We start from the raw sequence: 115,343 nt of genomic DNA, 5'->3' as shown, positions 1-115,343 counted from the left end.
GTACTGTGAAACCTAAGTTATCAGTGACCACATTTTTAGGGGTCGTGACTTTCACCGATACGCTGGTGTTGGCCGATGCCGTAAATTTCAGTGGTGAACCTAGACTGCCTTTCGCATACACAGTATTGGGAACCTCGAAGGTTTTAGGCGTTCCAGCACAATCCACGCACAATTCGATACTTGTCTGAGCTGGCATGATTTGATTCGCACTGTCGTGGACAAATACTACAAACTCAGAACTAGCACCAACGGCCACAGGTTTGATGTCATTCACACTCGGCAATAACACACCGTCTTGCATCACACTGATATAAGCCTGTGAGCCTGACATGCTCATTACTAAGGCTTTGCGGATATAGGTTTTATTGGCTTGGCCTTTGCCGCAGAGTGCGCTTTCGCATTGTGGACCGTTAAATTTACCATCGGCAAAACTATATTCTTTTGCTTGAGTATTCCAAAATGGTTCGGCTGAATTCCTAATGCCATCTTCATTGTCATCCCTAAACGCATCACCTAGATCACTAAAACCACTAGGAAGATAGGCTTCGATGTCCATACCATTGCCTGTGCATTTTTTCGCAACGCCTGAATTCGTTAAACAAGCCAAGTCAGGCACAGGCGTGCCATTGATGTCTTTACTAACATCAGCATCATCAAAGATGTTATTGCCATTGGTATCGAAGAAGGTTTCGTGACCTAAGGCATAAGCGAGAATCGTGATGCGGTGATCGGGTACTCGTGCCGTTTGTGAAGTCCAAACAACGCTACATGTCCCATTTTTAGTTAAACATGATGTTGGGATCTGGCCACCTTCTGTCGTGAAGTTGACAGCAGTATCATCGGGCGCTGGATTGCCAAAACTATCGGAGGCTCGAATGGTGATCGTTGCAGTTTCACCATTAAAGTCACCTGCTTCTGGATTGAATATTGTCGTTGATAGACTAAATCCAAGCTGTTGCGGCAAGCCAGTATTGACGGTCAGTTGCTCTGATTGGCTAGTGATAACTTCTTTAGTATCAGTATCAACTGCAGTAGCGACTACGCGCACTGGCGTGGGTACTGTACCGGATAATACGCGCACACTGGCGATACCTTGGGAGTTAGTCAGGCTTTGCGCATTCGCAGTGCCATTGGCAAAACTTAAACCACCGACAACCGTATCTAAGGTAAAGCTGACATTCTGTTGCGCTGCGGGTTGGCCATTGGCGCTGGTGACTTTGAAGCTGACTAAAGAGGATTCGCTTGAACCCGTACCGCCCGCACCTTTGATGCGAATTTGTGCCGGCTCTGCCGACTCAAAACTTAAGCTGGCAAGCGTTTGACGTTGCAGAGTAAATGGGAAATTCGCCGTTAACGTCTGATTACCAGCCACGGTTGTGGCGATGATTTGGTCGCTACGTTCACTGTTGCCACTGCAACTTGTGTCTTGGAAGGTCGAGCTCGCATTACCCGATAAAGTCGTAACTGGGGTATCGAGTGTGGCGCTATTGTTTGTGGTGCAATCTGAGCTAAAGCTGATGGAAGAGGGTGTTTGTACTCGGGTAACCGTGCCGTCATTGGCCTCTAATACTAAACTTGCACTTACACCAAAACTACCGCCTGCGCTGATTTTATATTTGCCATTGGCATCGGCCGTTAAGGTGCTCGCCAATTGACCTTCGGTAAAGACTGCACCATTGAATGAGCCGAGTTTCAGCGTGCCTTCTTGATTGACTGCATCTTTACTCAACACTTCATATAAACTGCTGGTTTGCAGCGATTGACCTTGATAGTCCACAGTGACCGTTAAGGCATTTGCCCCTAATTCAGTTGCACTTGGCGTATAGGGTACCTGCGCAATACCTTGAGTGTTGGTCAGCGCACTGGCAGGATTGAGCGCCGCTGAACCAGCAGTAAAGGTGACTTTAGCGCCTTCGATACCTTTGCTTTCGCTATCGAGCAATATGGCTTGTAATTGCACCGACTCATCGACTTTAAAGCGAGTGACTAAGGCTGAGCTGTTTAAAATACTGGCGCTGAGTTTGGGTGTTTCAATGGTGTTGCCATTGTCTGAACCAACGAACTCGTAGTTACGGCTTGCAGTTAATGCGTCTGCATCAGACGGCGTATAGCTCGCCGTTACCGTACCAGCTTCTGCTGTTAATGCAGGGTTAGAAATGATGACTTCAGCAACGCCATCTGCATTGGTGAGTTTTGTTGCTGGCGCAACAGTACCTAAGGTCGCAGCGAAGCTAATCAGTTGGCCGCTAAGTTTACTCGAACCCTTTTTTAAGGTAGCGACGGCACAAAAACTCGTATCGGAGGCATAGCTTAAATTGGTGGTTGCATCGGCGCACTTGCCGTTAACTACAGTTTTATAGCCCAGCGTTAAGCTATAGCTGTCTGTTGTTCCGTCAGTGTCGGTGCCATCAGCGGCGCCATTACAACCACTGAGCGCTAATGCGCCCAGTAATACCCAAGAAAATACCGATAACGTTTTGCTAAGTCGCATAAGCAACATCCTTGTGGGGCTGAAGTTAATTAGTCTTGGATTTCGCTGCGTAGATATTTAAACAGCTCTTTAGATGATTTTGATTCAGGGCCTTTGGCCAGTTCTTTGGTGGCTTGACGCACCAAAGTACGCAGTTTTTGTCTGTCTAATTGCGGATAATGCTCGACGACAGTTTGAATCTCATCATCACCTTGGGTGAGTAAGCGTTCACGCATTTTTTCGAACATTTGTAACTTAGCTGTCTCGTTGTTGTTTTTATTCAACACGATAGCGAGTGAAGCCTTGATTGGCTCAATATCAAAATTACGCATCAATTTGCCGATATACTGCATGTGGCGACGATACGCCTCAGTATTGACCTTGATTTTGCGTGTTTGCAGGATAGCGTCGTACAAAAACTCATCCAGCTCGATTTTATCTAGCTGAGTCTTGCTCAGTGAAACAAGCTCCATACCGACTTTTTGCACGGCTTCGCTATCACGCTTGTCCGTTGTTTTGCTGCTGACATAATCTTCATCTATGTCGTAGGGCTGTTTAAAATGTTCTGAATCACCAACAATCTTCATATAGATAAAACCTCAAGTAAATAACTGGCTAATAATAACATCTCCAGCCAAAAATCGCCTAGGTGAATGTGTTAATACCCAAGCTACCTGAAGATACGAGTTTCAGAGCGCCTAGGGTGCTTCAATTCAAGGCGCAGCAATGACAGAATGTCGGCCACCTTTTGAATTGATGCAACACGGAAGTGGAGTGCCCTAGGCGCTCCGTCCCGGCGGGTTTTAACGCACTTTATGCTGTGTTGGTTATTTTTAACTTAGCCCGCTAGGTCTGCAAATAACCGCCTTGCCTAAAGTGCGTTAAACTCCCGCTGAATCCTGCATCTTCAGGTTGTTTGGGTATAGGATACGCTCTCAAGCCTAAGTCAGCCGCGAATAATTAATGTGAATGGGATTTGTGTTTGTTATGCTACGGCAATTGCCGACAACGAAAGAGTAGCTTTGTGTCTTTGAACAGAATCGATAGTGAATTGGGCGCGCTGAAAGATGCGGTGGCCGTGGCGCTGGAATATGCCAACAAATTAGGAACGAACGCTGCCGAAGTGGCGATCAGTAAACAACAAGGTTTGTCGGTTTCTACCCGTTTAAAAGAAGTTGAAACCGTTGAATTTAATAAAGATGGTGCTTTAGGAATTACGGTTTACCGCGATGGTTGCAAGGGCAGTTCATCGACGTCGGATTTAAGTCCAGAGGCCATTGCCTTAGCGGTGAAAGCGGCCGACGATATCGCCCGTTATACTTCTCCGGATCCATTCAGTGGTCTTGCCGATAAAGCCTTGATGGCAAATCAGATCCGCGATCTTCAACTGTATTATCCACAAGATATTTCCCCCGATGAGCTAGCGCAACTAGCGATCCGCGCCGAAACTGCGGCGCTCGATGCCGATCCACGTATCAATAATTCCGACGGCGCCAGTGCCAATGCTCACACTGCGGTTAAAGTGTATGGCAACAGCCACGGTTTCTTAAACGGGTATTGCAGCTCGCGTTATAGCTTGAGTTGCAGCGTGATCGGTGAAGATAGCGAAGGCAATATGCAACGGGATTACGATTACACTATCGCCCGTAAATTCAGCGAGATGCTTGCACCTGAAACGGTAGGTTTAAAGACCGCCGAGAAGACAGTAAGCCGCCTCGGTGCGCGCAAGATCGCTACGACGCGTTTACCCATTTTATTAGCGCCCGATATCGCCACAGGGTTAATCGGCCACTTTATCGGAGCGATCAGCGGTGGCAGTTTATACCGTAAATCCAGTTTCTTATTGGATTCGATCAACACCCAAATCTTCCCCGATTGGTTTAATATCGAAGAGCAGCCGCATTTACTGGGCGCATTGGCAAGCGCGAACTACGACAGTGAAGGCGTGGCGACCCAAGACAGACGCATTATTGACCGTGGCATGTTAGAAACCTATTTGCTGACCAGTTACTCGGCGCGCAAGTTAGGCTTAACCAACACGGGCCATGCGGGCGGTATTTATAACTGGACGCTCGGCCACACTGGCCAAACCTTCGACGAATTGGTAAAAGACATGGGCACAGGTTTGATTGTGACCGAAGTTATGGGCCAAGGCGTGAACATGGTAACGGGCGATTATTCCCGTGGTGCGGCGGGTTTCTACGTTGAAAACGGTGAGATCCAATATCCAGTGGAAGAGATCACTATCGCGGGTAACTTAAAAGAGATGTTCCGTGGCGTGCAAGCCGTGAGTAAGGATTTTGATCTGCGCTCATCGATTCGTACCGGCGGTATCTTGTTATCTGAAATGAAGATTGCGGGTAACTAATCCATAGTCTCACTCGTTCTGCCGTGCTGCTATAGTGCGCTTAAGTCGTCTCAGTGCTTTAGTGCTAGTAGCATGAATGTGGTTTGAGCATAAAAAGGGCAAGCGATTAATCACTTAATCTGCTTGCCCTTTTTGTTTAACGCGTCGATTAGGGCTGCTCGACCTAAAAAGCCGTGCCGTTAAAAACCATGTGGTTAAAAACGATGTTGTTAAAAACAGTGCCTTTAAAATCAGTCGTTAAAACGCATAGTTTGCGCTGAGTTCAAACGAGCGACCTGCACCGGCAATCTGGTTAAAGCCATTGGTATTATCGGCCTTAAATTCAGCCACACTCACGCCGCCCAGTGGCAGCTCATAGTAGCTGTCGAACAGATTATTCACGGCGAAGGTAACAGTCAGATCCTGCCATTTCATGCTGCTGTTCAAATTGAGCAAGGAGTAGCTGTCGGTTTCATTTTCAAGGCGGCGGTCATCTACGCGATCTTTGGTCGCAACCCATTGCCATGAAAGACTGTTTTCCCACTGACCTAACTGATGTTGCAGTGCCAGCTCTGTTTGCAACGGCTTGATTTGATATAAAGGTTCATCACCCTCATCTCGCTCGCCACGGGTTACATTCACTTTGCCTAACACTTGCCATTTACCTGTGCTGGTTTCGGCAAACTGATAGAGCGCATTAAAACGTGCGCCATAGAGATTGGCATCTAAGTTAGTGAATTGGAGAATATTGCGTTTGCCATCAGGCGAACTGGTGCGATTGAAGCTACCAATGACTTCGGCATCGACATAGTCAGTCACAGCTGTGTACCAAGCCGTGGTCGAGACTTGCCAGCTATCATCGTTATATTTGTAGGCTGCGCTCAGGGTATGGGCGGTTTCTGGTTTAAGATCCGGATTACCCACATAACCATTACCATCACCATACCAACCTATCATAGTGGTCGCCATAGTGCCGCGGCCCCAGCTGTAACGTTCGTATAGATTCGGAGCACGATTCTTGCGGGCTAAACCAAACTCAAGTTGTTGATTGGTCGATAATTGATAGCGCGCCAGTAAGGTGGCATCGATCAGATTATCATCACGTTTTCTGTCCATTGCATTAAAGGCTTTTGCCGCTTCTGCGTCGACATTGGGCATGCCCATCATAGGCATGTTGCTATAGGCTTGGACTTCACCAGTATTGGTGGTGACATACTCAAAGCGAACACCCGCCGATAACCACCAGCTTTGACTTAAATCTTGCTGCCATTCGCCATAAACGGCGGCGCGTTTTCGCTGGCCATCGTTGATGTTGATGTAGTCATTGGGCGCCATCATAGTGCCAGGCACCGCAGGCCAAACATCGTCGAGCTGGTAGCTATAGTATTCTTGGCCGACCAGTAAGGTGCTGTCATCACCCATTGGCAAGCGCCAGTGCAGTTGATAGCTGTAGTCATCACCTTCAGTGTTCATTGGCATCTTGCCGGTTTTTTCTGGGGTGAAAAAGCCCATCTCGTGTTTCACGCCGTGCCAGTTTACTTGGGCACTGAATTCACCGTCATCGTCGAGTTTGAGTTGATAACGGGCGAGGGCACCGTAACTCTTGTTATCCGTCATATCCATGTATTGGTTAGCAAAACCTTGGAATGGAATATTTTGGTGGGTCAATTTGATGGCAACTTCTTGAGTCTCATCGCGCCATGCGGCGGTCAAAGCATGGTTTTGTGCACGGTACAGGGTATCGATGACTTTATCGCCATTGCCATCTTTATAGCTGTTGGCATCTTCATAGGCGCCTTGATAGCTTAGGCTGACATTTTTGCTGGCGACTGTTGCGTTGGTGCCGAGTAATAAGGTGTCACTCACACTGCGATATCCAGTTGAAATATCGCCACTATTCCATTTGATGGCCTCGCTTTCACCAAATTTAGGGTTAAGGCTGCTAACCTTGATCACACCCGCAATATTGTCGCCACCGGCACTGACTGGCGATACACCCGCAATGACTTCGGCTGTGGTGATTTGATTGGCGGAGATATAGGACAGCGGTGGATTCATTTGGTTTGCACAGGACGCGGTAATGTCTGCGCCATCAACCAGCACTTTGATGCGATCGCCCATCATACCATTGAGGATAGGTAGGGCCGATACGCCGCCCGCTTCGGAGAAATCGACTCCTTGCCCTTTCAGTAGATTTTCAGCCGAGCCTAAGGCGTTACGGTTTTCGGTCTGTTGGCCATGGACCTCTAAGCGTTCAATATTGGCTAATTCGCTGTCGTCAGCCATAGCCTGTGGCGCTAGCGATAAGCCCATGGCGATTGCGAGGGATGAGGAAATTACTGAAGTTTTAAACGGGTGAGATAAATACGCAGAATTTGCAGCCATCTTATTGTCTTCCATTCACTTGGATTAATTGCGCTGCATTATAAAGAGCATCTCAGTGTGGCAGGTGCGGCATATTGTCGCAGAGGGTAACAAAGCGAGTTAAAACATCAGAATATGGCTTGAGCAGAAGACAAGTTTTCCACTTTTTAATCAGTTAGGCATGATTCTCCTAGCTCTTTATTGGTACCTCAATTGATAAAAGGTCCAATAGAACTCTGCGTTAGCGGTACTTTTGTGATTTAAGCTAACCCAAATGAGGCATTTTAATTTCTGGGATTTAAGCTAGCCAAAATACTTACTATACAAGCGCTGAGTTTCACCTTGGGAATCCATAGCGGCGAGTGCTTTGGCAAATTCAAAGACTTTAGAATCTGGTGTTAACACAGTGGGACTGTTATCTGGGCTGATGGGGATATCAGCGCGATAGTTGGGGTTGTATCTACCGCGGTAGTGGCGGCTTTTTTTCGAGAAACCGAGGTACATTTCCTGCGGTAATTCGCTGTAGTGATAGTGGAGTTTAAACTGGCTTTGGTCACGATTTTTAAGGTAATAATGCAAAGTGGTTTGATCATAAATAAAAAAGTCCCCTTGGTTTGAAAGCAAATAATCCAAGGCTTTAGGGACGGTTAACTCAGGCGGTTTGCGTACCTTAATTTTGTCGGGTAAGCCGCCAAAGTCGTAACTGCCGGGAGCGATTAAGAGGGTCATTTCATTATGGGCTAACTGCTCAATGGAGCGAATATCGGCGGCGCCAGCACGGCTAATGCCAATCGCACGTTGTGAAAGTCCATTGGGGATAAAATGCGCGTATTGAGCCCGCTCTTCGGTGAAATTAAGGCCGGGATAAAAATCGATATTGCCGAGTTTGAGATCCCGCAGAATACGTAATTTAGGTGCGCGCACCACATTGAGTTTGCAGCCAATCTTGTTCGCCGCCGCTTGGTAGAGTTCGTGATAAAATCCCGTGTTATTGGACTCGTCTCCGATAAAGGGTAAGCGTTCGCTGGTACGATACCCCATGGTCATCACGCAGGAGTCTGAACTGGAAAAAGCGTTGGCAAGCGGGGCTTGAAGCGTTATCAGTAAAAGCAGTGCACCGAGCCAAGATTGAGCGACTAACACGGATGTCAAATTGATCTCCTTATCTGTCGATTACAAAGTGTAACCAGAGTGCCAATAAAGGTTATGGCAAAATCCACTCACTAAACCTATTAATAAAATCTTATTGATTATTAAGCTAATATATTATTTTTGTTTGAATAATCTATCATACTTTCCTACTAGTCAAAGTCATTTTTTATGTTGGAGTGCACAAACTCTGTACATCTGATTTGATTGCGTTATAGTTTGCGCTGTTAGGCTATGGGCTTAACTTTCATTAAGCAGTGAGGCATAAAATGACTAAGCAAAAACCGCAAAATATGGCCTTAGAACACGAAAGTGGTCGAGGCACCATTACCGATAACGCACTAAAAGCGTTAGTGACGAGTCCCTTGTTTAGGACCCGCACCGAGAAAGCGAAAAAGGGCAAAGGGTCATACGACCGTAAAGCACAAAACCGAAAGGGGCATCAGCACAAGGGCGATGCCCCTTTTGACTTTCTAGGTCTGCGCTTTTGTTAATCTGCTTTTTTACTGTTTTAGTCTGCTGTGTTAGTGCCTCGTTAATCCTGCCAATTCATGCTCCTCCACCTGCCTTTACGCCAATCTTTACGCATAAATCAGCCTTATTATTGATACTCCTTGTTGGAGGTTAATTGTACTTTCGCCCTGAGCGAGTATGGTGAACGCTTAGAGCGTTTTAGTGAAGGAGATGCACATGGCACAGCAATATCGAGTTGAACACGACACTATGGGTGAGGTGAAAGTCCCCGTCGATTGTTATTGGGGCGCACAAACTGAGCGTTCGCTGCAGCACTTTCGTATTGGTGCTGAGGCATCTATGCCTGTCGAAGTGATCCACGCTTTTGGCTATTTAAAGAAAGCCGCCGCCATTACCAATCAACAACTTGGCGTCTTGCACCAAGATAAAGCCCAACAGATTGCCCAAGTGTGTGATGAGCTGATAGCAGGCGAACTCGATACGCAATTTCCCTTGGTGATTTGGCAAACTGGCTCGGGCACGCAAACCAATATGAACGTCAATGAGGTGATTGCCTATCGCGGCCATGTGCTCTCAGGTGGGCAACTTATCGATGCGGTTAAATGCTTGCATCCCAATGATGATGTTAACCGCTCGCAATCCTCCAACGATACCTTTCCCACCGCCATGCACATTGCCGCCTATCGTCAAGCAGTAGAACTCGTTTTACCTAACATGAAATGCCTGCAGCAGAGCTTACAGGATAAGGCCGAGGAGTTTGTGCACCTAGTTAAAATCGGTCGCACGCATTTTATGGATGCAACACCGTTAACGTTAGGCCAAGAGTTTTCGGGTTATGCCGCGCAGTTAAGTCATGCCATCGAAGGCATTGAGCACAGTCTCAAGCGGGTGGCCGAGTTAGCTTTAGGTGCGACCGCCGTCGGCACTGGGCTGAATACACACAAGGATTACGCCGTTAAGGTGGCGGACAATATCGCAAAACTCACGGGTTTGCCCTTTGTGACGGCGCCGAATAAGTTTGCTGCCCTTGCTGCCCACGATGAATTAGTCGCCCTGTCGGCGGCCTATAAATTGGCGGCGGTCAGTTTAATGAAGATCGCAAATGATATTAGGATGTTAGGTTCTGGCCCGCGTTGTGGTATTGGTGAGTTATTACTGCCTGAAAATGAACCGGGTTCGTCGATTATGCCGGGAAAAGTGAACCCGACTCAGGTCGAGGCTATGACTATGGTGTGTGCGCAAATCATGGGTAATGATGTCGCCGTTGGGATTGGCGGCAGCAATGGTCAGTTTGAGCTCAATGTGTTTAAGCCGATGATTATCGCCAATGTGCTGCAATCGGGGCGCTTATTGGGGGATGCTTGCCAGTCGTTTAATGACCATTGCGTGGTCGGCATAGTGGCGAATGAGCCACAAATCGCGCTGCATGTGGAGAACTCACTCATGTTAGTGACAGCGCTAAATCAACATATCGGTTATGAAAAGGCCGCTAAGATAGCCAAAAAAGCCCATAGCGAGCATAAGACTCTGCGCCAAGCGGCATTAGAACTTGAGTTTGTGACAGCAGAAGAATTCGAGCTGTGGGTCGATGCCAATAAGATGTTGGGACCCGATGCTTAATGCTTAATTCAAAACGTCTCATCCTAGCTGCTGATAAATCAGCGAAATTGAGGCTGGCAATGAATCAATATCGTGGGCCAAGACAGTGTGAAGAAACAGTGGAGTAAAGATGCTGAAGCATTCGCAGTGTTAATGCTTACGAAATGATAAAAAACAAAAAGCGAACCAGAGGTTCGCTTTTTGAGTCATAAGCTGTTCTGTATCAGAACAGCTTAGTCTTGGGTGTCAGCATCTACCACTTCTGCCCACAGATCGTGTTCATCTGAATGGGTGATGCGGGCACGAACCAACATACCGGGCTCAAGTTCAGTTTCACCATTGATAAACACCATGCCGTCGATTTCTGGTGCATCGGCGAAGCTGCGGCCAATGGCGCCTTCTTCGTCGACATCGTCAATCAGAATATCTAAAGTACGGCCAACGAAACGGGCTAAACGCTCGGCGCTGATTTCGGCTTGGAGTTCCATAAATCTGTGGTATCTGTCTTCTTTCACTTCTTCGCTGATTAGCTCAGCTATGGTGTTGGCGACAGCGCCATCGACTTCAGAATACTTAAAGCAACCTACGCGATCAAGACGAGCTTCTTTCAAGAAATCGAGCAGGATTTGGAAATCCTCTTCGGTTTCACCTGGGAAGCCGACGATGAAGGTCGAGCGGATCACTAGATCTGGACAAATTTCACGCCAGCGTTGAATCGCTTCTAACTGACGGTCAACACGGCCTGGACGCTTCATCATCTTCAGGATGCGCGGGCTAGCATGCTGCATTGGAATATCCAAATACGGCAGGATTAAACCTTCCGCCATTAGCGGGATCAAATCGTCAACCCATGGGTAGGGATAGATGTAATGCAGACGCACCCAAGCGCCCATTTTACCCAGTTGGCGCGCTAGGCTAGTAATGTCTTGCTTGACTGGCATACCGTTCCAAAAATCGGTACGACCGCCTTTGTCTTTGCCGTAGGCCGAGGTGTCTTGGCTGACGACTAGAATTTCTTGTACGCCTGATTCCACTAAACGCTTAGCTTCATCTAAGATGCTGCCCGCTGGGCGGCTGTCGAGATCGCCACGTAGCGAAGGAATAATGCAGAAAGTACAACGGTTGTCGCAACCTTCTGAAATCTTTAAATAAGCGTAATGCTTAGGCGTTAACTTAACCCCAGTTTGTGGGATTAATGAGGTGAAAGGGTTGTGCTCTGGCTTAGGCACATACTTGTGAACATGCTTCAACACCGCTTCGTAGCTGTGTGGGCCAGTGATTTCTAACACATCTGGGTGCACTTCGCGGATTTGGTTTTCTTTGGCGCCAAGGCAGCCAGTGACGATCACTTTGCCGTTTTCTTCTAAGGCTTCACGCACAGCATCCAGAGATTCTTCCACCGCAGCATCGATAAAGCCGCAGGTATTGACGATAACTAAGTCGGCATTGTCGTAGCTGTTAGTGACTTCGTAGCCGTCGATGCGTAACTGAGTCAGAATACGCTCTGAATCCACGAGGTTTTTTGGGCAGCCCAAAGACACGAAACCGATGCGATTCCCAGTGGCAACAGCATTAGTGCTTGCTGCTTCTAATGTTTTGACTGGGATATCAAGCGTGGTCGTTTGCTTGGGTTTAAAAGTTTCAACTGTCATGGTTTCTCGCTGAGGTATAAGCCGCCTTAAAAAAGTTGGCGGATTATACCTGAAGTGATTAAAAGGTACAGTAGCTTTGGCTGAAAAGTGTACAGTTGGGGCGCTGAATATGCCAGTTAACCCTAAGGCCTATTTTGGGTGTGGATATAGGAAGATAGGCCAAAGATCCAAGGTCGAACTCATATGGATAAAAAGCGCTAAAAAATTTTCAGAAAAATTAACCCTTTTTAAAATTGGCCGCGTTTATAGGGACAAGAGATAATTTCTTGATGCTGTTACATATTGGCACAAGTATTGGCACTTTTTACTGATAGCCTAAGCGCTAAATAAGCGACACAGTCGTTTTAGCCGTCTCGTTTTGAATATGCGTTCTATTTGAAGTGGTTTAGGTATAAGCACATTATTTTGGAGTAAGTTATGAAAAATTCTCTTTTAGCGGTATTGGTGGCGGGTGGTCTTTTTTCTAGCGCGTTTATGGCGCCAGCGGTACTCGCCGCTGAGGTCGATTTCCCGCATATTGAAACCATGGGTGTGAGCCAAATCCAAGTCGAACCCGATATGGCGGATGTTAATGTGGAAGTGGCCGTGACCGAAAAAACCGCTAAAGCCGCCAAGGATAATTCCGATGCCGCCGTGGCTAAGTTTATCGCCCGTCTCACCGCAGCGGGTGTGACTAAAGATCAGATCCAGAGCGCGAATTTAAATCTTCAACCGCAATACGTCTATGTGCAGGATAAAGCGCCTGAGCTGACGGGTTACACCGCCAGTCGCCAAATTACCGTGACGGTAACAGACTTAAGCCGCTTGAATGCAATCTTAGATTCAGCCTTAGAAGAGGGCATGAATCGGGTGAATAACATCGCCCTTAAGTCGAGTAAAGAAGCTGAATATGTCGCCAAGGCACGTCAAGCTGCGATTGTGGATGCCAAACAAAAAGCCGAATCTTTGGCTAAAGGCTTTGGTGAAAACCTCGGTAAGATCTGGCAGATCCGTTATTACGATCAACGCCCTGTGCAACCTGTCATGTTACGCATGAGCGCCAAAGCCGATGCCATGGGCGCCGCCGAGAGCTATCAATATGGTCAAGTGAGCATAGAAGATAGAGTTGAAGTGATTTATAAACTGAAGTAAATCAGTCTGAGGCATATGGTGATGGATGAAGCTCCTATTGGGATTCATCCATTTTTTTATGCCGTTTACAATCGTTTTATATTTTTGGAAATAGCATTCTTCACTCTATATGTGATGGATTTTATTAGGATGATGAACAGTAAAAACTGGCAAATTTAAGTATTTATCCTCACACTAGTAAGGTTAATGTTTAGGAGGCCGTTTATGGATTTTCCCGCTCGAATAAAGCAACAAACTTGCATGGATTGCTTAAGTGGTAAGTCATTAGGATTTGAAATTCGAATGGCATTTCAACCTATTATCCATTGGCCTAGTCGTGAGATTAGCGGTTATGAAGCCCTGGTTAGAGGCCCTGATGGTGAAGGGGCTGCGTGGGTGTTTGAGCGGATTAATGAAAATAATAAATACTATTTTGATCAGGCTTGCCGTGTTAAAGCGATAGAAACCTCTTCAAAGCTGGGACTCGATAAGATGCTCAGTATCAACTTTTTACCTAATGCCGTATATAACCCTGAGACCTGTATCCGCGCGACGATTGAAGCCGCCGACATGTATGGGTTTGATATTCACAAAATTATGTTCGAAGTGACTGAGGGCGAGCAAATTGTCGATCGGGCAAAATTAGTCCGTATCTTCGAGAGCTATGCTAAGCGTGGTTTTATCACGGCAATCGATGATTTTGGCAGTGGTTTTGCTGATTTAAGCTGGCTCGAAGCCCTGCGCCCTCAAGTATTAAAACTTGATATGACCTTGATCCGTGATATCGATCTTGATAGAGAAAAGCAGTTAGCCGTGGATGAAATACTGCGTATTTGTTTAGAGCTTAATACAAGAGTTTTGGCCGAAGGCATTGAGACTGAAGCCGAACTTAATTATCTCGCTGGAATAGGGATTGAGTATTTTCAGGGGTATTATTTTGCCAAACCACAACTCGAATATTTAAGTTCCTATGAAGAGCTGAGCTTTCACGCCCCAAAGTAAATGGTTAGGTGGATTGATATCGTTGCACGATTAGAGTGATAACACGTGCTAAGACTCGATGGATAATTCGTTGTTTCTGATATCGGCTAACTGATATATCATGCGCCACCTAAAATTGCCCTTGTTACCTATTCGCTACTATGTCTTCCAACGCGCTCTATACCGATTTATCCGGTTATTACGATTTAATGTGTTCCGATATCAACTACCAGCAACAGAGCGCGAGTATCCATCGTCTGCATCAGTTCCTCGGCAATAATGGTAAGCAACATCTTGATTTAGCCTGTGGCACTGGTCCGCATGTGCGGCATTTTATTGACCTTGGATATGAATGCAGTGGCCTTGATATTAATCAGCCTATGCTAGACATGGCCATGCGTCGTTGCCCTGAAGCTCAGTTTAACCTCCAAGATATGACGGCTTTTTATTTAGAAGAGCGCGTCGATTTGATTACCTGTTTTTTATATTCCATCCATTACAGTGCTTGTATCGAACGCCTTAAAAGCTGTATCGCCAGTGTGCATAGCGCACTTAATGATGGTGGGCTGTTTTGTTTTAATACTGTCGATAAGCACAGAATCGATAACACAAGTTCGGTTAAGCATTTTGCCGAGTTTGATGGTAGTCATTTCGCCTTCGAATCCGGCTGGCATTACAGTGGGCAAGGTGAGAAACAGTCATTAAAGTTGAGTATTGCCAAAAGCAGTCAGCCGTTTGCTGAGGTCTCGCCTTTACCTGTCTCTGATATGAAAGGCTTAGGCTCGCTGGAAGCTGGGTTACACGCCGCAGGTTTGCAAGAAGTCCACAGTATTGAGCAATGGCAAGACCAACATGCTATGGTCGCTACCAGCTTCACTGAGCTGCAGGAATTGTTAGCGCCCTATTTTGAAGTGCATGTTTTCGAACACGATTATGAAAGAATTGTCCCGTGGGATTTAGCATCAGGTAATGCGCTGTTTGTTTGCGTGAAGATTTGACCTTCTGTTGAAGGTTGGTAACAGAAGGTCTGCTCATAATGTCACTGTTACTTGTTAAATCTCGCTTCTCTGTCAGTCTGTTTTTATTTAAAGCCAAATTAAAGTTGTAGGCTTCACTCCTGATTTTTCATCAAGAGTCGACCAAAAGGGGAAAGTACCGTTCCCCTTTGGGATATTCCTTGCCAAATAACGTCCATGCTTAATAATCAGTTCGTCATCCATAACTCTTGTTTATAACGCTGCCGCACAGTATTCCCGTTAAAGCTTGCTTTAATAAACTTGTTTTAATAAGTAAGTCGCACAATATAAATGATAATATAATTAATTAAATGTAATAATTTTGTATGTTTATTTTGTTACCTATGAAATAGTTACAATTTCACAGGCAATAAATACATTAAGACAGAATTAGCACGGCTTTAGTGTAAGTATGAAAAAAGTTTCATGTGTTTTATAAAAATAGTTAACTTGAATTTAAAATGTTTGAAGTTATGTATGGTGTTGATAAATAAAACTATTATTTGTTTTATATATTGAACGGAGTGTGGTTTTGCGAGGTTGGCATTATTTTTGTAATGTCCTTAGTGTATTTAAATAATTAACTAGGAGTACTTTATGAAAAATCCCATTCTTACTTTAGCTACCATTATTTCTTTAGCCTCTTTTAGTGCATATTCTCATGCTGATAACATGAGCAACAGTGATGCCGCAGAAAACGGAATCTATGTCGGCGCTAACTACGGTTATTTAAAAGTCGATGGCGATGATGATTTTGATGATAATAGTGATGTAATGCAGGGTCTTGTTGGTTATAAGTTTAATAAATACCTTGCTCTTGAAGGTAGTTACATTAACTTTGGTGATTATGGTAATGGTTTAGCCAATGCCGAAACCGATGGTTATACGGCAGCCCTGAAAGTCATGCTTCCCATTGCAGACCGAGTTGAGCTATATGCTAAAGGTGGTCAGTTATGGTATTCGACAGATTATGACGTCGTCGGTTTTTCTGGCAATGACGATGGTGAAGGTGTATTCGCTGGCGCCGGTGTGGCATTTAAAGTCACAGATCGATTTTTAATTAATGCTGAGTACACTTGGTATGATGCAGATATTAATGTAGATAGCGTCGCCAATGGCGGAAAAACCGATACAGACTTTAATCAAGCCAGTATCGGTGTTGAATATCGCTTCTAATTAGTAATCTCATCAACAATTCATAATTATTAAGGCGTGATACTTTAAGTGTCACGCCTTTTTTACTTTATCTTGATGGTAGATGTTATTGGATTTAATAAGAAGTATTGGCAGCCATTTATAAACAACAATATAATTCACTTTCCATTTTTTGCCTACAATCTGTTATGGCGAAAATTGCTTGAACGAGTACCATTAAAAATGATGGGACGATATATGGTACAAAAGTCAAACTAATTCATTAAAAAAGGCGTTTTTAAACATGCAAACCCCACCGATTTTAGGCATGGGAGGATTGCCTATCGTCATTAGGACGATGACAATCAGTACATTTATATCGAAAGCGCTGTTCTAAAAGAATAAAAACCTGGTATCGTCTTACTATGGTAAAATACAGATAATTCATGGTGATAGTCTCTTACATCTATGGTTAACATAAGTATGCTTTTGAGTAAGCTATGGTTAAAAATAGAACTGATAGATTGAGATTTACACTCTTGGGCGTTAATCTTGCCTCTATTCTTCGATTAGATTGTCGCACTTCGGAGTTGAATTTGAGTTATCTTAATTATGGTATAGTAAAATGAGTAAAAAAATATTTACAGGAAAAGTAACAGGTCATTATAAAAATGGTCAACTAAGGATTGAGGAAAATTATGAAGATGGAAAGTTAAATGGTATTCGTAATAGTTATTATGAAAACGGTCAGTTAGAAAAAGAGGGAACTTATAGAAAAGGCAATAGAGAAGGCATTTATAAGCATTATTGGTCTAATGGAAAACTAATGGAGGAAAAGTTTTATGTAAATGGGAAAGAAGATGGTATTTGTAAAAGCTATTATAGAAACGGTCAGTTAGAGTCGGAATTGACTTATGAAAATGGGACTTTAGAAGGTGTTTGGAAATATTATAATGAAAATGGTCAAGTAACAGTACAAATTTTTAAAAATGGGAAAGAAGACGGTTTTTATCAAACTTATCATTGTAATGGTGAACTAGAGAATGAAGCGTTGTATATAAATGGAAAATTAGAAGGTGTTTGGAGGTGTTATAATGAAAATGGTAGATTAACAGTGGAAAAAAACTATGTTAATGGTATTAGAAATGGTCTGTTTAAATATTATAATGAATACGGTAAATTAGAGGCGGAAGGCGTTTATAAAAATGATCAATTAGATGGTCTTTATAAAGCCTATGATGAGGAAGGAATATTGCAAGCTGAGGAATATTATAAAAACGGAGAGCGAGAGGGGCTTTTTAAGAGTTATCATAAAAATGGTATAATAGAAGTAGAAGGAACTTATAAAAATGGTAAGAAAGACGGTATTTGGAAAAGCTATAGTGAAGATGGTCATTTAATTCAAGAAACGACTTATAATAATGATTAGTTAGATGGAATCTTTAAAAAATTGCAGCAATTGACAATTAGTGTTGGAAGGAATAAATCTTGTCCTCCATTTTGTAGCGGGCTTAGAAAACCATATCGACCTATTTAGCTAAGCAATGTCCATTCGAATAGTGCTTTCTAGTGCTTTTAGCGCGGAAGTCACCTATGGCGGCTTGCCGTTACTCTACCCCATATCAAAAGTGCATTATATTATTGTTTTACAATGGGTGGCCTGATTTATTCCTAATTGATTTGGAGATTATAGATAAAGTTACTTACTTACTTACTTACTTACTTACTTACTTACTTACTTACTTACTTACTTACTTACTTACTTACTTACTTACTTACTTACTTACTTACTTACTTACTTACTTACTTACTTACTTACTTACTTACTTACTTACTTACTTACTTACTTACTTACTTACTTACTTACTTACTTACTTACTTACTTACTTACTTACTTTAATGGGCTGGCGACTATTTAATTGAATTATTTCTAACTCTATTTTTCCCATCTCTAACTCAATTTCTTTTTGTCTGGTTGAGTAAGTTTGGTTAGTTATGTTGTTTAATGACTTCCAAAATTGTTCTTGGTTTTTCTCACTTGATGGATTTGAATTTAGGCCTAGTACGACACTAAATAAGATTGGATAGTTTTGTGAATTTATTTGATCTAGTTCTGCTGCTAGCATTTTTGCCGCTTTAGAATTATTTATATCGCCTTCTGCATTGGTTTCGACCTTACTTAAAGCAAGTTTTAAGCTTGCTTTTGTTGTTTCATCAACAGCATAAATATTCAGTAACTTATCAACTCGAGTAATGTAAGTATATAATTGTTCTTGCTTTGTTGATGGGTCTTGTATCCGTTCTTGGTTGACGAAACCATCTAATCCAACACATCCGTTTAAGATAGTTAAGCTTGATAATAGTAAAAATACTTTCGGTTTCATGTCTCACGTCCTTGTAAGCAATATTTATTGTTTATTGATTCTAGTTAGACAATGGCGTAATCGCCAGTAACTCTTTTACAAATTTGTTGCTTGAAGTGCTAGCCTGCATGCAGCTGTCTTATTGGCAAGTTAGCAAATCAAAGACTATCAGTAATGATGGTCTTTTTGTGTTTAAAAGGTAGGGGTAAATCGGGTTTCTATAATTATTTTTTGTTTTGCATAACCAGCAGACAACACTGATGCTAAAGGGATTCTCCATCCCCTGCGAAGTTGCCGCAGGGCGTTGGAATAAATTGCGTGAGTCCGGTCATGGATGACCGGCTAGCTTTCGTAGGTACAGGGACGTTGCCTTCGGAAGTGATAGCAATTTATCCATGAGACCAAGGCCAGTCTCTAATGCATGTAACTTCGCTAGGGGCGTCTTGGAGAATCCAAGGAGGATAGGACGAGCAGTCCTCCTTGGTCGGGTGTGGGGTGAAGCCCCACGACTTTGACTTTGATTTTTCTCAGATTTGCATTTCAGAATTGAGTTAAATTGACTCATACAAATAAATCCAAACCCAAGTTTAAAAAACAAAAAGGCGCCGAAGCGCCTTTTTACTCTTGGAGAAAGGGAAAACTCCTCATCCCACTATGATTTGATTACGCAATCAGATCATACTCATCTTTGAGGATCTTAATGATATCTGCCTTAGGATTCGCTGGCAGCGGAATCGCCGCGCCAGTCACCTTCTCGGCAACGCCGGTGTAAGTGCGTGACACTTGCATCATGGCCTCAAGTGGCAGGTCATTGTCGCGGGCTAGGGCTTCACGCTCTGGCATTCTGTCTTTGTTGAGCAGCACATCAGGATCAGGGAAATGATTTAGCAGGAATTGGCGGAAACCTTCTTTGGAGTTTTCCAGAATCTTGCCATCGCGGTAGGCGGCGCCGTCCCAAATACGTGATGAGTCTGGAGTGCCGACTTCATCCATGTAAATCAGTTTTGAATTGCCATCTTTATCGGTCACATAACCGAACTCAAATTTAGTGTCGACAAACACTTGATCAATGTCGGCCAGTGCTTTTGAAATCACTTTAAAGCCATCTTTTAACAGCTTCTCGTACAGGTCGATATCTTCTAACTTTTCAAAGCCAAAGGCTTGGTAGTTGGCTTGGATATCGCTGCGGCTGATGTTCACGTCATCTTGGGCTGGCACGCCTGGGATGCCGGTTAAAATGCCCTTAGTCGATGGGGTGATTAACAGCTCAGGGAGCTTTTGATCTTTCTCTAAGCCTTCAGGCAGTGTGATGCCACAGAATACTCGCTCGCCCTTAGAGTAAGCGCGCCACATTGAGCCTGTGATGTACTGGCGGCAAATGGCTTCGACTTTAATGGGGCAGGCTTTCTGGACTATCCATACGAACGGGTGCGGGATATCCAAAATATGGCTGTCGGCTAGGCCGTTTTCGGCGAACAGTTTAAACCAGTGGTTAGAAATCGCGTTTAATGCCGCGCCTTTACCGGGAATGCCTTTTAAACCGCCTTCACCGTGGAAGATGCAGTCGAAGGCTGAGATACGGTCGCTGATCACCATGATGGCGAGTGGGGTATCTTCGGGGACGTTATAACCCTTGGTTTTGATTAAACGGCGGCTGTCGGCATCGGTTAGCCAGTAAACGCTGCGAACCTTGCCGCTGTGGACTGGGCTGTCGGTGCGGATTGGCAAATCGTTATTCACGGCTAATACGGAATCAGCAAGACTCATGACGAGTATTCCTTAGGATAGAGAGTGTAGGGATAAGGTTTTTATAAGTGTCGGTTTGCAGATGGACTATAGCGTTAGCAACAGCCAGATTCATTGCAACCGCTTTATTATTCGCGCTTGGCTTAGGGTGTAAATCGCTCAGCCAGTTTGCGGGATTTGATGTTAAATCTTGAACAGCAAAAGTGGTATTTTCGGGCGGTGTTTGAATTGTGTTGGGTGGAGATAATGCAAGGGATGGAACAAACGCGGGGCAAGGTTGGCACCACAGTGAAAGTGGTCTGCGAAAGCGGGCTGGGCCCGTGCCATTTTGCTCGAAAATGCTAACCATTAATCCGAGAGAACCTTGTTCTAGACTGCCGCGAAAAAGTGGCGACATTCTACCTTTTTTGACAAAATTTGCCACGGCTATTTGCATCGTTCTTTGCACAGATCTTTACACAGCCCTTTACACTGCTCTTTACATAGTTCTGTGGCTTGAATCTAGCGGGCATAAGGATTTGCAAGGGAATCACGCGCTAACACTCAGTGCTGAGCATGATGGAGGGCTGGTGTTCTGCGGACGAGCTAATGTTGAAGGGCTGTATTTTAGCGCGCTGATGTGCGAGCTTATGACGTAGCTGCAGCCGACAAGACCATCAAGCCAAATATCCAATGGAGGGAATATGAGCACAAGTCAGCATGTACAGAATGATAATCAACGAGAGCTAGTATTAGAGCGGATTATCGATGCGCCGCCAGAAAAGCTGTTCCGCGCGTGGACCGAGCCAGAACTCCTCAAAATTTGGTTTACGCCAAGGCCGTGGACAGTGGCTAACGCGAGCTTAGATGTGCGTGCCGGTGGTTCAAATGTGATTGTGATGCGCAGTCCTGAGGGACAGGATTTCCCGAATCGTGGCGTGTATCTCGAGGTGGTTGAGAATGAGCGCATCGTATTTACCGATGCCTTTACTGAGGCTTGGGTGCCGTCCGATAAAGCCTTTATGACGGCAACCATCATGTTTGAACCTATAGATGGTAAGACCAAGTACACTGCGCGGGTGCTGCATTGGAATAGCGAAGATAGGCAGAATCATGAGGATATGGGGTTTTATCAGGGGTGGTCTAAGGCGACCGATCAGCTTGAGGAACTCGTCGCGAGCATTTAGCCGGAGAGTCTCAAGCCTTGTATCAGAGAGTCAATAATAAGCAGTATCTAGCCCAATTGCCCTGCATATTTTATTGCTGGGGATTGGGCAGGATTAGAGGTGTTATGTCGTCACAGAAAGAAGTCTTGCAGCTTACACAATCACAGCTTGCGCCATCGCAACTCGCGCAAAGCGCTGCTTTGCAGGGCAATAGTTTTTTATCAAAACAGTTCAATGGCTTGTCGGAATTAGCCCAAGATCTACAGGGCATCGAGTTTGAGGATTGCTGCTTTCAAGATTGCCATTTTAGCGAGAGCACTTTCCGTAAATGCAAGTTTATCGATTGCCGCTTTGTGCGTTGCAACTTAAGTTTAGTAAAAGTGCCCCAGTGTCAGTTCAGCGGGGTGGAGTTTGAAGAGTGTAAGTTAGTCGGTATCGATTGGACCCGAGCCGCGTGGTCGCGTTTATCCTTTGCCGCGCCCTTTTCCTTTAAGCAATGCATCTTAAATGATTGCTCATTTTTAGGTTTGTCCCTCGATGAAATTATCATTGAAGAGTGCAAGGCCCACGATGTCGATTTTCGCGAGGGCAGTTTTAATCAAGCCAATTTCACCTACACGGATTTTAGTCATAGTCTGTTTGGCCGAACTCAATTATTGGAGGCGGATTTCAGCGAGGCATCCAATTACGATATCGACATTTTTAACAATAAAATCAAAGGCGCTAAGTTTAGCCGCGACGAAGCGATTCGGCTGCTCAACTGCCTCGATATAGAATTAATGGATTAAGGATTGTGGTAGGTTTTTACTCAGCTTTTCACTCAGCATAGTGATGCTCATTCCACGAGTGTTATCGCAATTTACTGAGATATCTGTTTTTTTGAAGCCGCCATTTGTCCCATCTGGCGGCTTTTTCTGTCCGTTTTTTAAGACCTATTGATCTTATTCACGTATTTCAAGGTCAGTCTTAGGTTTTAGTTGCGGTAGATCACACCGAGCTTCCCCATGTGGTTTACCACAATACCCACCTACCTCTTTCGGGATAACAATCTCTGTGGATGAGCAGTGTATTCAGCGTATGCCGTGTATTTTGAAGATATGGTGGCGCTGTTTTAACGCTTTATAACTAAAAAAGTAATCAAATCAGTGAGCAAACCTCTGCTCGATGGCGTCCAATGTGGCGACTGGCGGGTGGGATGAGCGTGATGGAGGTAACCATGATTGAGCTTAATAGGCGAACCTTTTTAAAGGGAGCAGGAGCGAGCAGCGCTACGTGTGCGTTGGCCAGTCTGCTGCCGGGCAGCTTAGCGGCATTAGAGAATAAGCAGCTAAAGGGCATGGGCAAAGACATTGCCAGTATTTGTGAAATGTGTTCGACTCGCTGCCCGATTTCGGCGCGGGTGATTGAGGGCAAAAACGTCTTCATTAGTGGCAACAAGGCCGCTAAATCCTTTGGCGGTAAAGTGTGTGCCCGTGGCGGCGCAGGCCATAGTTTATTGTACGATCCACAGCGTATCGTTAAACCGTTAAAGCGGGTCGGTGAGCGCGGCGAAGGTAAATGGGCTGAGATCAGTTGGGATGAGGCTTATAAATTAATCGCTGAAAACCTCAATAAAATCAAAAAAGAACATGGCCCAGAAGCCGTGGCATTCTCGTCAAAATCTGGCTCACAAGAAAAGCATTTGTTTCACCTTGCGACCGCCTTTGGTAGTCCAAATACCTTTACCCACGCGTCGACTTGCCCTGGTGGTTATGAAATTGCCGCTAAGGCTATTTTTGGCACTAAGGTCAAACGTGATTTAAGTAATTCTAAATACATCATTAACTTCGGCCATAACCTGTACGAAGGCATCAATATGTCCGAAACCCGCGGCATGATGGCGGCGCAGATGGACAAAGGTGCCAAGCTGGTGGTGTTCGAGCCAAGATTCTCCATTGTGGCCGACAAGGCCGATGAATGGTACGCCATTCGTCCCGGTACCGACGTGGCCGTCGCCTTGGCGTTATGTCATGTATTGATTGAAGATAATCTTTACGACAAGGCATTTGTCGCGCGCTATGTGGAAGGCTTCGAAGCCTTTGCCGCCGAAGTTAAAGCCTATACCCCTGAATGGGCAGAAACCATCTCCGATGTGCCTGCCAAAGACATCCGTCGTATCGCCCACGAATATGCCGCTAAAGCGCCCCATGCTGTGGTCGATTTTGGTCACCGAGCTACCTTTACCACCGAAGAGTTTGAGATGCGCCGCGCCCTTTACGCCGCTAACGTCTTGATTGGTAACATCGAGCGTAAGGGCGGGATTTATATTGGCCAGAAACCCGGTGATTACAACAAGCTTGCCGGTGAAGCGGTTGCGCCCGTATTGGCAAAACCTGGCGTGAAAGACATGCCAAAACCAGCAGCGAAACGTATCGATCAGGTGGAAGAGCAGTACGCCATGATGTGGACATCGGGCGGCGTTTACCAAACTATTCTCGATGCCACATTAAGCGCTGTACCTTACCAGTTACACGGCTGGGTGATGTCACGCACTAACCCAATGCAAACCATGACAGACAGAGCGCGCGTTGTTGAAGCGATGAAAAAGCTCGACTTTATCGCCGTGTGTGATGTGTATATCAGCGAAACCGCCGCCTATGCGGACGTGATTTTACCTGAGTCGACTTATCTTGAACGTGATGAAGAAATTGCTGATAAGTCAGGTAAAAATCCGGCCTATTATGTGCGCCAACGGGTCGTAGAAACCTTAGGTGATACTAAGCCTTCTTGGCAGATCTTTAAGGATGTGGGTGTGGCTATGGGCCTTGGCGAGTTCTATCCATGGGAAAACATGGAAACCCTGCAAATGCTGCAGGTGAACCGCGACACTGACCTGCTGCGCCGGATCAAAGACGAAGGTTTTGTGAGCTTCGGTAAGCCAATTATGTTGTGCGAGCCTAAGATGGTTGCCGAGTTTATTAAGGCATACCCCAATGCGCGGCCAGCCGATGAAGACGGCACTTACGCCAGTGCACTGACCTTTAAAACCCCTAGTGGCAAGATTGAACTCACTTCCGCGAAAGTCGAAGCCATGGCACCGGGCCGTGGGGTGATCAAGTTCCGCGAAGTGAATCTTAAAAAAGCAGATGAGTTGTACTTTATCCAAGGCAAAGTGGCGGTGCACACCAATGGCGCCACCCACAATGTGCCTATGCTCGCTAACCTGATGTCGGATAACGCTGTGTGGGTTCACCCCGTTACTGCGGGCAAGTTAGGGATCAGCAATGGCGACCCAATCCGCCTCACCAGCAGTGTAGGCACAGAAGAAGGCCATGCCTTAGTCACGCCGGGCATTCGTCAAGATACTGTGTTTGCTTACATGGGCTTTGGTTCTAAAAACAAAGAGTTGGTCAGAGCAACGGGCAAAGGTATCCACTGCGGTAACTTACTACCGCACGTGACTGCTCCTGTGTGTGGCATGACAGTGCACACCACGGGCGTCACGCTGGCAAAGCGCTAATCGGAGGCTTAAATGAATAAACGATATGTAATGGTGCACGACGAGAATAAGTGCATCGGCTGCCAAGCTTGTAACGTGGCGTGTCGCAGTGAAAATGGCGTACCCGAAGGCGTAACTCGTCTGCAAGTGCGTGTGGAAGGCCCCTTTGGTGAGATGCCCAATCTGCATTTCAAATATCACAGGGTATCTTGCCAGCAATGTGAAGATGCACCCTGCGTTAAAGTGTGCCCAACAGGCGCGGCCTATGTGGGTGAAGATGGCATTATCTCTATCCATACCGAGAAGTGTGTCGGTTGTATGTACTGTGTGGCAGCGTGCCCTTATAAAGTGCGCTTTATGAACCCAGAAACCAAGGCGGCGGACAAGTGTAACTTCTGTAAAGACAGTCGTTTAGCACGGGGCGAAGAGCCAGCGTGTGTGACAGTGTGTCCAACCGATGCCTTGGTTTTTGGTGATGCCAATGATCCGCAGAGTGAAGTGGCCATCATGCTCAACACTAAAATCACTTACCAAGATAAAACCCATTTGGGCACAAAACCTAGGGTATATCGCGTTCCTACCAAAAGAGGGGGGATTTGATTATGAACAATACTTGGGGCGACATGGCGCAATATGATCCTGTCACTTGGCACTGGGTCATCGCCGTTTACCTGTTTATGGCGGGGTTATCCGCGGGCAGTTTATTGATTGGCATTGGTTTACGCTGGGCGAATAAGGAACTCAGCGCGGGAGCTGAAAGCAGCATTCTTAAGGCGGCAGCCATTATTGGGCCTGTAGCAATTAGCTTAGGTCTAGCTTGCTTAGTGTTTGACTTAACCAAACCATTCCACTTTTGGCTGATCTTAATTCACTATAACTTCCAGTCTGTGATGGCAATCGGGGTGCTGGCGCTGCTGGCGTATTCTCCCTTAGCTTTTGCGTACGCCATTATTGTGCTGCGGGATGACTTACCAAAATGGGGTTTGGGTTTCCTAACACCTATCGCTAAGTTACTTATGCCATTTCGAAGGCTGATTGAAGTATTGTTGTTTGTCCTCGCCATTGGCGTAGGGGCTTACACTGGCTTCTTAATTTCGGCGATGAATGCCTATCCTATGCTCAACACTGCGGTGCTGCCTGCGCTGTTTTTAGTGTCAGGTCTATCGGCGGGCGCTGCGGCAAATGCGGTACTGGCGTTGCTGATGTTTAAGACTGACAGCCACGACAAAACTTTAGTGAAGATGCACGGTTTAGAATTGCCTGTGATGGCGATTGAAATTCTATTCCTGTTCATGTTGTTTTGCGCCTTGTACTTCAAGGGCGGCGCGGCAGCTGCGGCCTTAGCATCGTTAACGTCTGGGCTATGGGCAAGCGTGTTCTGGATAGGTGTTGTCGGTATCGGCTTTGGTATTCCATTGCTGTTTATGCTGCTACCCGCCGCGACTCGCCACACTAAGGGCGCGATGATCATGGTTGCTTGTGCGAGCTTAACGGGCGTACTCGCCTTAAGACACTTTATTGTGTACGCAGGGCAAAGCTATTTAAGCTGAGTGTAAGCTTGCTTTACGTATTGATAGATAAAGAAAAAGCACTGGCAATGTCAGTGCTTTTTTATTGTTTGAATCTTGAGAAGGTTTGCCAGTACAAGCGGGACGCTTATTGGGGTAATAACTCGATAACCGACTTCACCGTTAGCACTAAGGCGCTGATACTGCACAGGACTAACGTCGCCATCTTTGTCTTCTCTTTATCGACACGGCCCACTAATCGTCCTGCGACTAAGTAACCTAAAATCACTGAGGGTAGCAGCATCAACGACAGCCACAGATGTTTTAATTCTAATAAGCCAGTGATTGCTAAAATGATCAGTGCAATCATGGAGCTAAAAATGAAGAAGGCCGACAGGGCGGCGCGAAACTGCGAGGCATCTTTGCCCGATAATAGAATCGCCATCGGCGGGCCACCAATCGCGGCGATATTGCCGAAGATCCCTGAAACCACGCCCGCACCGAAGAGGGTTTTCTTATTCACTGGCAGGCTGAATTTATATAGGCTGAGGATCACTGCGACAGTCACAATGGCGGCGATGGATAAACCCAGTATGGGCTGAGGCGCAAACAGCAATAAACTCGCGCCGATAAAACCGCCGGGCACGCGACCTAGGAGCGCATATTGCAGGCCATTGAATTCTAAGTGGCCGCGTTCACGCACTAAGGTCAGCAGGGCGATGGAGAAACCCATAGCAATCACAGGCGCTGGCACGAGTTGTGGATCGACGATATACAGCAAAGGACTGGCTACAACCGCAAGCCCAAACCCAATCAGACTTTGGGTTAAGGCGCCCAGAAACACGACCAGCGAGGCTAAGGCGAGTGTCTGTGGATCTATCATAGAAAACATAGGATTTCCTATATCCCAAACCACCTCAAGATAGTGAAATTTAAAGTTTGAAGTCGCTTGGGTATAAACAAAAAGGGATCGTTAACGATCCCTATTGATGAGCACTGTGATATGACTTTGAAAGCGACGAGTCGCTATTCCATGTCTTCCCACTCGATTCCCATTTGATCCATCAACAACTTGGCTTCGGCAGGAATGCTGTCTGGGTTGTCTTTTGACAGATCTTCATCGTTGGGCAATGGCTGACCAGTGTAGGCGTGCAAAAATGCCTCACACAACAGCTCGCTGTTGGTGGCGTGACGCAAATTATTGACCTGACGACGAGTACGTTCGTCCGTGAGGACCTTAAGCACTTTGAGCGGAATAGACACAGTAATTTTTTTTACTTGTTCATTCTTCTTGCCATGTTCAGCATAGGGGCTGATGTATTCCCCATTCCATTCAGTCATTGACTCACCTGTTATAACGCTAAATTCGGGGCAGATTTTAAACCCTTACAAACAACAGTCAAATTATTGCTACTATTTCTTTGTGATTGCAAACAGATTTCTTTATGTTCAGACGTCTAAACGTCTTCACGCCTATTGACGATGGCGTTGGGCTTAGGTACATTTAGACGTCCAGACATCTCTATCAGTCTACCGAATTTAGGAGTCCACCCATGGCAGAGCGTCAATTAGCCACACTGGCAGTGCGTCAGGGTATCGAAAGCGATACTCAATATGGTGCAGTTGTGCCACCGATTTATTTGTCGACTAATTACGCCTTCGATGGTCATAAAAATCCCCGCGAATTCGATTACAGTCGTTCAGGCAACCCAACGCGCTGCATTTTAGGCGAAGCATTAGCCCAATTAGAAAAGGGCGCCACTGGTATAGTGACCTGCACTGGCATGGCGGCCATCACCTTAGTGACCACCTTACTCGGCCCCGATGACCTATTAGTTGTGCCCCATGATTGCTATGGTGGTTCCTACCGTTTATTTACCAACTTGGCGAAGAAAGGCCAGTTTAAGCTCATTGTGGTCGACCAAACCGACAGCCAAGCGTTAGCCGCCGCCATTGCGCAGAATCCTAAGATGGTGTGGCTCGAAACCCCATCGAACCCGTTATTGCGTGTGGTGGATATCGAAGCCATTGCTAAGGTGAGCCATGAGGTCGGCGCGCTGGTGGTGGTTGATAACACCTTTTTATCGCCGATATTGCAACAACCCCTATTGTTAGGCGCGGATATCGTTATCCACTCCACCACTAAATATATCAATGGTCACAGCGATGTGGTCGGCGGCGCAGTGGTCGCCAAAGACGCGCAAATCGGCGAAAGCTTACATTGGTGGTCGAACACTCTAGGCTTAACGGGGTCAGCCTTCGACAGTTATCTGACCCTGCGCGGCCTGCGTACCTTAGCGGTGCGTATTCGCGAGCATCAAACCAATGCCCAGCGTATTATTGAGGTATTAACCCAAAGCCCTGTGGTGAGTAAAGTCTATTACCCAGGGCTTGCGGATCACCCAGGCCACGCCATTGCGGCCAAGCAACAACAGGGCTTTGGCGCTATGCTGAGTTTTGAACTCAAAGGCGGCGAGGCCGAAGTGGTGGCCTTTTTAGGTGCACTCAGCTTATTTAGCGTGGCGGAAAGTTTAGGTGGCGTCGAAAGTTTAGTGGCAGTGCCCGCCACTATGACCCACAGAGCCATGGAGCCGCAGGCGCGCTTCGAGGCTGGTATTAAGGACACCCTATTGCGTCTATCGGTGGGTATTGAAGATGCCGCCGATTTAGTTGCAGATATTCAAGCAGGATTAGCCGCCGTTGCGGCTTGTCAGTAGAGGAATAATAGATGGCACGTTGTCACTTACATAAATTTGGTGGCTCCAGTTTAGCGGATGCCGATTGTTATCGTCGAGTCGCCCATATCCTGTTAACCCACGGTCATAGTGATGATCTTGTGGTGGTCTCTGCGGCGGGTAAAAGCACGAATTTCCTGTATAAATTATTAGCGCTGCGTGATGCGGGTCAGCTATGGCAAGAAGAGTTACAAGTGCTGATCAGCTACCAACAGGGGTTGATTGAGCAGTTGTTGTCGAATGAACAAGCCCGCGATCTGCGTGAGCGTTTGGCCACGGATAAAGCGCAACTCATCAGCTTGTTGTCCTTAGACGAGCGCAACGAATACCAAATCAACCATGTGGTGAGCTTTGGCGAACGTTGGTCGGCACGTTTAATGGCGGCGCTACTGCGCGAATCTGGCGTGGCGGCAAGCCATGTGGATGCCTGTTCAATTTTAGTGGCCGATGAAGCCGCTGTGCCACAAATTCGGGTACAAGAATCCCGCGCTAAAGTACAAGCCCTATTAGCCGCGCATCCCAATGAACGCTTAGTGATCACAGGTTTTATCTGCGCTAACGAGCGTGGCGATACCCTATTACTTGGCCGTAATGGTTCAGATTTTAGCGCCAGCCTGATTGCTAGTCTCGCCGATATCGAGCGCGTGACCATTTGGACCGATGTGGAAGGGGTATTCAACGCCGATCCTAATAAAATCAACGATGCCAAGTTACTGAAAAGCATGTCACTTGCCGAAGCCGATCGCCTAGCGCGTTTGGGCTCGCCAGTATTGCATTCGCGCACTCTGCAGCCGTTATTCAATACCGAAGTGAGCTTAGCGGTGCGTTCAAGTTATGCATCGCACACCGACTTCACCTTAATCGCACCCCACAGTTCGTCGGCGAGCGCGCCTGTGGTGACTAATCTCAATGCTGTCGTCCTGTTTGGCTTTAAACTCACGGGGGAGTTAACTCGTTTATTAGATTTATTGATTGCCGCGGGTTTAACGCCATTGGCCCATTGGACCTCTGCCCATCAAAGAGTTGAACTTGCCTATACCGCTGAGAATCAAAAACAAGTTCAAAGATTACTCGATGCCGAGGCAGAAGCATTAGGGATCAGCGAGCAGCAGATCAACACAGATTTTGGTTTAGTCGCATTAGTGAGTGCCGACGCCGAACATTATCGCCGCAGCTTCGCGCGTTTGCTGAGCCGTGATGCTAAACCTTTGTTCAGTGGCGATTTAAGTTTAGTGACGTTAGTGCCTCAGTCACAGGTGAATCTGTTAACCCAAAAAGTCCACCGTCGCTGCGCTGGTCCGCGTAAACGCATTGGCGTCCTGCTGCTCGGTGTGGGTAATATCGGTGAGGCTTGGATCGATCTGTTTAAGTCGGTTTCACCATCACTGGACCATGAACTCGAAGCCAGTGTTGAGTTAGTCGGTTTAGTCAGTTCGAGTAAAGCCTTGATTAAATCCACTGGGATTAATCTTGCCGCGTGGCAAACAGAGTTTAATACTGAAGCAACGCCTTGGCAGTATGAACATTTATTCGAGCAATTAGAGCAAGTTAACTGCGATGAGCTGGTGGCCTTAGATATCAGTGCCAGCGCCAGTTTGACGCTGCAATATCCAGAACTGTTCGAGCGTGGCATCCATGTGGTGAGCGCGAATAAACTTGCGGGCTCGGGTCCACTGCCTTTCTATCGAGAGTTAAAGCAGCAACTGGGTAATCGTCGTTTGTTTTGGCGCTATAACGCCAGCTGTGGCGCAGGTTTACCCATCCAACATGCGCTAAATGATCTGCGTAACAGCGGTGATAGCGTTGAAGCGGTGGGCGGGATTTTCTCTGGCACGCTGTGTTGGTTGTTTGAGAAATACGATACCAGCAAGCCATTTTCAGAATTAGTGATTGAAGCCAGAGGCTTAGGCATTACTGAACCCGATCCCCGCGACGATCTCTCCGGCCGCGATATGCAGCGTAAACTGCTTATCTTAGCCCGTGAGATTGGCCTTGAAATCGAGCTTGAAGATATTGAGCTGCGCTCACTCGTACCAGCCGCTTTGGCGGATATTCCCTTAGATCAATTTCTCACCCGCATTGCCGAGTTAGATGCCGATCTGCTGCAACAGTATGGTGCGGCGGCGGAGCAAAATAAGGTGCTCAGATATGTGGCATCCTTAGACAACAGCGGTCCAGAGCTCAAGGCCGAAGTGGGTTTGCAGTGGATTGACACCCATCACCCTTACGCCAACTTAACCCCTGGTGATAATGTGTTTGTGATCCGCAGTGTCTTCTACCAAGGTAATCCGCTGATCATCCGTGGACCAGGCGCAGGACGCGAAGTGACAGCGGCGGCGGTGCAGTCGGATCTGACCCAGATCTGTCGCGATCTGCTGCAGGAATAATGCGCTATCAAGCCTCTAAAAGGACTCATTCGAGTCCTTTTTTATTGGCTAGAATAAATCTATCGAATTAACCGAGATTAAATGCGGTTTATGGGTATTTTTTGGCTTGACTTACATCTCAGTTTCTCTAGTATATGGACATATAGACGTCCAAACGTCCATTTGAACTAATTCATACTAGCAAAGAGTAGCGCCAAGGGCGGTTGAGGAAATACACATGGCTTTTCATCACGCACAACATTCACAATCGCTGAACCAGAGCTTGTCTGAGCTTAATGGCGATATTAATGTTTCTTTTGAGTTTTTCCCGCCATCGACCCCCGAAATGGAACAGATACTGTGGAATTCTATCCGTCGTTTAGAGCCGCTGAATCCTAAGTTTGTGTCTGTGACTTACGGTGCTAACTCAGGCGTGCGCGACCGCACACACGGCGTGATTGAACGTATCCAACAGGAAACTGACCTCGTTGCCGCGCCGCACTTAACCTTAGTGGATGCCAGCGATGAAGAGCTGTTAGAACTGGCTAAGCATTACTGGAAATCGGGCATTCGTGACATAGTGGCACTGCGTGGTGATTTGCCCGCAGGCAGCCCCAAGCCAACCCGTTTTGCAGCGGATTTAGTGCGTTTGCTGCGCTCTGTGGCTGACTTTGATATTTCCGTTGCGGCTTATCCAGAAGTGCATCCCGATGCGAGTAATGCACAGGCGGATTTGATCAACCTTAAGCGTAAGATTGATGCGGGCGCTAGCCGTGCCATTACCCAATTTTTCTTCGATGTGGAATCTTACCTGCGTTTTCGTGATCGCTGCGTTGCCGCCGGTATCGACGTTGAAATTGTGCCGGGCATTTTACCTGTGACTAACTTTACCCAGCTAAAACGTTTCGCGGGCATGACCAATGTGTCGTTACCGAATTGGTTACATAAGCAATTCGACGGCCTAGAAAACGATGCGGGTACACGCCAATTGGTGGGGGCAAACGTGGCCATCGACATGGTGAAAGTGCTGTCCCGCGAAGGCGTGAAGGATTTCCATTTTTACACCTTAAATCGCGCCGAATTGACCTACGCGATTTGCCACACTTTAGGCGTGCGTCCTAAATAAAACCTTATAAAATAAGCTAATAAAAACGCCGCAGAGAATGCGGCGTTTTGTTTTGTTTTGTTTAAATTCTAAATTGAGCTAATAAAGTTGTTAAACGGGCTGCGAGTTGGGCAAGTTCATCGCCAGCGCGTGCAGTTTGTACCGCACTATCTGTCGCATTAGTTGCAATATCATTGATGTTATTAACATTTTTATTAATTTCTGCCGAAACCGCACATTGCTCATTTGCAGCGCTGGCGATCTGGATATTCATCTGGCTAATGGTGGAAACCGCATGGGTAATGGCTTCGAGTGCTTCACCCGCTTGGTGAACTTGGGATACACAGCTTTGGGTGGTGCGGGTGCTGGTTTCCATCGCATTGACTGTAGACTTAGCTTTATGCTGAAGCGCTTCGATCATCTGCTGAATTTCCGTCGTAGATGCTTGAGTGCGACTCGCCAGAGTGCGTACTTCATCGGCAACGACTGCAAACCCTCGACCTTGTTCTCCCGCCCTTGCGGCTTCAATTGCCGCATTGAGTGCGAGTAAATTAGTTTGGTCGGCAATATTACGGATAACTACAAGTACAGAATCGATTTCAGCGGTATTACGCTCTAATTCATTGATTTCACTCGCTGCTGTGGCTATTTCCTCGGCCAGTATGGCGATAGTGGTTACCACTTTTTGTACAACCAATTTGCCTTGTTCGGTTGAGTCATTGGCATGATTGGCTGCATCGGCCGCATCGGTCGCATTATGGGCAACTTCTTGTACCGTTGCGGCCATTTCATTCATTGCGGTGGCAACTTGCTCGGTTTCGAGGTGCTGACGACTCGCCATCTTCTGGGTTTCCCGCGTAATGCTCGACATTTCTTCAGCAGAGGTGGCGAGCAGGCTTGTTGAGTCGGCGACGTGGGAAACTGTGTTGTGAATTTTTTCTACAAAGCGGTTGAATGCCATCGATAATTCAGCAATTTCATCCTTACCTTTTACCGCGATTCTGCGGGTTAAATCGCCTTCACCTTCAGCGATATCATTCATGGCTTGGGTGGTTTCAGCGATAGGGCGAGTAATGCCTTTGGCAATAAACCAAGCAATGGCAGTTCCAATGACCAGAGCCACTAAACCGATAAGGATCAACTTAAGGCGAATATCCGCTATCGCTTTTTCTGAATGGGTTCTATCCATCGCAATATCGAGTACCCCAAATACGTTTCCTGAATAATCTTTTATGGCGTTGCGATACAGAGCATAGGTTTTGTTATTTAAGGAAATAGTGCGTATGACTTCATGGCCTTGCATGACGTTATTGAGTTCATCTGTCGCTTGGGTATCAGGCGTGAATGTCGCGCCAAATAACTTATATCCAGAATCATCTGGCAAGATGAGGGCAATTTCTGCTTGATAGGCTTGTTTAAAATTATCAAAAAAGGGTTGACCGAAGGACATGCCAAACTCAACTGATCCTGTGTGTTGCCCGTTGTAACTCATTGGAACTAAACCACGAATACCTAATCCTTCCACTCCATATTCCAAGCCATAAAGAGGGCGCTTTTGGCTATTTGTTTCCACTATGGTCTTGCGTATGCTGGTGAGATCATCGCCAAATTTTTCGGGACGATGCAAGCGTAGAAAAGAAGTGGCTGGTGGCCTATGAAATTGGAATTGCTGAACCGCAAAATCGCGCTTAAGTTGGGTGAATATAGGTAAGGTACGGGTGGTGAGTTCATCACGCTCGCCTGTTGCAAAGGTGCTTTGAACTTCTGGCGTGAGTGAGATGATGGTTGCCATTGCTTCGGCTAATTTGCCCGATGAGGCTATCTCGGCAACAGCGGTTTCATAGATCTTATGGAGTTCTCTTTGCTCGGATTCTGCAACTTGGCGACTGAATTCAGAGAGAACGAGCGGCATGATAAAGCTCATTACTGTTAACAGTAATAGACAGATCCCAATAACGATCCTCGTACTAATTTTTAGATTTATCAAAACAGCCTCCAATTCATGTGCAAATCAACTCAATTTATCCGTTTGATATTATAGAGATACAACTTGATAAGATTTGAGAGGGCGCGAACCTTTTTACGTTATTTATTCCCTCTTACGCTCGTTTCGTGCCCTTGGACACAGATCTATTTGTGACCTAAATATTTACTTAGCCTGCTAACTAAGTATAATGCTTAGCACGCTAACTAAGTGGGTGGGCAAGATGCAAAAAGAATTAGAGCGACTAAAAGAGTTATCACTGGCGGAGCATTTAGGCCGTCTGCATCGACTGTGGCGTACCGTGGCCGATGTTGAGCTAGCACCTTTAGGATTAACTCATCCTCGTTGGACTGCCCTTTGGAAACTGCTGCGTTTAGGCGACAGCGTGAGCCAGAAAGTATTGGCCGATGCCTTAGAAATTGAATTGGCTTCGCTAATGCGCACCTTAGGGCAATTAGAAGATCAAGGTTTAGTCGAGCGTCATTGTTGTGACAAAGATAAGCGGGCAAGGATTGTGAGCCTGACGCCAGCGGGATTAGATGTTTTAAAGCAAATGGAAGCGCGGATTATTCAAGTGCGCCGTGAGTTATTAGGCGGGATCAGTGCCGAAGAGTTGAGCGAATTTGAACGCATTATTAGCCTGATCAGCGACAACGCCAGCGCCAAATTAACCAAGGTTACAGACACCCTTTTGTGAGAAAGAAGATGACACCGGATCAACAGTTTGCTCGTTTAGTAAAATTTGCCATGTTTGGCTTTGTGATGGTTTTTGGCTATTTCATGCTGGCCGACACTATGATGCCATTGACGCCTCAAGCCATGGCGACCCGTGTAGTGACTAAAGTGACACCGCAGATCAGTGGTAAAATCCAGACCATAGCCGTGACCAATAACCAAGCGGTTACCAAGGGCGATTTGTTGTTTCAAGTCGATCCCGCGCCTTATGAGTTAGCGGTATCGCAAGCTAAATTGGCCTTAGAGCAAGCCCGTCAAGATAATGCTGAGTTAGATGCCTCGCTACTAGCCGCTAAGGCCGAGGTCAATGCCAATAAAACCACCTCACAACAAAAACGCAGCGAGGCTAAACGTCTCGATGCCCTGTATGCCACCCATGGCGTATCGCAGCAGCAAAAGGAGCTAGCCGATAGCGATGCCGCAGCTGCTGAAGCAAATTTGCTTGCCGCCAATGCGCGTTTAGAAAAACTCAAAGTGAGTCGTGGCAGTTATGGCGAAGAGAATCTTAAAGTGCGTCAGGCGCAAAACCATTTAGCCCAAGCTGAGCTTAATCTGTCTTACACCCAAATACGTGCAGATCAGGATGGGATAGTGACTAACCTGCAGTTAGAAGTCGGGAGTTTTGCGACCGTGGGGCAACCTCTGTTGGCTGTGGTATCGGATAAAGTGGATATTATTGCCGATTTTCGCGAGAAGAGCCTGCGTGGAGTTAATGCGACTTCGACCGCTTTGATTGCGTTCGATGGCGAACCTGGGCGTTTATATCGGGCGACGGTGAGCAGTGTCGATGCGGGCGTGAGTGCTGGGCAATTCGATGCCAATGGCCGTTTAGCCGCGCCGCAGGAATCGGACCGTTGGGTACGTGATGCCCAAAGATTGAGACTGCATTTGGAGTTAGATGGGATGGCGATGAACAGCTTGCCAGCGGGTGCGCGCGCGACTGTGCAATTGCTGCCTGAGAATAGCCTGTTCAGCTTGCTCGCTAAGGTGCAGATTAAAGCAATCAGCTTGCTGCACTATATTTACTAGCCTATTTACTAGAATGTTTACTAGCGTATTTACCAGCATCTTTACCGGCATATCCATTAGTACTTATCTGTGTTGACGAGCACGAGTGACTCGCGGTTGGTTTGTATTTGCCGCGAGTGGCTTGAGTGAACGCTTCAAAGCAACATAAGTGTGAACGCAGCATAAGCCAGCTAAACATCCTCATTTAATGTATCGATAGAACAAGGCGACGAGCATGTTACTACGCCATAGTCCATTGACGGCCAACGATTTACGCCAGTGTTTACGGATTGCGACTGGCGCGACCTTAGGTTTTACCCTGTGTAAAATTTTTGGTTGGAGCAATGGAGTCTTCTTCACTGTGACACCTATGCTACTACTCGGATTAGTGCCAGTGATGAATGGCCATGCTATGCGCCAATTATTGGCTTCATCTGCCATGGCTGGGTTAGAGGTTGGGTTACTCGGCGGTTTCTTTGGCAGCCATCCCAGTATGATGACTCCCATCGTTTTCCTATTATTTTTATACCGCTTTGCGGCCATGTCCCGCGGCAGTTTGTTTCTCTTTGGTGCCAACGGTGTGCTGAGTCTCAGTATCATGCTGCACTTTGCTAGCTATCCAGGGGTTGACTTAAACGACTTAGTTTTCAGTAACTTTTGGGCGACCGCACTGTCGGTGGTTATCGCCTACGCTATGACGGTACTCTGGCCCGATGTTGAACCAAGAGCGGCTTACAAACCTGGGCCTAAGGCGCCGCATCGAATGCGCCACGAAGCCTTGCTCGGCGCGACCATAGCGACGGCATCATTTCTGGTGTTCCAAATATTTGATCTGCGGGATTCGATGTCGGCTCAAGCGACCACTCTTTTGCTATTGTTTCCCATGCATTGGAATGGTGCACTCGACTATGCCCGTAAGCGCGCCATAGGCACCCTGTTGGGGGTGTCGTTTGGGATACTCGTGCAGTTGCTGCTCTATGATTGGTCAGGGCTATTGATGTTAGTTGTGCCCTTGTTGTGGATTGGACTGATGATTTTTAGCCAATCCCATGTGCGCGAGGCGAATGGCTCAGGTGTCGGTTTTGGTGCTATGACCACGTTAGGGATTTTGTTTGGGCAGTATTTGACCCCAGGTAACGACTTAATCTTCAGTGCCTTATATCGAGTGAGCAGTATTTTAATCGCTATCGTTGGCACGTTACTTTTATGCTATTTGATACATAAGTTATTGAATCGTTTCGAATCGACGCGATTTGGTTATTGAGCAGGCCATTAAGTCTTGAAGGCTTGCAGCTTAACCTTGTACAGAGTAAGGTAAATTTATCCCGTTTGAATTGAACAATAAGTGACTCTTAATGAATGTTAAGGCTCATTTATTGGCTGTTTTAAAAATGAGCGGCTGATTTTAAAATGGGTTTAGTGTGTGAGCACAAACATAAATAACAATAACCCCTATGCTTTAGAGCTTAATTCTCTTCAAGGATAGAACATGAAGATTAAAACATTAGTCATAGGCTTAACGCTATGTAGCGGCTATGCCGCTGCCGCCGAGCCTTCTGACAAACAATCGATGAACGTTATGCCACAAGCTGCGCAGTTATGTGTGTCTTGCCATGGGGCAGGGGGTGAGGGTATTGAACCACTCGGCCCTCGATTAGCGGGATTATCTAAAGAATATATCTCGACACAATTGCAGCATTTCCAAGCGGGCGTTCGCCAAAACGCGACCATGATGCCGATGGCAATGACGCTCCAAGGTGACGGTATTGAGCAAGTGTCGAGCTATTTTTCAGCTAAGCCTGCCAATGACGTCAAGCCTGTTATCCGCGGTGAACAAGTTGTTTTTAATGATGATACCGCCCGTTTAGCCTATCAAGGTGATTGGTCCCGTGGTTTACCAGCCTGCGTGACCTGCCATGGTCCTTCTGCATTAGGTGGCGGCTTATTTCCTCGCTTAGCAGGTCAACAGGCGAGTTATATCAAAACGCAATTATTAGCATGGCAGTCGGGAACACGTAAAGGTGATGTCGATGGCATGATGGGGAGCGTCGCGAATAAGCTCACCGTCGCCGAGATTGATGCGTTAGCCAACTACTTTGCGAATTTAAAATAAGGAGCCGGCCATGAAATATTCCGCAATGTTATTACTGGCCGCGATGGGGTCGTTAACCGTTCAGGCGCAAGCTGAAACTGAGCCAGTACAAGAACGCCCAGATAAGCAAGCTCCGCTGCCTTCTTTCCCTAAGGTAGCAGATCAAACCTATCTTACCCCTAGACCTTTGAGTGCGATTCCCGAAGGCGCCTTTGGTGACAAAGTACGTTTAGGTTATCAACTGTTTGTGAATACCCAACAGCTGCGTGATAAGTATGTAGGTAATGAGCTTAACTGTACCAATTGCCATATGGATGCAGGCCGTAAAGCCAATGCATCACCCCTTTGGGGCGCGTATTTTGCTTATCCGGCGTATCGTAAAAAAGACAATAAAGTCAGTAGCTTTGAAGAACGCATCCAAGGTTGTTTTAACTATTCGATGAATGGTAAAGCACCAGCATCAGGTAGCCCTGAATTAGTGGCGCTTTCTGCCTACGCCTATTGGTTAGGCATGGGCGGCTTGATGGATGAGGCTAATATCAGTGGCCCTGTTCCTGAGATCGGTGATGCTGAGTTAGTCAAAGGTGCCAAGCGGGATGACTTCCCACTACCAGAGGCATTAGCTAAGGCGATGACAGTTGAGCAACGTGCTAACTTGCCGGGGCGAGCTTATCCTGAGATCCCAAAACCCGAACAAGCCTATTCACCTGAACGAGGTAAAGCTGTGTATGTCGCCCATTGCCAAACTTGTCATGGTGTTGATGGGCAAGGTCAAGCCATTGCGGGTGTGTATGCACTGCCGCCGCTGTGGGGACCTCAAAGTTATAACTGGGGAGCGGGAATGCACAGGGTCAATACTGCCGCATTTTTCATTTATGAAAACATGCCCTTTGGTAAGAGCATGCAGCTGACGAACCAACAGGCTTGGGATGTTGCCGCTTACATCAACTCCCACGAGCGTCCGCAGGACCCACGTAGCAAAGGTGATGTAAAGCAAGCGCAGGAGAAATACCATAATGACAGCGATTACTATGGTCTCACTGTTGATGGCAAAGTGTTAGGCACTGAGTCCTATCCGATTTTTCCTAAGAAGTCATAGTTGAGCCGCTGAGATTAAGTGCTCGTGTGATGTTATAAAGCGAGTAAATAAGTTAGACAGAAAAGCCAGTAAGCATTTAGCTTTGCTGGCTTTTTTATTGGTCAAATATGTGTTGGTCAATTCTACTGAGCGCTCTGTGATTTCAGGGTATTAATACTTAGTGGTTTAGCCCGCTAGTATCGGCTTGTCATGGTATTCGCTCACCGACACGCAGCCAGTCCATCCGTGGATGCTCGACCGCCCCGTCCATGGGGCGGACGGTCGTCTCGCAAATCACCATGACTCGCCTTTTGAGCATTAGCATCATTAAAGTACACAGAGAATTTAGCCATGGGTGGCTCATTAAACTATCTTGAGTGGGCAAAATATATCGGGGGAGTCTAACCCTCTCTAAGTTTTCTAAGAAGCTGATTTACTATGGTTTTTGGTTGAATAACATAAAAAAAATAGAGTATTGTTACACCTTACTGTATTTCTTTATTTAGTGGAAAGATTAAATGATACTCACCTTCTTAGCACTGATTATCCATATGTTGATTTATCCGTAACACGCAGATGCTTAGCCCTTTAGAGGGCAGGTTTTATTAGAAGTGCGGGTAACACACTATTAACTGTTTCTTGAGTTTGGAGTTTAAATGACACGAAGCGAATTGGTAGAAGAAGTTCTATTTATGGCTGAAAATATAACTCAGAACTTCGAACCAGTTGATGGTAGCTGTTTATATATGAGTGCAATGTTAGCTGCAATGATGAATGATCACTTGCCTGTCGAGATTAGATTTGTGACGGGAAGTTTGTCAGTGGCTGATTCCAAGATATTTGATCATCACCCAATTAAACCAACACTAAATCAAAAGACTGGTGTAATCGGACAATGGGACGGTCACGCTTGGGTGGAGGTTGATGATTTAATCATTGATTTATCGCTATTTCGAACAGTTTTTTCAAAAGCCGCTTCACCCCGTATTCAAAGCCTTTTTGAGGCTAGGTTTGATCGTGGTACTGCCTACTTAATTGGGCAAAAACATAAATTAATCGAAATGGGCGTTGAATACACTCCATTTGAGCGATTGTCTGACGATGATGCGACTATTTTTATACAAAACGCTGTTAGACTGGGTCTAATAAACAGTTAACTGTTCAAGAGCGATTCGCAACACATGGCATTTTTACTATGTGTTGTGTTTAGTGTTTAAGGTGGTATACAGGAGCTTTGGTATTGCGTGGCTCACATCTTAACAGGGCGTTAGGTTACTAGGAAATGTCGAGCATGGATGTTATTAAGTTTAAGTTATCTAAGAAATTTATATTAGTTGCTCTATTTTCATTGGTATCTTTTGGGATCTATTCTTCCTTAGACTTAGGATCACGGCTTGGAAATTTTAATTCCATTATGGAGCAAAGCCTTTCTGCGAGTAAATTAGATCAATATCAAACTGAAAATGTAGCAATTCTCAACGCCCGCATTCAACTTTTAGAAACACAATTAGAGGCTCAGACCAGATATAAAACTATGATTGAAAAAATAGAGGATCGTGTTTGGGTGATTTGTGGTTTATTTCAATTTATATTTTTGCTACTTGTTTATAAGTGTTTTATTTACAAAGAAAAAACGTAAACTAACAAGAAAATAAACGCTCTGACTAAGAGAAAGATCTGACAGGCATAGATGTTTGGGGATTAATAACTGGTACTGTGGCGACAGAAGTTCACCTTCCCCCTGCGAAGTAGCTGAAGGGTGTTGAAGACTCTTTATTAAAAGGAGAGCGCGTGACGCAGAGAGGACGTCTGCGTAGCTTTCGGGGGAAGGGACGCCCCATCGGAAGCGTTAGCGATTTTCGAATAAGTACGAAGCCACTCACTAATGCATGTCACTGCGCTAGGATGAGTGCTGCATAGCAGCGTTACGAACGAGAGCCGCGGATGGCGAACTGGCAGTTAGACATGGACGTTGTTCGGCAAAGGAGCATCCAAGGGCGAAGGGCAGCGCGCGATAAGGGATATCGAGCTGGCTATTTAACATGGATGTTTTTGATAGGACGAGCAGTTCTCCTTGGTCGACTCTTTATTAAAAATCAGGGTGAAGCCCCACGACTTTTTAACTAAAGCATTCAAACGTAGTTTGGAAAGTTTTAAAGTCTCACTTTGGTGCCAATCAACTAAGTTTGAGTTGCAAAAATCTATTATGATCTCCGCGCTATAACAACTTATCTTGCAATAAGGATTACCGTGTCTCAGCCGTTGGAAGAACCTAAGTTAGAAACTGCGCAAATTTGCCCTTTGTGCAAAGGCGCGAATCAATGTGCGGTGATTGTTGGTAAGGGTATTGAGGACTGTTGGTGCGCGCAGCAGGTGTTTCCGCCTTTGGCGGTGTTGCAAGCGCAAGCATCTGATTCGCTGCAAGATTCAATCAGCCCCATTTTACTGTCTGCCGATGCGTGTATTTGCCAAGCTTGTTTAATCCAACTTAAGCAGGGGTTAAGTCTGGGGCAGCTTGCAGAGCAGGATGAAAAAAGCCCATCGAGTGTGAGCGACGGGCTAGGTTATGAGGTGAAATAGCGGGCTATTAGTTTATGGTGTAATCCATTTGCACGCTAGTTTGTGCTTCCACGGCTATACCATTTTCAAACTTGGGTGCGTAACGCCATTTATTTAAGGTTTCAATACTCTTTTTTTCAAATAAAGCACCACCCTTAGAGGCTAAAATTTCAGGATTTTTCACGAACCCATGTTCATCGACAGTAAATTTAAGCTGAACCCAGCCACTTTTACGTTGCTTAGCATAGGACATTGGATAGTCTGGTACGATACGGAAAATAGGTTGTTGTTCCTGTGCGTCGGCCCAAGGACGCATTTTGCCGATAGCAATACAGTGGGCGGTGGACTCGTCACGCTTTCCTTGGCGCTCATAGAGTTCGACTAAATAAGCGTGGGCACTTAAGGCATAGGGATGGCTAAAGTTAAGGGCTTCAAATTGCTTCACGACTTCTAAAAGCAATGGCATCGCCTTGTCATCATGCTTTTCTGCATACTCAACTGCACCCACCACATAGGTTGCCTTGACTCTGTCTATGGCGTTCTCTGGTAAAATCTCTTTATAAATATCATAGGCATCGAAGGCATAGCGTCTTACGCTTTTGATGTATAGCTCTGTATTTGATAAGCGGTTGAAGGCGGCCATTTTTACATCGGCGAGCAGTTTCTTTTTATCGGATTTTTCAGCAATTGCGATAGCAGTAAGCAAATCATTTTTCGCATCTTTGGCTTCAACGGCGGTTTGTGCAGCCCCCAGTAAGGGGTCGATAAGCTCAAGCGCTTCTTTGCCATAATGAACTTTATAGTTAGCCAGAGCGAGCTGATACAACTCATTTGCCTTCGCCGTTTTTGGCAGATTCTTTTCTGCAAATGGGTAAGGGGCGACTTGCTTTTCTATCGCGCTGGCCCAGTTCATGGCGAGATTCGCTAAGTCGACACTGTCTTTGGCATATTGGGCTTCGCCGAGTAGATAAGCGGTTTTTGCGCTTGCTTCAATATTTGCAGCATCGCCTTTTTCTACGGCGGCTTGATAGTCACTATAGGCTTTGGCAAAGCTATTTTCTGAGGCATGCACGCTAAGAGAAGTGCCTAAAGTGAGGGCAAGAAGACAGGCAATTGGCAGCATTTTTCCGTGTGACATTCTATATATCCTTATTATTGATGAATTTAGATGATACATAGGTGTACATTTTGAGGCAAGTTAGTTTGGCTTTTGTTAATGATGCTTGTGGTGAATGCAGATAACTGAGCACTGAGAACTGAGATTGAAAATAAGCGAGCCCAGCTGAAACTGAGTTCGCTTATTTATCAGTGCCTTGTCGCTTTATAAGTCGCAATCACTTAGCTGTGAAAGTCACGGCGAACTGTCCAAGCGCGCCGTATTCAAATTTGCAGACCTGTGCCAATGGCAGATCAAGGACGCCAGCGTAAGAGCCTGTGATCACATATTGCCCTTGAGTTAAGCCAATGCCTTGGGCGGATAAAAAGTTAACTAACCAGTAGAGTCCCGCCTTAGGGAAACCGTTAGGATGAATGGCGGATTTTTGCAGTGTGTCGCTTTGCTGGTGCTCGTCATTGGCAATATCAACGCTGAGTTCAAAATGACTCATTTCTAAACCTTCTTGCGGATTAAGCACAGGCCCTAACCACAGTCCTTGATTGACTAAGCCATCGGCGAGGGCATCAAAATGCGTCGCTTCACTGGGTGTGTGGTAGCGGCTTTTGATCAATTCCAAGGCTAAGCGTGTGTGGCCTAAGGCCTCGTCGATTTCAGCCTCTGTGTAAGGCGTGCTTCTTGGCGGTAAATCGCGAGCAATCTCGAAGGCGAGTTCGGGTTCGACTCGGGCGAGGCCTTTAGTCGATGGATAGAGTGGGCAAGTGGTCGATTGTTGATACACATCATCTTGATAAATAGGCGCTACGACGGTTTTTTCCGCCGTGGGTAATAGGCATTTCCACGCAGCGATAGGATTGTTATCGCTTGCCTTAAATATTTCTGCCACTGTTTGCTGAATAGCGAAGGCCTGTTCGAAGCTGGTTGGCCTTAGTTCTGGGATCAGTACATCGCCGCTCGTGCCTGCTGCGCGGCGCTTGGCTAATTCTTTGGCTGCGGTATTAATATGTGTTTTAACTTGTTCGATCGTGGCGGTAGATAACATTAACTTTCCTATTTAAAGCGTTAGCTTAAAAAGAAGTGGCCTAGAGAGTGTGTGGTAGAAGCCATTTTTATGGGCCAAATATACTCGGTTATTGGCAACGCGGGAAATGCCAATGTTGGCTTTCGGGGGAAATCTGCTGCAGTTGAATCAAGAGTGCGGCCAATATTCCAATTATCGTAAGATGCTGAAACTTGCCTCACATAAGTGTCAGCTAAAGTATCCAAGCTAACGCGAATGTTTCCATGATGATCCGCTAGATATTGTGTTGGCTCAGTGCCAGAATGGCTGTCCATTTTGCGGTTTCTACTGGACTCCTCCGTGAACCTTAGCCATAACGCCCCTCAGGCAAATAATCATGCTCAACTCGGGCTCCTGTTCATCTCAGTTGCGGTTTTATTTTGGGGCATGTTACCTATAGCATTAAAGCTCTCGGCGGCCTTTATCGATCCCGTGACTCTTACTTGGTTTCGTTTTCTGGTCGCGCTTTTAGTCAGCATAGTGATCCAATGGAGCGCAGGTAGTCTTAAGCAATTTGCAGCACTCGATGCCAAAGTTTGGTTAAGGTTAGTGCTTGCTGGCATCTTCTTGATGCTCAATTATGTGTCTTTTGTTTATTCACTCGATTACCTCGCACCGGGCGCCGCCCAACTGAATTTCCAGACTTCGCCCTTTTTCCTCGCGTTTGGTGGTGTGTTGTTTTTTAAGGAACGGCTTAATGCGGTGCAACTCAGCTGTTTTGCAACCTTAGCTTTAGGTATGTTGATGTTTTTCCATCCTAATTTAAATTTTTCTGGGGCTAATAATCATCAGGTTTGGATTGGGGTGATGATCATCCAGTTCTCAGCACTGTCGTGGACTAGCTATGCCTTATTGCAAAAATCCTTACTGAATCGTTTGTCGCCCGCGAACGTGCTCTTAGTGATCTATGGCTTAGGTATTTTCGTAATGGCTCCCTTTAGCGACTTTAGCCAGTTTGTCCGTATGGACAGCTTCGATTGGCAGATAGCACTGTTTTGCGCCGCCAATACCTTGATCGCCTATGGCTGTTTTGGCCAGTCGATGAAGTACTGGCCGACGGCGCAGGTCAGTGCCATGTTGGCTCTAACGCCAGTATTTAGCTTTAGTGCCACGGCGTTAGTGGTGAGCCTTGGCTGGTGGCCAGAAGTATTCCGCGCTGATGAATTAGATGGTTTATCTTTGCTGGGGATTGGCGTGATTATTGTGTCTGTGATGGTGGTGCAATTGCTGCCTATGTACCGTAATTGTCAGGCGAAGCGTTTGCAGGCTGTCTAACGCATACATTTTATCCATGGGAAAGGCCAGTGATCACTAGACTCAGCGAATTAAAACTTCAGGATATCCGTGGTGTCATCTTCGATCTTGACGGCACCTTAGCGCATTCTAATCCCGATTTTGCTGGGCTGCGGCGGGAGTTGGGGATTCATTCTGGTACGGATATCTTGGCCCATGTCGAGAGTCTTAGTACTGATGAAGCACGGGCTAAGGCGTTAGACATTGTCCATGAGTACGAAAGACAAAGTTCACTCAAGGCCTGTTGGATTGATGGCGCGCGTGAGCTTATCGAATGCCTACGGGCTAAATCGCTGCCCTTGGCTATTTTGACCCGCAATATGCCGGAAGCGGCGCAAATCACTATCGATAAGCTCGGCATCGATATCGAACTAGTATTAACGCGTTACGATGCGCAGCCTAAGCCGCATCCCGAAGGTATTCATCTTATTTGCCAGCAGTGGCAACTCGCCCCCGCAGATATCTTATATGTGGGCGATTATTTGTTTGATCTGCAAACTGCGCGCAATGCGGGTAGTCACTGCGCCCTCTATTGCCCTGAAACCATTCCCGATTATGCCCAAGCGGCTGATTTACTGGTCTCTTGCTACCACAGCCTGATTAAAGCATGGACAGTTGGCGACTAGGCATTTTTTGGGGCCGTGACTGCATCTTGCTTATCTTGTTTCAGTCCCAAGCGCACGCTATCTAATAAGGCAATTAGCCAGCAGAGGATAAATCCATACATCAGCTTGTCCGCACCATCACGAATGGTTGCCGTGGTTTGCTTGGTCACTTCGGCTGTAATCACGCCTATATCTAGCGGTAAAACACCAGTTTGAATATCAAGTGAGATAAGCTGTGCTACTTGCATGACTTGTTGCAGCATCAGGCCAAGACTCAGTATTGCCAGCACAAAAAACACTAGGGCGCTGCGTTTATGTTGCAGATAGAAATGGCCGCTGCCGGGGGCGACGAAGGCGGATAATAGTCCAGCGGTAAGGGCTTTTTTCATGGGAGTCGATTACTTATACCATTAAACTCTTTGGAGATTAGACACTAAGCTTTATCTTTGCTAAAGGCAAACTAAGACAAAATCAAGCCAACAAAAAAGGAGCCTAGGCTCCTTTTTTAGTCTCTAGCTTAAGCTAGATTAGTCTTCACGTGGTTTACGTGGTTTACGCTCACCGGCAGGTTTGTCTGCACGTGGTTTGCGGTCAGCAAATGGCTTGTCACCCGTAGACGCAGCACGAGGCTTACGATCACCCGCTGGGCGGTCACCTGTTGGACGATCGCCACGTGGTTTACGGTCACCGGCAGGACGGTCTGAACGAGCACTGCGGCCTGAATCAACAAATACTTGATCGCCAGCTTCGCGGATGTTCAATGGCTTGCCACAAACACGTACTTTACGTAGGTGCTGTAACACGTCTTTTGGCATGCCGTCTGGCAGGTCAACAGTGGTCACTGCATCATAAAGTTGGATTGCGCCAATGTAACGGCTGTCGATGTTAGCTTCGTTTGCAATAGCGCCAACGATGTTACCCACACCTACACCATTCTCACGACCTACGTCGATCACGTAACGGCACATTTTCAAATCTGGGTTGTCTTTCAACGCTTCAGCTGAGCCTAAGCTGGCTGGCATTGGACGCGGTTCGCGACTTCTGCGTTCACCACGCTCACCACCACGGTCATTACGATCACTTCCGCGGTCGCTACGTTCAGTGCGCTCACTGCGTTCATCACGAACACGTTCTTGAATGGCTGGCAATTGCAAAGGACGTTCTTGCTGAACTTGCTGTAATAATGCTGCGGCTAGCAGATCGGTATCGACTTCTAACTGTTGGCATAATTGAGCAACAGCTTCTTTCATGAAATCTAAATCACCGTTGATTGTTTCAGCCAATTGCTCACCTAAGCGAGACAGACGACGTTCTGCAACTGTCTCTGGGCTTGGGATTTTCATTGGTGAAATGCGGCTGTTAGTTGAACGTTCGATAGTGCGCAGCATGCGCATTTCACGGCTAGTTACAAACAGGATCGCCATACCAGTACGGCCAGCACGGCCTGTACGGCCAATACGGTGTACATAAGCTTCGGCATCATACGGAATATCGTAGTTCACAACGTGACCGATACGCTCAACGTCAAGACCACGGGCCGCAACGTCAGTCGCGATCAGAATGTCTAACTTGCCACGTTTCAGTTGATCAACTGCACGCTCACGGGCTTGCTGGTTCATGTCACCGTGTAGTGGTGATGAAGCATAACCGCGGGCTTCTAACTTTTCAGCTAACTCAACACATGAGTTACGAGTACGGACGAATATGATCACACCTTCAGTGTTTTCAACTTCTAATACACGTACTAAAGCTTCAAGTTTGTTGTGTTGTGATACTTGTACGAAACGCTGTTCGATTGACTCAACCGTCGTTTGGCTTGATTCGATACGAACATGTACAGGATTACGTAAGTGCTGGTTAGCTACACGCTTAATTTGCTCTGGCATAGTGGCAGAGAATAACGCCAGTTGGCGCTCGCTTGGCGTGTGCTCAAGGATCCATTCGATATCATCGATGAAGCCCATTTTTAACATTTCATCGGCTTCATCGAGCACTAAGGCTTGTAATGAATCGAGTTTCAAGGTGCCGCGACGCATATGGTCCATAACACGACCAGGTGTACCAACGATAACTTGTGGGCCGCGTTTCAGGGCATTCAACTGTTGTTGCATGCTTTGGCCGCCGTAAATTGGAAGAACGTGGAAATTCTTCATAAATTTTGCATAGCTACTGAATGCTTCAGCAACCTGCACGGCTAATTCACGTGTTGGTGCTAAGACTAAAATTTGCGGTGTAGTTTGGCTGGTAACTTTGTTTAATAGTGGTAACGCGAAGGCGCCAGTTTTACCTGTACCTGTTTGCGCTTGACCTAAAATATCTTTGCCAGCCATAAGTGGATCGATACTGGCTGATTGGATTGGCGTTGGTTTTTCATAACCTAGCTCGTCAAGAGCACGCAACAAATTCTCGGATAGGCCGAGTTCACGGAAAGTTCTTTCATCGGATGACATTGGGTTGTAGCCTTGTGGATGCGCGCGCGAAATGGCGCTAAAGTTTCACAGACAGAAAATCAACCCCGTGTCGATTTCCCGCGAACGACGGATTATAGCAGCATGGCGGCCACTTTACCAATCAGAGTCACGCTATTTAACCTGTTTTCTGCATTTTTTTCGCTAAAACTGAGCAAGAAACGCGCCACTTCCCATTAATTCTTTAAATATTCAACATTTAATTGAAGTAACTCGAATGCTGACTCTGCTACTGCCGCCAGAAAAGTGATGTCGATTGTCGCGACGGTATCCTCTGGTGTGTGATATTGGGGATGGGTCGGCACACCAAAATACAGCCAAGGGATATTCGCTTTGTGGAAGGGGTAATGATCCGACGCCCGCAGCCAATCGGTACTTTGTATGCTTCGACCAACGGGTTTAGGGTGCGTGAGTTTAATGCAAAGTCGGTTCTGCTGATTCAGTAGGGGTTTAAATTGATTGAACTGAGTGAAGTTTCGACTGCCTTCGAGGTAAATTCCATAGGGCCTGCCGGGGTGACCCACCATGTCGAGGTTAATCATTAATTCAAATGTCGCCTCTGGCAAGTGGGTTTTGAGTTGTTCAACCAAGGCGATACTGCCATAGAGCCCGGGTTCTTCGGCATCGGTTGCCACAAACATCAGGTTCACCTTAGGCAAGGTATTGGGCCGTAGGGCAAATTGCTGTTGCCAATGTTTGGCAATAGTAAGCATAGCGGCGACGCCCGAGGCGTTATCATCGGCGCCGTGGTAAATCTTACTGCCGCTCAATCCTAAGTGATCATAGTGGGCGACGATAATGCGCCATCGATTCGTCGGTTCTGCCGCCATCGCGGTGGCGACCACGTTGGCACCAGTTTCTTGGGTGAAGAAGGTTTGATATTCAAAGGGCACGATAAAGTCCGCTCCCCAAGGCTGTAAACCTAGCCCCTGAAATTGCTGCTTTATATAGTCACGACTTTTTGCCGCACCTTGGGTTTGGGTTTTGCGGCCTTCAAATTCATCCGAACTTAATACTGTGACTGTCGCTTGTAACTCTGTGGGCTCGGCCCAAGTGAGTTTTAGCTCTGTGCGTGCACAGGTTTCGGCTGAGTTAGCGCAGCCAGTGAGGGTCGTTGTAACAACGCAGGCTAGTGCTAATAAGCCAAGTCTTTGGGATTGATGTCTTATAAGGTGCGTGATCTTGAACTTGGCGAGCAGCTGACCGATACGACTGTGGTTGAATAGAGTCGATGCGCTTAGGTTTATGTCGCTTAGATTTTTACTTAAAAGTGATTGATACTGCCTCGGTAATATAAGGTGAGTCACTGGGGACTGAGTGCTATCACGCATGGACATTCCTTATCGCTGAAGCCTTCGCCAGAAGATGAATATCATCTTTGCCTAAATCCGATTCTAATTCAATGAGATCTATATGTATGCGATAGCTTAAGCATATTGGATTGCTGAGCGAAAAAAAGCGCAGTGCTTAGGGCGACTGCGCTTTTATTATTCAGACCAACTGCGGCATGAGCCGAATGTTAAGCCTTAGCTTTATTGGCCTTTGCCAGCTCGATATCCCGTTTTAGCAGTGGCTTTAAGAAGCGTGCCGTGTGGGAGGTTGGATGCTCGGCGACTTCTTCCGGCGTGCCTGTGGCTAAAATCATACCACCACCACCGCCACCTTCTGGGCCTAAGTCGATAATCCAGTCTGCGGTTTTGATTACATCCAAATTATGCTCAATCACCACAATCGTGTTGCCGTGGGATTTGAGACGATGCAATACGTCGAGCAGCAATTGAATATCGGCAAAATGTAAGCCCGTGGTCGGTTCATCCAAGATATACAAGGTTTGGCCCGTGTCACGCTTAGACAGCTCTTTGGCAAGTTTCACCCTTTGGGCTTCACCGCCCGAAAGTGTGGTCGCACTTTGGCCGAGACGCACATAGGACAAACCCACATCCATCAAGGTTTGTAGCTTACGGGCAATGGCTGGTACGGCGTCGAAGAACTGACGCGCATCTTCCACTGTCATCTGCAGTACTTCGTGAATATTCTTGCCTTTATAGCGTACTTCTAAGGTTTCGCGGTTGTAGCGCTTACCTTTACAAGAATCACAGGGCACATACACATCGGGTAGGAAGTGCATTTCGACCTTGATCAAGCCATCGCCTTGGCAAGCCTCACAGCGTCCACCTTTTACGTTAAAGGAGAAACGGCCGACCTGATAACCGCGAGTCCTCGACTCTTGGGTTCCGGCAAAAATCTCGCGAATTGGGGTGAAGATGCCGGTATAAGTGGCAGGATTCGAGCGCGGTGTGCGGCCAATCGGGCTTTGGTCGATATCGACCACTTTGTCGCACAGTTCCATCCCTTCGATACGGTCATAGGGTGAAGGCTCATCCACAGTCGCCCCGTTGAGCATTCTATGGGCGATTTTGAAGAAGGTATCGTTGATTAAGGTCGATTTACCCGAACCCGATACGCCTGTTACACAAGTGAAGAGGCCAATGGGAATGGTTAAATCCACATTGCGCAAGTTGTTGCCGCGTGCGCCAAACAATTGAATGACTTGGTTTTTGTCGAAGGGAATGCGCGGCGTATCGATATGAATGCTGCGCTTACCGGAAATATACTGGCCAGTGACCGATTCTTCACAGGCGATGATCTTCTCAATCGGACCGTCACAAATGACTTCGCCGCCGTGTACACCTGCGCCAGGACCAATATCGATCACGTGATCCGCCATACGGATCGCATCTTCGTCATGCTCAACCACAATCACAGTGTTGCCCAAATCCCGCAGGTGGATCAGGGTTTGCAGCAGACGCTCGTTATCCCTTTGATGCAGGCCAATTGAGGGTTCGTCGAGCACATACATCACGCCGACGAGCCCTGCACCGATTTGGCTGGCGAGTCGAATACGTTGGGCTTCACCGCCCGAGAGGGTTTCTGCCGAGCGCGATAGGCTCAAATAATTGAGACCCACGTTGACGAGGAAGCCTAAGCGATCGCGGATTTCCTTTAAAATCTTCTCGGCAATCTGCGCCTTTTGGCCGCTAAACTCGACTTTCTCGAAGTAGTCTAAGGCTTCGCCAATCGACCAAGTGGTGAGTTGTGGCAGGTTGATATCACCTAAAAATACGTTACGGGCTTCTTCGCGTAAGCGCGAGCCACCACAGCTTTGACAAGCTTGGGTATTGATAAACTTGGCTAATTCGTCACGTACCGAGTTACTTTCGGTTTCGCGATAGCGCCTGTCCATGTTGTTTAGAATGCCTTCGAAGGGGTGATTACGCACCACCACATCACCGCGGTCATTAATGTATTTAAAGGCAATACTTTCTTTACCTGAGCCGTAAAGTACGATTTTGCGGACTTTTTCGCTAAGCTGCTCGTAGGGCACTTCGACATCGAACTTATAGTGTTCGGCGAGTGAGCTAAGCATTTGGAAATAGTAGAAGTTGCGTCTATCCCAGCCGCGAATCGCACCGCCCGCCAGTGAAAGCTCGGTATTGGTGATCACGCGCTCAGGATCGAAAAATTGTTGTACCCCTAAACCATCACAGGTTTGGCACGCGCCAGCGGGATTGTTAAAGGAGAAGATCCTTGGCTCTAATTCCGCCATCGAATAACCGCAGTGCGGGCAGGCGAAGTTGGCCGAGAAGATCAGTTCTTCTCCTTTTGCTTTACCAGTACCCGTGTCGTCTTCCATGCTGGCAACGGTCGCTATGCCGCCGGAGAGTTCTAGCGCAGTTTCGAAGGATTCCGCTAAGCGTTGCTTGATATCGTCACGCACTTTAAAACGGTCGACAACCACTTCAATCGTGTGTTTAACGTGTAAGTCTAAGGTTGGCGGATCGGTTAAGTCACACACTTCACCGTCGATACGCGCGCGGATATAACCCTGCGCCGATAGACCTTCGAGCAATTTAACGTGTTCACCCTTACGGGCGTTGACTACAGGTGCGAGCAGCATCAAGCGGCTGTCTTGGGGCATTTCCAACACTTTATCGACCATCTGGCTGACGGTTTGTGCCGCCAAGGGTTGATTGTGTGTCGGACAACGCGGCTCACCCACACGGGCAAACATCAAGCGCAGGTAATCATAAATTTCGGTAATCGTGCCCACGGTTGAACGTGGGTTATGGGAGGTGGATTTTTGCTCTATGGATATCGCCGGGCTTAAGCCTTCAATATGGTCCACATCGGGCTTTTCCATTAAACTCAAAAATTGGCGAGCATAGGCAGATAGGGACTCGACATAACGTCGCTGGCCCTCGGCATATAAAGTATCGAAAGCGAGGGAGGATTTGCCAGATCCCGATAAGCCCGTGATGACAATCAGTTTATCCCTTGGGATAGTCAGGTTGATATTCTTGAGATTGTGGGTGCGTGCGCCGCGTATTTCAATCTTATCCATCTATCGCTCTAATGCCATATGCTTAAAAAAATGAGCACAAGTATCGCACAGTTCCGCCGCTGAGTTTAGTTGATTCTGTGATCTGCACCAATCCTAGGGCTGGCACTGGCTTTAAGTCGGCCTGCTTTGCGGTATGTTGTGGATGGAATGGATTAACTAAGATTAATACTGTTGTTGCGCACTGACTCACAGGACAATTGTGAACACTATGTTAGACTCATTCCCCTGTGTCTGAGCGTTAAAAATAAAGATGTTAACTCAGACACAGTCAATATAGGTCCGTGATAAACGGGATAAAAGCTAAGTGTATAGTCAGTGGTTTAGGCCACTATTTCCTTTTGAGCAAATCCTTTTGGGTGTGGTAACATGCGCCCCTTAAAAGACTTCAATCCAGGGCAAAATCATGGGTAACAACGGACTTTCGGGTACTGAGAAAAAAGTCGCGTTTTCTTTAGCCAGTGTATTTGGTTTGCGCATGATGGGCTTGTTTATGATCATGCCCGTCTTTGCACTTTATGGTCAGCATCTTGAAGGCTTTTCGCCTCTGTGGGTGGGTATTGCTATCGGCGCCTATGGCCTGACTCAAGCCGTGCTGCAAATCCCTATGGGGATTTTATCTGACAAATATGGTCGCAAGCCGATTATTCTTGGTGGCTTAGTGTTGTTTGCTATTGGCAGTGTTATCGCTGCTAATGCAGATACGATTTATGGCGTTGTCTTTGGTCGAGCTGTACAGGGTATGGGCGCGATTGCCGCTGCCGTGCTGGCGCTTGCCGCAGATTTAACCCGCGACGAGCAGCGCACTAAGGTGATGGCGATTATTGGCATGTGTATCGGGTTATCTTTTGCCCTGTCTTTGCTAATGGGACCTATCGTCGCGCAACATCTTGGGTTGACTGGATTGTTTTGGTTAACGGCGGTATTTGCTATTGTCGGTATGCTGTTGATCCAGTTTTTAGTGCCTAATCCCATCACTCAGGCGCCGAAGGGAGACACTCTAGCTACGCCCGCTAAGCTCAAACGTATGTTCCTCGAGCCGCAATTATTTAGGCTTAACGCTGGGATTTTTATCCTGCATTTAGTGCTCACCGCAGTATTTGTGGCACTGCCGCTGGATCTGGTGGATGCGGGTCTAGTGAAAGAAAAACATTGGATGCTGTATTTCCCCGCTTTTGTGGGCGCATTTATTTTGATGGTGCCGTTAATCATCATAGGGGTTAAGCGCAAAAATACTAAGGCGATGTTCCAAATTGCCCTCGTGATAATGATAGTGGCATTGCTGGCGATGGCCGCATTTGCGAGCAATCTTTGGGTATTGAGTTTTGCCGTGGTGCTCTTCTTTACTGGGTTTAACTATTTAGAAGCTTCACTGCCAAGTTTGATTGCCAAATTTTGCCCCGTCGGCGAAAAAGGTTCGGCCATGGGCGTGTATTCTACTAGCCAATTTTTAGGGGCTTTTTGTGGTGGTATGCTCGGTGGTGGTGCTTTCCAGCTCGTGGGCGCAGTCGGGGTATTTATTGTTGCCGTGATCTTAATGTCTATTTGGTTATTCCTGACATTAGGCATGCAAAACCCTGTGTTGTTAAAGAGTTACACCTTAGAAGCCGAAGTCAAAGACAAGGCACAAGCGCGGGATATGGCGACTCAGTTATCCCAATTAATGGGCGTCGTCGAAGCGATCGTCGTGCTGGACGAGAAAGTGGCCTACTTAAAGGTTGATGAGCATTTCGATTTAAGAGAAGCACGAGCTGTGTTAGGCTCTGCTCAATAATATCTGGGTCTGCCGTGTGGTATTTGGGGAAGCTGATTTTCCTCTATGGCGACACAGATAAACAACATACTGAATTAATAGATTATTTAAAGAATCGCAGGAGATTTCAATGGCCAGTCGTGGTGTTAACAAGGTAATTTTGGTTGGCAATTTGGGACAAGATCCAGAAGTGCGTTATATGCCAAACGGTAATGCAGTCGCAAATATCACAGTAGCGACTAGCGAATCGTGGAAAGACCAACAGGGTCAACAGCAAGAGCGTACTGAATGGCACCGTGTGGTTCTGTTCGGCAAATTAGCTGAAATTACAGGTGAATACCTGCGTAAAGGTTCACAGGTTTACCTTGAAGGTAAGCTGCAAACTCGTAAGTGGAAAGACCAAAGTGGTCAAGACCGTTACAGCACTGAAGTGGTTATCGACCAAAGCGGTAGCATGCAAATGCTAGGTAGCCGTGGTCAAGGTGGACAAGCACAAGGCGCGCCAATGGGCGGCGGCATGCCACAAAACGCAGGTTATCAATCTGCACCACAACAAGCCGCGCCTGCGCAAAATCAATATGCGCCAGCGCCTCAAGCAGCACCTGCTTACCAAGCGCCAGCTCAGCAACAATATGCTCCGCCAGCACCTGCCCAGCAGCAAGGTTATGGTCAGCCACAGGCTCAACAACCACAACAAGGTGGTTATGCGCCTAAGCCACAAGCCGCTCCAGCACCAGCTTATCAAGCGCCTGCAGCACCGGCACAGCGTCCAGCACCACAACCACAGCAAAACTTCACTCCAGATTTGGATGATGGCTGGGATGACGATATTCCATTTTGATTTGGAACGTATCGAAGTGTAAAGACGGTATCGTCTTAAATAAGCAAAGCCACGCGAGTCGTGGCTTTGTTGTTTCTTGTCTTTATGTTTTGTGCTGTGAGGCCGTAGGCGAGGTTGTTAAACCCTTCACCTCGCTTGCTCACATAACGATACGTTTGAGATAGAAACTTAGAACGTATAATCGAAGTTATAACGCATGCCTAGCATGATCTGGTCATTGGTTTCGCGGTATTCAAAATCTGTTTTTTGATATTCGATGAAGGTGCTGAATTTCGGTGTTTTATGCCATTCCAGCGTAGTGTTATAGGCATTGTATTTCGCGGAGGTGATGTCATTGTCGCCATCGTCATATCTGGACACGCCTAGCTTGATTTTATAGCTGTCAGTGATGGGATAACTTGCAACCACATCCAGTGTTGAACCATCCAATGTTGTGCCATCGACGCTGTCTTTTTCAATGTTTTGATAGGCTGCGGCGAGGAACAGAGAATTGAAATTTTTCGCTAGGGTTACACCGAATGTATTTTCATCCTTGTTGTCTTCTAACTCTTTATTATAAAAAGCTGCGGCAATGTAGATGAAGTCGGTTTTATAACGGATACCTGTGTTAACGAAGTCACTGCCGCCACTGCCTTTATTGCCGTCGAATTGCGCATCGGCCGAAAATAATAGGTCGCCAAACTCTTTACGATAGGTCACGAGATTATTGAGCCTGAATGGGCTCGCACTGTCATAGGCCAGAGGCGTTCCTGAGCGGTTAAAGATATCAACGGGATCGGAAATCATTTCCTGCGTGACGGCTTGTTTACCTATGGCTATGCTACCAAAAAATCCCTTTAATCCGACATAGGCTTTGCGAGCATCGCCAAAGTCACCGTCATCTTTGATATCGACCTTAAATTCCCCTTTCGCAAAACCGACTAAGCCATTACCAAGTTGGTGCTCTGCCGCAAAACCAATCCGCGAGTTTGCATCGCCTACATCCCACACATCGTCCGAGTTAGTGTGGGTCAGGCCGAAGGTTGGGCGTAAAGAGCCATAAAAATTAAACTGGGTATCCGATGACACTGATGGCTCATTTTCTTGAGCTTCGAGCATGGCGAGTCTCTGCTGAATTTGTTGTAACTCAGTGCGTAATTCGTCATTGGTTTCTGCTGTATTATTGGCTTGAACGGCAAAGATAGGTGTGGCAAAGCTCAGCACAAGTATGGCTGATGTAAGTTTAGACGGTTTCATTTATGTTTCCTTACATAACAACTACTCGCGTTACGCTAATGGATTTTGTTGCCGATTGAGCTGTATCGCTAGTAGTAAGGAGCTGCACTTGTGATAGTGCTGGGGAGGCGCCTAGCTAAGAAAATTAGGCTTCGTATCTCAGCAGCTGACAGATAAAACCTGTCAGCTGGTTTTGGAAAGGTGCAATCCTATCAATCCCGCCAAAACAGCGGGACGTTAGAGGGAGGATTAGAGTATGGTCGCGGCCATTTTGCGGCGCAGGTAAGCGATTTGCTGCATGTGCGGCAAATCTTTGGGGCAGTTATCTTGGCAGCCGAGTAGCGTCATACAGCCGAAGACGCCATCTTGATTGCCAATCACATGGTAGAAATCATCCGCGCTGCGGCTGTCTCTGCTATCCATTTCGAAGCGGGCGATTTTCATCATGCCAACCGCGCCGACAAAGGTGTCACGCATTTGTTTGGTGGCGCAGGCCGACACGCAAACACCACATTCGACGCAGCGTTCTAGCTCATAGATCCGCGCGGCTTCTTCAGGTGCCATTGGATTTTCGAGGCGATGAATGTCCTGATCATCGGGCCTAGGATGCAGCCACAGTTTTAAGCGTTCGGCTAATTCGCGCATAAATTTACCCGTGTTCACCGATAAGTCGCCAATCAGCTCGAAGCCAGGCAGCGGCATGAGGGTGATTTCGCCATTGGGATAATTTGCCGTTAACGTGCGACAGGCAAGCGTGGGGAAACCATTGATCACCATGGCGCAACTGCCACAGATACCCGCGCGGCAGACAAAGTCGAATTGCAGTGAAGGGTCTTGTAGCTCACGTAGTTGATTTAAGGCGATAAATACTGTCATGCCCGGTGTTTCAGTCAACTGATAACGTTCCATCTTTGGCTTGTCTTGGCCATCTTGCGGATCGTAGCGAAAGATATTAAAGCTGATTTGACGGCTCATAGTGGTTTGTTTCCTACCGGTTGGGCTGGAGTGATCGCTAAGGTATCGCTGAGGCGTTCATTAGGAGCCTGCAGGTGGCTTGGCAGCTCGTATGGCATCAGGGCTCGCTGCAGTGTGTTTCTATCGGGATCATCACCTAAGCTCGCGAGCACTTGATTGATTTCTTGTACGCGTTTTTCGGTATCTGGATGGGCGATAGTATTGTCGTTACCGTAGCCACGGTATCCCGGTGGTAGCTCCATTTTCATCACATCTAGCGCTTCATAACGCAGTACTGGTTCAAGTGATTCGGCATCTGGCCAAGTCGCCAGTGTGCGGTTGAGCCAATCTTTATCATTGCGTTGTGGGTAATCTTCCCGTGAATGGGCGCCGCGGCTTTCAGTGCGAGCCTCTGCGCCACAGGCGACGGTTAGGGCCACTTTCAACATACGGGTGACGCGTAGCGCTTCGACTAACTCAGGATTGGAGTGACGTTTTTTACATTTAAGGCCAAGATTTTTTGCCCGCAGCAGTAAGTCTTTCAAGCCTTTGATGGCTTTATCTAACTCGGGTCCATTACGGAAGATCCCGACGTAGTTCATCATGATGCGTTGCATTTCTTTCTTTATTTGGAAGGGGTTTTCTGTGCCGTTGCCTTCGATCAGTCCATCGATTTCTTGCTGTAATTTATCGATGAATTTTTGAGTCAGCGCGGTATCAATTTCTAAGTCGTTATTCTCACAAAAATCAGCCACATACTTGCCGATGATCATGCCGCCGACCACAGTTTCTGCCACCGAATTACCGCCTAAACGGTTAAAGCCATGCATGTCCCAACAGGCCGCTTCTCCGACACTGAACAGCCCTTTGAGTTGTGGACTCTCACCTGTGGCATTGGTGCGCACGCCACCCATGGAATAATGCTGGGTAGGTCTGACGGGGATCCAGTCTTTACAAGGATCGATACCGAGGAAGTAATCACAAATCTCTTTCACTTCGCGCAGGTTGGTTTCGATATGCTCACGGCCCAGCTGCGTAATATCCAGCCACAGATGCGGGCCGTAAGGGCTTTCGACGCCATTGCCTTTACGCATGTGCTCTGTCATGCGGCGGGAAACCACATCACGGGAGGCGAGTTCTTTTTTCTCTGGCTCGTAATCTGGCATAAAGCGATGACCGTCTTTATCGCGCAGGATACCGCCATCACCACGACAACCTTCAGTGGTAAGGATCCCCGCGGGCACTATGGCGGTAGGGTGAAACTGCACCGCTTCCATATTGCCTAAGGTGGCGACACCAGTATCGAGTGCTAACGCTTGGCCTATGCCTTCGCAGATAGTAGCATTGGTCGATATTTCATAAATCTTGCCATAACCGCCGGTGGCGATAGTGGTGGATTTGGCAACATAAGCGCGCAATTCACCTGTGACTAAACAGCGGGCAATGACACCATGGCAACGCTTACCGTCATGGATCAGCGACAGGGCTTCAATCCGTTCATGTACTGGAATGCCCATGGAGATAGCTTGGTTATCGACGGCATACAGCAAAGAGTGGCCAGTGCCATCGGCGGTGTAACAGGTACGCCATTTTTTTGTGCCACCAAAATCGCGGGCATTGATCAGGCCGTGAGCTTCTTCGGCCTCATTGAGCGTTACCCTTTGCGCATTCATGATGACTTCACGCGGGCCGGCGGAAATCCTTGACCAAGGCACGCCCCAGTTGGTGAGTTCGCGGATCGCTTTCGGTGCAACGTGGGCAAACATGCGTGCGACGTCTTGATCGCAGCCCCAGTCAGAACCTTTGACTGTGTCTTGAAAGTGAATGTCTTCATTATCGCCCATGCCTTTAACGGTATTGCCTAGGCTGGCTTGCATTCCGCCCTGTGCGGCGGCCGAATGTGAACGTTTTGCGGGAATTAACGATAGCACTAAGGTATCTAGGCCTCGCTCTTTGGTGGCAATCGCGACTCTAAGGCCTGCCAATCCTGCGCCAATGACTAATGAGTCTGTATAAATGATTTTCAAATCAGATCCTTATCTAATAATTTAGATAACATTTCATGGATTTATCATTGCGCTCCTCGGGCATAGATGCGCTGCAACTATGTATCAGAGGAGGATCCGTATGTTGTTTGTCTTGCTATACAGGCTAGGATCGCCGATAGCGTCATGCCCATTACTGAGGAATAAACGGTTGTACTGGCAAAACTAATTCGATACCAATATTGATATAGGTCACTAGGCTTAATGTGCCTAAACACAATAAATAGACGATCAATACTTGCGCTATAGTGCGGATAAGTGGACGGTTACTACTCACACCCCACTTTAATATCACTCGGTATAAACCAACGATGCCGTGGAATAACACGATAGGTAAAAACACCACGTATAAGAGCCAAGCGTTATCGTGGTAAACCCGTTCTGCCGAAAGGTGAGGGCCAATATCAGGGTTTAAAATCATAGTGGCAAGATGGGCTGACACTAAGAAAAACAGTAAGAAACCGGTGATCATCTGCCAGAACCATGCTTGGGTATCTCTATGCTTGATAGTCGACATAAAGCCACGCATCGCTCGCCATTGACCTAATTGCACCGGAAAACGACGTAGTGCGGTGGCGGCATGTACTGCAACAATCACGAGCATAATGACTGAAATGATCTGGGTCACGATGGGGAAGCCATGACCCGTCGAGCTAAACATACTGCCTTCTAAGAATTGCACCATGTGAAAGAAGGTTTCTTTACCAAATAAAATGCTCGCCTCGAAATGCATATGAAATAAGAGGAAAATACCTAATATAAGCCCTGTCATACTTTGTAAGCAGTCTGCTTTAGCCGACCAGGCTTGGCCAAATGGTCCGCCGTTAATGGCGGTAGGAACACGCGTTTTTGCTGACATTAATTCACCTCTTACTCGATTTGCTATGGCGTGAATGTACCTGCATCACGCCAAAACAAAGTCTATAGATACAGATTAAAAGAAGAGGGTTAATCCATTTGTAGGCATTAGCCCTGAGAGCACTTAGGGTAAAATTGAGCTACAGCATCATGCCGCCAAATAGGAAGGCTAATGCCACACTGGTGGCAATCGTCACAACGCCAGGGACCAGGAACGGATGGTTAAATACCGCCTTACCAATCCGAGTCGAGCCGGTATCATCCATCTCGACCGCAGCCAGTAGCGTGGGGTAAGTCGGTAATACAAACAGCGCGCTGACGGCGGCGAAAGAGGCAACGGCAGTTAATGGACTTACGCCAATAGCTAAGGCTGCGGGCATCAGCGCTTTTGTTGTCGCGCCTTGGGAGTAGAGCAGCATGGAGGCAAAGAATAAGGTTACCGATAATAACCAAGGCTGACTTTGCAGTAAGGTGCCAGCTAAATCTTTGATTTCCTCAATATGATTTGACACTAAGGTATCGCCTAACCAAGCCACACCTAACACACAAACACAGGCGGACATGCCTGATTTAAAGGTGGCCGCATTAGAGATTTCGCTTGCGTCTAACTTACAGAAAATCGTAATAGCGGCAGCTGCCGTAAGCATCAGCACCATAATGGCGGCGTCGCGTGGCAATACAGGGTCAACAATCAAACCGACTTTGTCAGATATCGCAGTGGCATAGGCCATGACAGCCGCAATCGCCAGCAAGAAAATCATCACAGATCGTTTCGCGCCGGCTTTAATCTCGATTTGAGTTGTACCGCGTGTTTTGACTAAACCTTTGGCTAAGCGTTCTTGATAGACAGGATCATCGGCCAGTTCTTTACCCATTAAGTTGGCAACAACGGCGCCGACCATGCAGGCGAGGAAAGTTGAAGGAATACAAACGGCTAACAGCACTAAATAATCTACGCCAAACGGCTCTAAGATACCCGAGAAGAACACGACAGCCGCTGAAATCGGTGAGGCGGTAATGGCGACTTGAGATGCGACAACGGCAATAGATAAGGGACGAGAGGGGCGAATGCCTTGCTCTTTTGCGACTTCGGCAATAACAGGTAAGGTGGAGAATGCGGTGTGGCCTGTACCCGCAAAAAGTGTCATGAAATAGGTGACGACAGGGGCCAGAAAGGTGATTTGTTTGGGATGCTTACGTAATAATTTTTCTGCTAGTGAGACTAAATAATCCATTCCTCCAGACACTTGCATGGCCGCAATCGCGGTGATAACTGACATAATGATGAGGATCACGTCAATCGGGATATTGCCCGGTTTGAGTCCCATCCCCGCGGTCAGTATCAGTACCCCGACACCGCCAGCGAAGCCGACTCCCATGCTACCCATCCTTGCACCAAGGTAAATAGCCCCGAGGACGATAATTATCTCTAATATAATCATAGTGTTAACTCTATTTTATTTTTAATTTCAATAGCCTACGCATATTCACTCTGCGCAGGCTTATTCTTGAATCATCGAGTTGTGGGCTGGGGAAGGCTCCCCAGCCCCACTGAGTTACACTTTGGCTTTGCTGGTGTTTTTTGCTTTGTACTTAGGATTCATCAGGTTTTCAACTGAGAGAATGTCATCGAGTTCTTCAACCGTTAACAAACCGCGTTCGAGTACCACTTCACGGACATTTTTACCCGTTTGGGCGCAAATCTTGCCTATGATGTCACCCTCATGGTGGCCGATGATTGGGTTAAGGTAGGTCACGATCCCGATAGAGTTCATCACATGAGCCATGCAGATCTCTGGATTTGCTGTGATACCTTCAACGCATTTTTCACGCAGGGAGATACAGGCATTGCCCATCAAACTGAGCGACTCAAACATTGCCTGTCCAATCACAGGTTCCATTACGTTAAGCTGTAATTGACCTGCTTCGGCGGCCATAGTGATAGTGATATCGTTGCCGACAATCTTAAAGGCAACCTGATTGACGACCTCAGGGATCACAGGGTTAACCTTGGCTGGCATGATGGAGGAACCCGCTTGCAGCTCAGGAAGATTAATCTCCTTCAGACCTGTACGTGGACCCGATGAAAGTAAGCGTAGGTCGTTACAAATCTTGGACATTTTAATCGCCATACGCTTAATTGCACTGTGCAGCATAACGTAGGCACCACAATCGGATGTCGCTTCGATTAAATCTTCCGCTGGCACATAGGCGCGGCCAGTAATGTCTGCCAGATACTTAATGGCTAATGCAGAATAACCGACAGGCGTATTGAGCCCTGTACCAATGGCGGTTGCGCCTAAGTTCACTTCTAACAACAACTCTTGGCAACGCTTGATGGACTTAATTTCTTCTCGCAATGTAACAGCAAAGGCATGAAACTCTTGGCCTAAGGTCATAGGCACGGCATCTTGCAATTGAGTGCGGCCCATTTTTAAGATGGTTTTAAACTCTGTGGCTTTAGTGTCGAAAGCGCTGATAAGGTCGGTTAATGCATCTAACAGAATATCGGTACTGTTGATGACCGCAATACGGAAACCTGTTGGATAGGCATCGTTAGTCGATTGGCATTTATTGACATGGTCATTAGGATTGATGACATCGTAACGGCCTTTTTCTAGCCCCATGATCTCCAGTGCAACGTTGGCTAATACCTCATTGGTATTCATGTTGACTGAAGTGCCTGCGCCTCCTTGATAAACATCGACCGGAAATTGATCAACAAATCGACCCGTTGTGAGTATTAGATCGCACGCTTCAATAATTTTGTCAGCGATTTCAGGACTTACAGCGCCTAATTCACTGTTAGCCATGGCAGCGGCTTTTTTTGTTAGCATCATGCCACGGACTAATTCAGGTACATCGGAAATTTTTTGATTACTCAGCTTAAAGTTTTCGATGGCACGTAATGTATGTATGCCATAATAAAACTCATTGGAAACTTCTTTCGTGCCCAATAAATCTTCTTCGATCCGTACGCTATTAGTATCTTTCATTTCGATCCTATTAAATCCAATTAATAGTAAGATATATCTCCGAGTATTGAGTTGTGGATGTGTACAATAAGTATACGTAACACATCAAGAATAACTCATCGAAAACATGAAGGAGAATCGTCTCCTTGACTATCGAAGTAGATCTTAACGCTTTGGCAATAACAGGATTAGGATGGTGATCACTTAACTGTTTGAAATAGTGTATTTCTTTTGTTTCTTAGATAAGTCTCTCAACTCGGATCACTAGTGTGAGCCATTACTTTTTGATGCAAATTAGCTATAGATTTGTTATTCGTTAACCAATCGGCGACATATTTATTCAAGTGTTTTTAAGTTTAAATAAACCATACGATATTTAATTGTCACCGCGTCAATAGCGAATAATCATTGATTAGTTAAATCTACTCAATAATAAATGCATGGTGCTTTCCTTAAAGTTTAAATAATCAATTAGATAACGCTAAATCTGTTATTTCATTTTAGTGAGAGCTATCACAGTGAGGCTTAGACAATAGTGCACACTGTGGGCGTTTATTATTAATCAAAGGATGTAAGCATGAATTTTCCAATGCGTAAGCTTTTGCTCTCGGTCACTTTAGGGTTATTTCTCTCCTCCGCGGCGCAGGCGCTTCCACAGGTACGTATTATTGCCACGGGCGGCACTATTGCGGGAGTCGGACAATCGGCTACTGAGTCTAACTATCAGGCTGGTGAAGTGGGCATTAGTAGCTTAATTGCGGCCGTGCCTGAAATGAAACAACTTGCCGATATTCAAGGTGAGCAACTGGTTAAAATCGGTTCGCAGGATATGAACGATAAAGTTTGGCTAGCCTTAGCCAAGCGCATCAATCTGCTATTGGCTGATAAAGATGTCGACGGTATCGTCATCACCCATGGTACTGATACCTTAGAGGAAACGGCGTATTTTTTAAATCTCACCATCAAGAGCGATAAGCCTGTAGTACTGGTTGGGGCAATGCGTCCATCAACTGCCATGAGTGCCGATGGCCCGATGAATTTGTATAACGCAGTCGCGACCGCCGCTAACCTCGAATCTAAAGGTCGAGGCGTGTTGGTGGTGATGAACGATACCGTATTGAATGCCCGCGATGTGACTAAGACTAACACTACAGGTGTGCATACCTTTGCCGCGCCTAACTTTGGTCCACTGGGCGTTATCCATAACAGCAAGATTGAGTACATGGGTAATACTGAGCGTCAACATACTACGCAAACGCCTTTTGATGTCAGCAAACTCGACAAGTTACCGCAGGTAGGCATAGTGTATAACTACGCCAATGCCAGCGATTTACCTGTCAAAGCTATGGTTGAAGCGGGTTTTGATGGCATAGTCAGCGCTGGTGTAGGTAATGGTAATATTTACCACTCAATATTTGATACCTTAGCTAAGGCGAGTCAAAAAGGCACCTTAGTCGTTCGCTCTAGCCGAGTGCCCACAGGCGCAACCACGCTTGATGCCGAGATAGATGATGCTAAATATGGCTTTATCGCAGCAGGTAACCTTAACCCGCAAAAAGCCCGCATTTTACTGATGCTGTCGTTAACGCAAAGCAAAGATCCACAGCAGATCCAACGTTGGTTTCAACAGTTTTAAGATTCAGCTGCGTGATAAAACAAAAGCCCTGCGAATATTCGTAGGGCTTTTGCATTTTGCATTAATGGCTTACCTGTGAAGTTGTTTTTTCACGAGGCCATGAGCCGAAATATCTAAACAGTGTTGTGATTTTTAAAGCCAAAATTGTGAGGGTTCAACTCAGATTTTCAATCAAGATATTGCTCTGCAATTAGATTGTAAGAAAGGCTTCGCCAATTAAACACTCAATATCTCGCTAATATATGTATACCATTCCACAGTAACCATTAAATCTACAGCTGTTTCAGCTTCCTTCCACGCTCATTATTTTTCGGCATATTCTGACTATATATCAAGGCGATAAACTATTTTTAGTACGGCATAAGGTATTGATTTTGTGACTTAAAGTGCTTTAGGTACTATAGTGAAAGCTTATTTTATCTGAAACATAGGTGAGCGCTTCCTAGGTTTCTTGTTTGATTTTGGGGGCAAAGTGCGAATTTTAATGAACAATTTCAAGGTAATTAGTTTTGTACGTCAGTGGTTACTGCTGGCGCTTTTGAGTATGACGTTGCCACTGCAGGCGAGCGAAGATCTGCTGTGGATGGGAACGACAGGCTTGCCTATGAGTGAGCGGGTCCATACCGGTGAACTTGCCAATGGTATGCGTTATTTATTGGTGAGCAATAAGACGCCGGAGCAGGCGGTCATAGTGCGGATGCGGGTGGATGTAGGCTCTTTGGTCGAGTCTGATGCCGAGCAAGGATTAGTGCACTTTCTTGAGCATATGGCCTTTAATGGGTCGACCGGATTGGCGGCGGGGGAGATGATGCCTACATTGCAGCGCCTTGGCCTGAGTTTTGGCGCCGATACCAATGCTGTGACTGAGTTTCAGCAGACGGTCTATCAATTCAACTTGCCAAGTAATAGCCAAGATAAAATCGATACTGCTTTGTTTTTAATGCGAGAAATTGGCAGTAATTTATTACTCGATCCAGCGCTAATTGAACGTGAAAAAGCGGTGGTGTTGTCTGAGCTGCGTGAACGTAGCGGTGCGGATCTTGAGAATTACCGTAACCAATTACAGTTTTTAATGCCAAACACATTGCTGTCAAAGCGCTTCCCTGTGGGGGAGGCGAACAGTATCAGTAATGCCAATCGCGAGGCGTTGCTGTCTTTATATCAGCGTTTTTATACGCCCTCACGTACTACTTTAATTGTGGTGGGTGATATCGAGGTCGCCGCGGTAGAACAAAAGATAAAACAACAGTTTGCCAGTTGGAAGGCCGCGCCTTTGGCCGCTAAAACCAAGGAACAAGCTATTGGTACTGTCGCAGAGCGCCAAAGTGTCGATGCGGCGGCATTTTTTGATCCAAGTCTGTCAACGTCAGTTTCCCTTGGCATGCTAAAACCCATCTCAGCGATTACCGATAGCCCTGCTGTGCGGGAGCAGGAAATGTTGCTCGAGCTTGCCCACGGCATCTTGTATCGCCGTATGGAGTCGCAATTACTGCATAGCCAAGGTTTATATGGTGTAAACCTGCAGGTTGGACCGCAGTTTGATATTGCCTATGGCACACAGATGAGCCTAGGTACGCAGGAAAATAACTGGCAAGAGGGAATAGCACTCTTGGAGAAAACCCTGCGTCAAGCAAAAGAGTTTGGTTTTAGCCAGCAGGAAATTGACCAGCAAATCAAACGTATGCATAAGGGATATCAGCTAAGTGTCGCGGGTAGCAGTACCATTAACAGTGTGAATATTGCCGAGAGTCTAGTGTATTCGGTGGCGGGCAATCGCGTCCCTGTCGAACCCGATTGGCAGCTCGCATTTTTTGAAAAAATAATGCCAACAGTGACACCGCAAAAGCTAAGCCAAGTGTTTAATCAAACATGGAACGCTACGCCGTATTTGTATCTGACGAGCAATAAGCCCATTGAAAATGCTGAAAAACAGCTTATCGCCAGCTACGAGAAAAGCCGTAAACAAGCGGTGAGCGCACCATCAATCAAGGCGATTGATGAGTTTGCTTATACTCAGTTTGGCGAGCAAGGCAAGTTAGTGGCCGATAGTCGCGATAAGGAAACGGGGATTCGCCAACTGCAATTTGCCAATGGCGTGCGCCTTAATCTTAAGCCTACCAACTTTAACAAAGGCACCACATTGGTCAGCCTAAACATTGGCTTTGGTGAAGTGCCATTCCCTGAGTTGGATGGTTTGTCTTATCTGTTTAACAGTGCGTTTGTGCAGGGGGGGCTCAAGGCCCATGATTATGACAGTCTGAAGGATATTTTTGCTGGGCAAGATATTTCCATCAACTTAGGCCTGCGTGAGCAAAGTTTTGGCGGCGAGATTAGCACTAATGCCGCAGAGCTACGCACGCAGCTTGGCTTAATGACGGCTTATTTAATTGAGCCAGGTATGGATAAGCAGGCTGAGCAATTGTTTCGTGAACAAGTGATTGCCGAGCAACAAAGTATTCATAGCAACCCACAATCTGAGTTTTCTAATCAGTTTGCCCGTATCTCCCATAATGGTGATAAACGCTATGGTTATGGTGAGCCTGAAGAAATTCTCAAACGTCACTTTGGAGAATTAGCGCCGAGTTTCCATTCGGCCGTCGAGCAAGGGGCGATTGAACTCGCTATTGTGGGCGATTTTGACGAAGCGAGTGCCATTGCTGCTGTGGCTGAAACGCTTGGCGCCATTAAGCGTAGCCCTATTGCTAATGCTCAGTCGATAGTACCTGTGTTTCCGAAAGTGCCCGTTCAGAAAACATTAACGCATTATGGTCAACTGGATATGGCGGCACTTGCCATGGTGTGGCCTACAACGGACATGACTCACTTGAGTCAACACGCGGGATTGGGTCTGCTGGAGCAAGTGCTAAGCATTCTATTAACGGAAAACGTGAGGGAGAAAGCGGGTGCGAGTTATTCGCCATCGGCCTTTTCTTACAACGATTTCAATGCCAGCGGTTATGGTTACTTAGGTTTGTTTAGCGTGACGACTCAAGCCATGTTGCCAACGGTTGCCGAGTATTTCACCGCCGCAGTTAAGCAAGTTAAAGCGCCTTCGGGGATCAGTGAGGACTTACTTAATCGAGCCCGCCAACCAGTGCTTGAGTGGATGCAAGCGGCGCCGCAAACCAATGGTTTTTGGTTAGATCTCACCTCAACCGCCCAGAGTCATCCCGGTCGTTTTGCTGCCTTTAAACAAAGGCAAGCGTTAGCGCAGCAGATGACAGTTGCAGAACTTAATAAATTGGCGCAGCAATATCTGCAAGACGATAGCAGTTTAATGATCCAAGTTCTGCCTGCACCGCCAGAACCTCAGCAATGAGTGTTGGTCTCATAGAATAGTAGACTGATCATTCACCGACATATCCCCTGTGGTCGCAAACCGCTGGGGATATTTTTCTACCTCTTGCTTCCTCTATCTTCTTTTACCAACTTTTCTTTCACGTTCGTGGTGTTATGCCCTCCCATAGGTCGTCAATGGAAATACCTGTTGTCGAAAATGCCACTCACAGATCTGCGCGAGTGAAACTAGGCTAGGCGCAACTTATGTGTGAGATGGCTAACGGGGTGAGGTATATGTTTCGATATCTATTGTGCAGTTTTTGTCTAGTGCTTTTGTACCCGACAGGGATAGATATGTACTTGGTCGGTTTGCCGCAAATTGCGCAGGATTTAGGGGCGAGTGAGGCGCAGCTGCATATTGCTTTTTCTGTGTATCTTGCGGGAATGGCAACCACTATGCTGTTTGCGGGGAGCTTAGCCGATAGGATTGGGCGTAAACCCATTACCTTGTTTGGCGCATTTTTGTTTGCTATTGCCTCTTACTTTGCCGGTAGTGCGCAAACCAGTGATCTCTTTTTAATGGCACGCTTTGCACAAGGCATTGGTGCGGGTTCTTGCTATGTTGTGGCTTTTGCGATTTTGCGTGATGTATTAGACGATAAGCGCCGAGCAAAAGTGCTCTCTATGGTCAATGGCGTGACTTGTATTATCCCTGTGATAGCGCCTGTGATAGGCCATTTAATTATGCTTAAATTCCCATGGCCTAGCCTATTTAACACTATGGCGGGGATGGGATTAATGGTCTTAACCCTGTGTATTTTTGTATTGCGCGAAACCTATCCTAAACCGCAATTTCACACCACAGTTGAGTCGGGTGGATATAAAGAATCCTTTAAACAGCGGTTTTTTCTCAGTCGCGTGGTGATAACGACTTTAGGCGTGACCACGATTTTAAGCTATGTAAATGTCTCTCCCATGTTGATCATGGGGCAGATGGGGTTTGACCGTGGGCAATATTCCAACATTATGGCTATGACAGCATTTGTGAGTATGGTTGCCTCATTTTCGACGCCCTTTTTACTTAACCTGTTTAAAGAAAAATCATTAATTTTGTTCTCTCAGACATTATTTGCCGCCGCAGCACTGGTGTTGATCTTGACCCAATTGGGCTGGCTGGGTCAGTTATTCAATCTGCTCAGTTTTGGTTTTGTGTGTTCCGGTTTTGCGATTGGATTTGGGGTCACCATGAGTCAGGCGCTGAGTCCATTTGTTACTCGGGCTGGAGTTGCCAGCTCATTACTGGGAATTGCTCAAGTGTGTACTTCAGCTTTATATATTTGGGTGATGGGTCTGCTCGAAGTAAGTGCGATTAATATATTATTAGTGATCCTCGCTGTCGGTGCGCTGGTGAGCATTACACTGATCTTAGCGGTTCCTAAATTGCCGGAAATTGTACTTAATGACCAAATCCCTGAGTCGGCTTGATCTTAACTTATTGTTTATTTTGCAGCTTTTATTACAGGAGCGGAGTGTCTCTAAGGCTGCCAAAAAGCTCAATGTCACGCCATCCACTGTGAGTAAGTCGCTGGCCAAATTACGGGATTGGTTTGACGATCCCTTATTTGTCAAAACGCCGCAGGGATTTCAGTTAACGCCATTGGCTCACGGTATGGAGCAGGAGTTATCCGAATGGTTGCAAATGGGTAAGCAACTGATGGCTAAGCGCGGTGACGAGATGACCAAAGGGCTCACCTTCGAGTTGATGCTTGAGTCGCCTTTGTTGCTTATCATGCTTAATGAGCTGACTCAGGCCATTTATTCTCAATACCCTGATGCAAAGGTGAAGGTACGAAATTGGGATTACGATTCACTCGAAGCGATTGTGCGTGGTGAAGCGGATATGGGGTTTACCGGCCGAGAAAGTCATCCACGTTCCAAGGAATCCCTTGATTTATTACCCTATTTTATCGATTTTGAGGTTTTATTTACCGATCTTCCTCAGGTATATTTACGCCGCGATCATCCCGCCTTGCAGGAAGAGTGGAATATAGACAGCTTTCTTAAATATTCGCATATCAATATCTTGTGGGAAAAGAGCGAAACTTGGGCCTTAGATGATGTGCTTATTGAGCTTGGGTTAAGCCGTAATATTGTGCTGACCTTGGCCAGTTTTGAGCAGTCACTGTTTGTCGCGGCAGAGCCTCACCACAGCATGATGGCAATTGCGCCACAATATTGCGAACAATATGCCCGCCAATTACACCCTGACTTAGTCAGTCGCCCCATCCCGTTAAGCGACGAATATCTTGATAAACTCGCCATTCCTTTTACCTTGATTTGGCATAAGAGAAACAGCCACAACCCCAAAATCACTTGGTTGCGAAGCAAGATAAAAGCAATTTATCAACAGCATGATTAAGGCTGTTATTTACTGCATTAACTTGTTTGGGGAATACCCAATTGCTGACAAATATGTTGGATACAAAGTTCTCGCTGTTGGCACCATAGCCCATAGCTGACGGGGATCAGTTTAATGCCCGCGCGCTGTAAGAGTTTATACAGTTCAATATCGAAAAAGTCCGCCCAAGGTCCTGGGTAACCGATTAAATCTATTGCTAAATATTGGTTACCATAGCGACATAAAATATCCAGTTCTAACCCCGCCATATGGTAGGCGCGCCAGACAGTTATGCCTTTTTCTTCAATCGCAAGTGCTACAGACTGGCCGAAGCTATCGAGGGCATCGACATAATTATGTGCCGCTTGAAATTGCCCCGCCGATGCTAAGTAAGTTGCCAGTAAATTATTGTTGGGGAGTTCATGCGCTTGTACCGATAAAAATAGCCACTGCATTTGTTTAGCGCGGGTGATCGCGACATTGAACATATCTTCGCGATTTAAATACACGGCGGCGCGGCTGTCGTTGGCCGTAATGCTAAACGATAGCAGCATAATATCGCGCTCTTCCCCTTGAAAACCAAAGGGCGTGGCAATCCGTAATTGATGACGTTCTATTTGCTGCGTGCTAAAGCGTGCGAGGATCTGCTGGGATAAATACTCCGTCTGATTGCGAAAACAGGAGAGTACACCAATGCTGGCGGGCACTAATGCATTCTCTTGTTCATCAATCAGTTGAGCTAACTTTTGAATTAATGCCTCCGCTTCTATGGCGTTAATTCCCTTACTATCACGGTTGCCAGTAACCTGGACTCTGTGTAAGTGCCCTGAACTTGTGCAAGGTCTGTGCTGCATAATCTTCAGCATACCTTGATAAAACTGCTGATTACTAAATTGGATCAGCTCAGGTTTACTCCGAAAATGCTCATTTAAAAATACCACTTGGGATTGGCTCGCAAGGGACAGTGACGCTAAGTCGAGCATACTGGCATCACGGTAGCTCATTAGGCCGCGACAATCTGGGGCGAGTCCGAGTTGGGTCTGGATTTGAGTTTGTTTTGCGCGGGATAAAAACGAGAAATGGCGCAGTTGTTTGCTATCTCCCACCACCAGTGCCGCTTTTGCTCGCTGCAAGGCCGGTAAACATGCGGCAATATTGGCTTGTGTGGCTTCATCAATAATCACTAAATCAAACATTTGCTGCTCCATGGGCAGCACTTTATGCAAGCTGGCAAGGCTAGATAACCAAATGGGAAAGGTTTGTTTTAAGGCATCAAAATCCGTCTTGTAGAAGCCGTCGAGTTGCTTAGCGGATTGCCGAGCGCGCAGTGCACTGGCAAAACTCACCAGCGTACTGCGCTTATGTTTGAGTAATTGGTTTAATCGATAGTGAGTTGCCAATTGTAAGTATTTGAGGCTTAAGTCTTCTTTTTGGGCGATGAGGGCCGTTAATTTATCGAGTTCATTCCATTGCTGGGCAAACCTTTTGATACCTGCACGGTAAGCCCAGTTGTAAAATCCTAAGCGCCAACGGGATTGTCCTTGTTGTAAGGTCGCCAGTTTTTGGCCGCGACGTATGGCATGGCGGCAATGACGTATAAAGCCCGCTTCCATCTTGACTTGCTGACGAGTCACAGTATTAAGTTGTTGTTTTGCACTTAATAGCAATCTATCCGAGATGGCTTCATCAGATGCAGGGTGCTGACCATGGAGCATTTCATCAATCTGGTTTTTAAGGATTTTTATAAACTGCGGCGAGCCTGCTCGGATAAGGCTGCTCCCTAGCTGGAATTGTTGTTGCAATTTATCGGCAATCACATCAACAGCTACATCGGTGTGGGCGACGATGAGGACAGATTTACCTCTTAATACCTGCTCTGCTGCCACTGTGGCTATGGTGTAACTCTTACCTGTTCCTGGTGGGCCTGAGATCTGCCCTAAAGTATGATTGGCCGCAATCTTTAAGGCCTGAATTTGCGCGCGGCTTAACAGCCCAGGAAGATAAGCCTCTTGCGTGTCTTCACTGGCGCTGATTGATGTTGTTTGTTGTGTTTCTGCGAATAGCGCTTTAAGCGGTGCTGATGGTTCAGCCGCTGTCATTAGTTTGTCGAGTTCGTGCAAAATGCCCCGACTCGCGATCGAACGTTCTGCCAAAATGATTTGGCTTCGACTGACAAGAAACTGCCCACGTTTACGGCATAAGCTAGTGAATTCAGCCTCATCGATCAGCTTGGGAAAATGCAATAAATGACTGGTATCGACATCGGCTTGGCCCGCCCGCAGCCAAGATATCCAGCCACTGACATCCGTTGGATTATCGCGTAAATCTTGGCTTAGGCTATGTCCTTCAACGACTAATTTTTCTAATAGAGCTTCATTGATAGTGAATGGTCCGCTGCCAGCTAGAGTGTTATTGCTCTCTAGGTAGAGATTATCGCCGTCAGCCTGTAATTGGCATTCGCGATAAAGGAGTGGTGTCACGACTTTTCGTTTTTCGCCATTAAGGTCGACTGTGCCGCAGAAAAACAGACAGCAGTGCAATAATACCTTTTCACGTAAATACAAAGCGCTACGTGCTAGTAATGCACTGGCGGGAGCAAATGGCACTGGCAAGCGGGGTAGGAAGCCACTGCTTAACTCGTCTTCATGTTGGAGTAATAGCTGATCTTGCTCGGCAAGCTTGTGGCTAGACCAGAGATTGATTTCAGCACTATCGTGTTGAAAACATTGTTTGTAGTAGTTGAGAATCCCTTGCAAATCCTATCCATCCCAAAGGCTTAATTGGCGATGCGAGAGTAACCTAATCGCATTAGTCGAACAAGGTTTGTACCGTTTGAGGATAGTTTATCCATAGTCGCTTTAAGCCTAAAAGAGAGGTGTTCGATAGAACAGTCATTTTCCACTGGAGCAGAATTTTTGAGAGGCGAGCAAAAGTATCAGCAGCCGCATTTGTATCAATTAAGGGCCAGAAAAGTGTGGTTTGTATCACTTTTTTGTGTGTTATTGAAATGTTTGTTAAGTGTTTGAGTTTGTAAAATATTTGTTTTTGTTTTTAGTGGAAATTGCCATTGTTGTCATTGTATAACTGCGTAGATTGAACTGAATTTTTGTCTGCTAATGAGGGAAACAATGATAAAAAGTAAGCTAAAGGGATTCGCTGCGGTGGCTGTTGCCTGTTTAGCGGTAACGGCATGTGGCTCAGATGATAATAATGAAGAGGGCACAGATCAAAATGCCACCTATGTGCAATTTTATAATGCTTCAGCTGGAAGCACTGCTACTGCACTCAAAGTTGCCGATAAAACCTATGAAAGTGTGATCTATGGGGACACTATGCCGCGATTTACGTCGACGGCTGGCGTAACTGCGATTGAAGTGATGGCTAAGGATGCCTCTGATAAAGATATCTCTATTTATAAAGAAAATATCGATTTGAAAGTTGCAACGGACCATTTCTTTGTATTACATGGTGATTTTACCGAACCTAAATTACTTAATATCAACTATTCTCGCACTGAACTCGATAAGCTCAACGAAGTGGCTGAAAACAGTAAAATGCAGCTCTTGATTGCCAATACTGCTGTACATGCCCAAGCCTTTGACGCTTATGTTTCTAAGTCGACCCAAACCTTTGCCGATGCCGTGATGTTAGGCAGTGTGGCCTACGGTGAAGTGTCGCAGCCGCAAGTGATGGATACGGGTGAATATAAGGTTTACCTCGCACCAGCGGGAACAACCAATGTTTCTTATACAACTGCGAACATTAAATTCAGTTCTAAGGTGCCTTATAAGCTGATCATCCGCGAAGGTTTTGGTGCTTCGGATTCAAAAATCACCTTGGACAGTGTCGATTCAACTACCAATGTTCGCAATCATGTAGCATTAGAAGCGAGTGTCGATTATCGCGTCTTTAACGGTTTAGGTTCGCACATTATCGATGTGAAAGTGGCTAGCAGTAAGCAAGATACTCTGTTTAGCGAAGTGCCATCTTTTGGGGTGACTAGCTATCAAGGTGCTGAGTTTAATGATTTTGGTGTGAGTGTGTTCGACCACGGTACGCAAAATAAATTGCTCGATAACGTGTTGATCACCCTTAACCAAGATGACATTAAAACCATCTTCATCTATGAGCAAACGACCGAGCAGGGCAGCCAAGTGAAGGCGATGGAGATGAAGCAAACTCAGACGCCAAGTCCCTATAGCTTTAAGTTCGACATTGTGAGTTTTGCCGATAAAAGCAATCTAACCGTGTATTTCTTAAAGGCAAATGACACGATTGAAACGGCTGTAAATAAGATCACCGCAGTCAATCCAGCAAGCCCTCAGTCATTGACTGTGCCAGCTGGCGAATATTCTATTAAGGTTATCGCTGTGGAAAACGGTACTAAAACCGTTGTCTATGCATCCGATTTAATGGATTTCAGCAATGAAGACAATGTGACTATGGTGCTGAATAAAGATCCTTCTACTAGCTTTGGTTATAACTTGATTAAGATCTAACCGCTAAGGTGAGTGAACGGCTCTAATAAAACAGCGCTACTTAGGTAGCGCTTTTTTTGGGCTGTTTTTGTGTGCTCGTTTTAGTGGGCTTAGTAGATTGAGCATTATTGTCTTAGCATTCACTTTTTATTGATTGTGGCTGCGGGGTTAATGTAGGCTGATCGGCAAAAATTAAGCCGAGCATTGCTGTGGTGCTGTGGTGTGAATAAGCTGTGGTATGAATAACGCGAGCAATATAGGAAAAGGAGTTCACTGTGATGAGTAAAGGATTTAAAGACGGTCATTTCCAAATTGGTGAAGGCAGTATTAGCGGTACAATAGCGTGTATGTTAGCGATATTATCGTTTCTGGGCGTATTGGCGTTTCATTTTCCCGAATATCTCACCACTCCTGAATTACGTCAAAGCTATAATGTCGATGTTATTCGTAGCTTAATATTTGTCGCCTTAGTGGTGTCGGGCAGTTTAGGTTTATTGAATTTTATTCGAAATAAAAATAAGCGTTTCGGCTTTGTGGCTTGGGTATTTGTGAGTTTAGCGATTGCCTTTGGTGGTCATCAAGTTGAGGTCGAGCCTTTTGCTAATCATAAGGTCTCACTGGGTTTAGATTGGTTTATTTTAGACTTATTAGGCTCAACCTTAATTTTCATTTTTATCGAGAAATGGCTACCCCATAAACCAGAACAAGCAATATTGAGACCCGAGTGGCAAGGGGATTTAAACCATTTTTTGGTGAATCACTTAGCGATTGGCTTTGTATTATTGGTGGCCAACCAATTTGTACAGTCGAGCTTTTCTTGGGCTATTTCCAGCACAGTGCAAAGCTTTATTGCGGGTCTTCCCTTTGTGCTGCAACTACTGTTGATTCTATTGGTCGCCGATTTAATGCAATATGCGGCGCACCGTGCCTACCATGAAATTCCTTTCCTGTGGCGCTTCCATTCGGTGCACCATAGCGCGAAACATTTAGATTGGTTGGCTGGTTCAAGGCAACATATGTTTGAGTTGATTGCTACCCGTTGTTTAGTGCTCACGCCGATTTTTATCTTGGGATTCTCCAAAGACATCATCAGTATTTATGTGATTATCGTTGGCGTGCAGGCGGTCTTTAATCATGCCAATGTGCAGGTTAACTTTGGCTGGCTACGTTACTTAATTGTCAGTCCGCAATTCCACCATTGGCACCATGCTTCCGATAAGGCGGCAATCGACCGTAACTATGCTGCCCATTTTTCTTTTTTAGATTACCTATTTGGGACTGCAGTTCGAGGCCAGAAAGAGTGGCCAGAGCAATATGGTGTCGTGGGCGATTACATGCCTGTTGGCATGTTTAAGCAGCAATTGTATCCCCTTGGTTTAGCGAAGAAAGACACAAAATAATGGCGCTGCAATTGGAGTGGTTTGTTTTGGAATGATTGTCTGGGAGTATTGATTAGGTCAACTGAGCAGTAACGCTGAACTGTGGCGGTTAACTCTGATATTGGGATAGAAACAAGCCCAACACAGCGCTTGGGAACTGCGCTTTGTTGGGCTTTTTGCCGTTCAAACTACAATCGTTATTCGGAAATTTTCAGTTCTTGGCCCGGCTTAATAATGCTTTTGCCATTGAGCTGGTTCCACTTCATTAAGTCAGCCAGTTTAACCTTATTCTTACGGGCGATTTTATCCAGCGAATCACCTGATTTCACCTTATAAGTGGTTGCTTTTACTGTAGGTTTATCGGCCGATGTTGAGGTGGTCGCTTTAGCCTTGGTCGACGACTTATTGCTCACTTTTTTATCTGTCTTCGCCTTGGTTTTAGTGGGTTCAGGCTCATTATCATTGCCCGCCATTGGCGTTAACAGTGTGAGCTCTTGGCCGATTTTTAGGCGGTCAGATGTCAGATTGTTGGCCTGTTTTAATGCTTTCACTGACATATCAAACTTGGTTGCGATTGTGCCTAGGCTGTCGCCAGATTTGACGATATAGCTTTGGCTGTCATAGCGTTTTTGAGCGTATAGCTTGTCTTGATTTTCCTGATAATGACCTATGTTTTCCAGCGGTAAGGCGATTTGATATTTGCCTTTGCTGGGGATTACACCTTGGCGAAAGCCTGGGTTATAGGTTTTAAATTCTGCTTTGCTGAGCCCTGCTGCATTAGCAATCTGGCCAATATCTACGCCATTAGGTGCTGGCACTCTTTCCAAGAAAGGGCGGTTAGCAATAGGGGGGACTTTTAAACCGTAGTGGTTGGGATTTCGAATAATCTGAATAAATGCCAGCCACTTAGGGACTGTTTGTACTCGCTTAGCGGGGATACCCAGTGACCAAAAGTCCGTAGGTTTACCCTTGGCTTTGTTTTTATCAATGGCGGCTTTGATCACTAGCTCACCGGTATTGTAGGCGGCGACGGCGTTGATCCAGTCTTTGTCTAAGGTGTCGTATAGGTGCTGTAGATAGTCAAGCACTGCATCGGTTGAGGCCAGCGCATCTTTACGGCCATCGTAGGCAGAATTCACCGTTAAGCCAAAATTACGTCCAGTAGCAGGGATCATTTGCCACAGTCCTGCGGGGCCGTTAGCTTGTGCTAAAGGGTTATAGCCACTTTCGACTATGGGCAATAACGCCAATTCTAATGGCATGTTACGCGCTTCGAGCTGGCTGACTATGTAATACAAGAATGGCTCGGCGCGATCGCCAACCTGATTCATAAATTTTTGTTTATCATCGAAAAAGTTACGCTGTTTACGTACTTCGGCATCATCATGGACGTCAATGGTATTGGCGTGTTGGATCTTTTCCCATACATCGCTGTACTGCTCAACCACTGCGGGTGGCGTTTGATGCTGTTGTGGCGAGTGGTCGTTATCATTACTGACATCACTTGCTGCGGCATTGAATTCAGTGGTTGATGGGCTTGCTGATGTCGTAGCGCAACCGCTCAGTAGGGCCATTAGCATGGCAAGCATAAGCACTGTAAAAGAGTGCGTTTGGCGAAAATGTGTCCGCATGATTGTCCTGTGATGAGTTGACTGGGCATTCCATATTGGTGCACATGCTAATCTGTTTTCGAGTTTCTGGATAGCTCCCCCACAGTTTCCCCCTATTTGCAGCGCCTGCCTAACGCCTGCCTAACGCCTGCTTAACGCCCGTTTAGCGCCGATTGTGCCGCCCTTTGGCTGGATATCTTGCGTTTAGCTTTAGCCATTAATGCGCTACCATAGCGGCGATTTTTCATTGACTTGGGTAGCAAAGTGCAGACGTTAGCGCAGTTAAGAGCAGGGCAGTTACAAGGGATCACGCGTTTACAATTGGTCGAGGAGTTAACCGAGTTTCCACGGGAGATTTTTGATTTAGCCGATACCCTCGAAATCCTCGATTTATCGAATAATCAACTGAGCACTTTGCCCGAGGATTTACACCGCTTATCGCATTTAAAGATAATTTTCGCCTCGAATAATCGCTTTGAACATTTGCCTGAGGCATTAGGGCGCTGCACAAATTTAGAGATGATTGGCTTTAAGGCCAATCAAATCAAAACAGTGACTGCTGCGGCATTACCGCTGCAAACCCGCTGGCTCATCCTAACCGATAACCTCATTGAGACATTGCCTGCGGCCATGGGCGATTTACATCGTCTGCAAAAATTAGCTTTAGCGGGTAACCGTTTAACAACCTTGCCCGAGTCGATGGCCAATTGCCGCAACTTAGAGTTAGTGCGTTTATCGGCCAATCAACTCCACGCACTGCCAGCTTGGTTACTCAGTTTGCCCAAACTGACTTGGCTCGCCTTTGCGGGAAATCCATTCAGCCATACCTTAGTCGATCCCCATGCCGATGTGGCCACAGTGGCGAATGTGACTCTGGGTGATATCAAGTTGGCTGAAAAGCTTGGCGAAGGGGCTTCAGGGGGCATTTATCGAGGCCATTGGTTGAATCAAGCCATGATAGCCGCGACGGGGTCGGCGCAGATTGCGGTAAAACTCTTTAAGGGTGAAGTGACGAGCGATGGTTATCCCGCTGACGAGTTAGATTGCTGTCTCACAACGGGTGATCATCCCTGCCTTATTAAGGTCGTGGCGCATATTAGCCAAAAAGATCAATTGGGTTTAGTAATGGAACTAATTCCGCCAGGGTTTAGTAACTTAGGGCTACCACCAAGTCTTGTCACCTGCACTCGCGATACCTTTAAAGACGGTAGCCAATTTCGCCTTGATAAAGTCGCCAAAATCACACACCAGTTGGCCGATGCGATGGCGCACATGCATGCCAAACAAGTAAGCCATGGTGATGTCTACGCCCATAATATTATGGTTAATCAACAGATGAGCTTATTGTTTGGGGATTTTGGTGCGGCATCAAACTTACGCAATCTATCGACAGCAGAACGCTTAGCGATAGAAGCTATTGAAGTGCGGGCGCTTGGTTGCTTGATTGAAGATCTATTGGCCTATGTGGATGCATCTGCCTATATGAGTGCCTCGATTGGCCCTCTGTACTACACACAGTTGAGTGCGATTAAAGACGAGTGCATGCAGTTAGATGTGGCTCAGCGCCCCTGTTTTGCAGACGTGAAAAAGGCCATCGGAGCCCTGCTAAAAGGTAAATAGTGGCTTGCTAACCGGCTGGCTCTAAACTTGTTTCAAGTTTGCTGTGTTTTATGGTTGTTTGTGTGATTTAAGTGCTCACTATTAAGTTTATCGTTAAGTTATTGTTTTGTTTGGTTGTGTAACCGAGTTTTTACTGGCACTGACTGGGATTAAGCCTATAGGCTGTATACCCAAATAACCTCAAATTGCTGAAACAGGCACTTTGGGGGGACTTGGTATTAGTTTTGGGTTCAATCCGGTTTGCTGTTGTCGGATAGGATGTCCGTTGAATAGTAAGAACGATAGGTTTGCATACTATGTTTACACGAACGCTGTTTACACAAAGAGTAACTGAACGAGCACGCAGTGCATGCGATATTTCATTAAAAAGCCATCCCCATCATCTCCCAAAGGCGCCCTTATTCGCGCCTTTGCCGTTTCTACTGGCGAGTGTTTTCGCTTTAGCCCCTATGGCCGTGATGTCGGCGGACAAGGTCGACATCATCCCTGTGACGGTCGAGGCCGTTAAAGAAACGTCCTTTGCCGATGTAGTGAATGAAGTCGGTAAAATCAACGCTATCGATTCAGCCACGCTGAACTTTAATGCTAGCGAAAAAATTAGCGCGATTCATTTTAGTAACGGCGACAAAGTGACTAAAGATCAAGTGATTGCCGAGCAGGACAACATTAAAGCCAAGGCTGATTTAGACAAAGCCAAGAGCACCTTAGCACTGGCTAAAACTAAGCTGGAGCGTATCGAAGATTTACTGATTAAAGAACCCTTCGCGCTTGCTAAGCAAGATGTGGATGAGCTACGGGAAAATGTGAATCTGGCCGATGCGGATTTTCGCCAGAAACAAGCCACCATGAACGATTACCTGATCAAGGCACCCTTCGATGGTCAGTTGACCAGCTTTAGTCAGTCTATCGGCAGTCAAATTGGTGCTGGTACGGCCTTAGTCACCCTCTATAGTTTAAATCCGGTCGAAGTGCGCTATGCCATCAGTCAGAAGGATTTAGGCAAGGCGCAAAAGGGCCAAAAGGTGAATGTGACTGTTGAGGCCTATGGTAATAAGGTATTCAAAGGGTTAGTTAACTATGTTGCCCCTGCGGTAGATGAAAGCTCAGGACGGGTTGAAGTGCATGCCGCCCTTGAAAACCCTGAGTTTAAGCTTGCTCCTGGCATGTTCGCCAACATCAAGCAGTTCTATAGTCTAGGGATTAAACGTCTATTAGTGCCGCAAAATTCGATTATTGCCAATAACGATGAACGTTTTGTCTGGCTAGTGCAGGGCGATAGCGTAGTAAAGCAAGTGGTTAAACTCGCTCAAAATACGAATGACGGTTATGCCGTCGTGACTGAAGGTTTAGCCGAAGGCGATTTAGTCGTTAAAACGGGTATGCAAAACCTCAAGTCCGATAGCAAGATCAAAGTCGTGCAGGATAGAAACACTGCAGATAAAGCGGCAACATCAAGCGCTGACAAAGGTGCTGATTCAGGCTCAACTCCAAATATTGAGGTGGCTGAATAATGCGTTTACCCGAAGTCTGTATTCGTCATCCTATCTTCGCCTCCGTACTCAGTATTATGGCTGTGTTACTGGGTTTGATTGCCTTTCAAAAACTCGATATCCAATACTTCCCTGAGCATACCACCCACTCGGCATCTGTGAATGCGTCGATTGCAGGGGCGAGCGCCGATTTTATGTCGAGCAACGTGGCCGATAAGTTGATTGCTGCGGCTTCGGGCATAGATAAGGTCGATACTATGTCGACCGACTGTAGCGAGGGGCGTTGCTCATTAACGATTAAATTCAATGATGACACTAGCGATATTGAATACACCAACTTAATGAACAAGTTGCGTAGCAGCGTCGAAGGGATTAACGATTTCCCCCAGAGCATGATAGATAAGCCCACAGTCACCGACGATACCTCGGCCACAGATTCTGCCAGTAATATCATCACCTTTGTGAACGCGGGAGGCATGGAAAAGCAGGCTATGTACGACTACATTAGCCAGCAGTTAGTACCGCAACTCAAACAAGTTCAAGGCGTTGGTGCTGTTTGGGGGCCCTATGGCGGCTCACAAAAGGCGGTCAGAGTCTGGCTCAATCCTGAACAAATGAAAGCGCTGAATATTAAAGCTGCCGATGTGGTGGGCACGTTAGGCTCCTACAATGCCAGTTTTACCTCGGGTGCGATCAAAGGTAAGTCGCGGGATTTCTCGATTAACCCTTTGAATCAAGTTGAAACGCTTGAAGACGTGAAGGATCTGGTGATTAAGGTCAGCGAGGGTAAGATCATCCGTGTGTCCGATGTTGCCGATGTGGTGATGGGCGAGGAAAGTCTGTCGCCGAGTATGTTGTCTATCGGTGGACATAGTGCAATGTCATTGCAGATTTTACCGCTGAGCAACGCTAACCCAGTGACAGTGGCTTCGAACATTAAAGCCGAAATTGCACGCATGCAAAAACATTTACCCCAAGGCTTAGAAATGAACTTGGCCTACAACCAAGCTGATTTTATTGAAGCCTCCATCGACGAAGGGTTTTCTGCGTTGATTGAAGCAGTGATCTTAGTTTCGCTGATTGTGGTGTTATTTTTGGGTAGCCTGCGGGCGGCATCGATCCCCATTATTACCATTCCCGTGTGCGTGATTGGGGTGTTTGCTGTGATGTCGGCGCTCGGATTTAGTATCAATGTGTTGACTATTCTGGCGATTATTTTGGCCATTGGCCTGGTGGTGGACGATGCCATTGTGGTGGTCGAGAACTGCTATCGCCATATTGAAAACGGTGAAACGCCTTTCAATGCGGCGATTAAAGGCTGTCAGGAGATCATTTTCCCTATCATTGCCATGACATTAACGCTCGCCGCCGTGTATCTGCCGATCGGATTAATGTCAGGTTTAACCGCCGATCTGTTTCGGCAATTCTCCTTTACCTTAGCAGCGGCCGTGATGATCTCTGGCGTGGTGGCGTTAACTTTGTCGCCTATGATGAGCGCCTATCTTATCAATACCACTGAGCAACACCCTAAATGGTTTAGCCGAGTCGAGAATGCGCTGCAGCAGTTAAATCATTTGTATATCAATGAGCTGAATAAGTGGTTTTTCCGCAAGCGCTTGATGTTTGGTGTGGCTGTGGTTTTGGTGGGTCTTGCGGGTATTGCTTACTGGCAATTACCCAAAATACTCTTGCCTGCGGAGGACTCTGGCTTTATCGATGTGGCGTCTAATGGTCCTACCGGTGTCGGTCGGCAGTATCATCTCAATCACAATGCTGAGCTTAATAGCGTGATGGATGAGCATCCCGCGGTTGGGGCTAACTTGTCCTATATCGAGGGAGAGCCAGTGAACCATGTACTACTCAAACCTTGGGGTGAGCGCAGTGAGGGTATAGATGATGTGATCAGCGACTTGATTACAACATCAAAGGAAAACGTTTCTGCCTATAACATGTCGTTTAGCATTCGCTCAGCGAATAATCTTAATATTGCCAATAACTTGCGTTTAGAGCTGACGACCTTAGATCGGAATAAGGACGAACTCAGCGAAACCGCCGCCAAAGTGCAAAAATTACTCGAGGATTATCCTGGCCTGAATAACGTAGGCAACTCAGTGCTTAGGGATCAACTACGCTACGATCTGTCTATCGATCGCAACGCCATTATCCTCTCTGGTGTGAGTTATGGTGATGTCACTAATGCGCTTTCTACCTTTCTTGGCTCAGTGAAGGCGGCGGACTTACATGCTGCCGATGGTTTTACTTATCCTATTCAAGTGCAAGTAAACTTAGACAAACTGAGTGATTTTAAAGTGTTGAATAAGCTGTATGTCACTTCTGAATCTGGGCAAGCACTGCCATTATCGCAATTTGTGTCGATTAAACAGACTACGGCAGAATCTAACATTAAGACGTTTATGGGTCTTGATAGCGCTGAATTGACGGCAGATATTATGCCCGGCTATTCAACTGATGAAATCAAAACCTACTTAGATGAACAATTACCGACATTGCTTAATGATGCCCAAGGCTTTAAATACAATGGCGTGGTGAAGGATCTTATGGATTCGCAGGCGGGCACTCAGTCGCTATTCTTGCTGGCATTGGTGTTTATCTATTTGATTTTGGCTGCGCAGTTCGAAAGTTTTGTCGATCCCTTAATTATCTTACTGACAGTGCCCTTGTGTATTGTCGGTGCGTTATTGACCTTAGCCTTGTTTGGCCAGAGTGTGAATATCTATTCGCAGATCGGTTTATTAACCTTAGTGGGGCTAGTGACTAAACACGGTATCTTGCTGGTGGAGTTTGCCAATAAGCAACAAGACCAAGGTTTGAGTGCGATTGAGGCGGCGCGAAGCAGTGCCAAATCTCGTTTAAGACCGATTCTAATGACGTCTTTAACCATGATTTTAAGTGCGATTCCTTTAGCCTTGGCATCGGGACCGGGCTCGTTAGGGTTAGCTAACATAGGTTTAGTCTTAGTCGGAGGTCTGTTAGCGGGCACTTTCTTCTCGTTATTTGTAGTGCCTGTGGCCTATGTCGCTATGGCGGAATTGAAGACCAAGGATGTGCTTGCTAGACTGCGAAGTGCTTAAGTTGAGTTTTATGCGCTGGGTTTATCGAGCCTAGACTGACTGGCATGGGTTCAACTTGCCTGTAAATACGTTATGATTTAAGCCAACGGCTAAACGCGTTGGCTTAATTTTTTGTCGATAACTTAATGATCTTTGTTGTATTTAAGCGAGTGTTTAAGTGCGAGTGGATTTGCCTCATCAGCGACGGAGAGCTGGCATTATGAGTTTGTTACATTGCTTTCATAGGGCTTTTTTATATTTGGCTTGCTCGGCTGGATTGATGTTTGCCTCTCCCGTCATGGCCTCTTTTTGGGATTCTTTATTTCGTAGTGAGTTGCCCGTCGATCAAGTGACTGCACCTGTAGACAGTCCGCGTTTTGAGTTCGTCGGTGTCTTACCTGCTAATACGCAATTAGAACTTGTCGGTTATTACGTCTCATCTGTTTGTACTCGAAAGGAAATCCGTTTTCCCAGTGGTGATATTGCTAATCCCTACCGCGCGACATTAGAAGAAACCTCAGTGCTGCGGCAAGTGATTAGCAGTGGTAGCAAAGCGAGTGAGTTTTCGCTGCCCTTAGCTTTGAATGGTGGCGGCGATTGTCAGTGGCGGCTTGAGGATTTAATGCTCGATGTGACAATACTGCCGAACCATCCGTTGTGGCAAAGGGCTAAAGTACTTAAACAACAATACCTTGCTAAGTTGCAGCGCACTTCTGTTGTGGATGCGGCACAAGTTGCTAGCCAAACTACGTTGCCGACTCAAGTGTCACCCCACGATGATTTTTATTTAAGTCATGAACTTAATATTGATCCTATTTATGCGGGTAGCGAGGCGGATAATTCGTTGCTTGCGACTACGCCTTTATCTTTAGCGCCAGTTTACTATCCAGTATTTATTCATTCTCCTAAGGAAGACAAACCATTCGAGGCTAGGCTGAAAAGCAGTTTGCAGCAAATTTCTAGCCTATGGGCTAGTCCTTATACTCAAGCGATTCGCCGCGGTGATGAGGCTGTGATGCGGGTGAATTTTAATCCACAGATTGCCGAACAGTATGAGGTCAATGTTTGGTATCAGCCTGATACGGTTGAGGTGAATTATCCCGATGGTACTCAATATACTTATGCTAACGGTGATGTGAAATTGTATGCCTATGGTAAACCTGAATCACAAATTAATACCTTAGCTCAAAGTGCCAAGGCCGAAGATAAGCGCTTCTTGGCACGTATCTATGAGCTTGGGTACGCCTTACCCAAGGATAAAATTAAGGCACAGAAATATTACCGTGAAGCCGCTGAAGCTGGCGATATTGAGGCGCTGCATTGGATGCGAGATCAAGCGGGTTACGCGGGGCGTGCCGATGAAAAGATCTATTGGCTGGAGCGCGCCGCGAGCTTTGGCGATAACGCGGCAAAGCTTGAGTTAATCCGTTTACCTTTATCGGTTATTGAGCGTGGCTTGGTTAATACAGGTGCGGATAAGGTCCGTGAAATGCAAGCATGGCAGCAGTTAAATCAGCTAGTTGAGCAAGGGTTGCCTGAGGCAAGAAGTCTGATGGCGTTTTATCAAGTGTTATCTTGCTCCCCTTACTTTAATGCCACAACGGCATTGGAAAATTATCGCCAAAGCGTTAAAGCTCAACCTGATTTAGCGCGAGATGCTGCCGAAACCTATTACTACTTTAAAGAGGATTTTGAGCAGAGCGAGGAGTTTTGGATCATTGCCGCCGAGCGAGATCTTTACGCCGCCGCTGAACTTGCCAATATCCTGTTATTGGAACCCTATAGAGATACGGTTAACGCGAGATACTGGTTAGAAAAAGTGACAACTTTGGGTGCCAAACAAGGCTTGCAGGCGGATATTCTAGGCAATGCTTACTTCCAGTTCGCAACGCTGTTAGATAAAGGCGAGGGTGGACCGGCCGATGCTAAAGCAGCGTTAACGCTTTATCAGCAGAGCATTGAAATGGCAGAGCGGTTTTCAAACGACTATGCAGTAAGGGCCAAGGAGAGAGTGCAAGTGCTCGAAGGGATGCGCTAATAACGTATTGTCGCTAAAGACTCTATGACGTCAGTGCTGCTTATTCAGCTTATCTTCAATAAAAATCCCTGCCGAAGCAGGGATTTTGTTATTTATTCAAATGCTTGATTTATGCGTAATGGCTAAAACTGCTTATTTAAGCAATGCGAGTCATCAAACTAGCGTAAATCAACCTGCAGTGCGACACCTGAACTCTGGGGTTCACTTTGCACTGTGATGTAATACCACCCCACGTTTGGCGCATTGACTGTGATGCTTTCCCGCGTGTTGGCGGGTGTCACAGAGGCTGCATCGAAGTGTTGAGCATTCGCCCAAGTCGTCCCCGAAAACAGGCTAACATCACCACTGCCGTGGGCGGAGTTGATGCTTAGCTGATTCGTTCCCTCTGGTACCCAAAGGTAATAATCGTTGCGCCCATCGGCGGTGCAAATGGCTTTGCCAGCACTGAGCTCACCATAACTTAAGGGTGATTGCGTCGCGCAGGCGTTGGCAATGAGCACCGGATCGGGTGTGTTACCCGTGCCTGTGCTTAAGGTCAGTGTTACGCCGCTAAACTCAGTGGCAGTATCAATCGTGATATAACGCCAGCCACGATTGGCGCTGAAGCTAAGCGATTCTTGATTTCCTGCTTTAGCACTCTTTGCATCGGCATTATCTGCGTCGGCCCACTGACTGGCATTGAAGTAAATATTGGCATCCCCAGCGCCGCCCTTAGTGGTGACAGTGAACTGGGTATTATCTTCCTCAACCCAGAAGTAGAAGCTGTTACGCCCGCCACTGATGCACTCATTTTTGCCTAGGGTGAGCTTACCGTAATCTAAGGTCGCTGCGCCGCAATTGGCTGGTGGCTCAGGATCCACACCGCCATCCCCCAGATCGGGGTCGATATCAGCAAATAGCTCAGTGGTGCTGACTTGCATATCGACGCCGCCAAAATCCCCCGATAAGGTAATGTAGTGCCAATACTCGTTAGGGTTTAACTGCACCTTAATCACTTGATAATTACCATTACCGATACCAGCCCCTTGGTTTTGCTCAGGGCTTGCCCAGCCTCTAGAATCGAAATAAATGTCGGCATCTCCCCAACCACCGCCAATCTTGATCCAAAGCTCTTGGGCTGTGCGATCGGTATTGGTGAAGCTGAAACTGGCGCGGCCGAGTTTTGAATCGATACATTCCATTGGCACATCAATTTTCAGGCTGGCCGATTCAGTGTAACGGTAGGCTTCGTTCGTCACTTGGCAAGGTGAGTAATCCTTACTGATAGTGCCCGCTGGTCCTGTCCAGTTGCCTTCGCGGCCACTGGGCTCAGCGTCGACATCACTCGGGCCCTTATCGACTATGCCATCGTCAGCCGTGCTTAAACCACTGGCGAGCCAACCCTGCCATTCGTTATCGTAACGTGTGCCGATATTATCCATAAAGGCTTGATATTCTGCATATTGATCGTTGCGTAGGTAGGCCAGAATCTGTCTCACATCGTCCCTGTGGTGTTCAAACATGAAACGCACCGCTAGATAACCCCAGCGATAGATGCGGTCTTGGCCAGATTCATAGTTGTTTTTGAATATGGTCGATAACATATACTCACCAGTTTCGCCCATGGCAATGGCCGCAGGGTTTGCGTCACGGTAAGAGATGTATTCCGCTAGGCCTTCAATCCACCAAATGGTATTGGCCGAAGTGCCACGACTAAAGTCACCAAACAGGTTATAGCGTCCATCGAGGTAGTGTACGTATTCGTGTTGCAGGTTCCAGACGTGGAAATCTGGCGTGCGCCATTCGGCTTCATAGGCGATAAAACGTGCCTGATTTTTGAGTCCAGCGGGCGAACCTTCTAAATACATGCCGCCATTGTCGGTACTGATACCAAAGATACTGTTGGCTAAGGATTTATACTCAGACGAACTGCCGAAGATCACTAGCTCTAAGTCATCGTTGTTATCCTGCCCCACGGGTTGCATGCCCGTTTCGAGTTTACTGTGGAAATAACTTTCTTGGCTGGTCAGCACATCACAGGCCCATTTGGCTTGATCTTGATAGAGATCTTGGGCGCGGATCTTGAGACTGTCGGAGCATTTCCAATTAAAAGGTAAAGCATCGGCTTCTAACTGCGCCTTAAAACCACAGATATTGTAATCGTTACAATGGCTGCGATCGTAATAGTCGGCCATTTCTGCCGCCGCGTACCAAAGCACTTTGCTCGGTTCGGTTTTGCTGGTGCTGCTGAGGATGTTTTTGACCAGCTGGGTCACTCGTGGGCGCATGGCATCAATGTAATACAGTCTAGATAACTCTTTAACTGAGTTGACCAAAAGGTACTCTGCATTGGTGCCTAACAAGTCGCGATGTTCGAGTTGGAAGTTATTTAGCGCATCTAAAATACCTTGGTCACGCGCGAACAGCGCCTGCATGTCATCATTCCATTGGGCACGGAATAAGGTGGTAAACACTGAGTTGGCTGCGGCGTTCATGGCGAAACTGGCTTGCCAATTAGCATCATAGTCCGTAAGCACTTTAATAGTGACATGATTAAACTCGGCGCCGAGCTCGGCTGAGTCAATCAGGATTAAGGCTTCTTTCAACACGCCAGCATTAGCATCGGAGACAGTCCAAATTGCAGCGTTCGCAAATAAAGCATTAAGGGCAGATTTTAAGCTGACCTTAGCAGCATTGCTGTAAGCAGGCACATCATTTGGGCTGTAAAACTGCACATAAAGGGCGGCACGAATAAAGTAAATATGGGACTCAAGATGCTGAATATCGACCCCAGTGTAGTCCTTTGCTTTAGTGGCAATGGCGTTGGCCACACTGATCACATTGGCCTCGCTAAATAGTGCGGTCGCGCTACTGCCTTTGAGGCTATAGAGTTTACCGACACATTCGGGCGTAGATTGGCTCAGTTCATTGACTAGTGCCTGACCTGATTTCCCAACAAAGTCACTGCAGTCGCTGACTTGCATCGCGGCGCTACGATTCTGCAACTTAAGTGGGGGTTGCTCCGAGACCTCTATCTGACGTTTCTGGCGTGAATGAATCTTAGGCTGCTCTGTCATCGTCGGATCATTAGGGGATGCCATCAATGGCGTCTCCCGTAGCAGTGGTCTATGTGATTCAATTAAGCTAATCGGTGCAGAGGGCGGTGGCGGGACGGGTTGAGCTGGTGAACTGTTGTTGCCTAATGGGGGGCTTGCATGGGTGTTATGGGCAAGAACGGGAGTTGCAATCGCTAAGCTAATTGCTGCGAAGAGTAGTGTGTTTTTCATTGTGTATCCGTAGTTATCTAGTCTGCAAAGCAGATCTTCCTTGGGCGTTATTTGATGCATTTAACACAGACTTGCATCAAACCTCATTGGATTATTTGCGTGATAACAATAGCGCGACAAACATCGCAGCCAGCAAATAATGCCTCAGAATAATGGCTGTAAGTTTTTAATATATCTAGTATTTGTCATAATATTTTTTTGATACATCTTTTCTGTTCAGCTTAGGTTCAGCTTAGGTTCAGCTTAGGTTCAGCTTAGGTTCAGCTTAGGTTCAGCTTTCAGTTCAAATGGTTAACTTCAGCCGCTTGATTGAGTGTGATGGAATATAGAATGGAATAACTGTGGCTATTTGGCTTGAAATTGCGCTAGCTTAGCCGCATTAAGGTTTAGCAAACGAACCGTTTAAGCATAGCAATCTGCTATTAGGTTGGTGCCATTCTCACAGGAGCTTTTATGTCAGCTTTACCAAGCGAGTACACCCATATTCATGTTGAGCAACCTGGTGCGCCCGAGGTGATGCGGCTATCGCGCTCACCTTTGCCTGTCCCTGCGGCGGGGCAAGTGTTGATCCGCGTACATGCAGCAGGAGTGAATGGCCCCGATGTTAAACAAAGGGTGGGCGCGTATCCCCCGCCACCGGGTGCATCACCGATTATTGGTCTTGAGGTTGCTGGGGATATTTGTGCCCTCGGTGACGGCGTGAGCCAATGGCAAGTTGGCGATAAGGTATGTGCCTTAGTGCCGGGCGGCGGTTATGGCGAGTATGTGCTCACCTATGCTGCCCATTGTTTGCCTATTCCAACGGGCTTTAGTTATGTGCAGGCAGCTGCGCTGCCAGAAACCTTCTTCACCGTATGGGGCAACCTGTTTATGCGTGCGGGACTCAAAGCGGGCGAGACGGTACTGATCCACGGTGGCTCAGGTGGCATTGGTAGTACGGCTATTCAGTTGGCCAGTGCGCTGGGTTCAAAAGTAATAGCGACGACGGGACAGGATGAAAAACGCGATTATTGCTTGAGTCTTGGCGCCGCTGAAGTCATCAACTATCGTACTCAAAACTTTGTTGAACCTGTGATGGCACTCACTCAAGATAAGGGCGTAAACGTGGTATTTGATATTGCGGGTGGCGATTTTATCAATCTCGACTTACAAGCCTTAGCGATGGACGGGCGTATGGTGTCGGTAGCCATGCAACGGGGGCCTAAAGCCGAGGTTGAGATTTTCCGCCTGATGGCAAAACGTATCATGTGGACAGGGTCGACCCTAAGACCGCAGAGCGTGGAGGCCAAAGCCGCCATTGCTGCTGAATTATTGGAGAAAGTTTGGCCGTTGTTAAACGCCCATAAAATTGTCCCCAATATTTTTGCAACCTTTCCATTAGCACAGGCCGCTAAAGCCCATGCTTTGATGGAGTCGGGTGAGCACAGGGGCAAAGTAATATTGACTGTCGTTTGAGCTAGGCATACTGGATTTTGCAGCGACATATTTGCTTTAAGTCGCTGCCATTCGAGTCAATCTAGAAGACATTCTGACATCATAGTGGCTTAGTCATTGTTCGGTAAATATGAGTTTGTAGCGCTGTAATTAAATCTTCATGGATAACCTTGATGGTTAACTTTACAGCAACCTCGAATTGTTAACGTTGATGACTCATCAAACACCATAGATATGATTGCTTTTTCTTGGGAATAAAACTTGCCGCGTCGATTTTTTAGACTAAAGTCGTTAATGATTAAACTTTTTGGGTACTTTGGCAGAAATTAATACGTAATTAGTGAAAATTTCATGGTATGAGGCATTGATTATCGGAAATATTCTGTAAAAATACCCAGTTGAAAACGTCAGAGACTTTCAGGCGCTATTCGTGGATCAAAGCAAGCGATGCTTCGCTTATTCAGGCTAAAAAACTCATGGTGTATGTGTTGATTTAAGGGTATTAGCATATATGTATAACACAGCAAAGAAACAGGTTTGGTATGGTGAGCTGAGAACATCGAAAGGCAACGCGATTGTCGTCCATGACAACCAGCTGCCCGATGCCTCCCCAGGACGTATCTACCTATACAATACCGATCGCGATGCGATCATTGAGTATGTGGAAGATATAGTCAAAGTGAACCTATACGACTTAGATGAGGCTGCGTTAAAAGCTGCTGAGGCTAAGTTTGGTGGTGCATGGAAGGCGGCAAGATCTCAATTTATGAGTAAACATCAAGCTCGCATTGACTTGAACAACGTGAAGGAAACTGCGCCTGTACGTAAGGCGAAGCCTGAAGTTGAACCAGAAGTCGAATCTGATGCCGTTGGCGTGGATTTTGACGATGATTGGGGCGATGATTTTGATGATTAACACAGTGTCGGCCTAAGGGCTAACACTGTGAGTGTAAGGAATAAAGTAGTGTTTATTTTATTCCTTATCGCTTTATTTATTCCTTTCTGCTAAATCGTGCTTTTCCTCGTTTTCTCAATTTTTATTGCGAATGGTTACGCATCGGCATCGAACTGATAACGACTGATGTGGTGATAAACCTTGCCTGGCATTAACCAAACGTCATCACCAAAGCGCTCGCCTTGGTTCGGTGAGTCTGGCAGCATCTGCGGCTCTAAACACACGGCATGATGTTGATTTAATACCAGTTGATTGCGACCTACAGTGCCATTTAAAAAATTAGCACAGTACAGCTGCACACTCGGTTGATTAGTATAAACCGTCATAGCACGACCGCTGATGGGACTGCTTAAACTACCAAAACGGGCGAGTGAGCCATCGGGGTTATTCATCATATAACAGTGATCATAACCGCGAGTGCTTGCGAGTTCAGCGGCATGCAGCTTGTCACCTAAGCGTATTGGTTGACTTAAATCGAAAATCGACCCTGTCGTCTGGGCAATACCTGTGGGAACACTGACATCGTTCATGGTCAGATAGCGCTTGGCATCGATTTGCATCAGATGCTTGTGATTGGTCTCTGAACCATCAAGGTTAAAATAACTGTGCTGGGTGAGGCTTACGGGACAGGCTTTATCGACGGAGGCTAAGATTTCTACGTACAAATTATTGCCTGCGAGGCGGTAATCTAGCTGAACCGTGCAATTACCGGGGAAGCCCATGTCGCCATCTGGGCTCATTAAGGTCAAACGCACACCATCGGGGAGTTGACCTAGTTGCCAGTTTTTACGATTAAAACCCTCACGGCCGCCGTGTAAACAGTTAGTCGCTTGGTTTACATCTAATTGATAATCATGACCTTGATAGTGCATTTTGCCGTTAGCGATGCGATTTGCAAAGCGGCCTGCAATGGCACCTAAATGAGCCGATTGGGTCAAGTAATCTTCAGCGCTATCACAACCTAAGACGATATTGGCACGTTCGCCATGTTTATCTGGGGTCCACAGAGCGCGGATAATACCGCCTAAGCTGATGACTTCTAATGCGAGTATGCCATTGTCGATCCGAACCCGTTCGATTTCACCGCCGCGGGGATCGGTCCAAGGATCCAAAACACTGAAACGTACCATTTAGCTTCCCTCTGTGTTGAATATGCTCACTGCTTATTGTGTTAAATGAGTATGTTAACCCTATTATTTGCCATCAACAGCATAAAGTTCAGTGATGAATTCGTATGTTATCGACGGCGTAGTCACTCTATTCGGTTGTCTTTTGTTTTAGTGCGGCTAAGTGCTTGTTCTAGCAAATTGCCTGTTCTGGCTAGTTATCTATGCGCCCTGCGCCAGCGCTGGCGGAACATAAATACACTGTGGCATCGATGGCGGTTTTTTCGAAGAATTCATGTTCAACGGCGGCAACAACAGCGTCAGTCAGTTCATGGTCGACTAAGGCGACCACGCAGCCGTCGGTCATGCGGATGCCACCACGTTCGCCGATCACTTGGCTGACAATTTCAACTAAAGTATCAAATTCGGGCAGTGTGACTTCAAAATCATCACGCAGTGAAGCATGGGATTCAGCCATTAAACGACTGAATTTTTGGATGTTATTTTGCTCTAAGGCGCGAGCAGCATTTTGAGTTCTTTGGTTCTCAGTGACTACGTGTTTCGCTCGGCGGTATAGCACTTCATCTAAATCGGCCTTTGCACTTTCTAATTGGCGTAAATCGAGGTGACGCAGTGCATCTAAGCCAAAGTACTCTGCCGCTTGTGCACACTCAGTGCGACGTTGCTCATTGGTCGCGGCTAAGCGTTGTTTCTCGATATGGGCATCTATGATGATAAGGCTTAGGTTTTCTGGAATGGGAATGGCTTCGCTATCGAGATCTAAGCAGTCAATCAGGAGTGCATGGTCTTGTTCACCCATGGCGCTGCACATTTGATCCATGATGCCACAGGCCGACTCAACATACCTGTGCTCGCCGCGCTGTGCGAGTTGCGCCACTGCCATTGGGGATAAATGCAGTTGGCTGGTATCACTAATGGCTGTACCGAAGGCGACAACGAGTGCACCTGAAGATGAAAGACCTGCGGCAAGTGGTACATCGCCCACAATGGCTAAGTCTAAGCCCTTGGCTAATAAGCCAGTTTGCGCCATAGCCGCAGTAAAACCTTTGAGGTAATTCACCCAGCCATCTTGCGGGTCCATGTCGTTTTCTTGGCCGAAAACCCACTCTTTAATTTGTCCGGGAAACGCATCGGCGACGGCTCGAAACTTAGTGTCGTCACGGCGTTTTACCGCAATGACTGTATGAAAATTAATGGCTGCCGGGAGTACAAAACCGTCGTTGTAATCCGTGTATTCACCGATCAGATTGACGCGCCCTGGGGCTTGATATAAATCATCGGCTTTAGTGCCAAAGGTTTGGACAAATAACTTAGTGGCGCGTTGCGCAGGGTTTGACATGCTGTAAAAAATTCCAAAAAGCTGAGCTAATTTCGTTACCGTCATCGATTTATATCACGACTGAGTCAGTGATGTAACTGAGATTTTTTGCTGAAATGGCGATAGGCTGCAATGAGTAAATCGATACTGGGATGAGGAGGCAAAATAGCGTATTGAGTGTTTTATCTAGTTAATTGATTTGTAAAGATTAGTCAGCATTTAGTTGGATGCCGCACAAACTAGCAGAGGATGTTACTGCTCGTTTGTGCGACCTGTTATGGTGTGATTTTAATTTAATGCAGCATTAGCAGGCACTTAACTACCTGGCTCCGCATTAAGTTTAGGATCAGGCACTTGTACAGTATCTTCCGCTTGAACTGTGTTTTTCTCCGAGTTTTGCAATAGCTCGTAAATCACATGATCCACAAAACCGGCACCTGCGGCTTCGTACAGGTTGTACACACTGTGTACGCCAGATTCTCGAAGCGCCGCTGCATCGTCACTGTACTGCACAATTGCACTGATTTTGCCTTGATAATTCAGTTTTTTGAGTTGCTCAACTGCAAACATATTTCCCGCGTGGTGCGGCATGGCTAGCAGTACCAGTTCAAGATTAGGTGCTCTGTCGAGTTTTTCCCAAAAGTCGGTATCTGAGGCGTCACCTTGCACTACATTGCGACCCTTTGTTTTATGTAAGTCGACTAAGTCTTGCTTGTGTTCAATACCGAGAATTTCCCCATCAAATTGTTCCCTGAGTTCATCATAGGCACCGCTACCAATACGGCCCATGCCTAAGATTAAAAAGCGTGGATTGCCAATGGCTATGGGTCTGTCTTCTGGGTGTAACGGGCGTTTTTCGAGCTTGATTAAACGCTGCTGGAATCGCTGGTAGATATTACCGACGGTGGCGTTAAGTGGCGCGGCGAGTAAAAAACTGAAGCTTAATGCCACGGCGATGATTACTAGCCACTCGGGAGGTAACCAACCTTTATAGGTGGCTACTGCGGCGACGATTAAACCGAATTCACTGAAGTTACCTAGGTTAAATGAGCCCAACATAGAGGTACGTGAACGCAGTTTAAAGCGGGTGAGAATGTAAACAAATAGCAGGATTTTAAGTGGCACTAACAACACCAATAGCGCCGCGAGGACGATATCCGATACCGTAGGTAAGCCGTTGAGCCCTATGGTTAAGAAGAAGGCAACGAGGAAGAGTTCTTTAAAATAGAATAAGGATTTTGCCAGCTCGGAGGATTTTTTGTGGCCCGCCAACAGGATGCCGATAATCAGTGCGCCGAGATCGGGTTTTAAGCCAACAGATTCAAATAACCAAGCGCCAACCACGAGTGCCATAACTAGGCCGAAGAGCACTAAGAGTTCACCGTGGCCGACACGGTCGAAAGCTTTATAGATGAGCGGTTTAGCCAGTGGCAGTAAGAGTAATGCAAAGGCCCATACCGAAGGTACATCGCCTTTAGAAATAGTTAAAAACAGTACGGCGAAGATATCCTGCATAATCAAGATACCAATAGCGACCCGGCCGTAGAGGGATTGCACGTCTCCTTTATCTTCTAACACTTTGACCGCAAATACGGTGCTGGAGAAGCTTAACGCGAAGGCAATTAACGTCAGTTGTTCTAGGTTCAGACTCGTGAGTTGGCTTAAGCCCAGTAAGCCGAAGAGTTTTAGAATCGGCACAAAAATCACGATCGAGAGCACTAAGTGCACACTCGAACCCGCCCACACTTCGGCCTTGAACAGGCTACGAATGTCGAGTTTTAACCCTATGGCAAACAACAGTAAAGTGACGCCTAGGCTGGCGAGTTCTTGTAGTAATGGCAGGCTTTCTTTATCTATTCCGAAGATGAACAGTACAAAGCCTGCCACTAAGTAGCCGATGAGCGGAGGGAGTCCTATACGGCTGACGAGCATGCCGCAGATGAGTGTAATAATGAGGATGCCTGGTTCCATGATGCTCCAATCTAAAAAGTCTAAAATTGTAAGTGATTGTATAAGAAATCTATGACACTTGGATAAAAAAGCGGACTTTTAATGAAAAAAGTCCGCTTTTTATTGGTGTTGCGGTAAATACACTTGGCTGTTAAAACTCGCGTGAACTAAATCACTCCGCTGGTCTAAGCCTAAATCGTTACTATTTCACGAGATGATCTAAATGGGTGGCAAAATCTTTGGGGCCCATAAAACCAGTCACGCGTAAATCTTCCCTTTGCTCACCTTGTTCATTAAACATCAACAGCGTAGGCAAACCAAGCACATTGTATTTTTCGAGTAAGGCCACATCGACCTTGTCACTCTTAGTCACATCCGCTTGTAGCAGTACGATTTTATTCATACGGGCTAACACGTCGGCATCTTTAAAGGTGATGGCTTCAAACTCTTTACAGGCAACACACCAATCGGCGTACAGATCGAGCATCACAGGCTTACCTTGGGCGGTAGCGGCTGCAATTTCTAGCTCAAGATCTTCAATGGATTTAATGCGTTTAAAGCCATGGACTTCTTCGGTCGTCGCCGCAGTGCCTACGGAATTGTTATTAAAACCAAAGTATCCCATCACAGCTTGGAATCCGTAGGAGAAGCTCGCCAGTAGCGCCAGCGTTAATAGCACTGAACGTACAGTTTTTTTCCAGTTAAATTCACTGAGTTTGTTCTGATGCATCAAGTAGCCGGTGAAGCTTACGCCCCACAGTGACCAAAGCACATCGGATACTACGCCTGTCCAAATACGGCCAAGCATCACGATAGATACAGCGATCAGCAGGAATCCGAAGATAGTCTTGATGATGTCCATCCAAGCGCCGGCTCTCGGTAATAATTTACCGCCTGAGGTGCCGATAATCAGTAGTGGTAATCCCATACCCATACTGAGTACATACAGGGCTAAGAAACCTTGGAGTAGGTCGCCGGTTTGGGCCACATAAACGAGTGCACCCGACAGTGGCGCGGTAGTACAAGGTGATGCGACAAGGCCAGAAATCACGCCCATCAAGAACACGCCAACTAAGTTGCCGCCTTTTTGATTGTTCGAGACTGAGTTCATCTTCTCCTGCCAGCTCGATGGCAGTTTCAAATCGTATAGGCCAAACATAGATAAGCTGAGCACAAAGAACAAAATCGCGAGTACGACTAATACGGCAGGATGTTGTAATGCCGCTTGGTATTTTAGTCCCGCCGATGCAACCACTAACCCTAAGATAGAGTAAGTGATTGCCATGCCTTGGACGTAAGCCATGGACAAGGTAAAGGCTTTTGCGGTTGAGAGCTTTTGCCCTTGGCCGACAATAATACCCGACAAAATCGGATACATAGGGAATACGCAGGGCGTTAATGCCAGACCGACACCTAGACCAAAGAAGATCACTAAAGTCCAAATTAAGCTGTCGTTTGACAGCATTTGGCTCAGGGTATCTTGCTGAGTAATGGGTTGCGTATTGGCTTTATCGGCAGTGCTTGGCTCAGTGCTGGTTTGCTCAGTCGTCGTGGTTGATTCGGCGCCTGCAATTAAGCCATCGTTGGCTGCTATCGCCTTTAAAACGACTTCATGCTTGGTCGGTGGATAACACAATTTACCTTCGGCACAACCCATAAAGGTCACTGTGAGTGTGGCATTTTCATCGGCCTGTTTTAAACCAACGGGAATATCGACATAGGTATAATAGACTTCTTGCTTACCAAAATACTCATCTTCATGGGGCTTTCCTTTTGGTAGAGCGACCGTGCCTAACTCGGCACCATTGACGCTAAATTTAAGCTTGTCGCGGTACATATAGTAACCGTCGGCAATCACCCAATTGAGTTTGACCTGATTACCTTCTTGCTTGGAATCGAAGACAAATGCTTGATCGACAGGCATCAATTCAGGCTCACCCTTCATGAAGTCGAATTTGTTACCGAAAACCCCTTCACTATGAGCTAAGGGCGCAAGAAGCAATAAAGAAGTGAAAATAAGGCTGAGTAGTTTTTTCATGGCTGAGTGTTGTCTTTTATCCAATCTAAGTAGGCTGGTAGCCCGTGGGTCACAGGCACGGCAATAATTTCGGGTACTTGATAAGGGTGAAGCCTAAGCACAAGTTGTTCTAACTCTGTATATCGACTTTGTAAACATTTAATCTGTAAGCTAAATTCTTGCTCTTCACAGATTTTTCCTTCCCAAGCATAAATTGAACGTATCGGGGCGGAAATCTGAACACAAGCGGCAATACGCGACTCAATTAAAGCTCGAGCCAAAGTATTGGCTTGTACTTCATCGGGGCAGGTAGTGCTAACCACTAAATACTGATGCTGCATAGTGTTAGGTATCGTCTCTTAAGAATCTTAAAGTTCGCTTAAGCCAACTCCGTTAGGCTACTTTACGTGTTTTAATGGTCTCATACATTAGCGGGTTAACAAAAGGGTGAGCTAAATATCAGTGTTTTGCTCCCTTACTTCGTCCTAATGGTTATCCTGACTTGAATTAAGACCGGATAACCCCCATTTAGTTTACAGAGATAGTCAGATAAACCTGAGGTCGGTATGTTTTTCATTATTTTTTTACTCTTTGTGCTGATCCCAGTAATAGAGCTGTCGGTGCTGATCCGTGTGGGTGAAGTGCTTGGCACTTGGACTACCATAGGTTTAGTGCTGTTTACCGCCGTGCTCGGGGTCTCTTTGGTTCGCAGCCAAGGCTTAAACACCTTAATGCAAGTACAACAAAAACTCGCCCGCGGTGAAGCACCGGGGCAAGAAATCGTTGAAGGTATGATGTTAGCTATGGCGGGCATCTTGCTCGTGATCCCCGGTTTTGTGACCGATGCCATTGGCCTATTATTCTTGACGCCATTAACCCGTCGTCCCATTGCTGCCTTGTTGTTCAAACGCATGCAGTTACGGGTTGTTGCCGGTTTACAGGGCACAATGCACGGTGGCTTTCAAGCGGGCCAAGGCCCCTTTGGGCCTAAGCCACAGGACCCATTTGGCCAAGCGCCATTTGATGATAGTGTGAAAAAGGACGGTAATGTGTTTGAGGGAGACTTTGAACATAAAGTCGATCCAAGTGATATCAAACCCGCTAGCCATCAACTCTCTGATAAAGCGCAGGACAAAGAACAGGACAAAGACCCTAAGCCTTAGTCTTAGTATGAGTCTCGTATTGTCTTAGTCGCTTGTTGCGTTAGTTTGTTATTGGATTAACTCAGTTGATTATCGCGTTTATTCGCTTGAGTTTTCTCCCTAATATGCCTTAGATACCAGTGGCCGACTGAATCAATCTGACCTGTGCCGCTGGTTCACCTCCACCCGTAATAGCCATTTCACTCTTAAAAAACTCCAATACTAATAACCCGCCCACTCAGGTATAAGAGTTAACATGATATTAGAGAAAAGCTTTTTGATCGCATTCATGCGATAAAGTAAGGTATTTTTAAATCATGACTCTGTACCCAAGAGAAAAAGCAATATCAGTGCTGTTGTCCATGTTGAGTAGGTTTTCGACGATAGTGAATTCAATTGCACTGTTATTCAGATAATACCTATAGCCTAGAAATACTTCGTGAGAAGGTTTTGAAAAGTCATTATCTGTTTTGAGTAAACCTTCATAATGATGTAATTCAATAAGCCAACCATGGCGTCCTATTAAATACTCATAACCTAAAGATAACATTACTGCATGATCTTTATAGTCTATTTCAGATAGACTTTCATCATTTCGTCTAAAGCTTATACCTGTTGTGGAGTAAAAATGATGCATTCCAGATGTATAGCTATAATTCAGCTGTAATGCTTGTTCAAAACGGTTATCTACAAATGGGCCAGAATTAACATGGTTGTAATATAAGCTGCCACCTAGTGATAGACCATAATTATCCTCACTAAGCAATTGATATTCTAAATAGAAATTTAGGGCATTCGTTAGCGTATCGCCAGAAATATCAGGTTGATTGATACCATTCTTTGAAAATATTTGGTTTTTGTCTTTGATTGTATTGTCGCGGCCATTTTGACCCACACCAAATGCATCATGAAACCAGATAGTGACCGAGTCAAGATGGTTATCCCCACTAAAACTCCACTTATAATTAGTATCAAACATCCATTTTTCAGTGAGTTGCCACTTTATTCCGCCATTAAGAGAATTATGATAATAGTCAGCATAGTAATCGTCAGTTTCAGCCCATACACTTGCTACTGTTGCAGATCCGTATATCTCTTTTTTCCCTTCAGGCAGTGCAAATCCTGAACGAAGTAGAGGCGTTAAGCTACCCGCCTGTGTAGGTGATTGGGCATGCACACGAAGTGGCCCATAATGACTATAATTGATATTTTCTGCGAAAGTACTCGGTAAAAATATTACCGTATAAATTAGAGGTGCTCTAATAGTCACAAATAAAATTTTCTTTGCATATTTCATCGAAAACTCTTTTTTAGCTAATCTCTATTAAAAGCAATGTTTTGTAGTGAGGCTGATGTTATGTATAAATGACTTAAATTTTGTCTGTTTGAAGCAATAAAGTTTTTGATTAGACAGATTTCTAATTAATTCTAGAATTAAAAACTACAAAAAACATACCATAATAGTACAAGTGCGAGCCAGAATGACCTACAGATAAACGGGATTGAAGTGAGTATTAGTAAAGTGCTAATAACTGCCAGTAATATTGCCGGTTTACTCATTGTCTGGACGCTATCAAAGCGTAATTTCATGATGTTTCTCAAACATAAATTATTATGCCAACATAGTAATAACATTTTTTATGTTGTTAGTTATAGGTAGTGGTATTTCAGATGGCATTGTAAATGAATAATCAGCACTAAATATACCGCTGCTATTTACTCGTGTAAATGTGTGTAACTGGTAATTGTCCCGTATTAGCGGTGAAAATATGGAACTGATAGTTCATATTTTTTAATTAATATATTTATTTATCAGTCATATTAGTTATCGTAATTAAAGACCAATCTCAGTTTGCCAAACTTGTTTATCTAATGGATGTGCTTGTTTAAATTGTCCCTCAAACCGCAATAGATCAAAAATGAAATGGCCAGCCAGCCCACTTGCATAGGGACTGACTGGCCGCGCCGGGAAGCGTTTTTGGATAAAATGCGGAGCAGGTTAGCTGGGTGATTGACCTCCTGTTGCCGTCGCTTTGATATTGAATACTAGGCTGTACATCACTGGCAGTACGATGAGCGTCAGCAGAGAAGCGAAGCCTAGACCGAAAATAATCGTAATCGCCATAGAACCGAAAAATGCGTCAGGGATCAGCGGTATCATCCCGAGCATAGTGGTTATCGCGGCCATCATCACTGGGCGAACACGGCTGACACAGGAGTCGATTAAGGCAAAATAGGCTGGTTTACCTTCACTGAGCTCGAGGTTGATCTGATCGACCAAGACAATACCGTTTTTAATCACCATGCCCGACAAACTCAGTAATCCGAGTAGTGCCATAAAGCTGAAGGGCGCATCGAACAACAAGAGTCCCGCTGAAACCCCAATCAATGCCAGTGGCACAGTAAACCAGATCACTAAGGGCTGACGCACTGAGTTGAACAAGAATACGGTAATCAAAAACATCGCTAGATAACCTAAGGGAATCGAGCTAAATACCGACGCTTGTGCTTCGCCTGCGGTTTCAAATTCACCGCCCCATTCCAAGCGGTAACCTGCGGGCAGGCTGATCGCTTCGACCTGGTCTTTGATTTTGCGCAGTACAGAATCGGCGGTTTCATTGCTACCAAGCCTAGGGTCGGCCATCACAGCGAGCATGCGCATGCGATCGCGGCGCATCACCAGCGGATTTTCCCACTCAGTGTTAAAGCTACTGACTACTTGGGTGGCGGGCACAAAGGTATTGTGTTCGCTGCTCCAAATTTGCAGCTTCCATAGGCTGTCTGCTTGCAAACGTTCTTCGGCGGGCGCTCTGGCGACGATGGGCAGCAAGTGGCTGGTTTCTCGGTATAAACCAATTTGCTTACCGCTAAAGTTAACCAACAAGGCATTGTCGAGGTCTTGCTTGCTGATGCCTGTTTCGCGCGCTTGGGCATTTTCCAGTTGCGGACGGATCAGCGGCACCTGATTACGCCAGTTGTGACGTATACCATCCATGCTCGGCTCTGCGTGGAAAATGGCCTCGGCTTGGGCACCTAAAGCGCGCAGCACTTCAGGATTATCACCGTAAAAGCGTGCCTCAATTTTGGCGGCGGGCGAAGGGCCGTTCTCCATGTTTTTTAAACGATATTGTGCCTGCGAGAAACGTTGATTTAACAAGGTTTCTAATTCTGGCATATAGGCTTTAACTGCGTCTAAATCCTGCATTTCTACAATCAACTGGGCAAAGGCGGGATAGCCTTGTTCTGGCTGATAGGGCAGTACGAAACGCTGCGAACCTTGGCCAATAACGGTTGTTAAGTGTTTTAGCCCAACGTCTTTTTGCTCGTCCAGCGCAAGAATTAACTTCTCGATATCAGCGGTAAAGCGTTCGGTCGCTTTAATATCTGTCCCTTCTGGCATCCAGATATCCACAAAGAAAATCGGCGTGTTAGAAGCAGGAAAGAACACATTCTTGATATGACCAAAGCCCACTACAGCGCTGAAAAGCATAGCGATAACCAGCAGTATGCTCACCAGCCTAAAGCGCAGTGCCACAATTAAGCTTGTGCGATATAAGCTGAAGAACCAGCCCTTGTAGGGGTCTTGGGCTTCTTCATCGCTCGGCGCATCTTTAAATAACAGATGACAGAAAAACGGCGTGAGTGTGATGGCCGTGATCCAGCTGATAAACAGTGAAATCATCAACACTTGGAATAAAGAACGGCAGAACTCACCGGCGGCATTTTGCGATAAGCCAATGGGGGCAAAGGCAATAATGGCAATGACTGTCGCGCCCAATAGCGGCCACTGGGTTTGAGCCACAATTTGCTTCGCCGCTTCGAGACGGGTTTTACCACGGCGCAGGCCAATTAAAATACCTTCGGTGACCACAATCGCGTTATCGACCAACATGCCGAGGGCGATAATGAGTGCACCGAGGGAGATGAGTTGCAGCTCAATCCCCAGCACTTTCATCACGATAAAGGTACCCAAAATCGTCAGCAGTAAGATCAGGCCCATCAACATGCCTGAGCGCAGCCCCATAAACAGCAGGAGCACGGCGATCACGATAGCAATGGATTCTAATAAGTTGATTAAGAAGCCGTTAACTGTCTCATCGACCGCCTGACTCTGGTTGTAAACCGTCGCTAAATTCATGCCGATAGGGCGTTGGGATTCAAGCTCGGCTAAACGGTCACTGACCTTTTGTCCAACTTCGACCACGTTCACGCCACTAGAGAAAGAAATCCCCAGTGATAACGCCGCTTCGCCCTTGTTGTGGTAAAGCACATTCGGGGTTTCGTCGTAATCCTTTTCAATATTAGCAATGTCGCCAAGGTAAATTAGCTCAGTGCTACCCGGTGGGCTGACAATCAAGCGCGCCAGATCCTGCACATTGCTAAATTCGCCCGTGGGATGAATGCGGATACGGTTATCGCCAATCACTAAACTGCCTGCGTTGGAGACCACGTTTTGATTGTTCACTAAACCATAGATATAGCTTTGATCTAATCCCAGTGCCGACAGCTTTTGCTGGGAGATTTCAATCACGACTTGCTCGGTGACGCTGCCAGCAACTGAAACTTTTTTCACCCCGGGCACGAGCACGAGTTCACGGCGCAGATAGTCGGCGTAATTGCTTAATTCGCGGTTACTGTAATCGGGGCCTGAGAGATTAAATAAAATGCCATACACATCACCAAAGTCGTCCATCACTTGCGGCGCTGTGGTGCCCGGAGGCAAGATGCCCGCCGTGTCGTTGACCTTACGACGCACTTCATCCCACACCTGTGGCAGGGTGGTTTTGTCGTAGCTTTCTTTAATCTCGATTTGGATTTGTGACAGGCCCGCACTGTTAATCGAGGTCACATGCTTAATGGCATCGAGTTGTTGTAGGGCATCTTCGAGCGGCAGCGTGACTTCTTCTTCCACTTGCTCTGGTGATGCGCCGGGGTAAGCCGTGATCACTAAAGCTTCTTTAATGGTAAATTCGGGGAATTCTAATTGCCCCAAACCGGTAAAACTCACGCCGCCACCCACGAGTAACAGCAACACAAACATCCAACTGATGACTTTGTGGCGTATCGAATACTCTGCAATGTTCATCAATTACACCCCACGCTGCCAGCGTAGTGGTTTAACTTTCATGCCAGCGGATAATTGAGACACCCCAGCGCTAACGATAAGATCGCCCTTGTTGACGCCAGTTAAAATCTCAACGCCTTGATTACTCACACGTCCTAGGGTCACCATAGTGGGTTTGACTTCACCCGATTGGGTTTGATAAACCCACACTTGCACTTGGCCATCTTGATCGCGTTTATCGATGGCGGTCACGGGCACTATGCTGGATGCAAGGGCGCTTGGATCTTTAACTAAGGCTAAGGTTAACTCGGCGCTCATCCCAGGAAGTAATTGAATATCTTGAGGTTGAGGCAATGAAAACACCACTTCATAGGCTTGAGTACCTGGGGTGACTTGGGTGGAGTATTCTTTAAATTTGGCGTCGAAACTCTGCTCGGGGAAGGCGCTAAAACGCACCTTAGCGGTAAAGTGAGCTTGATCGGTATATTGCTTCAGTCCCGCTGCCATCGCCTCGGGCACTTGAATACTCACATCGAGCAAGTTGTTGTTTTGCAGTGTTAACACCCCTTGATTGGCCTGCACTATTTGGTGGTTATCCACTAAACGTTTAGCAATCGTGCCGCTAAAGGGCGCGGTTAAGCGAGTGTAACTCAGCTGATCGCGTGCTGCCGCAAGGGCGGCCTTGGCCGATTTGAGCTGCGCTTGTGTGCTATCAAACTCAGATTGTGAAATCAGCTTACGATTGAGCAGCTCGACCTTACGTTTAAAGTCGGCGGCTAACAGTTCGTGCTCGGCCTCACGGGTCATTAAGTTATTTTTGGCATCCCTATCGTCAAGCTGGGCGAGCAGGCTACCTTGAGCGACTCTTTGGCCCTCGACTAATGTCAGTTCGGTTAATTGCCCTGAAATACGGAACGACAATTCGGCGCGGCTGTTAGCGGCAACTCGGGCAGGAAAGGTTCTAAAATCTCCAGCTTCTACGTTGAGCACTTCAAACAGTTTAACCGGACGGACAGTGTCCACTTGCACTGAACTTTCCGCTGGCGAACAACCACTGAGCAGGGCTGGAAGCAGCATAGCCAGTGGCAAGAGTCGATATGATTTCATGGTAGCGATTTCCTAGTTAACAAGTTGTCAGCATTTCTGAGCGCGAAGATAACAGCTAAAGTAGTTGCAATAAACGGGATACTTTGGGATTATCAGTCCCACATAATGAGATTGAACTTAAGGCCAAAATGAAGACAGAGGACTTAGCGTTATTCCACCGAATTGCTGAAACCGGTAGTTTGATTGAAGCGGCTGATTTACTTAACTTACCCAAATCGACCGTGAGTCGACGTTTGCAAGCCTTGGAAGATGAGCTGAATATTAAATTGTTCCACCGCCAGAGCCGCTCCATGACGCTCACGTCTGCGGGCAGCCATTTTTACCAGCGCTCGCAGAATATTTTGGCTCAGCTCGACGAAACCCTATTCGAAATGACCAATGACGATGCTGAGATCAGCGGGCATTTGCGCATTCAAATGTTCCCTATCCACAGCATGAAAATCTTGATGCAAGCTATTTTCCGCTTTATGGATATGCACCCTAAACTCACCTTAGAAGTCATCAGCAGTTCAGAATCCGTTGATATGGTGAAACATAATCTCGATGTGGCCTTTGTCGTCGAGCCTGCGTTGGATACCTTAGATTTAGTGGTGCGGCCAATTTTTACCACTGACTTACGTTTTTACGCCAGTCCGCAATATTTAGCGGCACACGGTACACCTAAAACACCGGAAGAGATTGAAGCGCATAATGTGTCTATGTTCCGTTTATCCAACGGCAAAATCTTTAATGAGTTATTTATCGGTTCAGAACAAGAAGTGAGAGTTAGAGGCAATTTCTGCTCGAACAGTATTGAAGTGGCGGTAGAGTTTGGATTGCAAGGACGCGGTATCGTGTATGCACCTTCTGAAGTCGTTGCCGAATATGTGGAAACTGGTGAGTTAGTGACCTTATTACCTGAAATCCAACCCCACCAATGCGAGTGCTTCTTAGCTTATCCATCAAGACGTTACGTAAGTTTAGCCAGTCGGCGCTTTATCGACTATATCATGCAAGAGTTAGTGCCAAACGGGGTGCCGACTAATATGAGTGAGCAAGGCCCACGTCGATCCTGCAAAGCCTCTACGGGAGCGTTTTCAGACGATGTTTTGCGCTTTCCCGTTAAAAAATCAAGCTAGTTTACCCCTCGCTAATGGCGTTTGCGGTCGTGATCTTTGTGGGCTCACAGATCCGCTGCGCCAGCCAATAACAGGCAATTCCCATCAAAATATTGGTCACAGGTAGCGCGAGCAGCAGGCCTTTAACGTCACCTATATACGATCCCAAGGCTGCTAGCGGCAGCATGAGCAGTACTAAGCGGCACAGATTGATGACTAATGAACTCATAGGCCTGTGGTAGGCATTGAGCGAGGTCGCGACAATAATCACTATGCCTAAAGGTCCGTAGGCGCAGGGCAGCACTAAGATATAAAAACTCAGCCATTCGATAACCTGTGGATCGGTACTGAATAAATGCGCGATAGGCTCGGCTAAAAAGATCAGGGGGATATAGAGTAAGGTTTGGAAAATAAAGATAAATTTTATCGATAACAGCAGGGCTTCTTTCGCTCTGTGTGGCTGTCCTGCCCCTAAGTTTTGCGCAATAAAGGGCATTAAACTCGACGACAGTGCCATCACCACTATTAATAGTACTGACTCTAATCGAGTACCGGCACCAAAGGCTGCCACTGCGCTGTGATCGATATGCGCCAACATGGCCATAATAATGGCATTGGCTAGTGGATTGATTAAATTCATCAAGGCGGCGGGTTGTGCGATATGGGCTAGTTTGCTCCAGTTCGCGCGCATTCTGTCTATGTCAAAGGCGGCCCATTCGAGCATCTTGCGCCTAACAATCAACAAATATCCCGATAAAGATAAGGCAATCAACCAAGCGAACAGGGTTGCAATTGCGGCGCCTTGGATTTCTAAACGTGGAAATGGCCCAATACCAAAAATCAGTAACGGATCGAGGATAAGATTGATGAGCGCCGCCAGTGCCATGATCATCGCCGGCGAGCGAGTATCGCCAGTGGAACGTAAGCCTTGATTGCCTACCATCAACAATACCAGCAGCGGTGCGCTGACATACCAGTAAATCATATAGTCGTGGATCAGCGGTAAGCTGTCATCGTTTGCCCCGAGTAAGCGAAACAGTGGCGTAATAAAAATGCTACCCAGTGCGGCTAAACTGGCGATCAAGATAAAAGTGAGCAATAAGGCATCATGCAAGAACACTTTGGCCTTGTGGGCATTACCCGAACCGAACAGTCGACCTAAATTGGTCGATACCCCAGCACCAATACCAATGGCGATGCTCGAGATCACTAAGGTCACCGGAAAGGTAAAACTTATGGCGGCTAAGGCTTCGGTGCCCAATTGGCTGATAAAAAAAGTGTCAGCGAGGCTGAAACCTAGAATGGTCATAATGCCAATTAAGTTGGGGAGGCTCATGTTGAGCAGTACACGACCAATTGGCGCGGTGAGCAGCCCGTGTCTGTCTTTCATGGAAAAATAGTGCCTTGTTAGCGAGCGGAGGCGAGATTCTAGCAGGATTGTGCGGACTTGAAAAAACCGACATCAAAAAATTGAAGTTTTTTTTGTAAATGCCCTTGGATCTCGACACTGTCAGCCCCATATCTCAGACAGCAAAAGAGCAGACTAAGGTGTCTGTTTTTTTAATCACAAATAGGCTCGATTGTAGGGCATCAAATCATTAGGAGAGTTCATAGATGAATATTCGTCCATTACATGACCGCGTAATCGTTAAGCGTCTAGAAGTTGAATCAACATCAGCGGGTGGCATAGTACTGACCGGTAGCGCCGCTGAAAAATCAACTCGCGGTGAAATCCTTGCTGTGGGCAATGGCCGTATTTTAGAAAATGGCACAGTTAAGCCACTGGATGTCAAAGTGGGTGACGTGGTGATCTTCAACGAAGGTTACGGCGTTAAGAAAGAAAAAATCGACGGTCAAGAAGTCTTGATCCTGTCGGAAGCTGACCTGATGGCAGTAGTGGGTTAATCCTCAGCATCAATTCGACATTCCAATTAATCATTAAAAATTTAAAGGATAATCAAGATGGCAGCTAAAGAAGTTGTATTTGGTAATGACGCTCGCGTAAGAATGCTGGCTGGCGTAAACATTCTAGCGAACGCAGTAAAAGTGACCTTAGGCCCTAAAGGCCGTAACGTGGTATTAGACAAGAGCTTCGGCTCACCACTGATCACTAAAGACGGTGTTTCTGTTGCCAAAGAAATCGAGTTAGAAGACAAATTCGAAAACATGGGCGCGCAAATGGTGAAAGAAGTTGCTTCTAAAGCCAACGACGCCGCCGGTGATGGTACTACTACTGCAACTGTACTGGCTCAAGCCATTGTCGTTGAAGGCTTAAAAGCCGTTGCAGCCGGTATGAACCCAATGGATCTGAAGCGCGGTATCGACAAAGCCGTTATCGCTGCAGTTGCTGAATTAAAAGCCTTATCACAACCTTGTGCAGATTCAAAAGCGATTGCGCAAGTTGCGACTATCTCTGCAAACTCTGACGAATCTATCGGCGAAATCATCGCAACTGCGATGGAAAAAGTTGGCAAAGAAGGCGTGATCACAGTTGAAGAAGGCCAAGCGTTAGAAAACGAATTGGACGTAGTAGAAGGTATGCAGTTTGATCGTGGCTACCTGTCTCCATACTTCATCAACAAGCCAGAAACCGGCAGCGTTGAGTTAGACCACCCATTCGTACTGTTAGTAGACAAGAAAATCTCTAATATTCGCGAACTGTTACCTATCCTTGAAGGTCTGGCAAAAACCGGTAAGCCATTGCTTATCGTTGCTGAAGACGTTGAAGGCGAAGCATTAGCAACTTTAGTTGTGAACAATATGCGCGGTATCGTGAAAGTGGCTGCGGTTAAAGCACCTGGCTTTGGCGATCGTCGTAAGGCAATGCTACAAGACGTAGCAATCCTGACTGGCGGTACTGTTATTGCTGAAGAAATCGGCCTAGAGCTTGAAAAAGCAACGTTGGAAGATTTAGGTACTGCTAAGCGTGTTGTGATCACTAAAGACAACACCACCATCATCGATGGTAACGGCGAGCAAACACAAATTGCTGCTCGTGTAAGCCAAATCAAACAACAAGTTGAAGAATCAACTTCTGACTACGACAAAGAAAAACTGCAAGAGCGTATGGCTAAACTCGCTGGCGGCGTAGCAGTAATCAAAGTTGGCGCAGCGACTGAAGTTGAAATGAAAGAGAAAAAAGCCCGCGTTGAAGATGCTCTGCATGCAACTCGCGCTGCGGTAGAAGAAGGCGTGGTTCCTGGCGGTGGTGTTGCTCTGGTTCGCGTAGCTTCTAAGATCGCTGAAGTCGAAGTATTAAACGAAGACCAAAAACACGGTGTGGTTATCGCACTGCGTGCAATGGAAGCGCCACTGCGTCAAATCGCCACTAACGCGGGTGAAGAAGCGTCAGTTGTTGCTAACACAGTGAAGAACGGCAGCGGTAACTTCGGTTATAACGCCGGTAATGACACTTACGGTGACATGTTAGAAATGGGTATCCTTGACCCAACTAAAGTGACCCGTTGTGCATTGCAATTCGCTGCGTCAATCGCAGGTCTGATGATCACTACAGAAGCTATGGTTGCTGAGATCCCACAAAATGCTAGCCAAGATATGGGCGGTATGGGTGGGATGGGCGGAATGGGCGGCATGATGTAATCTTACTTGTCTAAATCGGTGATAACTGCGTTGCTTCACCACTCGTTTAAGAAAGCTAAACGTCGTGGTAAAGCGCCTTGTTCTAACTCGATTTATCCAACGTAAGATACTTTGCTGGTCTGGAGCCTAAAAGCCTCAAACCAAAGTTCTTGTAAAAGAAAACCCCGATGCTGGTAACAGTTTCGGGGTTTTGTTTTTGGTCTGGCAACTTGGGGAAGTATTGGGTGTACTTAGCTACACTTTTTGAGATTTAAGCACTGAAATGGTTACTAAAAGTGTAACATCGTATACTTTTGCTGGTGGTTAGATGGTTCCATCATTCTTGATTGCTTTTAAAAGCAAAATCAAAGTCGTGGGGCTTCACCCCACACCCGACCAAGGAGGACTGCTCGTCCTATCCTCCTTGGATTCTCCAAGACGCCCCTAGCGGAGTTACATGCATCGGTTAGTGGCTTCGTGTTTATTTGAAAATAGCTAACGCTTCCGATGGGGCGTCCCTTCCCCCCGAAAGCTACGCAGACGTCCTGTCTGCGCTACGCGATTTTCTTCAACGCTCTTCAGCAACTTCGCAGGGGAGGGTGAACTTCTGTAGCTTCTGTGTTGGCTATTAATCCCCAGAGATTTGTGCCTATCCCATCTTTGTTTATGTATTTCTTATCATTCTTTAACTTGCCCGAGAAACCTTCCCGCTAGCACAACATCCCCAGCTAACTAATAAATGACCTAATTGATTCCAATCATCTAGTAAAAAATCATCTATTGATGGTATAAAGTCGCGTATGCTCTCATTCTGACTTTTATTTACCAAATTTTTTAATATATTATCACCCAATCCATCAATTTTTGGACAGCTATCGCATTCAGTGCATTGTCTTGATTGAAAACATTCTTTTTTTGAAAATCTTTTATCAATAGATAAAATATCAAGCCAGAATCTTCCATATGTATTATCAAGTGTGATTGCTTCCTTTAATGTTAGTCCATTCTTATGGTCAAAAAATCTTCTGAATTGATTGTTTTTCTTGTTGAATTTTGTAATTTGGTCTATTTTTTCAATACAATCTTTTGAAAAAGTTAATACAGTGCTTTCAAGTGTTTTTGTTGGAATGATATTTTCTATTTCTCTTGCGGACAATACAGTTGCCAATGAATTAATATTGTAACTTTTATCGAATTGAGTGAACTTTACTGAAGTACTTCCTTCCCCCTTGTTTGGATGAGGTTTGTCATTATCGATAAGGCACAACAATATTTTTTTCTCTTGTGAAAGCCGATCAAATTCACTTTTTGAATGACTACCAGCTCCAAGATGCTCCTTAAAGAAAATGTTTAGTCCTCTTTTTGAAAGAATCTTTGAGTAATATTCAGCAATAATATTGTAAACTTTGTAGTCTAAAGAGTTTTCTGTTAGTAAACTCGTTCCATTGGTGTTTTCTGGGTTGCTGAATATAGTGTAATCTAATGTTATAACATAGATTTTATTTATATATTCGCATTTTGATATATTATTGGTGAAGTCTACATTAACATAAACTGCTAATTCATTTTTTAAGTTGCCATACTCTCGCCTATTTGAGTTCGCTTCATGAGCATATATTTTATGTATAGAACCATATAAATTTGAGGATACAATGTCATCAAATACACCATTCTCTGCTATTAATATATTTCTCTTTGTTCCATAAGACACTAATAGATTGGATAGTGCTAACTGTTTTCTCTCATTTTCTTCATATTCAGATGGGTGGCAATTTATGATTTTTATCAGCATTTTATCTTCCAGTGAAAAAGCCAATTGGCCATTTTAATAAATAACCATCTTTGTCGAACTCTGAAAATGATACGTTGGTAAAACAGTCATCTTTTTTGTCAAATAAGACTATGTTTACGTCTTCATTGCTAATTGTTTTTTCTTCAATGCAGTCACCAATCGTATCAATCATAGTTTTACTATGTGTTTCAAATATTATTTTTATTCCTGATTTTGCAGCAGTGCTAACTACTTTGCAAAACATCCTTGCAAGGCGTGATTGATACTCTGGATGGAGATGTAACTCTGGTTGCTCTATAACAAATATTCTCTGTTTTTCAATATCTCTCGTTCTAACATTATCTTTTATTTTTTCATGCCATATAGAAGCTACAATTGGAAGGATTTGAGAAAAACCAAATCCCATGTCATTAATGTTATATTCTTTTGTATCATTTTCAGTTTTTATTTTAAGAGCATAATGCAGTCCAAGTTCTTCAACCCAAACCTTAAAGCCAAAATTACTTGAAGTCCATTGCATAAACAGATCTTGTTCTCTTTGAGTAAGAGACTTTAATAGCATTGCAAGGTTGGAGCCCGTATGATCTATCTCATCGATTTGTAAGTCTTGATGGCGATAATATCTTTCTGCTGTTGCTCTGAGTGGTGCAATATATCTGATATTACTAAAGTAGCGTCCTATAGTATCATTAATTTCATCTAAGATGTTTGAAAGGCTTTTATGCATCGATAGTTCATATGTTATATTACAGATAGACTCTTTGCTCTTAACTATTGCTTTAGTAAATGAACTGTTTCTGTTAAATGTGCTTTTAAGGATTGAGTACGTATCTTCCTTTTTCATAACTCCAAGATTATTTATGCCCTTTGTAATAGTTTCTTCTGAAGTGTTCGTATGGAAATATGGTTTTAAAATAGACTCTAGCTTTGATGAATAGAAGTCTTTTATATGTCTTTCCAAAATGAAACTTCCTGAAACCTTTTTGCCGTCTGCCGTGTTCCTTATTATTTTCTTAATCCCAACTACAGCAGGTATAAAGCTTCTGTTTCTAGATATTAGATAAAGATCTTGTAATTGTAGTTCATCATTAATATATAGTGAGCACCGTTCAGAATCGTCCTCTCTTATTATTTTGTATGTGAACTCAGGGACGCGTACAACGATTTCTTTTGCAACGGTTTTATTTTTTATCTGATCAACGCCTACTTCAACTGTAACATCTAAATGAACGTCATTTTTATGTGAGGTTAAATATTCTTCGTTCCAGAAGAAAAATTCGTTTATTTTATTTTGAGGATTAATGCTAAGTTTAAAATCAAAGAATATAGTATTGTTACCAGCATCTGTGTTTAGTGCTTCAGAGAATGCCCCAAAGTCAACATAGGATCCAAACCAAAGAATAGGCCCTGTAGTTTTGGCTTCAATTGATTGTCTTAGAAGAGGCAAACTTCTTATAAAAGAGCTTTTCCCACAACTATTTTTTCCCACTAATATTGTAATTGGTTTTAATTCAATAAACGGTTGGTCTAATGAATCTGAAAAGCTTCTTAAATTCCTTAATCGCATAGCTTTAATCATATATATCCTTTTATTTTAAGGTAATTAATAATAGATAAAATGAGTCATAGTAGTTTTATTTGCAAGTCTAAATGAGGGGCTCTAGTGTTCTGTTACAAGACAGCCAGTCTAAAGGTTGTATTCTATTTATCATTGAATCTACTCTTACTTTTGTGCTGCTCGGTCTAATTGGGATGTACTTTCAAGTGGTAATGTTTGTTTCCAGCTTTCCATTTTTCGTTGCTCTTTTTATATATCTTACCCATAGCACTGAGCCGTGGGTTTTACGCATTTCGAAGAGATCGATTGCGGCAAAGAGATCGCTGAGTTTTTTAAATCCGTAGTTTCGCTGATCGAAAGAGCTGTGATTTGAGATATGTGATCCTATTGGGCCGAGTTGCGCCCAGCCATCTTCCTCTTCGGTTGCTTCTATGGCTTGATGCAACATATTGAGCAGTTTGGAGTCACTTTTTAAATTACATTTTTGCGGTGTGGCGGTTTTGGGCTGAACTTGCTTGGTTTTACTAACTGAGTCTGGTGCCGTTGGTGGAGGCTGAGTGACTTCTGATATCACTTCAATTTCTTCTGCGACAACTACAGGTTCTGCGTCGAGGTAGAGGAAGCGAGAGCAGCTATTCACGAAAGCGGCTGGAGCTTTACGTTCTCCGAAACCAAAAACGGTTTTGCCATCTGCTAAGGCTCTTGTTACTAAGGGAGTAAAGTCGCAATCCGAAGATATTAAACAAATAATGTCTATATCTTTAGTGTAAAGAATGTCCATAGCATCAATAACTAAAGCAATATCGCTGGCATTTTTACCTTTGGTAAGATCGAATTGTTGAATAGGTTGAATGGCATATTCATGCAGAATATCTTCCCATGGCTTTAGATTCGGGCTTTTCCAGTTACCATAAGCCTTTCGAATACTGATCAATCCGTGTTTTGCAAGCTCAGCGAGTACCACATCAAACTTCTTGGCTGGCGCGTTATCTGCATCAATGAACACCGCAATTTTTTCTTTATTCTGCATTTTAACTCCAACTAATGTGGTTATGCTTTACCTGTTTTTAAGGATGAGAAGTAGTACCCGCAGATGGAGCCAATTATTGCACTTGAAAAAGCAAGAAGTTCGGTGAAGTACTTGTTTTCAAATAGGGCG

The 115,343-nt window shown here is 46.0% G+C and carries 84 protein-coding genes (2 of these 84 cut by a window edge); 44 read left to right on the top strand and 40 right to left on the bottom strand.

The genetic code is table 11. The features are described from left to right. Both L5M49_RS09920 and yjgA read right to left on the bottom strand, forming a co-directional pair. Positions 1-2,491 carry the 5' portion of an Ig-like domain-containing protein gene (locus L5M49_RS09920; RefSeq protein WP_263255279.1) on the bottom strand. Its footprint begins 11 nt before the window's first position, so the window shows 2,491 of its 2,502 coding nt (coding positions 1-2,491); the start codon lies at positions 2,489-2,491; the stop codon falls past the left edge of the window. Positions 2,492-2,520: 29 nt separating this feature from the next. Then, positions 2,521-3,057, bottom strand: a complete 537-nt coding sequence (gene yjgA, locus L5M49_RS09915; RefSeq protein WP_105251298.1) for a ribosome biogenesis factor YjgA — start codon at positions 3,055-3,057, stop codon at positions 2,521-2,523. Positions 3,058-3,494: 437 nt separating this feature from the next. On the opposite strand from yjgA, the gene pmbA reads away from it, so the two are divergent. Then, entirely contained in the window at positions 3,495-4,838 is a 1,344-nt protein-coding gene (gene pmbA, locus L5M49_RS09910) for a metalloprotease PmbA (RefSeq protein WP_105251299.1), read from the top strand. Positions 4,839-5,075: 237 nt separating this feature from the next. On the opposite strand, the gene L5M49_RS09905 is transcribed toward pmbA, so the two are convergent. Continuing rightward, a complete protein-coding gene (locus L5M49_RS09905) occupies positions 5,076-7,202 on the bottom strand; it encodes a TonB-dependent receptor (RefSeq protein ID WP_263197860.1) in 2,127 nt (708 codons plus the stop codon). Positions 7,203-7,484: 282 nt separating this feature from the next. Then, positions 7,485-8,333, bottom strand: coding sequence for a substrate-binding periplasmic protein (locus L5M49_RS09900; protein WP_317630120.1), 849 nt, complete (start codon positions 8,331-8,333; stop codon positions 7,485-7,487). A 266-nt stretch (positions 8,334-8,599) separates the two neighbouring features. Between L5M49_RS09900 and L5M49_RS09895 the strand changes: the two genes are divergently transcribed. Next, entirely contained in the window at positions 8,600-8,824 is a 225-nt protein-coding gene (locus L5M49_RS09895; protein ID WP_263183565.1) for a ribosome alternative rescue factor ArfA, read from the top strand. 196 nt (positions 8,825-9,020) lie between these two features. Next, positions 9,021-10,424, top strand: coding sequence for a class II fumarate hydratase (fumC, locus tag L5M49_RS09890; protein ID WP_263265960.1), 1,404 nt, complete (start codon positions 9,021-9,023; stop codon positions 10,422-10,424). A gap of 212 nt (positions 10,425-10,636) precedes the next feature. Here fumC and rimO read toward each other — a convergent pair whose 3' ends face one another. After that, entirely contained in the window at positions 10,637-12,055 is a 1,419-nt protein-coding gene (gene rimO, locus L5M49_RS09885; protein WP_219250655.1) for a 30S ribosomal protein S12 methylthiotransferase RimO, read from the bottom strand. Between the two features lie 417 nt (positions 12,056-12,472). On the opposite strand from rimO, the gene L5M49_RS09880 reads away from it, so the two are divergent. The 5 genes from L5M49_RS09880 (at position 12,473) to L5M49_RS09860 (ending at position 17,725) form a co-directional block, all read left to right on the top strand. Then, positions 12,473-13,186 (top strand): oxidative stress defense protein, encoded by a 714-nt coding sequence (locus L5M49_RS09880; protein ID WP_006083233.1) that lies wholly within the window; start codon positions 12,473-12,475, stop codon positions 13,184-13,186. Between the two features lie 204 nt (positions 13,187-13,390). Then, the gene (locus L5M49_RS09875) at positions 13,391-14,167 is read left to right on the top strand and encodes an EAL domain-containing protein (protein ID WP_263265959.1); all 777 of its coding nucleotides are present in this window, start codon (positions 13,391-13,393) and stop codon (positions 14,165-14,167) included. Positions 14,168-14,307: 140 nt separating this feature from the next. Beyond that, a complete protein-coding gene (locus L5M49_RS09870) occupies positions 14,308-15,144 on the top strand; it encodes a class I SAM-dependent DNA methyltransferase (protein WP_263265958.1) in 837 nt (278 codons plus the stop codon). 615 nt (positions 15,145-15,759) lie between these two features. Further along, positions 15,760-16,338 carry a porin family protein gene (locus L5M49_RS09865; protein WP_263265957.1) on the top strand — a complete coding sequence of 193 codons (579 nt, stop codon included), beginning with the start codon at positions 15,760-15,762 and terminating at the stop codon, positions 16,336-16,338. A gap of 583 nt (positions 16,339-16,921) precedes the next feature. Continuing rightward, positions 16,922-17,725: a toxin-antitoxin system YwqK family antitoxin gene (locus tag L5M49_RS09860; protein ID WP_263265956.1), complete on the top strand. Its 804-nt coding sequence runs from the start codon at positions 16,922-16,924 to the stop codon at positions 17,723-17,725. 454 nt (positions 17,726-18,179) lie between these two features. On the opposite strand, the gene L5M49_RS09855 is transcribed toward L5M49_RS09860, so the two are convergent. From L5M49_RS09855 to L5M49_RS09845, 3 genes are all read right to left on the bottom strand, one after another. After that, positions 18,180-18,680, bottom strand: a complete 501-nt coding sequence (locus L5M49_RS09855) for a hypothetical protein (protein WP_131526164.1) — start codon at positions 18,678-18,680, stop codon at positions 18,180-18,182. Between the two features lie 642 nt (positions 18,681-19,322). Further along, on the bottom strand, positions 19,323-20,426 hold the full coding sequence (locus L5M49_RS09850) for a phosphoribosylaminoimidazolesuccinocarboxamide synthase (RefSeq protein WP_263265955.1): 1,104 nt from the start codon (positions 20,424-20,426) through the stop codon (positions 19,323-19,325). After that, positions 20,413-20,841, bottom strand: a complete 429-nt coding sequence (locus L5M49_RS09845; protein ID WP_317630119.1) for a hypothetical protein — start codon at positions 20,839-20,841, stop codon at positions 20,413-20,415. Before L5M49_RS09845 ends, L5M49_RS09850 begins: the two co-directional genes overlap by 14 nt. Positions 20,842-21,088: 247 nt before the next feature. On the opposite strand from L5M49_RS09845, the gene L5M49_RS09840 reads away from it, so the two are divergent. From L5M49_RS09840 to nrfD, 5 genes are all read left to right on the top strand, one after another. Continuing rightward, a complete protein-coding gene (locus L5M49_RS09840; protein ID WP_263265953.1) occupies positions 21,089-21,571 on the top strand; it encodes an SRPBCC family protein in 483 nt (160 codons plus the stop codon). 104 nt (positions 21,572-21,675) lie between these two features. Next, the gene (locus L5M49_RS09835) at positions 21,676-22,338 is read left to right on the top strand and encodes a pentapeptide repeat-containing protein (protein WP_263265952.1); all 663 of its coding nucleotides are present in this window, start codon (positions 21,676-21,678) and stop codon (positions 22,336-22,338) included. 428 nt (positions 22,339-22,766) lie between these two features. Beyond that, positions 22,767-25,049, top strand: coding sequence for a thiosulfate reductase PhsA (phsA, locus tag L5M49_RS09830; RefSeq protein WP_105251315.1), 2,283 nt, complete (start codon positions 22,767-22,769; stop codon positions 25,047-25,049). Between the two features lie 12 nt (positions 25,050-25,061). Then, positions 25,062-25,628: a 4Fe-4S dicluster domain-containing protein gene (locus L5M49_RS09825; RefSeq protein WP_113940053.1), complete on the top strand. Its 567-nt coding sequence runs from the start codon at positions 25,062-25,064 to the stop codon at positions 25,626-25,628. Between the two features lie 2 nt (positions 25,629-25,630). Next, positions 25,631-26,578 (top strand): NrfD/PsrC family molybdoenzyme membrane anchor subunit, encoded by a 948-nt coding sequence (gene nrfD / locus L5M49_RS09820; protein ID WP_263222945.1) that lies wholly within the window; start codon positions 25,631-25,633, stop codon positions 26,576-26,578. A gap of 106 nt (positions 26,579-26,684) precedes the next feature. On the opposite strand, the gene L5M49_RS09815 is transcribed toward nrfD, so the two are convergent. Further along, the gene (locus L5M49_RS09815; RefSeq protein WP_263265951.1) at positions 26,685-27,428 is read right to left on the bottom strand and encodes a sulfite exporter TauE/SafE family protein; all 744 of its coding nucleotides are present in this window, start codon (positions 27,426-27,428) and stop codon (positions 26,685-26,687) included. Between the two features lie 134 nt (positions 27,429-27,562). Continuing rightward, positions 27,563-27,877: a met regulon transcriptional regulator MetJ gene (gene metJ, locus L5M49_RS09810; protein WP_105251319.1), complete on the bottom strand. Its 315-nt coding sequence runs from the start codon at positions 27,875-27,877 to the stop codon at positions 27,563-27,565. A 212-nt stretch (positions 27,878-28,089) separates the two neighbouring features. Between metJ and metB the strand changes: the two genes are divergently transcribed. From metB to metF, 3 genes are all read left to right on the top strand, one after another. Next, complete coding sequence (gene metB, locus L5M49_RS09805) at positions 28,090-29,253, top strand: cystathionine gamma-synthase (RefSeq protein ID WP_212600086.1); 1,164 nt, start codon at positions 28,090-28,092, stop codon at positions 29,251-29,253. An 11-nt stretch (positions 29,254-29,264) separates the two neighbouring features. Further along, on the top strand, positions 29,265-31,658 hold the full coding sequence (locus tag L5M49_RS09800; protein WP_105251321.1) for a bifunctional aspartate kinase/homoserine dehydrogenase II: 2,394 nt from the start codon (positions 29,265-29,267) through the stop codon (positions 31,656-31,658). Between the two features lie 217 nt (positions 31,659-31,875). Beyond that, positions 31,876-32,763, top strand: coding sequence for a methylenetetrahydrofolate reductase (metF, locus tag L5M49_RS09795; protein ID WP_173247104.1), 888 nt, complete (start codon positions 31,876-31,878; stop codon positions 32,761-32,763). A 61-nt stretch (positions 32,764-32,824) separates the two neighbouring features. Here metF and L5M49_RS09790 read toward each other — a convergent pair whose 3' ends face one another. Beyond that, on the bottom strand, positions 32,825-34,726 hold the full coding sequence (locus L5M49_RS09790; RefSeq protein WP_263265985.1) for a methyl-accepting chemotaxis protein: 1,902 nt from the start codon (positions 34,724-34,726) through the stop codon (positions 32,825-32,827). Between the two features lie 223 nt (positions 34,727-34,949). On the opposite strand from L5M49_RS09790, the gene slyA reads away from it, so the two are divergent. The 5 genes from slyA (at position 34,950) to L5M49_RS09765 (ending at position 39,660) form a co-directional block, all read left to right on the top strand. Next, a complete protein-coding gene (gene slyA / locus L5M49_RS09785; RefSeq protein WP_263186137.1) occupies positions 34,950-35,423 on the top strand; it encodes a transcriptional regulator SlyA in 474 nt (157 codons plus the stop codon). An 8-nt stretch (positions 35,424-35,431) separates the two neighbouring features. Next, positions 35,432-36,490, top strand: a complete 1,059-nt coding sequence (locus L5M49_RS09780) for an HlyD family secretion protein (RefSeq protein WP_263265950.1) — start codon at positions 35,432-35,434, stop codon at positions 36,488-36,490. A gap of 214 nt (positions 36,491-36,704) precedes the next feature. Continuing rightward, positions 36,705-37,733, top strand: a complete 1,029-nt coding sequence (locus tag L5M49_RS09775) for a DUF2955 domain-containing protein (RefSeq protein ID WP_263265949.1) — start codon at positions 36,705-36,707, stop codon at positions 37,731-37,733. A 225-nt stretch (positions 37,734-37,958) separates the two neighbouring features. After that, positions 37,959-38,582, top strand: a complete 624-nt coding sequence (locus tag L5M49_RS09770; RefSeq protein WP_263164529.1) for a c-type cytochrome — start codon at positions 37,959-37,961, stop codon at positions 38,580-38,582. Between the two features lie 10 nt (positions 38,583-38,592). Then, positions 38,593-39,660 carry a c-type cytochrome gene (locus L5M49_RS09765; protein WP_263265948.1) on the top strand — a complete coding sequence of 356 codons (1,068 nt, stop codon included), beginning with the start codon at positions 38,593-38,595 and terminating at the stop codon, positions 39,658-39,660. Positions 39,661-39,860: 200 nt separating this feature from the next. Here the strand turns inward: L5M49_RS09765 and L5M49_RS09760 are convergent, their stop codons facing one another. Further along, the gene (locus tag L5M49_RS09760) at positions 39,861-39,992 is read right to left on the bottom strand and encodes a hypothetical protein (RefSeq protein ID WP_263256641.1); all 132 of its coding nucleotides are present in this window, start codon (positions 39,990-39,992) and stop codon (positions 39,861-39,863) included. Between the two features lie 303 nt (positions 39,993-40,295). Here L5M49_RS09760 and L5M49_RS09755 point away from each other — a divergent pair, with 303 nt between their 5' ends. The 3 genes from L5M49_RS09755 (at position 40,296) to L5M49_RS09745 (ending at position 42,219) form a co-directional block, all read left to right on the top strand. Then, the gene (locus L5M49_RS09755) at positions 40,296-40,796 is read left to right on the top strand and encodes a hypothetical protein (RefSeq protein ID WP_173496473.1); all 501 of its coding nucleotides are present in this window, start codon (positions 40,296-40,298) and stop codon (positions 40,794-40,796) included. Between the two features lie 134 nt (positions 40,797-40,930). Further along, positions 40,931-41,278 (top strand): hypothetical protein, encoded by a 348-nt coding sequence (locus L5M49_RS09750; RefSeq protein ID WP_173496474.1) that lies wholly within the window; start codon positions 40,931-40,933, stop codon positions 41,276-41,278. Positions 41,279-41,889: 611 nt separating this feature from the next. Then, complete coding sequence (locus L5M49_RS09745; protein WP_263237667.1) at positions 41,890-42,219, top strand: cysteine-rich CWC family protein; 330 nt, start codon at positions 41,890-41,892, stop codon at positions 42,217-42,219. Positions 42,220-42,226: 7 nt separating this feature from the next. Here the strand turns inward: L5M49_RS09745 and L5M49_RS09740 are convergent, their stop codons facing one another. Then, positions 42,227-43,336, bottom strand: a complete 1,110-nt coding sequence (locus L5M49_RS09740) for an energy transducer TonB (RefSeq protein ID WP_263265947.1) — start codon at positions 43,334-43,336, stop codon at positions 42,227-42,229. Positions 43,337-43,532: 196 nt separating this feature from the next. Continuing rightward, positions 43,533-44,354, bottom strand: coding sequence for a hydratase (locus tag L5M49_RS09735; protein ID WP_263265946.1), 822 nt, complete (start codon positions 44,352-44,354; stop codon positions 43,533-43,535). A 318-nt stretch (positions 44,355-44,672) separates the two neighbouring features. Here L5M49_RS09735 and L5M49_RS09730 point away from each other — a divergent pair, with 318 nt between their 5' ends. Continuing rightward, positions 44,673-45,647, top strand: coding sequence for a DMT family transporter (locus L5M49_RS09730; protein ID WP_263265945.1), 975 nt, complete (start codon positions 44,673-44,675; stop codon positions 45,645-45,647). A gap of 29 nt (positions 45,648-45,676) precedes the next feature. Then, on the top strand, positions 45,677-46,291 hold the full coding sequence (locus tag L5M49_RS09725; RefSeq protein WP_263265944.1) for an HAD family hydrolase: 615 nt from the start codon (positions 45,677-45,679) through the stop codon (positions 46,289-46,291). Here the strand turns inward: L5M49_RS09725 and L5M49_RS09720 are convergent. From L5M49_RS09720 to uvrA, 4 genes are all read right to left on the bottom strand, one after another. Beyond that, complete coding sequence (locus tag L5M49_RS09720) at positions 46,288-46,659, bottom strand: DUF6677 family protein (RefSeq protein WP_263142103.1); 372 nt, start codon at positions 46,657-46,659, stop codon at positions 46,288-46,290. The genes L5M49_RS09725 and L5M49_RS09720 overlap by 4 nt on opposite strands. Positions 46,660-46,797: 138 nt before the next feature. Next, complete coding sequence (locus L5M49_RS09715) at positions 46,798-48,720, bottom strand: DEAD/DEAH box helicase (RefSeq protein WP_011847889.1); 1,923 nt, start codon at positions 48,718-48,720, stop codon at positions 46,798-46,800. Positions 48,721-48,914: 194 nt separating this feature from the next. After that, the gene (locus L5M49_RS09710; protein ID WP_263265943.1) at positions 48,915-50,069 is read right to left on the bottom strand and encodes a M28 family peptidase; all 1,155 of its coding nucleotides are present in this window, start codon (positions 50,067-50,069) and stop codon (positions 48,915-48,917) included. Positions 50,070-50,257: 188 nt separating this feature from the next. Continuing rightward, positions 50,258-53,140: an excinuclease ABC subunit UvrA gene (gene uvrA / locus L5M49_RS09705; protein WP_219250633.1), complete on the bottom strand. Its 2,883-nt coding sequence runs from the start codon at positions 53,138-53,140 to the stop codon at positions 50,258-50,260. A 403-nt stretch (positions 53,141-53,543) separates the two neighbouring features. Here uvrA and L5M49_RS09700 point away from each other — a divergent pair, with 403 nt between their 5' ends. Both L5M49_RS09700 and ssb read left to right on the top strand, forming a co-directional pair. Beyond that, entirely contained in the window at positions 53,544-54,911 is a 1,368-nt protein-coding gene (locus L5M49_RS09700) for an MFS transporter (RefSeq protein ID WP_113940034.1), read from the top strand. Positions 54,912-55,020: 109 nt separating this feature from the next. Next, positions 55,021-55,731, top strand: coding sequence for a single-stranded DNA-binding protein (gene ssb / locus L5M49_RS09695; RefSeq protein ID WP_011790777.1), 711 nt, complete (start codon positions 55,021-55,023; stop codon positions 55,729-55,731). A 168-nt stretch (positions 55,732-55,899) separates the two neighbouring features. On the opposite strand, the gene L5M49_RS09690 is transcribed toward ssb, so the two are convergent. The 6 genes from L5M49_RS09690 to aspA all read right to left on the bottom strand — a co-directional run bounded on the left by L5M49_RS09690 (position 55,900) and on the right by aspA (position 63,799). After that, entirely contained in the window at positions 55,900-56,967 is a 1,068-nt protein-coding gene (locus tag L5M49_RS09690) for a porin (protein ID WP_263265942.1), read from the bottom strand. Between the two features lie 228 nt (positions 56,968-57,195). Next, positions 57,196-57,921: a fumarate reductase iron-sulfur subunit gene (locus tag L5M49_RS09685; protein WP_105251338.1), complete on the bottom strand. Its 726-nt coding sequence runs from the start codon at positions 57,919-57,921 to the stop codon at positions 57,196-57,198. Beyond that, positions 57,918-59,927 (bottom strand): fumarate reductase flavoprotein subunit, encoded by a 2,010-nt coding sequence (locus L5M49_RS09680; protein WP_263238704.1) that lies wholly within the window; start codon positions 59,925-59,927, stop codon positions 57,918-57,920. The genes L5M49_RS09685 and L5M49_RS09680 overlap by 4 nt, the downstream gene beginning before the upstream one ends. 151 nt (positions 59,928-60,078) lie before the next feature. Next, positions 60,079-60,804, bottom strand: a complete 726-nt coding sequence (locus tag L5M49_RS09675) for a fumarate reductase cytochrome b subunit (protein ID WP_263265941.1) — start codon at positions 60,802-60,804, stop codon at positions 60,079-60,081. A gap of 139 nt (positions 60,805-60,943) precedes the next feature. Beyond that, positions 60,944-62,245, bottom strand: a complete 1,302-nt coding sequence (locus L5M49_RS09670) for an anaerobic C4-dicarboxylate transporter (protein ID WP_113940028.1) — start codon at positions 62,243-62,245, stop codon at positions 60,944-60,946. A gap of 114 nt (positions 62,246-62,359) precedes the next feature. Further along, a complete protein-coding gene (gene aspA, locus L5M49_RS09665; protein ID WP_113940027.1) occupies positions 62,360-63,799 on the bottom strand; it encodes an aspartate ammonia-lyase in 1,440 nt (479 codons plus the stop codon). 556 nt (positions 63,800-64,355) lie between these two features. Between aspA and ansB the strand changes: the two genes are divergently transcribed. The 4 genes from ansB to yidZ all read left to right on the top strand — a co-directional run bounded on the left by ansB (position 64,356) and on the right by yidZ (position 71,112). Then, positions 64,356-65,414, top strand: a complete 1,059-nt coding sequence (ansB, locus tag L5M49_RS09660; protein ID WP_105251343.1) for an L-asparaginase 2 — start codon at positions 64,356-64,358, stop codon at positions 65,412-65,414. A 484-nt stretch (positions 65,415-65,898) separates the two neighbouring features. Next, positions 65,899-68,733, top strand: a complete 2,835-nt coding sequence (locus L5M49_RS09655) for a M16 family metallopeptidase (protein ID WP_263265940.1) — start codon at positions 65,899-65,901, stop codon at positions 68,731-68,733. 254 nt (positions 68,734-68,987) lie between these two features. Then, positions 68,988-70,178 carry an MFS transporter gene (locus L5M49_RS09650; RefSeq protein WP_263265939.1) on the top strand — a complete coding sequence of 397 codons (1,191 nt, stop codon included), beginning with the start codon at positions 68,988-68,990 and terminating at the stop codon, positions 70,176-70,178. After that, positions 70,153-71,112 (top strand): HTH-type transcriptional regulator YidZ, encoded by a 960-nt coding sequence (yidZ, locus tag L5M49_RS09645; protein ID WP_263265938.1) that lies wholly within the window; start codon positions 70,153-70,155, stop codon positions 71,110-71,112. The genes L5M49_RS09650 and yidZ overlap by 26 nt, the downstream gene beginning before the upstream one ends. A gap of 17 nt (positions 71,113-71,129) precedes the next feature. Here the strand turns inward: yidZ and L5M49_RS09640 are convergent, their stop codons facing one another. Beyond that, positions 71,130-73,847 (bottom strand): DEAD/DEAH box helicase, encoded by a 2,718-nt coding sequence (locus L5M49_RS09640; protein WP_263265937.1) that lies wholly within the window; start codon positions 73,845-73,847, stop codon positions 71,130-71,132. Positions 73,848-74,219: 372 nt separating this feature from the next. On the opposite strand from L5M49_RS09640, the gene L5M49_RS09635 reads away from it, so the two are divergent. Continuing rightward, positions 74,220-75,590 (top strand): DUF4397 domain-containing protein, encoded by a 1,371-nt coding sequence (locus L5M49_RS09635; RefSeq protein ID WP_263265936.1) that lies wholly within the window; start codon positions 74,220-74,222, stop codon positions 75,588-75,590. 257 nt (positions 75,591-75,847) lie between these two features. Then, on the top strand, positions 75,848-76,969 hold the full coding sequence (locus L5M49_RS09630; protein WP_006083140.1) for a sterol desaturase family protein: 1,122 nt from the start codon (positions 75,848-75,850) through the stop codon (positions 76,967-76,969). Between the two features lie 176 nt (positions 76,970-77,145). On the opposite strand, the gene L5M49_RS09625 is transcribed toward L5M49_RS09630, so the two are convergent. Continuing rightward, entirely contained in the window at positions 77,146-78,579 is a 1,434-nt protein-coding gene (locus L5M49_RS09625; protein ID WP_263265935.1) for a LysM peptidoglycan-binding domain-containing protein, read from the bottom strand. 243 nt (positions 78,580-78,822) lie between these two features. Between L5M49_RS09625 and L5M49_RS09620 the strand changes: the two genes are divergently transcribed. The 4 genes from L5M49_RS09620 (at position 78,823) to L5M49_RS09605 (ending at position 86,777) form a co-directional block, all read left to right on the top strand. Continuing rightward, positions 78,823-80,178, top strand: coding sequence for a leucine-rich repeat-containing protein kinase family protein (locus L5M49_RS09620; protein ID WP_263265934.1), 1,356 nt, complete (start codon positions 78,823-78,825; stop codon positions 80,176-80,178). A 296-nt stretch (positions 80,179-80,474) separates the two neighbouring features. Continuing rightward, on the top strand, positions 80,475-81,689 hold the full coding sequence (locus L5M49_RS09615; protein ID WP_263265933.1) for an efflux RND transporter periplasmic adaptor subunit: 1,215 nt from the start codon (positions 80,475-80,477) through the stop codon (positions 81,687-81,689). Further along, entirely contained in the window at positions 81,689-84,760 is a 3,072-nt protein-coding gene (locus L5M49_RS09610; protein WP_263265932.1) for an efflux RND transporter permease subunit, read from the top strand. The genes L5M49_RS09615 and L5M49_RS09610 overlap by 1 nt, the downstream gene beginning before the upstream one ends. Positions 84,761-84,959: 199 nt before the next feature. Then, entirely contained in the window at positions 84,960-86,777 is a 1,818-nt protein-coding gene (locus L5M49_RS09605; protein WP_317630118.1) for a sel1 repeat family protein, read from the top strand. A gap of 158 nt (positions 86,778-86,935) precedes the next feature. Here the strand turns inward: L5M49_RS09605 and L5M49_RS09600 are convergent, their stop codons facing one another. After that, complete coding sequence (locus L5M49_RS09600; protein WP_263265930.1) at positions 86,936-90,043, bottom strand: M9 family metallopeptidase; 3,108 nt, start codon at positions 90,041-90,043, stop codon at positions 86,936-86,938. Between the two features lie 453 nt (positions 90,044-90,496). Between L5M49_RS09600 and L5M49_RS09595 the strand changes: the two genes are divergently transcribed. Both L5M49_RS09595 and L5M49_RS09590 read left to right on the top strand, forming a co-directional pair. Then, positions 90,497-91,498 (top strand): NAD(P)H-quinone oxidoreductase, encoded by a 1,002-nt coding sequence (locus tag L5M49_RS09595; RefSeq protein ID WP_263265929.1) that lies wholly within the window; start codon positions 90,497-90,499, stop codon positions 91,496-91,498. 490 nt (positions 91,499-91,988) lie between these two features. Beyond that, positions 91,989-92,393 (top strand): hypothetical protein, encoded by a 405-nt coding sequence (locus L5M49_RS09590; RefSeq protein ID WP_105251357.1) that lies wholly within the window; start codon positions 91,989-91,991, stop codon positions 92,391-92,393. Between the two features lie 134 nt (positions 92,394-92,527). On the opposite strand, the gene L5M49_RS09585 is transcribed toward L5M49_RS09590, so the two are convergent. The 5 genes from L5M49_RS09585 to cutA form a co-directional block, all read right to left on the bottom strand. Continuing rightward, positions 92,528-93,562: an aldose epimerase family protein gene (locus L5M49_RS09585; RefSeq protein ID WP_263265928.1), complete on the bottom strand. Its 1,035-nt coding sequence runs from the start codon at positions 93,560-93,562 to the stop codon at positions 92,528-92,530. Positions 93,563-93,752: 190 nt separating this feature from the next. After that, a complete protein-coding gene (gene galK / locus L5M49_RS09580; protein WP_028761840.1) occupies positions 93,753-94,898 on the bottom strand; it encodes a galactokinase in 1,146 nt (381 codons plus the stop codon). A gap of 294 nt (positions 94,899-95,192) precedes the next feature. Then, the gene (locus L5M49_RS09575; RefSeq protein ID WP_263265927.1) at positions 95,193-96,848 is read right to left on the bottom strand and encodes a cation:proton antiporter family protein; all 1,656 of its coding nucleotides are present in this window, start codon (positions 96,846-96,848) and stop codon (positions 95,193-95,195) included. A 181-nt stretch (positions 96,849-97,029) separates the two neighbouring features. Further along, positions 97,030-98,865, bottom strand: coding sequence for a protein-disulfide reductase DsbD (locus L5M49_RS09570; protein ID WP_263265926.1), 1,836 nt, complete (start codon positions 98,863-98,865; stop codon positions 97,030-97,032). Beyond that, entirely contained in the window at positions 98,862-99,185 is a 324-nt protein-coding gene (gene cutA / locus L5M49_RS09565) for a divalent-cation tolerance protein CutA (protein WP_113940010.1), read from the bottom strand. Before cutA ends, L5M49_RS09570 begins: the two co-directional genes overlap by 4 nt. Before the next feature lie 225 nt (positions 99,186-99,410). Between cutA and L5M49_RS09560 the strand changes: the two genes are divergently transcribed. Beyond that, a complete protein-coding gene (locus L5M49_RS09560) occupies positions 99,411-100,007 on the top strand; it encodes an FxsA family protein (protein ID WP_105251362.1) in 597 nt (198 codons plus the stop codon). A 289-nt stretch (positions 100,008-100,296) separates the two neighbouring features. On the opposite strand, the gene L5M49_RS09555 is transcribed toward L5M49_RS09560, so the two are convergent. The 3 genes from L5M49_RS09555 to L5M49_RS09545 form a co-directional block, all read right to left on the bottom strand. After that, positions 100,297-101,283: a DUF3187 family protein gene (locus L5M49_RS09555; RefSeq protein WP_263265925.1), complete on the bottom strand. Its 987-nt coding sequence runs from the start codon at positions 101,281-101,283 to the stop codon at positions 100,297-100,299. 702 nt (positions 101,284-101,985) lie between these two features. Next, entirely contained in the window at positions 101,986-105,072 is a 3,087-nt protein-coding gene (locus L5M49_RS09550) for an efflux RND transporter permease subunit (RefSeq protein ID WP_263265924.1), read from the bottom strand. Positions 105,073-105,075: 3 nt separating this feature from the next. Further along, a complete protein-coding gene (locus L5M49_RS09545; protein WP_259582345.1) occupies positions 105,076-106,158 on the bottom strand; it encodes an efflux RND transporter periplasmic adaptor subunit in 1,083 nt (360 codons plus the stop codon). A gap of 128 nt (positions 106,159-106,286) precedes the next feature. Between L5M49_RS09545 and L5M49_RS09540 the strand changes: the two genes are divergently transcribed. After that, complete coding sequence (locus tag L5M49_RS09540) at positions 106,287-107,276, top strand: LysR family transcriptional regulator (protein WP_263265984.1); 990 nt, start codon at positions 106,287-106,289, stop codon at positions 107,274-107,276. A 1-nt stretch (position 107,277) separates the two neighbouring features. Here L5M49_RS09540 and L5M49_RS09535 read toward each other — a convergent pair whose 3' ends face one another. Next, positions 107,278-108,645 carry an MATE family efflux transporter gene (locus L5M49_RS09535; protein WP_263204380.1) on the bottom strand — a complete coding sequence of 456 codons (1,368 nt, stop codon included), beginning with the start codon at positions 108,643-108,645 and terminating at the stop codon, positions 107,278-107,280. Positions 108,646-108,869: 224 nt separating this feature from the next. Here L5M49_RS09535 and L5M49_RS09530 point away from each other — a divergent pair, with 224 nt between their 5' ends. Further along, on the top strand, positions 108,870-109,160 hold the full coding sequence (locus tag L5M49_RS09530; protein WP_006086113.1) for a co-chaperone GroES: 291 nt from the start codon (positions 108,870-108,872) through the stop codon (positions 109,158-109,160). 57 nt (positions 109,161-109,217) lie between these two features. Then, complete coding sequence (groL, locus tag L5M49_RS09525; RefSeq protein WP_011847850.1) at positions 109,218-110,855, top strand: chaperonin GroEL; 1,638 nt, start codon at positions 109,218-109,220, stop codon at positions 110,853-110,855. Between the two features lie 664 nt (positions 110,856-111,519). Here the strand turns inward: groL and L5M49_RS09520 are convergent. The 4 genes from L5M49_RS09520 to L5M49_RS09505 all read right to left on the bottom strand — a co-directional run. Further along, positions 111,520-112,626, bottom strand: a complete 1,107-nt coding sequence (locus L5M49_RS09520; protein WP_263265923.1) for a hypothetical protein — start codon at positions 112,624-112,626, stop codon at positions 111,520-111,522. 1 nt (position 112,627) lies between these two features. Then, a complete protein-coding gene (locus L5M49_RS09515) occupies positions 112,628-114,205 on the bottom strand; it encodes an AAA family ATPase (RefSeq protein WP_263265922.1) in 1,578 nt (525 codons plus the stop codon). A gap of 181 nt (positions 114,206-114,386) precedes the next feature. Continuing rightward, positions 114,387-115,214 carry an NYN domain-containing protein gene (locus L5M49_RS09510; protein WP_263265921.1) on the bottom strand — a complete coding sequence of 276 codons (828 nt, stop codon included), beginning with the start codon at positions 115,212-115,214 and terminating at the stop codon, positions 114,387-114,389. A gap of 20 nt (positions 115,215-115,234) precedes the next feature. Continuing rightward, positions 115,235-115,343, bottom strand: partial view of a molecular chaperone DnaJ gene (locus L5M49_RS09505; protein ID WP_263265920.1) — the 3' portion only. Its footprint extends 269 nt past the window's final position; 109 of the gene's 378 nt are visible here — the last part of the coding sequence; the start codon falls outside the window, past its right edge; its stop codon occupies positions 115,235-115,237.

It is taken from the genome of Shewanella sp. SM74 (genome assembly GCF_025653725.1).
GTDB lineage: Bacteria > Pseudomonadota > Gammaproteobacteria > Enterobacterales > Shewanellaceae > Shewanella > Shewanella oncorhynchi.
This window is presented reverse-complemented; position numbering and strand designations above follow the sequence as displayed.

What these genes read in the sequence shown, in the direction of transcription:
- yjgA (WP_105251298.1), bottom strand. Translation starts at nt 3,057, where the DNA reads ATGAAGATTGTTGGTGATTCAGAACATTTTAAACAGCCCTACGACATA.
- L5M49_RS09905 (WP_263197860.1), bottom strand. Translation starts at nt 7,202, where the DNA reads ATGGCTGCAAATTCTGCGTATTTATCTCACCCGTTTAAAACTTCAGTA.
- L5M49_RS09895 (WP_263183565.1), top strand. Translation starts at nt 8,600, where the DNA reads ATGACTAAGCAAAAACCGCAAAATATGGCCTTAGAACACGAAAGTGGT.
- fumC (WP_263265960.1), top strand. Translation starts at nt 9,021, where the DNA reads ATGGCACAGCAATATCGAGTTGAACACGACACTATGGGTGAGGTGAAA.
- rimO (WP_219250655.1), bottom strand. Translation starts at nt 12,055, where the DNA reads ATGACAGTTGAAACTTTTAAACCCAAGCAAACGACCACGCTTGATATC.
- L5M49_RS09880 (WP_006083233.1), top strand. Translation starts at nt 12,473, where the DNA reads ATGAAAAATTCTCTTTTAGCGGTATTGGTGGCGGGTGGTCTTTTTTCT.
- L5M49_RS09875 (WP_263265959.1), top strand. Translation starts at nt 13,391, where the DNA reads ATGGATTTTCCCGCTCGAATAAAGCAACAAACTTGCATGGATTGCTTA.
- L5M49_RS09870 (WP_263265958.1), top strand. Translation starts at nt 14,308, where the DNA reads ATGTCTTCCAACGCGCTCTATACCGATTTATCCGGTTATTACGATTTA.
- L5M49_RS09865 (WP_263265957.1), top strand. Translation starts at nt 15,760, where the DNA reads ATGAAAAATCCCATTCTTACTTTAGCTACCATTATTTCTTTAGCCTCT.
- L5M49_RS09860 (WP_263265956.1), top strand. Translation starts at nt 16,922, where the DNA reads ATGAGTAAAAAAATATTTACAGGAAAAGTAACAGGTCATTATAAAAAT.
- L5M49_RS09855 (WP_131526164.1), bottom strand. Translation starts at nt 18,680, where the DNA reads ATGAAACCGAAAGTATTTTTACTATTATCAAGCTTAACTATCTTAAAC.
- L5M49_RS09850 (WP_263265955.1), bottom strand. Translation starts at nt 20,426, where the DNA reads ATGAGTCTTGCTGATTCCGTATTAGCCGTGAATAACGATTTGCCAATC.
- L5M49_RS09845 (WP_317630119.1), bottom strand. Translation starts at nt 20,841, where the DNA reads ATGCAAATAGCCGTGGCAAATTTTGTCAAAAAAGGTAGAATGTCGCCA.
- L5M49_RS09840 (WP_263265953.1), top strand. Translation starts at nt 21,089, where the DNA reads ATGAGCACAAGTCAGCATGTACAGAATGATAATCAACGAGAGCTAGTA.
- L5M49_RS09835 (WP_263265952.1), top strand. Translation starts at nt 21,676, where the DNA reads ATGTCGTCACAGAAAGAAGTCTTGCAGCTTACACAATCACAGCTTGCG.
- phsA (WP_105251315.1), top strand. Translation starts at nt 22,767, where the DNA reads ATGATTGAGCTTAATAGGCGAACCTTTTTAAAGGGAGCAGGAGCGAGC.
- L5M49_RS09825 (WP_113940053.1), top strand. Translation starts at nt 25,062, where the DNA reads ATGAATAAACGATATGTAATGGTGCACGACGAGAATAAGTGCATCGGC.
- nrfD (WP_263222945.1), top strand. Translation starts at nt 25,631, where the DNA reads ATGAACAATACTTGGGGCGACATGGCGCAATATGATCCTGTCACTTGG.
- L5M49_RS09815 (WP_263265951.1), bottom strand. Translation starts at nt 27,428, where the DNA reads ATGTTTTCTATGATAGATCCACAGACACTCGCCTTAGCCTCGCTGGTC.
- metJ (WP_105251319.1), bottom strand. Translation starts at nt 27,877, where the DNA reads ATGACTGAATGGAATGGGGAATACATCAGCCCCTATGCTGAACATGGC.
- metB (WP_212600086.1), top strand. Translation starts at nt 28,090, where the DNA reads ATGGCAGAGCGTCAATTAGCCACACTGGCAGTGCGTCAGGGTATCGAA.
- L5M49_RS09800 (WP_105251321.1), top strand. Translation starts at nt 29,265, where the DNA reads ATGGCACGTTGTCACTTACATAAATTTGGTGGCTCCAGTTTAGCGGAT.
- metF (WP_173247104.1), top strand. Translation starts at nt 31,876, where the DNA reads ATGGCTTTTCATCACGCACAACATTCACAATCGCTGAACCAGAGCTTG.
- slyA (WP_263186137.1), top strand. Translation starts at nt 34,950, where the DNA reads ATGCAAAAAGAATTAGAGCGACTAAAAGAGTTATCACTGGCGGAGCAT.
- L5M49_RS09780 (WP_263265950.1), top strand. Translation starts at nt 35,432, where the DNA reads ATGACACCGGATCAACAGTTTGCTCGTTTAGTAAAATTTGCCATGTTT.
- L5M49_RS09775 (WP_263265949.1), top strand. Translation starts at nt 36,705, where the DNA reads ATGTTACTACGCCATAGTCCATTGACGGCCAACGATTTACGCCAGTGT.
- L5M49_RS09770 (WP_263164529.1), top strand. Translation starts at nt 37,959, where the DNA reads ATGAAGATTAAAACATTAGTCATAGGCTTAACGCTATGTAGCGGCTAT.
- L5M49_RS09765 (WP_263265948.1), top strand. Translation starts at nt 38,593, where the DNA reads ATGAAATATTCCGCAATGTTATTACTGGCCGCGATGGGGTCGTTAACC.
- L5M49_RS09760 (WP_263256641.1), bottom strand. Translation starts at nt 39,992, where the DNA reads ATGGCTAAATTCTCTGTGTACTTTAATGATGCTAATGCTCAAAAGGCG.
- L5M49_RS09755 (WP_173496473.1), top strand. Translation starts at nt 40,296, where the DNA reads ATGACACGAAGCGAATTGGTAGAAGAAGTTCTATTTATGGCTGAAAAT.
- L5M49_RS09750 (WP_173496474.1), top strand. Translation starts at nt 40,931, where the DNA reads ATGGATGTTATTAAGTTTAAGTTATCTAAGAAATTTATATTAGTTGCT.
- L5M49_RS09740 (WP_263265947.1), bottom strand. Translation starts at nt 43,336, where the DNA reads ATGTCACACGGAAAAATGCTGCCAATTGCCTGTCTTCTTGCCCTCACT.
- L5M49_RS09735 (WP_263265946.1), bottom strand. Translation starts at nt 44,354, where the DNA reads ATGTTATCTACCGCCACGATCGAACAAGTTAAAACACATATTAATACC.
- L5M49_RS09720 (WP_263142103.1), bottom strand. Translation starts at nt 46,659, where the DNA reads ATGAAAAAAGCCCTTACCGCTGGACTATTATCCGCCTTCGTCGCCCCC.
- L5M49_RS09715 (WP_011847889.1), bottom strand. Translation starts at nt 48,720, where the DNA reads ATGTCATCCGATGAAAGAACTTTCCGTGAACTCGGCCTATCCGAGAAT.
- L5M49_RS09710 (WP_263265943.1), bottom strand. Translation starts at nt 50,069, where the DNA reads ATGCGTGATAGCACTCAGTCCCCAGTGACTCACCTTATATTACCGAGG.
- uvrA (WP_219250633.1), bottom strand. Translation starts at nt 53,140, where the DNA reads ATGGATAAGATTGAAATACGCGGCGCACGCACCCACAATCTCAAGAAT.
- L5M49_RS09700 (WP_113940034.1), top strand. Translation starts at nt 53,544, where the DNA reads ATGGGTAACAACGGACTTTCGGGTACTGAGAAAAAAGTCGCGTTTTCT.
- ssb (WP_011790777.1), top strand. Translation starts at nt 55,021, where the DNA reads ATGGCCAGTCGTGGTGTTAACAAGGTAATTTTGGTTGGCAATTTGGGA.
- L5M49_RS09690 (WP_263265942.1), bottom strand. Translation starts at nt 56,967, where the DNA reads ATGAAACCGTCTAAACTTACATCAGCCATACTTGTGCTGAGCTTTGCC.
- L5M49_RS09685 (WP_105251338.1), bottom strand. Translation starts at nt 57,921, where the DNA reads ATGAGCCGTCAAATCAGCTTTAATATCTTTCGCTACGATCCGCAAGAT.
- L5M49_RS09675 (WP_263265941.1), bottom strand. Translation starts at nt 60,804, where the DNA reads ATGTCAGCAAAAACGCGTGTTCCTACCGCCATTAACGGCGGACCATTT.
- L5M49_RS09670 (WP_113940028.1), bottom strand. Translation starts at nt 62,245, where the DNA reads ATGATTATATTAGAGATAATTATCGTCCTCGGGGCTATTTACCTTGGT.
- aspA (WP_113940027.1), bottom strand. Translation starts at nt 63,799, where the DNA reads ATGAAAGATACTAATAGCGTACGGATCGAAGAAGATTTATTGGGCACG.
- ansB (WP_105251343.1), top strand. Translation starts at nt 64,356, where the DNA reads ATGAATTTTCCAATGCGTAAGCTTTTGCTCTCGGTCACTTTAGGGTTA.
- L5M49_RS09655 (WP_263265940.1), top strand. Translation starts at nt 65,899, where the DNA reads ATGAACAATTTCAAGGTAATTAGTTTTGTACGTCAGTGGTTACTGCTG.
- L5M49_RS09650 (WP_263265939.1), top strand. Translation starts at nt 68,988, where the DNA reads ATGTTTCGATATCTATTGTGCAGTTTTTGTCTAGTGCTTTTGTACCCG.
- yidZ (WP_263265938.1), top strand. Translation starts at nt 70,153, where the DNA reads ATGACCAAATCCCTGAGTCGGCTTGATCTTAACTTATTGTTTATTTTG.
- L5M49_RS09635 (WP_263265936.1), top strand. Translation starts at nt 74,220, where the DNA reads ATGATAAAAAGTAAGCTAAAGGGATTCGCTGCGGTGGCTGTTGCCTGT.
- L5M49_RS09630 (WP_006083140.1), top strand. Translation starts at nt 75,848, where the DNA reads ATGAGTAAAGGATTTAAAGACGGTCATTTCCAAATTGGTGAAGGCAGT.
- L5M49_RS09625 (WP_263265935.1), bottom strand. Translation starts at nt 78,579, where the DNA reads ATGCGGACACATTTTCGCCAAACGCACTCTTTTACAGTGCTTATGCTT.
- L5M49_RS09615 (WP_263265933.1), top strand. Translation starts at nt 80,475, where the DNA reads ATGTTTACACGAACGCTGTTTACACAAAGAGTAACTGAACGAGCACGC.
- L5M49_RS09610 (WP_263265932.1), top strand. Translation starts at nt 81,689, where the DNA reads ATGCGTTTACCCGAAGTCTGTATTCGTCATCCTATCTTCGCCTCCGTA.
- L5M49_RS09605 (WP_317630118.1), top strand. Translation starts at nt 84,960, where the DNA reads ATGAGTTTGTTACATTGCTTTCATAGGGCTTTTTTATATTTGGCTTGC.
- L5M49_RS09600 (WP_263265930.1), bottom strand. Translation starts at nt 90,043, where the DNA reads ATGAAAAACACACTACTCTTCGCAGCAATTAGCTTAGCGATTGCAACT.
- L5M49_RS09595 (WP_263265929.1), top strand. Translation starts at nt 90,497, where the DNA reads ATGTCAGCTTTACCAAGCGAGTACACCCATATTCATGTTGAGCAACCT.
- L5M49_RS09590 (WP_105251357.1), top strand. Translation starts at nt 91,989, where the DNA reads ATGTATAACACAGCAAAGAAACAGGTTTGGTATGGTGAGCTGAGAACA.
- L5M49_RS09585 (WP_263265928.1), bottom strand. Translation starts at nt 93,562, where the DNA reads ATGGTACGTTTCAGTGTTTTGGATCCTTGGACCGATCCCCGCGGCGGT.
- galK (WP_028761840.1), bottom strand. Translation starts at nt 94,898, where the DNA reads ATGTCAAACCCTGCGCAACGCGCCACTAAGTTATTTGTCCAAACCTTT.
- L5M49_RS09575 (WP_263265927.1), bottom strand. Translation starts at nt 96,848, where the DNA reads ATGGAACCAGGCATCCTCATTATTACACTCATCTGCGGCATGCTCGTC.
- L5M49_RS09570 (WP_263265926.1), bottom strand. Translation starts at nt 98,865, where the DNA reads ATGAAAAAACTACTCAGCCTTATTTTCACTTCTTTATTGCTTCTTGCG.
- cutA (WP_113940010.1), bottom strand. Translation starts at nt 99,185, where the DNA reads ATGCAGCATCAGTATTTAGTGGTTAGCACTACCTGCCCCGATGAAGTA.
- L5M49_RS09560 (WP_105251362.1), top strand. Translation starts at nt 99,411, where the DNA reads ATGTTTTTCATTATTTTTTTACTCTTTGTGCTGATCCCAGTAATAGAG.
- L5M49_RS09555 (WP_263265925.1), bottom strand. Translation starts at nt 101,283, where the DNA reads ATGAAATATGCAAAGAAAATTTTATTTGTGACTATTAGAGCACCTCTA.
- L5M49_RS09550 (WP_263265924.1), bottom strand. Translation starts at nt 105,072, where the DNA reads ATGAACATTGCAGAGTATTCGATACGCCACAAAGTCATCAGTTGGATG.
- L5M49_RS09545 (WP_259582345.1), bottom strand. Translation starts at nt 106,158, where the DNA reads ATGAAATCATATCGACTCTTGCCACTGGCTATGCTGCTTCCAGCCCTG.
- L5M49_RS09540 (WP_263265984.1), top strand. Translation starts at nt 106,287, where the DNA reads ATGAAGACAGAGGACTTAGCGTTATTCCACCGAATTGCTGAAACCGGT.
- L5M49_RS09535 (WP_263204380.1), bottom strand. Translation starts at nt 108,645, where the DNA reads ATGAAAGACAGACACGGGCTGCTCACCGCGCCAATTGGTCGTGTACTG.
- L5M49_RS09530 (WP_006086113.1), top strand. Translation starts at nt 108,870, where the DNA reads ATGAATATTCGTCCATTACATGACCGCGTAATCGTTAAGCGTCTAGAA.
- groL (WP_011847850.1), top strand. Translation starts at nt 109,218, where the DNA reads ATGGCAGCTAAAGAAGTTGTATTTGGTAATGACGCTCGCGTAAGAATG.
- L5M49_RS09520 (WP_263265923.1), bottom strand. Translation starts at nt 112,626, where the DNA reads ATGCTGATAAAAATCATAAATTGCCACCCATCTGAATATGAAGAAAAT.
- L5M49_RS09515 (WP_263265922.1), bottom strand. Translation starts at nt 114,205, where the DNA reads ATGATTAAAGCTATGCGATTAAGGAATTTAAGAAGCTTTTCAGATTCA.
- L5M49_RS09510 (WP_263265921.1), bottom strand. Translation starts at nt 115,214, where the DNA reads ATGCAGAATAAAGAAAAAATTGCGGTGTTCATTGATGCAGATAACGCG.